This is a genomic window from Arthrobacter sp. 49Tsu3.1M3, assembly GCF_900168135.1.
In the GTDB taxonomy this organism is placed as follows: Bacteria; Actinomycetota; Actinomycetes; order Actinomycetales; family Micrococcaceae; genus Arthrobacter.
In genome coordinates this window covers 1-111,745 of record NZ_FUZD01000007.1, presented here as the reverse complement: position 1 = coordinate 111,745, position 111,745 = coordinate 1, and the positions used below count along the sequence as shown (strand labels likewise).

The window sequence follows — 111,745 nt, the reverse complement described above, 5'->3', positions numbered from 1 at the left end:
TTCGGCGACCGCGTTGTGACGACCCTTGACACCACGGAGATCGAGATCTGGTCGCGTCGTCCTGGCCTGGCTGCCTCGTCCCGGAAGAAGCAGGTCGAGATCCTCCGGGCAGCCTTCAAGCGAGGCGTCCACGACAGGCTCGTCGACGCCGACCTCACCGACGGCATAGTCGTGTCCCTCGGCCACGTAGAGCGCCCCTATTGGCACTCCGGAGAACTCATGGCCGTCATCGCCGCCACACCGAAGGTTGCTGACAAAGCGCTTTTGGGGGTGCTGGGCCTCATGGGCGTGCGTTCCGGCGAGGCCCGGTCGCTGCTTGTCGGGCACTTGGTCGACGGCAGGCTATGGGTAAGGAATTCGGGATCCGGCACGGACACGACCAAGACCCGGGCCAGCCGACGCCGACTCCCGGTGCCTGAGGCCATGCTGCCCTGGCTGCTTGAGCATTCGTACGGACGTCCCGAGTCGGCCCATCTGTTCGAGAGTCCCCGCAAGCCCGGACATCCGGTCGGAAAGCGGTATGTGTCCGACGTCGTTACCCGCGGCGTCACGCGAGCGAATGCGGGCCGATCCGAACGGATCGCCCGTATCAACGTCCACGGACTTCGGCACACGTTCGCCGCGATCGCGCTCTCTGAGGCCGGTGGAGATATCCTGTCGGTCAGCCGGGCCCTGGGGCACTCCAAACCTTCGACCACTCTGAACGAGTACGGCCATCTGGCCCCCGCAGGGCTTGAGCCCCTCATGGCTAGGATTGATGGTCTCGTTGGTGGAAATGGGACGGCGGCGTGACGCCTTTATGCTGGCCTACTCCGTCCAGATCTGGGACGCTGTCGTTTTAGAAGTCATCTTCACTCGCTCCCGCAGATTTCCGGGGGAGTGCAGACGAGTACGGACATGGAGACGTCACAAGTCCCCTGCACAGAATTGCAGCATTCCGCTCGATCGTGCGCTGCACCGACCGTCACTTTTCAGAAGTCGCCTGCACTAATCAGCAGGACCTACTGCTTGAAGCTTCGGCGGTACATGTTGCCGGGACCCATCGGTAGAGGGTCGCAACGGAGACGGCGAGGCTAGTGGCCACTTCCCGGGAAGGTGTTCCTTCGTTGAGTAGTTCGCAGGCTCAGCGGATCTTGGCTTCCGCCATGATGCGTTTGCGGGTGCCTACTCGTCCTTGTTCGCGCGGGGCTCGGAGTCCTGCTTGGGTGCGTTCGACGAAGAGCTCCCGTTCCATTGGGCCATGGATGCCATCACGTTGAAGAAAAGGCCCAATTGGGACACCTTCAGCGGCCCCAGCGCTTGTCTGCTTCCCGATATTGTTTGCGAGTGAACATTTTCAACGTACAGCCGCGCCCTCGTGTGCTCTTTGAAGACCTTCCCCAGGAGGTGCTGACAAAAGAATTCTTGGAGCTCGTACCAACGATCAAGCTCGTAACCAGCACTGAAAGGGTGCATGAAGACGAGTACGACATCCTGGTAACGTTCGCGAAGGACGCCCGTCGTCGTTCCGCACATCTGCACGTACTCTCGTTTGGAGCGGGGGTGGCGGGAGGCTACCTTGAGGACCGAACGAAGTACTTCTTCGCTCGGGATGTGTCCACGTTGGCAAATGAGCTGGCAATCCCAACCGACGTCCCACCGGCCCTTGCCGCACTTTTGAAAACATCAGTGATTCCCAACATGCCGGAGGGGCACAAAGAGGTCTGGCGCCTTGTGAGGGCGGCACAGGGTTATCTGGCAACAGTCGCAGAGGACGGCACCCTCGCATCGCGGTGCATTCCCCTTGTTCACATCGGGGCGAAACAATCCGTCTATGCACTGCTTGCGGAACGCGGCGGCAAGCTGAACTTGGTTTTGCCCGCAGAAACTCAACAGCACTTGGCTTGGCTGCGGCTCTTTCTGGACATGGTTGGCAATGTTGATCCAGATAGCGTGCCTCCAGACGTTGACTGGAAATCAAGTGCTCGATGGTCGCCGCCTGAAGTTAGCAAGCATGTAGGTGACCTGCAGGCACTGAGGCAGGCTCATGAGGAAGCTCTCACGGAATTTCAGCGGCGTGAACAGGAAATCCAAGCTCAGCTGGAGGAGTCGACGCGCTTGGCGGACGAAGGAACCCGCAGGATTCTCACTAGTGACGGCGATGAACTAGTGGAGGCGGTAACCACAGTTCTGGAAGACCTAGGGTTCACTGTCAGAGACATGGACGATCACCATGACGAACGAACCGGTGCGAAGCTCGAAGACCTTCGCGCCGAAGACCCGTCGGATGCTGACTGGCTGACTCTTGTGGAAGTGAAGGGGTACGCGAAGGGTGCGAAGGTGAATGACGTCCCTCAAATTACAGGTCGGCCGGCAGTGGCCTATACCAAGGAGACCGGACAGGAGCCTCCTGCCGTCTGGCATATCGTCAATGCTTGGCGGGGCACTAACCCATCGACGCGAGTCCAAGCGATTCCCAACGATGACGACCTGCGGCCGCTCACCGAGGCCGAGGGAGCACTTATAGATACACGGGACCTCTATGAAGCATGGAGGGATGTATCCGCTGGCATTGCGGACGCTGAGTCAGTCCGAGCAAGCCTCAGAGCCGCGAAGACCCGTTGGCGATGGATACCTGGGAGCTGACAATAGTGTCAGGAGGGGGCCAATTCTAGAAAGCTAAGTCAAGCAGGTTTTATTGGTCGACCCGATCACGAGGCTTTCGATCCGTCGGGGCTAAGATCTGAGCGTACCGGAGGTGCCCCTCGCACAGGTGCGCCCCAGGTGCGCCCCGGGCCGGAAAAATTTGCTGAATAACGAGTTTAAACGCCCCCTGCATCCATGCTTTGCAAGCAGGGGGTTCGGGGTTCGAGTCCCCGTGCCTCCACCATAGGAAAAGCCCCGGACCGCGGAAACGCGGTCCGGGGTTTTTTTCATGCCTTCCCCACTCACTCCTTCGGCTTGGCGTAGTCCGCCATCCCTTGCCAGTCGATATACACGTAGGGCTCGTCGCCGAGCACCCAGGCGTCGTGGCCCGGCGGAATCACGCCGAAGTCGCCGGGCCCGAATTCGAGTTCTTCGCCGTCGTCCATGACGACTTTGATGCGGCCGGAAATCGTGTAGCCGGTATGGCTGGCCATGCAGCTGTCAGTCTTGGCGATCGGCTTGACGTGGTCTGACCATTTCCAGCCTGGAAGGAAGGTGGCCCGTCCAACCGGGCCGGCCTCGAGGTTGACGAGATCCACCTGACCCATGCCTTGGGCAACAGGACGTGACTCTTCGGGATCGTCCAGGCTCTTGCGGATCATTGACGCCATGATGGTCTCCTTCTTTGATGATGGCGAAACCGTGATGTGAGACCGCGACTTAAGGGTGGCACTGCGGTATGCACCGGTCAAGGCACAGCGGCTGTAGGGGCCACAGAGGTGCGCCCCATTAGTGTTGGAGCGTGAACTTCTTACTTGCGACCGTAGGGGTGCTGGGTGTGGCCTCGTCCGGACCGCTCATTGCCGCTACGCTCGGCGCCACGTCGGTCAGCGCCCTCGCCATCGCTTTCTGGCGCAACGCCATTGGAGCGGTGGTGATGGCCGGTCCTGTTGTGGTCCGCAACCCCCGTCAGTTCGGCAAGGTGACTGGGGCCGAGTTCCGCTGGTCGCTCGCCGCTGCCGTGGCCCTGGCGCTGCACTTCGCATGCTTCATTACCTCCCTGCAACTGACGTCGGTGGCGGCGGCGACGGCGCTGGTCTGCCTTCAGTCAGGCTGGATCGCGATCTTCCAGCTCTTCCGGGGAGTCCGGCTCCGCTGGCCGGTCCTGGTAGGGCTGGGGCTCGCTTTCGGCGGTGTCGTGACGATTACCGGCTTTGATATGGGCACCTCGCCCGAGGCACTTGTGGGCGATCTCCTGGCCGTGGCCGGCGGCGCCCTGGCGGGCATCTACACACTCGCCGGAGGCAAGGCCCGGCAGAGCATGGGCACCGGCGTCTACACCACCTTGTGCTACGGCATGTGTGCCGTGATCGTGGCGGGGATGGCGCTGGTGGCCGGACAGCCGCTGGGAGGGTTCGAGGCTGCCGGCTGGCTGGGGATCGTAGCCATTACCGTGTGCGCACAGCTGGTGGGGCACACCGCGTTCAACTATCTGCTGGCGACCATGAGCCCGCTGCTGGTGTCCATGATCATCCTGCTGGAAATCCCCGGAGCGGCGCTCCTGGCCGCAGCCTTCCTGGAAGAGACACTGCCGGCCGGGACCTACGCGGGGCTGGCGATGATCCTGGTGGGGCTCGCCGTCGTGGTCCTGGGGCAGCGAGGCTCACGCTCCGCCGGGAAGACGGGCGAGGGAGCCGGTGAAGAGCGGCTGGCCGAGCTCGGCACCGACTAGGCCGCTCCTGGCATCTCGGCGGCGGCCTCGTGGCCGCCGCCATTGGTCGCTATTGGCCGCCGCGGCGGGCCGGCTGGGGAACGTTGACCGTGTGGATGGCACGGAGCAGTTTCGCCGGGAAGTAGACCGAGAAGAAGACCACCATGGGTGCCTTCAGTGCCATCTTCTTGACGTTGTGGGCCTTGTAGGTGCGGTCAAAGCGCGTCACGTAGTAGCGGTAATCCCGCGGCGAGTCCTCCAGCCGCCGGGCCGACATGCCCGAGATCATCTGCGGCCAGTACTGGATCCGGAGCTCGTGGTCGGCCAGGTGGAGCGACAGATCGATGTCCTCGTGCATCTCGTCCCGCTCGTCGCGGCAGGCTTCTGTGCGGATGGTCTCCCAGGCCGAGCGTCGAATTGCCATGTTGGACCCGAAGAGGAAGTGATACTGGTGCTTGGCAAGCCTGAGCATCAGTTGGCGCATTTTGTCGTCAGCCTTGAGCCCGAACCGGCGCATGGGCATGTCGTAATAGACCACCGGACCCGTCGCAGCGTGCACAGATTCGTCGGCGAATGCTTTCTGCACCTGCTCCACCCAATCCGGTTCCAGCACGGAGTCGGCGTCGATCCGGCCGAGGATATCGCCCGTGGCATGGTCCAGACCGAAGTTGCGTGTGGGAATGAGCCCCTGGTCGCGGTCCTGGCTGAGCAGGATGATCGGGCTCTCCGGATACTCCAGCTGCATCTGCCGCACGATTTCCGCCGTGCGGTCCTTGGACAGGTTGTCCACCACAATGATTTCGTGGGCGGGCACCGACTGGTAGACCGCGGCGATCAGACACTGCCGGATGACGCTTTCCTCGTTATACGCCGGGATGACGATAGACACAGCCGGTGGCGGAGCAAGGAGCAAGGCATCCTGGGGTGATCTATGGGGTGACATCACCACAAATTTAGCATCTAGCCTGGCGTTTCCAGCCGGACCGTGACGTGCCTGCGGAGGCCGCGTCAAACAAAGGAGGGATCCCGCACTGTGGCGGAATCCCTCCTTGGGAGAGTGCAGGACACTTGCCGGCAGCCGGACTGGCCGGGGCAGGGTCTAGACTCCGCCGGCCTGTGCCGGCCAGATTCTACTTGCCAGGCTTGTCTGTGCCGTTGTTCAGGCTGGCCGCGATGTTGCGTACGGCCGTTTTGGCGTCGGTGGCAACCTTGTCGGCGGCCTCAGCGGCGTCGCCGGCGGCGTCCTTGGCCGTTTCCGTGGCTTTGTCCGCCGCGGTGGCTGCGGAATCGGAAGCCTCCTTGGATGCCTCAGCCGCGGAGTCCGCTGCCGCCACAGTCGCTGAACCGGCCTTGTCGGCGGCGTCCTTCAGCGATTCGCCGGCCGGGGCGGGCGTGGGGGCGGGCTTTACCGGCGTCGGTACCTTCCAGGGGTCCTCCACCGGCTTGGACGCCCGCCAGGCGGCGACGCCGGCTGCAACGGCGGCAGCGATGATGCCGAAGATCAGCAGGCCGCGGTGCTTGGGCTTCTGCTGCTTGGCGAGCTTGGCATTAGCCGTCTTGGTGACCTCGGTGGCGGCCGCCTTAATGTTCTTGCTTGCCTTCTTGCCTGCCTTCTTGGCGTGTCCCTTGACGGCCTCGGCCTGCGCCTGGACGCCCGTGACAACACCGGAATCAACAAGCTTCTGTGCGACGGCGTCCACGTGGGCCGGGGCGTTTTCCAACGTGCGGTGGACGGCCACGGAAGCCTGCCCGATCTGGTCGGAAAGCCTGGGCAGGTACTCGACAACAACTCGGTCGCGTGCACTGGCGATGACCGGGGCTGCCTTGTCCACAGCTTCGTGCAGGCGCGGGGTCGCGCTGTCCGCGGCATCGTGGATCCTCGGCGCCAGCTGGGCCAGGCCATCCTGAAGGCGGGGCGTGACGGTGGCAACGCTGCCGGCCAGATTGTGGGCCGCCGACTTGAGGCCCTCCTGGATCTTGGGAGAGGCGGTGTCCAGTCCGTGCTGCAGCCGCGGAACAGCCCAGTTCACGGCAGCTTCAACCCGCGGGGCCGCCCAATCCTTGGCGCTGTCTACTCCGGTGCTGACTGACTGCTCCAGGTCACGGGCAATACGATCCGTTTTCTTCACAACTACCTCCCGATTAATGTGACGGTTCTGCTGTTAGCCTACGTGTCTAGGAACGCACCGGCTATTCTTCAGGCCGATTTCCAGTGGATTTCACCCAGCGCGGAACTGACTGTGCGGCCCTATGCCAGCGGAGCCGTCATGGAAGAATGGGCGCTATGACTGCCAACGCAACCGCAAAAGCCACTATCCACACGAGCCTCGGCGACATCGTCGTCAACCTCTTCGGCAACCACGCGCCGAAGACCGTCGACAACTTCGTCGGGCTGGCCACCGGTGAGAAGGCCTGGACCCACCCGGAAACCGGCGAGGACAAGACCGGCACGCCGCTCTACAACGGCACCATCTTTCACCGCATCATCAAGGACTTCATGATCCAGGCCGGCGATCCCCTGGGCCGCGGCACCGGTGGACCGGGCTACAAGTTCGACGATGAGATCCACCCGGAACTGACTTTCAACGAGCCGTACAAGCTGGCCATGGCCAACGCCGGCGTCCAGATGGGCCGCGGCACCAACGGTTCGCAGTTCTTCATCACCACCATCCCCACCGGCTGGCTGCAGGGCAAGCACAGCATCTTCGGTGAGGTCGCCGATGACGAATCCAAGAAGGTCGTCGACGCGATCGAAGGCGTCCGCACCGGCATGGGCGACCGCCCCGTCGAGGATGTCACCATAAACAGCATTGACATCGAAAAGCTCTAACCCAACACCATGAGCTACGGAATTCCGGCGGCAGAGCCGTCCGCAGAGGTCCCGGTCTGCCCCAGGCACCCGGACCGGCCCGCCTACGTGCGTTGCCAGCGGTGCGGGCGCCCTGCGTGCCCCGACTGCCAGCGGGCGGCCGCCGTCGGATTCCAATGCGTTGACTGTGTCAACGAAACCAAGCGCACGACGCCGGCCGTCAGAACCGTCTACGGCGGCGCCGTGACCGCCGGCAAACCCGTGGTCACTTACGTGATCATCGCGCTGTGTGCCCTTGTCTATGCGCTGCAGTGGATAGTCCCCAACGACGGGGTTTACCAGCAGCTGGCCTACGCTCCTGCCCTGACCGGCGTTGAACCGTGGCGGATGCTCACCTCCGCGTTCCTGCACTCGCAGGGATTCCTGCTCCACATCGTCCTGAACATGTACACACTGTGGATATTCGGCCAGATCCTTGAACCGCTGCTGGGCCACGCCCGCTTCCTGGCCATCTACCTGCTCTCGGCCGTCGGCGGCTCCGTCGGCTTCCTCCTGCTGACCCCGGTGTATCCGGTGAACGGTCCGGTGGGCCTCGTCGGCGCCTCCGGCGCCATCTTCGGCCTGTTCGGCGCCCTGCTTGTGGTCCAGCGCCAGCGCGGCGGCGAAGTCCGCCAGCTCCTGGTCCTGATTGCCATCAACGGCGTCATCGGCTTCATGGTCCCGCAGATCGCCTGGCAGGCCCATCTTGGCGGCCTCGTCACCGGCGCCCTGAGCGCCGCCGTCATTGCCTACACCCCCCGCGGGCCGCGGCAGACCCTGTTGCAGGCCATCGGCCTCGCCGCGGTCCTGGTCTTGGTGATCGCCGTGTCCGTCGTGCGGATGGCCGGCGCCGGCGCCTAGCCCGCTCCTGCCGAAGTGCCGCATTTAACGCAATCGGCCGCCCGGTCCCCTTTCACTGTTTTCCAGTGTTTCTCCCGCTGGTGTTCCTGGGCTGTTCCCTCCGCTTTGTGGACCTTTCTCGCTGTACATCCGGGCCGAGCCCCCACACCTGCATCCACGGGTGCGGATCGGAGAGTTTTCCACAGCGGTTATCCACATTGTTAATAACTTACAAGGGTGTAGTTCACTGTGAGGCCCCGGTTCTGACCGCCCGGGCTGGCGATTTTCCAGCCTGCAGGCGATGCTGCCGACCCGATCTCCACACCTGTGGATAACTTCTGTGGGTTGCCCTGTGTGTAAGTGGACAACTTTGCCCGCCCAAGGCCTGTTGTCTGGTGCCGGGCGGCACGAGCCCTGCTCCGGCCCTGCGCCGCGGGTACTCCGGGGATAGTTCACAGAACGGGTCCACAGAACGGTGCCACGGGCACGCCGGGGACCGGCGCCTCAGGACCTCCCGGCGGTGCCGCGCGTCCCCGGCGCGCTCCCGGCGCCGCCCCCCACAGGGCCCGCCGCGTCGGCGGCAGGCCCCGACGGGCCGCGGGACGGCCGCGGTGCGTGTTTCAACAGGGTTATTCACAGTGTTAATAACTTGATGGTCTGAGCATCCACGGGATCTATCCCGGCTCATGGCCCGTCAGCGGGCGGTGCGGCTCGGCTGCGCCGGCGGTTATCCCCAGTTGTGGATAACTTGTGGGTAGTGGGCTGTTATTAAGTGGATAACTCGTCCGGTGCAGCAGTTGTCGGGACGGGCCAGGATGTCAGGCGGCCGGCCACCATGTCGGGCCGCCGGCCTCCCCTGAGGTTGGCGTGAGCCTGCCGTTCGGCGGGACCGCGGTGCCATCCGCGGGCTGGTGCCGCGATCAGGAAACTTGTCCACAGGAAATCCACACTGTTAATAACTTACAGCTGTGTAATTCATGACCGGCCGGGGGACTTATCAGTGGCTTTGAACCCCGCTGTGGCCTCGGAACCCGGCTGACCCGCATGAAGACCCGGAACCTTATGAACAGTGTGGATAAGTTTCCCCAGACTTGTGCACAGCTGTGGATAAGGGGGCGGGACCTCGCCGGGTCACTGCGGCCAGACGCCCGATGACCCGCGCCGGTGGCTGTCCAGCAGATGGGTGTCCACCATTCCGATGGCCTCCATGAGCGCGAACATCGTGGTGGGACCTACGAAGGCGAAGCCCTTCTTGCGCAGCGCCTTGGAGAGCGCGATTGACTCGGCCGAGGTGGTGGGGACCTCATCGAGGGAGTTCGGCCGGGGTGTGGCGGCCGGCTGGAACGCCCATACAAAGTCAACCAGGCCGCCGTCGTCCCTCAACGCCAGAGTAGCGCGGGCATTGGTGATGGTTGACTGGATCTTCAGCCGGTTCCGGACGATTCCGGCATCGAGCATGAGCCGCTCCACATCGGCGTCCGTGAAGAGCGCCACCAGTTCCGGGTCGAAGTCCTTGAACGCCGCGCGGAAAGCGGGCCGCTTGCGCAGGATCGTCGCCCACGAAAGCCCCGCCTGGAATCCCTCGAGGCTGATGCGTTCGTAGAGGCCCTGTTCGTCCCGGACGGGCATGCCCCACTCGGAGTCGTAATACTCGCGAAGCATGGGATCCACGGAGGCCCACGCCGGCCGCGCCAGTCCGTCATCGCCAATAGTCGAGCCGTTTACTGCCGGGGTCATCTGGTTTCCTTCGCTGGGCCGGGATTAATGCTGTGGATTAACGGCGGCGGGCCGGCACACTGTGTGTACCGGCCCGTCAGGGATGTGCGCCGCGCGGGCCTGGTGTCAGGAACGCCAGCGCGTGGTCATCAGGAAGCCGATGATCGCGATTCCGAATCCGGCGACGATGTTCAATGAGCCCCAAGCCTGAACCGGGAAGGCGCCCTCGGTGATGTAGAACGTAATGATCCACAGCAGGCCAATGATCATCAGGCCAAACATGACGGGCTTGAACCAGACCGGATTGGGCTTGTAGGCCTCCGCGGCAGAAGTCTGCGGGGCCACACGGGCAGTCCTTTTACGCGGCTTCGACTGGGGCACTGATCCTCCTTGGCGGGCTGGAACAAGAGCGGCCAACGTGGCTTGGTATCCTGCAGGAAGCGAGCCCCCGCCGGCCAACGTGCTCTTGGTCGAGCTTGAATTCTTGTGTCGCACAATTCTAGCTGTAGTTCCGGCCACGCCGTGGACCCCCGCAACCGCCTTGGAGGAGAACCCGCAGTGCTGGAGTTGGAGCAGGAATCCGGCCGGACGGCGCACAGCCGCCGCGGGCTGCTCCTGCGTACCATCCACATCGCAGGCGAGCTGCTCCTGACCGTGGGCGTCATTGTCCTGCTCTTTGTGGCCTGGCAGTTGTGGTGGACGAATGTGGCCTCCGACGCCCGGCAGCGCGAGGCGGTGCACGACTATGCCCGCGGGATTGGAACAGCCGCTCCCGCAGCGCCGCCTCTGCCGTCGGCTGTTGCCCCGGAACCCGCCGTCGCGCCCGAACCGGCCGAGGGCGCGACCATCGGCATCCTGTATGTTCCCCGTTTCGGCGCCGATTACACGCGTCCAATCGTCCAGGGCACCACTCCGGCGGTGTTGGACACCCTGGGCATCGGGCACTATCAGGGCACGGCCATGCCAGGGGCTGTGGGAAACTTCGCCGTGGCAGGGCACCGGCAGACCCACGGCGCCGTTCTGGACCATATCGACGCCCTGGTGCCCGGGGACCGGATCTACGTCCAGACCCGCGAGGGCTACTATGTCTACGTGTTCCGGAACAGCCAGACAGTCCTCCCCTCGCGGACCGATGTACTGTTGCCGGTGCCGATGCGGCCGGGCGCCGCGCCGACGGAGAGCTACCTGACCATGACGACCTGCAACCCGCGGTTTGGTTCGGAGGAACGCTTTGTGGCCTACGCCCTGCTGGAGCGGTGGCAGTCCCTTTCGGCTGGACCGCCGGCCGAAATTTCCCGGGCGGCCCGCGCGGCCGGGGAAGGCTGACGAATGTATGGCTGGCTTTTCCGCCGCCTTCCGGGGCCCTTGTGGCTCAGGATTGCGACCGCGCTGGTGCTGGCGGCCGGAGCACTGGTATTGATGGTTCAGTTCCTTTTTCCCTGGCTGGCGCAATTCACCCAGTTAACAGATTCAACGATTGGTTCAGCAAGGCACCCATGAGCACAACCAAGATCCTGGTCGTAGACAACTACGACAGCTTTGTCTACACCCTGGTCGGCTATCTCCAGGAGCTCGGTGCGGAGACCACCGTAGTCCGGAACGACGACGTCACGCTCGCCGAGGCGATCGAAATGGCCGAGGCGCGGGACGGGGTCCTCATCTCTCCCGGTCCGGGGAATCCAGCGGGGGCCGGCGTCTGCATTGAGCTGATCAAGTGGTGCGGCGGCCACGACAAGCCCATGCTGGGTGTCTGCCTGGGGCACCAGGCGCTGGCGGAGGCCTACGGCGGAACCGTGACGCACGCTCCCGAACTGATGCACGGCAAGACTTCCCTCGTCGAACACCATGGAACCAGCGTCTTTGCCGGGCTCCCCTCGCCCCTCACAGCCACCCGCTACCATTCGCTGGCCGCTGTCCGCGAGAGCATCCCGGAGGTCCTGGAGATCACCGCGGAAACGGGCACCGGTGTGGTGATGGGCCTGCAGCACCGCACCGCACCGCTGTGCGGCGTCCAGTTCCACCCGGAATCCGTCCTGACCGAAGGCGGCTACCAGATGCTCGGCAACTGGCTGGAGTCACTGGGCATGGCGGGCGCTGCCGAACGGGCAACGGACCTGAGCCCGCTCATCAAGCACTGACCCGGCAGGCACTGAAAGCGCCGGCGGGCCGGTAGCCGGCCCTTTCGGTTCTCCCGACCAGGTTAGGGGAACAGTCCGCCCAGGGCCGCGTCCTCTTTGGACGCGCTCTTGGTGGGCGTCGGGGTGGGCGACGGCGGGGGCGGCGGAGCCGGTGCCTTCGCCACGGTCACGGTGATGGTCTTGCCCTGTTCGACGAGCGAATCCGCGGCATCGGCCTGTCCTGTCACCTTGCCCGGAGCCACCTGGGAGTTCTCCACTTCGGTGGCGTTGAGCACCAGGCCCTGTTCCTTCAGTTTCGCCTCCGCCTCCGCCAGCGGCAGCCCGATCAGCTGCGGCACAGCCACCTTGCCGGTGGAGACGACGATTTCGACCGGATCCGCCACTGCCACAACCTGGCCCGGGGCCGGGTTGGTGGTGATGACAATGCCGACCGGAACCGTGGGGTTGTTGGACATCTTGGTGGTGAGGGCGCCAGTCAGCCCCGTTTGGTGGAGAAGATCGCGGGCTGCCGCCTCGGTCCGGCCGGGCAGGTCCGTCGGGATGGTGATCGCGCTGGGGCCCTCGGAGATGTTCAGGATGATGTCCGAGTTGGCGTCCATGGAACTCCCCGACGTCGGCACGGTGCCTATCGCGGTGCCTTTGGGAATGCTGTCGTGCTGCAGCCGTTGGAGCTGTGGCTTGAAACCTGCGTTGTACAGCCGTTGTAGGGCCTCTGATTCCGTCAGGGACGTCACCGTGGGAACCAGTACCTTGGTCGCCTGCGGCGGGGCCTGATTCATAAGGTTGTACAGCCACAGGCCGCCGCCGGCCAGTACCAGCAGTGTGAGGACTACGAGCGTCGCGATCCAGGTGCGGCGGCGCGTCTTCTGGCGTGGGGTGTGCTCGCGTTCGACCGGCAGCGCCAGCGGCAGGCTGCCGGTGTCCGCGATGCCATAGAGCTCGGTGCCCGCCGGCTGCAGCACTTCCTCGTCGTCGGGTATTTCTTCGGCGGGCCGCAGCCGGCCACCAGGAGAATCGTCGAGGAACTTGGCCCCGGTCAGGGAGAAGGCCGCCGTGGGCGCCAGGGGGTCGTGCCGGGGAACCTCGTTGGTGGGGTCGGTGGGGGCCTCGCTGGCGGATGGCGCCGTCACCGGAACGCCGCTGCGCGCGGCCCGCAGGGCGCGGCGGAAGGCCGCGGCGTCCTGGAAACGGTCGGCGCGGTTCTTCTGCAGGGCCTTCATCAACACGCTGTCCAGCGCGGCGGAGACTTCGGGATTGAGGCTGCTGGCGGGCTCGGGGATCTCACGAACGTGCTGGTAGGCCACGGAGACGGGGCTGTCGCCGATGAAGGGCGGCCGGCCGGTCAGCATCTCGTAGAGAAGGCATCCGGCCGAGTACAGGTCGCTGCGCGCGTCGACGGCTTCGCCCCGGGCCTGTTCCGGGGACAGGTACTGGGCCGTGCCGACGACGGCCTGCGTCTGCGTCATGGTGGCCGACGAATCCGCCATTGCGCGGGCGATTCCGAAGTCCATGACCTTGACGCTGTTTGAATCGGGGCAAAACATCACGTTGGCGGGCTTGATGTCACGGTGCACGATCCCGGCCTTGTGGCTGTAATCGAGCGCGGACAGCACACCCAGGGTGAAGTCGATCGCCTGGTCGATGGTGACGTCCTTGGCCCGCACCATGTCGCGGATGGTCTTGCCGGAAACGAACTCCATCACGATGTAGGGCACCCGGACGCTGTCGTCGTGGTCACCGGGGATCGCATGGTCCCCGGTGTCGAAGACAGCCACGATCGAGGGATGGTTGAGTGCCGCGACAGCCTGGGCCTCGCGCTTGAAGCGGGCCTGGAACTGCGGATCCCGGGCCAGGTCCGGGCGCAGCAGCTTGACGGCCACGGTACGTCCCAGCCGGGTATCGAGGCCGCGGAAAACATCCGCCATGCCACCACGGCCGATCAGCTCACCCAGCTCATAGCGCCCGCTGAGGACGCGCTGCGTGTTCGCCGGGCGTTCCTCCCTGTGCGACGGAGTGCGGGGTGCATTGCTCATGATCGTTTAGGGTCCGGACTTGGTAGCTGAAGGTGAAGGGGATGTGGCCGTGGCCTTGGCGAGGTGGTAGGTCACGACGCTTCCGGCGACCACTTTGGACCCGGAAGGCGGCTCGGAGCTGACAAAAGTTCCCGGATCTTCCTTCTTGTTCGTGGGACTGACGTCGGCTCCCTTGGCCCAGCGCAACCCGGCGTCCTGGATGGCCTGCTGGGCTTCAGCCTCGCTGGAGCCTGCTTTGATGGACGGGACTTCGACCATTTCCGGGCCCTTGGAGTAGCTGACCGTGATGGTGGTCCCGGGCTGGACCGGGCCGGAGGGTTCGATGTTGGTGACTGTGCCCGGCGTTGCGTCATTGACGACCTCGGCGCCGGTGACCTGCAGGCCCTTGCCGATCAGCTCGTTGCGGACATCGTTGTATGGCCGCCCCAGGTAGGCATCAGGGATCAGGTTGACCGCGGCCGGGGTGGACTCGGTAGGTGTCGCGGAGCTGGGCGTGGGGGTGGGGGTCTCGGACGGGGAAGCCGACGACGCCGACGGCGTGGCACTGCTCGGCTTCGCGATGCTGGACGTGGCACTGCTCGTGGCCGGACCCTGCGAGGGGAAGAGACTGCCGGCCTGGCTCAGGACCACACCGACCAGGGCGAACACCACCAGCAGGATCAGCGCGATCAGCGGCCACGTCCACGGGCTGCGGCCGCGGCGCTTCGGCTCCTCCGGTTCGTCGTAGTCTTCCTCTTCGTCTTCCTGCACCCAGCTCCGCTCGGCCGCCAGGGCATCGGCGCGGTTGAGTGCGTTGCGGGCGCCGTAGCCGCTGGCGGCGGCAGCACCGGCTGCCAGGCCGGCGGCTGCACCTGCACCGGCGGCGCCCACGACGGGCAGCGCGGACGTCGCCGACGTCGACTTGTCCTCCGCGGCGCTGGAGCCAATGACGCTGGTGGCCGCTGTGGGGACGTCGACGGGGGCCGTGATGGGTCCGGTGGCTGCCTCGAAAAGCAGCATGCCCGGCACAGCAGCGTGTGCGGCGGCGATATCACCGTTGCGGATGGCTTCGGCTGCCTCGGAGAGCTTGATGGCGTCGGCGGGGCGGTTCTTCGGGTCCTTGGCCAGCATGGACATCAGCAGGGCGCGGACGGGCCTGGGCAGCGTGTCCGGCAGCGGTGGCGGCGCGTCGTTGACCTGGGCCAGCGCGATGGCGATCTGGGATTCCCCGGAGAACGGCCGGTGGCCTGTGAGGCACTCGTAGCCGATCACGCCGAGGGAGTAGATGTCCGAGGCTCCGGTGGCAGTCTGCCCCGTGGCCTGTTCAGGTGCCAGGTACTGGGCGGTGCCCATCACCTGGCCGGTCTGGGTCAGCGGAACCTGGTCGGCCAGGCGCGCGATGCCGAAGTCGGTGACCTTGACCCGGCCGTCGGGGGTGATGAGCAGGTTTCCGGGCTTGATGTCCCGGTGCACAAGGCCCTGTGCGTGGGCGACGGCCAGGGCCCGCGCCGTCTGCGCGATCATCGAAAGGGTGCGGTCCGGGGAAAGCACCTGTTCGTGCTCGATGATGCTGCTCAGCGGCTGGCCCGGAACCAGTTCCATGACCAGGTAGGCGGAACCCTCTTCCTCGCCGTAATCGAAAACGTTGGCGATGCCCACGTGGTTCAGGAGGGCTGTATGGCGTGCCTCGGCGCGGAAGCGCTGCAGGAAACCGGGGTCGCCCGTGTATTCCTCCTTGAGCACCTTGATGGCGACGATGCGGCCAAGGATCAGGTCTTTGGCTTTCCAGACTTCTCCCATGCCGCCGATCGCAATGCGCGTGGTCAGCTGGAATCTGCCGCCGAGGGTGATTCCCGAAGTAGGCCTCACTTATTCAACACCGCCTCAAAAATCTTCTTCGCGTTCGGACTGGTTAGATTTGCGCCAGTGGTGATGTCTACGCCTTCCATGACGATGGTGACAGCCACTTGCGGGTCATTTGCCGGGGCAAACCCGGTAAACCAAGAATTGTTCAGGCCGTTGCCGAGTTCCGCGGTACCGGTCTTGCCGGCCACCTGGACACCGGGCACGGCCGCACGGCTGGCGATGCCGTCGTCGACGACGCTGACCATCCACTCGTTGATCTGCCGTGCGATCTCCGGAGTCGTGGCGGTGCGCAGGGCCTGGGGCTTGGGTTCGCTGATCGTGCGCAGGTCGGGGGCGCGTACGGCCTTGATCAGGTTCGGCTGCATCTGCACCCCGTCGTTGGCGATCGCCGCCGTCATGGTGTTGATCTGCAGCGGTGTGGCGCGGACGTCGCGCTGGCCGATCGAGGACTGCGCCAGCCCGGCGTCGTCCAGCGGTTCGCTCGGGAAGAAGCTTGGGGCGCTGTCCAGCTTGAGCTGGTCGCCGAAGTCCTGGCCGAAGCCGAATTTCTCCGCCTCGTCCCCGACCGCCTTCTGCCCCAAGTCCAGGGCGATGCTGGCGAACGGTGTGTTGCAGGACTGCTGCAGGGCAAACGCGAACGACGCCGTCGTGCGCGTGTAGCAGTTGCCGCCCGCATAGTTGGGCAGCTTGTAGTCGATGCCCGGGAAGGACATCTCGGCCGGGTTGGGCAGGTCGCTGTCCTTGTTGTACTTGCCCGATTTCAGCGCCGCTGAGGTGTCAATCAGCTTGAAGACCGATCCCGGTGCCAGGAGCTCGCCCGTGGGCCCAGAGACGTTCTGGTTCAGGTTGATCCCGGGGACCTGGTTCAGCTCGGTGTAGTTGGCCTGTTCGGCGGCCGGGTCCTGGGTGGCAATCAGGTTGGGGTCATAGGACGGTTTGGACACCATGGCCAGGACCGCACCGGTCTTCGGGTTGGTGACCACGATGTGCCCGCGAATGCCGTCCGGGATGAGGTCGTAGGCCAGCTTCTGGAGTTTGGGGTCCAGGGTCAGCTCCACGGACGCGCCCTTGGGCTGGTTGCCGAGGAACAACTGGCCCACCCGGTCCAGGAACTGCTGATCTGAACTGCCGGCCAGGACATCGTTCATCGACTTCTCGAGTCCGGTGAGGCCGTAGTTCTTGGAGAAGTAGCCGGTGACGCCAGCGTAGAGCTCTGGCTGGGAGTAGGTCCGCTGGAATTTGCAGCTCTCCGTGCCGGGCACGGACTCCGCCACCGGAGTGCCGCCGACAATGATCGCACCGCGGTCGTTGCAGTAGTTCTGCAGGATGGCTCGCCTGTTCCAGGCGTTGGCTTTAAGCTCGTCGGCGCCAACTACCTGCACATAGCTCAGCGCGCCGAAGATCAGCACGAACATCGCGATGGCGGCAATCCATGAATTGCGGATGGCCTGGTTCACAGCTGTTTCACCGCCTCGGTGGGTGCGTCGGGACTGTTTCGGGGATCCGGCGCCGGTTTGGCAGGCAGCACGGGGAAGTTCTTGCGGGCGCCGGGTTCCTGGCCGGGCGGCAGAGGCGTTGTATCCACCGGGCCGCGCGCGGAGTGCGAAATCATGAGCAGCAGGCCCACAATGATCCAGTTCGCCAGGAGCGAGGACCCGCCGGCGGCGAGGAACGGCGTCGTGAGTCCGGTCAGCGGGATCAGGCGCGTCACGCCGCCGATCACCACAAAGCACTGCAGCGCGATGGCGAAGGAGAGCCCGGTGGCGAGCAGTTTGCCGAACGCGTCGCGGGTGCCCAGCGCGGCGCGGAAGCCCCGGGTAAACAGCAGCAGGTACATCAGGACGATCGCGAAGACGCCGATCAGGCCCAGTTCCTCACCAAAGGAGGCGATGATCATGTCGCTGTTGGCGAAGGGGACGAGGTTGGGCCGGCCCTGGCCGAGTCCGGTGCCGACCAGGCCGCCGTTGGCCATGCCGAACAGGCCCTCGACAATTTGGAGGCTGCCGCCGAACTGCCGGCCGTAGACCTCATCGGTGAAGGCGTTGAGCCAGCCGTCGATCCGCAGCGCCACGTGCGAGAACACGCGGGCAGCGACGACGCCGCCGACGGCGATCAGCACGAGGCCGATGATCACCCAGCTGATGCGGCTCGTGGCGACGTAGATCATGACGAGGAACAGGCCGAAGAACAGGATCGAGGATCCGAGGTCGCGCTGGAAGACCAGCACGCCGATGCTCACGAGCCAGGCGGTGATCATGGGGCCCATGTCCTTGAACCGCGGGAACTGCACCGGGCCGATCTTGCGGCCCGCCAGCAGGATCAGGTCCCGGTTCGACGAGAGATACCCGGCAAAGAAGATGGCCAGCGTGATCTTGGCGATTTCACCCGGCTGGAAGGTCATGGAACCGATCTTGATCCAGACGCTGGCACCCAGGACTTCTCCGGCGGAGATGCCAGGAACCAGCGGCAGGATGAGGAGCACGGCGCTGATGGCCAGGGAGATATAGGTGAAGCGGCGCAGGATCCGGTGGTCCTTGAGGAACCAAATGACCGCGATCGCGACTGCCATGGCCACCAGGGTCCAGCGCAGCTGGTTGTTGCCGGTGTCTTCGCCCACCCGGTCCAGCCGGTGGATCATGGCCAGGCCCAGGCCGTTGAGGGCGACCACGAGCGGAAGTATTACCGGGTCGGCATATTTTGCGCGAAGCCGCAGCACCACATGGAAGGCGAGGGCGGCCAACGCCAGGAGTCCGGACTGGAACCAGAAGTCGGTGTCGAACGCTTTTTGCCGGTCCACGCCCACGAGTGCCTGGGCACCAATTCCTACGGCGAGGGCGAGGACCAGGAGGACAAGCTCCACGTTTCGTCGTGGCCTGGGCACGGGGTCGATGGGTGTCATTTGGCCCCCTCGCAATTCGTAGTCGGGGTGGCGGATGGCGACGGCTTGGCCGCTCCAGGGGAGGCTGTGACACTTGGCGTCGCCGTGGGACCCGGCTTGGCCGTGCTGCCAGGGGAGGCTGTGGCACCTGGCGTCGCCGTGGGACCCGGCTTGGCCGTGCTGCCGGGAGACGGGGTGGCGCCGGCGGTCGTCGCTGCGGGGGACGGGGTGAGGCATTCATCGGCAGGGGCGGTCGTGCCGGTGCGTTCCAGGTTTTTGACGATCCGCTGCGCGTCGTAGAGGTCGCGGGCGGGCACGGTCTGGCGCACCCGCTGCTGCGAAAATTCGGGAAGGTCGGACATCTTGATATCGGTTACCGCTTCGAGAGTGGAAAGCTGGATGGGCCCGAGACGCTGGGAGACGCCGTTGAAGATGGCCACATGCTGATCGTGTTCGCCGATGTAGTAGCGCGTCTGGGTCCAGGCGTAGCCAAGCCAGAGTCCGATGGCCAGCAGCGCGACGATCGCGGCGGCAATTGATACGGTGAGCCACCGGCGCGGCCGCCCGGCGGGCCTGAAGTCGTCGGTCTCCTCGCGGTCCTGTTCGGACTTGTGCGTGAGGACCGTGGCCGCGCGCCGGGCCACGGTGCGTCCGGCGATGGAAGGAATGGACCCTGATTCCGCTGCTGCGGCGGCGGCCCCGACGAGTTCGTGCGGGCGCATTGAGAGTTCTTCCCGCAGGACTTCGGCCGAGAGGTGTTCGCCCAGATGCGGGTCGGTGGTGGTCTCGGGCTCCTTGCCCTCGGCAACCTTCGGTGCGGCGCCGGCCGGCGGCGTGCCGTCGGCCGGGGACCCTGGGACCGGGTCGGCCGGCGGCGGACCCGAGGCTCCTGTCGAGGGGGCCAGCGCGGCGGACCCGGTGTCCTGGGCGGAGTTGTCCTTCTTTCCGGACTCGCCGGGGGTTTTCGCGGCCCCAACGGTGCTGCCGGCCGGGGGGCCGGCCGCTGCGTTTGGCGCTGACGTCCCCGTGGCCGCTGCGGGCGCGGGCACGACGTCGACGGCGGCGGTCCGGACGTCATCGCGGGTCGGCTCGGCGATGTCGAGGACCACCACGGTCACGTTGTCCGGGGCGCCGGCCTCCAGCGTCAGTTCAATCAGCAGTTCAGCGCATTCGCCCAGGTCCTTCGTCTCCCGGACGGTGCGCTCCACGACGTGGCCGGCCACATAGTTCAGGCCGTCCGAGCAGAGCAGCCATCGTTCCCCGGCCTGGACAGCCAGTGTGTCGAGATCCAGCTCCGGGCTGGCATCGACATCCCCCAGCACGCGCATGAGGACGTTCTTGTGCGGATGCGTTTCGGCCTCTTCGGGGCGGAGCCTGCCCTCATCGATGAGCCGCTGGACAAAGGTGTGGTCGACGCTGACCTGTTCGAACTCGCCGTCGCGCAGCCGGTAGGCCCGGGAGTCGCCGATGTGGGCGAAGTGGAGCTTTCCTTCGGCGAGGAGCAGGGCCGTGACCGTGGTACCCATCCCGGCGAGCTTGGGATTCATGTGGACCAGTTCGGACAGCAGGGAGTTGGCCGTCTGGATTTCGTCGGCGAGGACTGTACCGGCGTCGCCGTCGTAGTCGTCATGGTCCAGGTGGATCATGTCCAGGACGGTCGCGGCGGAGGCGACGTCGCCGCCGGCATGGCCACCCATGCCGTCGGCAACGACGGCGAGGTGCCGGCCGACGTAGGCGGAGTCGTCATTCTTGGCGCGTATGCGGCCGACGTCTGACCGCGCGGCGTAGCGCATGATCAGCGGCCGCTTCGGGGCAGTTGGCTTGCCTTCGGCCCTGTCTGCGGGAAATTCCGGGGCAGCCACGGCTACGGCCTCAATTCGATGACCGTCTTGCCGATTCTCACGGGGACGCCCAGCTCCACCGGGAGGGCCCGGGTCAGCTGCTGGTCTGCCAGATACGTGCCATTAGTGGAGCCGAGGTCCTCGATGAACCAGCGGCTGCCCTGCGGGAACAGACGGGCATGGCGGCCCGAGGCGTAGTCGTCCTCCAGGACGAGGGTGGCTTCCTGTGCCCGGCCAAGGAGGATGGGGCTCGCCGCGAGGGCGATGGTGGTGCCCTTCAACGGTCCCTCGGTCACGATCAGCTGGCGGGCCTGTTGTTTGACGGGGGCCGGCGGCGGTTCGGCAAGGGAAGGATTCTTGCGCACCTGGCGTGCCGTTGGGGCACCGGCGGCCGCCTTGCGGCCGATCATCAGATCGCGGCGCATGGCCGAGACGATGCTGAAGATCAGCACCCACAGGAGGATGAGGAACCCGAAACGCAGGGCTGTGATGGTCAATTCGCTCATGCGCGGCCGCCTGGGTGGGCGGGCAGTAGGCGGAAGATGATTTTGGTTCGTCCCATCATGATCGTGGCGCCGTCAGCAAGATCCGAACTGCCCACGATCTTTTGGCCGTTGACGTAGCTGCCGTTCGTGGAGCCGAGATCGATCGCCTGGGCCGTACCAGGCCCAGTCCGGATTTCCAGGTGGCGGCGCGAAACGCCGGTGTCGTCAATAAGGATGTCTGCTTCGGAGGACCGTCCGAGGACGATTGAGGGCGCGTTCAGCGAATAGCGCTGGCCGTCGATGTCCAGTACAGGCTGAAGCTGTGCCGGCTGGCGTGTCGGAGCCGCGGGTACGTTGCCGTGAATACCCGGCTGCGCCGGGACGGAAGGGGCGGAGGCTTTCTCGGTCCGCGACGTGATATCGAAATTCCCGGCGCGCTGCTCCTCATCGCGGCGGAAACTGATCCGGACCGGGCCCTGAAGGGTGTAGCCCTGGCTGCGGACATGGTTGATGACGACGTCGCACAGTTCCTCCGCGAGCGGTGTGCCCCATTCCTGGGCGCGCTGGAAGTCATCGCTGCTGAGGAGTACGTCAAAAACGTTAGGGGCCAGGGTGCGTCCCGCGGCGATCGTGATGGCCTTGTTGTCCACCTCGGTGCGGAGGCGGCTCGCGATCTCGACAGGCTCAACCTGGGCGCGGGAACCGGTGGAGAAGACTCCGCGGACGGCCTTTTCGATGCCGCGCTCGACTTTGTCCAGCAATCCCATGGTCCTTCTCCTTTCCTGTTGGCTGCAAGGCAGCGTTCGTTCCGGAACTCGGTTTCCAACTTTTTCGGGCCCGCGCTCGGCGGACACTCCTACATCAGATACTACTGGGCGTGTCTGGGAATGGCCTCAACGGACGCCGCCGGGGCGACGTCAAAATGAGCGCCCGCCGCGCCCTGACGTGCGCGGACACCGCCACCGAGGCCGCCCCGGCGGTTCCCCGCATGACGCCCGGCGGCGGGGAAAACGTGGACGGCAAACGACCCCAATCAGGGGGCTCCGGGGCCCGATTGGTGTTTTCCGGCAATTGTCCGTTATGCTTGATCTCGCTGCTTTTACGAGGTTGGCGGTCCGGGAAACCGGCCCTATCCGAGTGGAAGAAGTTGCGCGCGAGTGGCGGAACGGCAGACGCGCTGGCTTCAGGTGCCAGTGTCCGAAAGGGCGTGGGGGTTCAAATCCCCCCTCGCGCACGCAATCGAAAGAACCCCGGTCTTGGACCGGGGTTCTTTTGTTTAACCCACACGGGGGCGGCCGGCGTCGGGGCTTCCGGGTTTCCCCACATTCGAAGGCGCGGTCCGGCGTGTTGCGCCGACCCGCCCGTGTTTACCGGCGCCGGTAAACAGTGGGGAAACTCCGCAGCGGACCAACCCCAAAGACACCCCGCTAGGCTGCCCGGAGCGCCCCGAGCCCGGCGAGGAGTGCCTCGAGTCCCAGCCTGAAGGCGACGTCGGCTGGCTTGTCATGGCCTTCCTCGGCCAGGCGCTGGACGGCGGCGGTGAAATGCGGTGTCGACGCGGCCATGGTGCCGGAATCGAAGATGTCCGCGGGTGCCGTGACGTCGTAGGCGGAGCCAAAGATGAACGATTCGATGGCGACAATGGCCGGGACAATTCGCTCCTGCGGAAAGCCGGCGCGGCTGAAACCGGCACTGACGGCCTCATACATGGCCAGCGTCTTGGGCGCGTCGGCCACGGGCAGTACGGCAATGACGGGAATCAGCGGGGTGTGCTTGGAAAATACATCGCGGTAGCTCCAGGCCCAATCCCTCACGGCCTGTTCCCAGTCCCCGGCCGCGAAGGCAGTGACGTCAACGAACGAGGTCAAGTGGTCCTGGACGAGGACCAGCACGTCCCGTTTGGACGAGACATGGTTGTACAGCGCCGAGGGAGCCACGTTCAGGGTCCTCGCCAGGGCAGCCATGGTGAACCCGTCGTAGCCGCTCTTGCCAATCAGCTGCAGGGCCGCCACGGTGATGCCGTTCTGGTCCAGCACGGCCGCGGCGGGCCGTCCCGCGCGGCGGCGGGGCCCGGCGGCGGGGCCGTGCGGATCGGCGGGGGCGCTGGTTGCTGCCGTCATTCCGGGCCTTTCTTCTCTGCTTGGCTTCTCAGTTTGGCTAACGGGTTCGGGGTGAGCCCGTTCTGCCCCTACTTTACGGGCGAAATTCATGAGGCGGAGGGTCTTCCCCGAAGCGTGGGGAAGGTCTATCATTCTAAATGAACGTCATTCATTTAGTGGTTCGCATCACTCTAGCGGCCACGGGGAGGAACATCATGCTGGAACTTGACCGCGACGTCGTCATCGTAGGAGCCGGCCCGTCAGGCTTGACCGCCGCCCGCCAGCTTAAAAAGGCCGGGCTCAGTGTGGCGGTGCTCGAGGCGCGGGACCGTGTGGGCGGCCGGACCTGGACCGACACCGTTGACGGGGCCATGCTCGAGATCGGCGGCCAGTGGGTTTCGCCGGACCAGACGGGGCTCCTGGGGCTACTGGATGAACTCGGACTGCAGACCTATTCCCGCTACCGCGACGGCGAATCCGTCTACATTGGCGCGGACGGCAAGCGCACCCTGTACACCGGTGACACCTTCCCGGTCAGCGAAACCACCGCCGTCGAAATGGACAAGCTCACGGCCCTGCTGGACTCCCTGGCCGCAGAGATGGACCCCGAGGAACCGTGGGCCCACCCCAAGGCCCGCGAGCTGGACACCATCTCCTTCCACCATTGGCTGCGGCAGAACTCAACGGATGAGGAAGCCTGCAACAACATCGGCCTGTTCATCGCCGGCGGCATGCTGACCAAACCGGCCCACGCCTTCTCCGCCCTCCAGGCCGTCCTCATGGCCGCCTCGGCGGGGTCCTTCACCAACCTCACGGATGAGGACTTCATCCTGGACAAGCGGGTAGTCGGCGGGATGCAGCAGGTTTCGCTGCTGCAGGCCGCGGAACTGGGCGACGACGTCGTCCTCGGCAGCCCGGTCCGCACCATCAATTGGGCCGAAGACGCGAGGGGAGGCTACCGTGTCACTGCCGTCTCCGACCAGGCCACGGTGAACGCACGTTTCGTCATCATGGCCGTGCCGCCGAACCTCTACACCCGGGTGTCCTTTAACCCGCCGTTGCCCCGCCGCCAGCACCAGATGCACCAGCACCAGTCACTTGGCCTGGTCATCAAGGTCCACGCCGTCTACAGCAGTCCGTTCTGGCGCGAAGACGGCCTGTCCGGAACCGCCTTCGGCGCCGGCGCCATTGTGCAGGAGGTCTACGACAACACGAACCACGAGGACCCGCGCGGCACGCTGGTGGGCTTTGTCTCGGATGAGAAGGCCGACGCCATGTTCGAGCTCAGCGCGGAGGATCGCCGCCGCGCCATCCTCGAGTCGATTGCATCCTTCCTCGGCGAAAAGGCCCTGGACCCCGAGGTCTACTACGAGTCCGACTGGGGTTCGGAGGAATGGACCCGGGGGGCTTACGCCGCCAGCTACGACCTTGGCGGACTGCACCGCTACGGCAAGGACCAGCTGACGCCGGTCGGGCCGATCTACTGGTCCTGCTCGGATATTGCGGCCGAGGGCTACCAGCATGTTGACGGCGCCGTCCGAATGGGGCAGCTCACGGCGGCCCGGATCGTCGCTGCTGCGGACCGTGCGTCCGTCGCCTCGTAAAAAATCCCAACAAGTCAGTTGAATGCAGTCCAGTTCAGTTAGGAGAGCGGCCAGATGCGTTACGTAGTGGGGTATTCAGCCAATGCCAGGGGCCATGATGCGGTCAATCTGGCCGTCTCCCTGGCGCTCGGGCGGGGGGCGAGCCTGGATCTTGTGCTGGTGGTCCCCGAAGTGCAGCAGTCCGGGCACGCCCTCGCACCGAAGGCCGGCTTCGAAAATCTGCTCAATGAGCAGGCCCAGGAGTGGCTCGACCAGGCCCTGGCGCTGGTTCCATCCAGTGTCCCGGCGCAGGCCCACATCCGCAGCCATGATTCCGACTCGCACGCGCTGATCCAGGCGGCCGAGGAACTGGGCGCGGACATGCTCATCATCGGAGCCACCAGCACCGGGATCTTCAAACGGTTCACGATCGGGTCGGTGGCCAGCGCACTGCTCCACGCCTCGACCGTTCCGGTGGCCCTGGCACCGCACGGCTACCACCGCCAGGAGCCCTTGACCCGGATCAGCTGCGGGCTCGGAACCCGGGCCGGCGCGGAGAAGTTGCTCGAATTCGCCCTGGGCATGGCGGCGAACCGGGACGTGCCGCTGCGGGTGGTGTCGCTGCTGGCGCTCGACGGCGATGCGGCCGATTCAGCCGACGCGGCTAGGGAGTACGCGGCCAAGTGCCTTGCTGACGCACTGGCTGCCGGCGGGCCGGCAGTCCCGGGGGAGGCGAAGGCGGAGGTCCCGGGGGAGGCCAAGACCGAAGCCCAGGTAGAGGCTAAGACGGAAATCGTCGTCGCCCACGGGCGCAGCATCGAGGAAGCCGTGGACCGCCTGGACTGGGAAGACGGCGAGGTCCTGTTGATCGGGTCCAGCCGGCTTGCCAAGGGCCGGTCCATCTTTCTCGGCAGCACAGCGGGCCGCATTCTGCGCGCCCTGCCGGTGCCGATGATCGTGGTCCCCAGCGTCTATGAACTCAAGCACCTCAATCATTCAGCGTCGAGTGACACACCCCGAGAGGCACAACAATGAGCGCAGACCATGCGATGTCCAAGCCGTCGCAGACAGGACAGCACACTGGACAGCACACCGGATCGCAGACCGAACAGCAGCACGGACTGAGCGAAAAAGGCCTGAAAGCCGGATCGGTGGGGCTCATTGGCGCCGTCGTCATCGGCATTTCCTGTATCGCCCCGGCATACACCCTCACGGCCGCCCTGGGGCCCACCGTGGCCGAGGTCGGCGTGCAACTGCCGGCGATCTTTCTGGTGGGCTTTGTCCCCATGCTGCTGGTGGCCTTCGGCTACCGTGAGCTGAACAACGCCATGCCCGACGCCGGGACCTCCTTCACCTGGGCCTCGCGGGCGTTCGGCCCCTGGATTGGCTGGATGGGCGGCTGGGGGCTCATCGCCGCGACCATCATCGTGCTCTCGAACCTGGCCGCCGTCGCGGTGGACTTCTTCTACCTCATGCTGGCGCAGATCTTCGGCAATCCCGAACTCGCCGACCTCACCACCAACCTGCCGCTGAATATCGCGACCACGCTGGTGTTTATAGCCCTCGCGTGCTGGATCTCCTACCGCGGCATGGAAACCACCAAGACCGTCCAGTACGTTCTCGTGGGATTTCAGTTGCTGGTCCTCGCCTGGTTCTCGATCTCAGCGTTCAGCCACGTCGCCAATGGAACCGCCTTTGACGCCACGGCCATCTCCCCGGACTGGTTTAACCCGTTCGCCGTGGGATCCTTCTCCGCCTTTGCCGCCGGCGTTTCGCTGTCCATCTTCATCTACTGGGGCTGGGACGTCACGCTGACCATGAACGAGGAGACCAAGAACCCGGAGAAAACGCCGGGACGTGCCGCCACGATCACCGTGCTGGTCATCGTGATCATCTACATGACGGTTGCCCTGGCCACGCTGAGCTACGCCGGCGTCGGCGACACGGGGCTGGGCACCGGAAACCCGGAGAACCAGGGCAGCATCTTCGCCGTCCTGGCGGGACCGGTAATGGGCCCGTTCGCCATCCTGATGTCCCTGGCCATCCTGAGCAGCTCCGCCGCGTCCCTGCAGTCCACATTTGTCTCGCCGGCGCGCACCCTGCTGTCCATGGGCCATTACCGGGCGCTGCCGCAGAAGTTCGGCAGGATCAGCCCCACCTACAAGTCGCCGAGCTATGCCACGATCGCCTCTGCCATCGCGGCCGCGGCGTTCTATGTCATCACCCGGACCACGTCGGAAAACGCACTGTGGGACACCATCACGGCCCTGGGCATGATGATCTGCTTCTACTACGGGATCACCGCGTTGGCCTGTGTCTGGTTCTTCCGCGCCGAGGCGTTCAGCGGAGCGAGGGCGTTCTTCTTCAAGTTCCTCGCGCCACTGCTGGGCGGCGTCATCCTGCTGGTCATGTTCGTCAAGACGGCCTACGACTCCATGGATCCCGCGTACGGATCAGGGTCCTCGATCGGCGGTGTGGGGCTGGTCTTCATCCTGGGCATGGGCGTCATCCTGCTGGGCGTGGTGCTCATGCTGGTCATGGCCAAGCTCCGCCCCGAGTTCTTCAGGGGGCAGGTCCTGACCCGCGGGCACTGAGTCCACTGCCGGTTCAGGGAAGGTCCAGGGAAGGTCCCCGGCCGGCAGCCATTGGAAAGTAAGCACACTTACCAATAGGCTGTCCGGAGGGGGACCTTCCTCCGTTGGAACCAGAACGAGGTGAGAGCATGTCGGATGCCGAAAGCATCAGCAAGGTCACGGACATCATCAACGATTCGCACATCGGAATGTTCACCACCATCAACGAGGCAGGCGCGCTCGTCAGCCGGCCGCTGGCCGTCCAGGAGGTCAAGGACGACGGCGACATGTGGTTCTTCACGTCGTCGACCACCTCCCAGGTGGCCCACATCCGTGCCAACCCGGCGGTGAACGTCTCCTTCGGCAAGCGCACCGAGTGGGTTTCGGTGGCCGGGACCGCTGAAGTGGTCACTGACCGGCAGCTGATCCACGACATGTGGAATCAGGTGGTGGAGGCCTGGTTCCCGGACGGACCGGACACCCCTGAGGTGGTCCTGCTCCATGTCGACTCGGACTCCGCCGAGTACTGGACCAGCCCGGGCGGCACGGCGGCCACCGTGCTGCAGTGGATCAAGTCCAAGGTGACCAACAGCCGGATGAGCGTCGGAGATAGCGGAACGGTCGAGCTGTAGCGCGCTGAACCGGGCTGCTCCTAGTCGGTGATTTTCAGGCCGGTGCCCCAGTTGAAGGTTGGATACGCGGGGTTGGCCTGCAGCGCCATCACCAGCAGCTCGAAGCCCTCGAGTTCACGGGCGTGGCGCAGTGCGCCGACCTGGAGCGGACGCAGCCCAGCGGCTTCGGCGAAGGCCGCGACCTCGTTGCGGGCCTCTTCCGAGTCCGAGGCGATGAACACGTCCAACGGCTGGCCACCGGCCGCCCCGGAGCCCAGCGGGCCGGCAAAGGTGGTGTTGAAGGCTTTCACCACCCGTGCGCCCGGGAGCAGTGCGGCGATTTCTTCCGCCGCCGACGTTCCCGGGGCGACCACCAGCGAGTCGAAGGTTTCGGTGTCAATCGGATTGCTGATGTCCACCACCGTCTTGCCGCTGAGGGTGTCGCCAAAATGCGTGGCAACCTCCTTGGCCGGGCCGAAGTACAGCGCGAGGACGACGATGTCACCCTCGGGAACCTCGCTCAGGCCGCCGGAGCCGGTGGTGCCGCCAAGTTCAGCAGCGAGCTTGGCGGCATTCTCCGGCGTCCGGTCCAGGACCTGGACGGAGCGCCCGGCGGCGACAGCCCGGGTCCCGATCGCCCGTGCCATGTTGCCGCTGCCGATGATCGTGATGTCAGTCATGATGGAACCTTTCCAAGGTGGCCGCGAACTGCCGGATCGGCAATTCCGGGGAATCAGCCGTGCGCGTGGTCCGGGCCGGGCAGCCCGGCGGCGCTGACGCCGGCCGCGCGTTCGGCGGCAGCCAGGGCATGTTCCAGCCGTTCCACGGCCGGGGCGTAGGCGGCATCGGTGCAGGCGCGGTCCGTGCGGCCGCCGAGACCCTCGGCGGCCTTGATCGCCCGGATCAGTGCCGCGGTTTCCGGTTGCCGGGTATCGCTCATCGCGGGATAGTCAATCGAGAACCCCGGATCCAGTTCGTACCGCTGCCACCGGGCGAGGGCGCTCCGATGCCGTGCGGCGGCCGCCTCGTTCACGATCCGGGTCTCCCGGCTGGCCCGGCGGGCTTCCTGCCGGCGGAGCAGCCGGGGGGCCGCTGCCACGGCCGCCAGGGCGGCCCCCGCGGCCAGCATGCCGAGCGCCAGGCCGGCCCAGGGCCATGTGGAGGAGGCCAGGACGATGGCGGGCACAATGACGGCGAGTCCGGCGAAAGCGTCCCAGAACGCGCCGTCCGCGCCTTCGGAGGGTCCGTCGTCGGCCGCCAGATGCTTGCGGGCGAAATAGACCGAGGCGAACGCTGCCCCGGCAACCACAATGGCGAGGGCCAGGAACTGCCAGGCCGCGAGGGCGCCGGATAGTGAAAGCGTCATTGCACACCTCCCCGGAACGGTCCCGGGCGGGCGCTGTTCCGCTAGTTCCATTGGAATCCCTGGCGGCGGGGCCGTCAATGCCCCGCCGGTCGGGGTGATGCCCGGTGCCAGCGCGGACGCAAACCCAGGCGCCAAGGCCCGGTGCGAAGGCAGCGTCGCGGTTCCTACGCCGGGCCTCCCGGCGTAGCCTAGGGGCCATGCGACTGAAAATGTGCAGTATCCACGTCAAGGATCCAGCCTCGGCCCATGAGTTCTATACCGGCACGCTGGGCTTCGAGACGCTGATGGCCATGCCGGAGTACAACCTCTTCATCGTCAAGGATCCGGACGGTGCCGGAGGCGCCGGGCTGCTGCTGGAACCCAGTGACAACCCGATCGGAGCGGCCTACATGAACGGTCTGCACGACGCCGGGATTCCCGCGATCGTCTTTGGCGTGCCGGACGTCCGCGCCGAATACGACCGGCTGGCGGCCAAGGGCGTGATGTTCCAGGGGGAACCGTCCGAGGGGCCCGGCGGGACCAGCGTGGTGCTGGATGACGGCTGCGGGAACTTCGTGCAGCTGCACCAGGACTAGTTGCCGGACCACCGCACGCCGACTCTGCCTACCGGCTCGTAAAGAGGGGCCGGGAGAAAGCGCGTGCCGCTATTCGGCCTTGGCGCGGGCTTTCTTGGCGTCCTTCTTGGCGGCCTCGTCCTTGACCCGCTGGGCCTCGGCGCGGACGGCGGCGTGGGTGGCGCGCTCGGCCACCAGCCAGGCCGGGGGAGCCTGGAGCAGTGCGGTGATTTCCGCCGTCGTCAGGGCTTCTTCAACACCACCGCGGGCCAGGCCGGCGATGGAGACATTGAGCTTCTGCGCCACCACGGGGCGCGGGTGCGGCCCGTTGCGGCGCAGTTCCGCGAGCCATTCCGGCGGGTTGGCCTGGAGGTCGGCAAAATCAGCGCGGGTGATGGTTGAATCCTGGAACTCCTGGGGTGTCGCCGGCAGGTAGATGCCAAGCTTCTTGGCAACGGTGGCCGGTTTCATGGACTGGGAGTTTGCAGAGGTCATAGTCCAAGGGTATCTGGCGGGATGCCCGCAGGGCACCAACCCAGCACCAAACCAGCACCGGATCAGCACGGAGCCGCCCTCGCGGCGGACCCCCGCGCCACCCCGGGCGGTACTGTGAACATGTGTCCGCAGCAGAAGAAGCACCCCAGACCCCCGACGAAACCGCCGTCGTCCCAGCCGTTGCAGTCGGGCGGGAGCTGCGCTTCGCGTACGTGGCCGGTGTGACACCGGGCAAATGGATCCGCCGCTGGGAGGAACGGATGCCCGATGTTCCGCTGCACTCCTTTATGTCCGACGACGGCGCGCAGCTGTCCGTGCTCCGCGACGGTTCCGCGGACCTGAGTTTCGTCCGGCTCCCGGTGGAACGCGAGGGCCTCAGCGTGATCCCGCTCTACGAGGAGCAGCCTGTGGTGGTGGTACCGAAGGGGCACGAGGTCTCCTTGTTTGAAGAAGTGGACCTGGCGGACCTGTCTGCCGAGACGTTTCTCGATGTGCAGGAGCTCGGCGGCCCCGCGATGGCCCTGCAGGTGGTGGCCTCCGGCGCCGGGCTGGTGATCCTGCCGATGTCCGTGGCCCGGCACTTCAACGTCAAGGACACCGTGGCGCGGAAGCTCACGGGCGCGCCCTCCACGGAGATCGCCCTGGCGTGGCCGAGCGACGCCACGGACGAGGTCATCGAGGAATTCATCGGCATTGTCCGCGGACGCACCGCGGCGAGCTCCCGCCAGCCCTCGGCGCAGCAGGAGAAACCCAAACGCGAGCCCAAGCCGGACCGGCGGGGCACCGGAGCGGCCAAGAAGCCCAAGGTGGCGCAGCGTTACGCGCCCAATCCGGACAAGGGCCGCGGCAAGGGATCCCGGAAAAAGGGGAAACGCTAGGCCCGAGGAGTTGGACGCTCTGGCCGGTGAGGGACCGGCTTACGGGCATGCGTCGTGGTGCAACGTGACCTCCACCAACTCCCTATAGAGCACGAAGGGGAGTACCTGCTGACCGGCTGCGCATTGACCGGTTGAGGGGTGCTGCCCGCTACTTGGCGCAGGCGTCCTGAAGGGCCTTGACGGATTCGGCCGGAACCTGGTCGCCGGAGTCGGCGATCTGGCGCAGCGGGGTGGTGATCTCAGCAGGTGCACCCCCGGCTTCCGCGCTGGTGACAAGACCGCCCAGTAGCTCCTTGTCCTTGGCACTGACCAAGCCGTTCTTCACGATGGCGCAGGCATGCTTCTTCACTTCGTTCCCGGCCGCCGTCGCAGCCTGTGACGCCCCGTCGTTGACGGCCTTTTCGGTAGCGTCATGCACTTGTCCACAGCCGGTAAGTCCGATCAAGAAGGCGGCAGCGGCAAGGGCGGCGAGACGTCGATTCATCCACCCACCCTAACAAGCGCGGCTGGTGCCGGCCTGAGGAAAAAGGGCAAACGCCAGGCCGTAGCCGTGTAGGCACCGGCGCGCATAGGCTCGGTGAGTGGACATCGTCGAGTTCCTGACCGCACGCATTAGAGAAGACGAAGCCGCCGCCCTGAAGCTGCTCGGCGACCCCACGCTTGCCGTCTCCGGCGAGTGGTATGAACGCCGCCTGCTACGTGAGTGCGAGGCCAAGCGCCAGCTCATCGGCATCATTGAATCCGCACGCCAGACCGTGCTGGCCACGTTAGTCAGCCAGGAACCCGCCGACGCCGGATGGGTGCCGGACGTCATCGAATGGACCACGCTCTCCCTGCACACCCTGGCGCTGCCGTATGCGGACCACCCCGAATTCCAGGCGCACTGGCGGATCACCGGATAGGGCCGTCAGCGGTCAGCTCCTGAGATGCTGACGGGTCCCCGAAACCTGCAGGAAATCTCCGCGGCCTACGCTGGTCACACCGCGGATTCTGCGGTCCGCCAGCCGGTTCGGTTCTTGAAGGGATACCGTCATGCACCTCTTGCCCCGTGAGCAGGAAAAGCTCATGATCGTGGTCGCTGCGGATCTCGCCCGCCGCCGCCAGGCGCGCGGACTGAAGCTGAACTTCCCCGAAGCCGTCGCGGTGATCAGCTACGAACTGATCGAGGGCGCCCGGGACGGCCGGACCGTTCCGGAGCTAATGAGCTACGGAACCACCATCCTTGGCCGCGACGACGTGATGGAGGGCGTGCCGGAAATGATCCACGACGTCCAGATCGAAGCAACCTTCCCGGACGGCACCAAGCTCGTCACCGTCCACGACCCGATCCGTTAGGAGCTTCGATGATTCCGGGAGAATACGTTCTCAGTTCCGCGCCGCTGGTCATCAACGCCGGCCGTGAGGCGGTGGACGTCGCGGTGACCAACACCGGAGACCGGCCCGTCCAGGTGGGCTCGCATTATCACTTTGCCGAAGCCAACTCAGCGCTGCAGTTTGACCGGGCGGCCGCCTACGGCCGCCGGCTGGACATCCCGGCCGGCACGGCCGCGCGGTTCGAACCCGGGGACAGCAGGACTGTCCGGCTGATCGAGCTCGCGGGCAGCCGGGAAGTGTACGGCCTCAGCAACGCCGTCAACGGCGCACTCCGCCAGACCGGACTCCCTGCTTCCGAACTCCACGTTTCCGAAGGGGAAGGTGGCGCACAGTGAGTTACGAGCTATCCCGCAGGCAGTATGCGGACCTCTACGGCCCGACGACGGGCGACGCCATCCGCCTGGCCGACACGGACCTGTTTCTTGAGATCGAGAAGGACCTCACCGTTTACGGCGAGGAAGTGGTGTTCGGCGGCGGCAAGGTGATCCGAGACGGCATGGGCCAGAACGGCCAGGTGACCCGGGACGGTGACGGTTCCGGCGGCATTGGTTCCGGCGGTGTTGGTTCCGGCGGCGGGGTCCCGGACACCGTGATCACCAACGTCGTGGTGCTGGACTACACCGGCATCTACAAGGCCGACGTCGCGATCCGGGACGGCCACATCTTCCGGATCGGCAAGGCCGGCAACCCGCAGATCACCGACGGCGTGGACATCATGATCGGCGCGAGCACCGAGATCATTGCGGGCGAGCGGAAAATCCTGACCGCCGGCGGGGTGGACTCGCACATCCACTTCATCTCCCCGGACCAGGTCCCCGCCGCACTGTGCAGCGGCGTGACCACGATGGTCGGCGGCGGCACCGGTCCCGCCGAAGGCACCAAAGCCACCACGATCACCCCCGGAAAATGGCACATCCAGCGGATGCTGCAGGCCGCCGAAGGGCTCCCCATCAACATCGGCCTGTTCGGCAAGGGCCACGCGTCCGCCGTCGAACCCCTGGCCGAGCAGATCCGCGCCGGCGCGATCGGGCTGAAAGTCCATGAGGACTGGGGCTCCACCACGTCCTCGATCGACACGTCGCTGCAGGTCGCGGACCAGTACGACGTCCAGGTGGCCATCCACACCGACACCCTGAACGAGTGCGGCTTCGTGGAGGACACCATCCGGGCCATCGACGGCCGCGTAATTCACACCTTCCACACCGAGGGCGCCGGCGGCGGCCACGCCCCGGACATCATCAAGATCGCCGGGCTGCCCAACGTCCTGCCGGCGTCCACCAGCCCCACCCTGCCGTACACGCGCAACACCATCGAAGAGCACCTGGACATGCTCATGGTCTGCCACCACCTGAACCCGGACATCCCGGAGGACGTGGCATTCGCGGACTCCCGCATCCGCGCCGAGACCATCGCCGCCGAGGACGTCCTGCAGGACCTGGGCATCTTCGCGATCACGTCCTCGGACTCCCAGGCCATGGGCCGGGTGGGCGAGGTGGTCATCCGCACCTGGCAGGTGGCGGACAAGATGAAGAAACAGCGCGGCGTCCTCAAAGACCCCCGGGGGGATAGCGCAGCCGGCAGCCACGGCGCCGCGTCCGGCCTCGGCGCGGAGAGCGACAACTTCCGGCTCAAGCGCTACGTGGCAAAATACACCATCAACCCCGCCATCGCGCAGGGCATGGCCGACTCGATCGGCTCCGTGGAGGTCGGCAAGTTCGCCGACCTGGTGCTCTGGGACCCGGCGTTCTTCGGAGTGAAGCCGGACCTTGTGCTCAAGGGCGGCCAGATCGCCTACGCCCTCATGGGCGACGCCAACGCCTCCATTCCCACCCCGCAGCCGCGCACCATGCGGCCGATGTTCGCCGCCTACGGCAAGGCGCTGCAGCAGTCCTCCATCACCTTCCTCTCCCAGGCGGCGATCGACGCCGGGGTCCCGGCGGAGCTCGGACTGGAGAAGGTCATCCGGCCGGTGTCCGGCATCCGCAGCCTCACCAAGGCGGACCTCAAGTACAACGGCGCCACCCCTGACATCGAGGTGGACCCGGAAACGTATCAGGTGAGCGTCGACGGCGAGGACGTCACGTGCGAACCGTCGGACGTCCTGCCCATGGCGCAGCGCTACTTCCTTTTCTAGGCTTCCAGAGGAGACCACCATGATCATCGAAAAGGTCCTCGGCAACACCCACGACCTCCCGCCCGGTCCGGACCCCTACTTTGGGCTCCACCGGGAAAAGGTGGTGCTGCCCAGCGCCCAGCTGGTCAAACGCATCCAGCGCGTCACCACCGACCACGGGAAGGAACTCGGCATCCGGCTCCCCGCCGGTTCCGGGGACCTGCGCGACGGCGACATCCTGCACGTGGCCGGGACCAACATGATCGTGGTGTCGGTGCTGCCCACCGACGTCCTGGTGATCGCCCCGCGCTCCATCCACGAGATGGGCGTGGTGGCGCACTCCCTGGGCAACCGGCACCTGCAGGCCCAGTTCTTCGACGCTTCCTCGGAGTACGGGGCGGAGGTGATGGTCTGCCAGTACGACCACACCGTGGAGGACTATCTCAAACACGTCGGAGCGCCCTACAACCGGCAGGAGCGCGTGATGCCCGTCCCCTTCCGCCATGCCGAACACTCGCACTAGTTTTCTCTTCCGCGGCTGGGGCGCCGCCCCGGATTTGGGGCCGTGCCCGTCCCCAGCCGCTCCCAACTCTCGCAAGCTCGAGTCGGGGCCCTCGCGGCAGTGGGCCCACCGCGGTGCCCGCCACGCCGCGGCCCCAAAATCCGGGTCGGCGGCTTGCGGCCTCGCCGTTGGGGACATCCAGTGATGCATTACCAGCTGGCGTTGCAGCAGCTGACGGATTCCGCTTTGCCTACTGGTGCGTTTGCTCACTCGCTGGGGTTTGAGACGTATGTGGAGCGCGGGCTGGTGCACGATGAGGAGTCCTTTGGGGTGTGGCTGGCGGCGTTCATTTCACAGCAGCTGACGTACTCGGATGCCCTGGCCATCCGGTTCCTTTATGAGGATGTTCCGGTTGCCGAACTGGATGCGTTGTTGACCGCGCAGTTGTTGCCACGGCAGTTGCGCGAGGCCAGCATCAAGATGGGCGGACGTCTGCTGGAGATCGGCGCCGAGATCTTTCCGTCCGCGGATCTGGCGGAGTACCGGGAACTGGTGGGTTCCGGCCGGGCCGCCGGGCATCAGCCGCTGGCGTTCGCCGTCGTCGCCCGGTCCTTGAATGTACCGCTCACCGAGGCCCTCGCCGCTTACCTGTTCGCCGGGGTGACGTCGTTGACGCAGAACGCCGTCCGGGCGATCCCCCTGGGGCAGAACGCCGGCCAGCGGATCCTGCGGAAGGCAGCCGACGGCGTTGCCGCCGCTATCGAGCGGGTCAGCCATCTCACGCCTGATGACTTTGGGGCCGTCAGCCCCGGGCTGGAAATTTCGCAAATGCGGCACGAACGCCAGCGCGCCCGCATGTTCATGAGTTGACTGATCTGTACAAAAAATGCTTTACGAAATATGTCTGGAGGAGAATATGTCTGAGCCCGTCAAGATCGGCATCGGCGGCCCGGTGGGTGCCGGCAAGACCCAACTCGTGGAGCGGCTCACCCGTCACATGAGCCGGCAGATCTCCATGGCGGCCATCACCAACGACATCTACACAATCGAGGACGCCAAGATTCTCGCCGCCAACGGGATCCTGCCTGTCGACCGGATCATCGGCGTCGAAACCGGCGGTTGCCCGCACACCGCCATCCGCGAAGACACGTCCATGAATACGGCCGCCATCGAGGAACTGAAGCAGCGGCATCCTGACCTGCAAGTGATCTTCGTGGAATCCGGCGGCGACAACCTCTCCGCGACGTTCAGCCCCGAACTGGTGGACTTTTCCATCTACATCATCGACGTGGCCCAGGGTGAGAAGATCCCCCGCAAGGCCGGCCAGGGCATGATCAAGTCCGATCTGTTCATCATCAACAAGACCGACCTCGCCCCCCACGTGGGTGCGGACCTGGCCGTCATGGAGCGGGACTCCAAAGAATTCCGGGGCGAGAAGCCGTTCTGCTTCACGAACCTCAAGACGGATGAAGGACTGGACCGCGTCATCGACTGGGTGCGGCGGGACGTCCTGATGCTCGACCTGGCGCCATGAGCGCACTCGGGGTCAGCCCCGGCGAGCTAACCTCTGAGGCGGCGAGGCCGGATTTTGGGGCCGCGGCGTGGCGGGCACCGCGAAGCGGGCACGGCCCCAAATCCGGCGAAGCCGCCGGAGCCAACCAGACCGCCCGGGAACCGATGGGTCAGCTCGAACTCGTGGTGGCCAAGCGTGCAGGACGTTCTGTTGCCACGCATCAGTTCCATCGGGGGGCCCTGAGGGTTTTGCGCCCGCATTACTTGGATGGCAGCGGGCAGGTTTGTTATGTGCTCGTCAATCCGGGCGGGGCGTATTTGGGGGCAGATCTCTACGTGATTGACGTGGAGGTGGCCGATGGGGCGAAGCTGCTGCTCGCCACGCAGTCGGCCACCAAGATTTACCGGACTCCGGGATCCTTTGCCGAACAGCGGATGCGGCTGCGGCTCGGTGAGGGTGCACAGTTGGAGCTCGCCCCGGATCAGGTGATCGCCTACCGGGAGGCCAGCTACCGGCAGAATACGTACGTGGCGGTGCGGCCGTCGTCGAGCCTCATCATGGCCGAAATTGTGACCCCGGGGTGGTCGCCGGACGGGGCCTCGTTCCGGTACGAGGAGCTGCGGTTGCGGACCGAGATCCGGGTCGAGTCGGAGGCGTCCGTCGGGGACGCGGGCGGGCTGCTGGCCCTGGACAACGTGCTCATCCGGCCGCCCCTGGGCGATGTGACGGGCCTGGCGTTCATGGAGGGCTTTAGCCATCTGGGGTCGCTGATCGTGGTGGACCCGCGGGTGGACCAAGCCCTTGCCGACGAACTCCACGAGATCACGGCCGGGCTCGGCGCCCATACCGGCATCTCGCTCACCGCCGCCGTGCTGGGTACGGCCGGGCTGGTGCTGAGATCGCTCTCGAACAGCACGGAGGAACTGAGGTGTGTTCTGGGAGCAGCCACCGCCCTGCTGCGCAAGCGCTGGTACGGCCAGGACCCGCTGGATCTGAGGAAGTACTGATGGCCGGGACCCAGCAGAGGGCCGCGCTGCGCCGGCTTCCGGCGCTGAGCACCCGGCCGGCGGCCTGATCACAGCCGGCGCGCCCCCTCTGCCGGCAGGACGGCGAAGACATCGGGTGCCTGCAGCCCGCGGGCGGCGAAGCCGGCCAGGACCGCGGACCGGACCTGATCGGCGTCGTCCACTGGAACCAGGGCGATGGCGGAGCCGCCGAACCCGCCGCCGGTCATCCGGGCCCCGATGGCCCCGTTGGCGCGCGCGGTGTCAACGGCCAGGTTGAGTTCCGGGCAGGAGATTTCGAAGTCGTCCCGCATGGAGCGGTGGCTGGCGTCCAGCAGGTCTCCGATGGCCAGCGGCCCGTGGGTCGTGAGCAGTTCCGCGGTCCGGGCGACCCGTTCGTTCTCGGTGACGATGTGCCGGACCCGGCGGAACGTCACGTCGTCGAGGATGCGCCCGGCCCGGGGCAGATCGGCGGCACCGAGGTCGCGAAGGGCGGTGACGCCCAGGGCCCGGGCGCCGCGGACGCAGGAAGACCGGCGTTCGGCGTACCCGCCGGTGGCATGGGCGTGCGAGACCTTGGTGTCGATCACCAGGCAGAGAAGCCCGGACTCCTCCAGTCCGAGCGGCACCGGGCGGGAGCTGAGGTCGCGGCAGTCCAGGTAGACCGCGCAATCCCGGGTGCCGAGCATCGACGCGGACTGGTCCATGATCCCGGTGGGGGCGCCGACGACGTTGTTTTCGGCACGCCGCCCGATGTCCGCCAGTTCGGCTCGGCCCAGGCCCGCCCCGGTGAGGTCCGACAGGGCCAACGCGACGGCGCATTCCAGGGCGGCGGAGGAGGACAGCCCGGCGCCGACCGGGACGTCGGAGGTCACGTACAGGTCAAAGCCCGGCACCGTGATGCCGGTACGTTCCAGCTCCCAGGCCACTCCGGCCGGGTACGCGGACCAGCCGGCCGCCTGGTCCGGGGCGAAGGTATCGAGATCGAATTCGACCGGGTCAGCGGCCGCGAACGCCGAGGCCAGCCGCACGGTGCGGTCCGCTCGGGCCGCCACGGCCACGGTGGTGGTGCGGTTGATGGCGAACGGCAGGACACGGCCGTCGTTGTAGTCCGTGTGCTCGCCGATCAGGTTGACCCGACCCGGCGCCTGCCACACGCCGTCGGCGTCGTGGCCGAAGTGGCCGGCGAAGGCGCGGGCCAGCGCGTCCGCCAGGGCCGTTCCTGTGGTGTCGGTGGTGGTCATGCCGTTCCTGTCCTGGCGTCCCGGAGCCGGGCCGCGACCTCTTCGGGTGTGGTGTCGTTGATGAAGGCGCCCATGGCGGCCTCGGAGCCGGCCAGGAACTTGAGTTTGTCCGCGGCCCGCCGGGGGGAGGTGAGCTGCAGGTGCAGGTACCCGGACCGGCGCAGCACCGGGTCAAGGGGGGCCTGGTGCCAGGCGCTGATATACGGTGTCGGGCTGCCGTAGAGCCTGTCGAGGCGGCCCAGCAGGTCCGGATACAGGATGGCGAGCTCGTCACGCTCGGCACCGGTCAGCGCGGCGAGGTCCGGAACCTGGCGGTGCGGGATCAGATGGATTTCCAGCGGCCAGCGCGCCGCGAACGGCACGTAGGCGCTGAAGTATTCGCCCTCGAGCACCATCCGGGCGCCGTCGGCACGTTCGCTCGCCAAAATCGTCCCGGTCAGGGTGGCGGTCCTGCCCGCCGCCTCATGGAACTGCCGGGCGGCCGCGGCCATCACCGCGGACCTCGGCGTGATGTAGGGGTAGGCGTAGATCTGGCCGTGCGGATGATGCAGTGTCACGCCGATGTCCTGGCCGCGGTTCTCGAAGCAGAACACCTGCGCCACGCCGGGCAGCGCGCTCAGGGCCTCGGTGCGGTGCGCCCAGGCGTCGATCACGGTGCGCACCCGCCGGGTGTTGAGTGCGGCGAAGGTCCCGGTGTGCTCGGGCGTGAAGGCTACGACCTCGCACCGGCCGCCGGCGGTCCCTCGGGTTCCCCAGCCCGGCGCTGCCGGGGCGGCGGCGAGATCCGGACCGAGCGAGGGGAAGCGGTTTTCAAACACGGCGACGTCGTAATCCGCCGGGATCTCCGAGGGCCGCGCGTCGGTGCTCGGGCAGAGCGGGCACTCGTCCGCCGGCGGAAGATGCGTCCTGTGTTGCCGGTGCGCGGCGACCGCCACCCATTCCCCGGTCAGCGCGTCGTAGCGGATTTCCCCGGCCGGGCCGCGCTCGGGAAGGTCGCGGCGGTCCCTCGACGGGTGCGGAAGGGGATGGGACGTGTCGTCGAAATACAGGAGTTCGCGCCCGTCGGCGAGGCGCGTGCTGGTCACCGCGGACACCGACGCCGGGGCGTCGCTGCGGCTGATGATGCTGGTCATGGGGTTCCTTCGAAAGTGAGGGGACGTGCGGTGCCCGACCCGGAAGCAGGGGCGGGACCGGACGGTCAGAGGGCCTGGACGTGGAGGAGCAGGGCGTGCTCCGGGTTCAGGACCGGCAGGGGCAGGCCGACGTGCTGCAGGAAGGCGCCGGTGGCAACGGCCCCGTCTTCCAGCCAGGCGGGTGGCCGGATCTGGGTGAAGGTGTGCGCGTAGTCGGCGTCGAGAGGGGTAGGCAGTTCGGCCCGGACGCGGTAGTTCCGCTTCGGGTCAAGGCCCGGCAGTGAGGCCAGTCCGGGGACCTCGGCCGGGGCGGAGGCCAGGGACACGGCAGCGAACAGGGCCTCGCCGGCGTCGTGTGCAACTACACCGTGGACGCTCAGGGTGGGCTCGGCGGTGTCCGCGTTGACGCGCTTGCCGGAGTGGAGCAGTGCGCGGTGGCGCTTGTAGAGCGCGATGGCGCGGCGCAGCGTGGCCCGTTCCTCGTCCGTGGCTGCGCGGATGTCCCACTCCATGCCGAAATGGCCAAAGAGGGCGGTGATGGCGCGGAAGGAGATGTCGTGGGTGCGGGCCGTGGTGTGCGAGGTGGTGGGGCCGATATGTGATCCGACGAGTTCGGGCGGGAGGACGGCCTGGGTCCAGCGCTGGATGGTCTGGCGCTCGAGGGCGTCGTTGCAGTCCGAGGCCCACACCCGGTCGGTGCGCTGCAGGATGCCGAGGTCCACGCGGCCCCCGCCGGAGGAGCAGCTTTCGATCTCCACGTCCGGGTGGGCTGCCTTGAGCGCGTCGAAGAGGCGGTAGGCGGCCAGCGTCTGCTCGTGGACGGAGGGGCGGCCGCCGCGGCCGTGTTCGGTGAGGTCGCGGTTCTGGTCCCATTTGAGGTAGGCGATGTTGTTCTCGCGCAAGAGGGCATCGAGGCGGCCGTAGATGTATTGCCAGGCCTCCGGGTTGGCGAGGTCCAGGACGTGCTGATGGCGCCAGGCGTGCGGCAGCCGGCCGCCGTCCTTGTGGGAAAGCACCGACGGGCCCACGATCCAGTCCGGGTGCTCGCGGGCGACGTCGGAGTCCAGGTTGACCATCTCCGGCTCCACCCACAGCCCAAACTCCATGCCGTGGCCGGTGACCGCGTCGATCAGCGGCGTCAGGCCTGCAGGCCACAGACCCTCGTCGACGTACCAGTCGCCAAGGCCCGCGTGGTCATCGCGGCGGCCGCGGAACCAGCCGTCGTCGAGGACGAAGCGTTCCACGCCGAGCCCGGCGGCCGCTTCGGCGAGTTCGAGCAGGGGCTCGAGGCGGTGGTCGAAGTAGACGGCCTCCCAGGTGTTCAGCACCACGGGGCGGACCCGGCCGGAGGTGGTGTCCACGTGCTGCGGCCGGGCACGGAACCAGTGGTAGAAGGCCTCGGTGATGCCGTCCAGGCCGCGGCCGGAGTACGCGGCATAGAGCGACGGCGTCCGGTAGCTGCCGCCGGGGCGCAGCACCACTTCGGCGGAGCCGAGTAGCTCGGCGGCACCGAGCATGCGCCGGCCGTCCGCGAGGCTGTCGAGGTACTGCTCGTGGTTGCCGCTCCAGCCCAGGTGCGTGGCCCAGACCTGGCCTGTGCGGTTGGCGAAGCCGGCGGTCCCGGCTGCCACCAGCAGGGACGAGTCGTGGCCGGTCCGGCCGTGCCGGCCGGTGCGGACCCAGGTGCCCTGCTGGACGGCGTGCCGCTGCGGGTGGTTTTCGCGGCACCAGCGTCCGGTGAGGTCGAGCAGTTCCGTGGCGTCCCGCGGGACCGGCAGCACAGTGGCGAGTTCGTCGAGCTGGTATTCGGCCGTGCCGCTGTTGGTCAGCGTGTGAGCCAGCTCCAGGAGGCCGCCGGGGTGCAGGGTGAGTTCGGAACTGATTTCCAGGCCGGCCTCGGGGTCCCGGTGGATGATCACCACCGCGCGGCCGCCGTCCTGCATCCGGGCGGCAACCACCCGCAGGGCCGGCGAGAAGTCCAGGCCGGGGCCGCCGTCGGCGTTCCGGTGCCCGCGCAGCCCGGGCCGCCCGGCCCAGCCGGAAGATGCCTGCGGGAGCAGCCCGGCGGTGACGGGAATGTCGAGGGCGGAGTGCGGGACGGGCCCGCGGAGGATCGCCAGATCGGGGAGGTTCTCCCCGAGGTCGGCGCCCCAATGGACGATCTCGGCCTCGCCGGAGTCGAAGGCCAGCAGGAGGCTGGTGCCGGCAGAACGCAGGTGCACGGGGTGCATGGGGATTCGCTTTCAGTTGTGCGGAAGTCAGGTGCTGGTGCGCGGGATCCCGGCGGGAGATCCCGCGCACCGGGCGCCGCCGTGGCTGGCGGCTGTGGCTTCGGAGGCCTACTTGAAGAGGGCGTTGACCTGGTCGTTGGCTTCGGTGAGGGAGCTGGCAGGCTTCTTGCCGGAGAGGACGGCGTCCATGGCGGGCTTCATGATGCCGTCCACCTTGGCTGCCTTATCCGCGATCGGGAACAGGAATGTGGTTCCGTCCTTGACGTGGGTGGTGAAGGCGGAGACGTCGGTGCCCTTGGCCTTGAACGCTTCGGCTGCCTTGTCGGAGGAGCTGGTGAGTGCCGGGAACACGACGGCCTTGGAGGCTACGACGTCCTGGCAGGCGGTGGAGGCAAGGTATTCGACCCACTTGACCGAGGCTGCCGGGTTCTTGGTGCCTGCCCAGACGGAGTCGGCCAGGCCGTTGAACATGCTGGCGCGCTTGCCGTCGGGGCCCTTCGGGGTGGGGGCGAACGCGGTCTTCACGCCCTTGTAGCTCTGGTACTGGCCGATCAGCCAGTCACCGGTGGTGTTGATGGCAGCCTTGCCGGCGCCGAAGTTGTCCGCCAGGCTGGCGCCGACGGTGGTTTCGAGCTTGGGCATGTAGCCCTTCTCGGTCAGTCCGGCCCACCAGGCGATGGTCTCCTGGAACTTGGGGTCGTCGTAGTTGAACTTGGTGCCCCAGGGGTTCTTGTCCGTGGCGTTCCAGCCGGTGGTGGCGCTGAGGAAGCTCCACTCGGTCTGGCCCTGCCCGGAGCCGCTCCCGGCCAGGCCGAGGCCGTAGACGGCCACGTTGTTCTTGTCGAAGCCTGCCTCGTCGCCGCGCACGCCCTTCTTGTCCACAGTCAGGTGCGCGATTGCCTTCTCGTAGCTGCCGCCGTCCTGCGGGTTCCAGTCCAGGTTGGCCATCTGCTCGGCGGTCAGGCCCGCGGAGTCCGTCATGGCCTTGTTGTAGAAGAGGCCCACAGTGTCCCAGTCCTTGGGCAGTCCGTAGCGCTTGCCGTCCTGGCCCACCCAGAGCTCGGGGAGTCCCTTGGTGTAGCTCTCCAGCTTGATGCCGTCCTTGGCCACTGCCTCGTCGAGGGGAAGCAGTTGCTTCTTCGCGGCGTACTCGGGGTACTTCGAGAGGTGGTTGGTGAAGACGTCGGGGGCGGTGCCGGCGACGAAGCCGTTGGTCAGCGTGGTCCAGTAGTCGTCCCAGCCGCGCTGGGTGATCTTGACCTTGATATCCGGGTTGGCCTTGGTGAAATCGTCCGCGCACTGCTTGTAGGCCGGGAGCTGGTTGGCGTCCCACAGCCAGTAGTTGATTTCGCCCTTGGCCTCGGTGGAGGCCGGGGCGGACCCGCCGCAGGCGGAGAGGGAGATGGCGATGGCTGCGGCGGCAGCGACGGCGCCTAGGGTCTTCTTCATGGTGGACCTTTCATGGAAATGCTTATTTGGGGGAACGCTTGTTGACGGGGGAGTGCGTGTTGGGTCGGGGTTATTTGATGCCGGAGAAGCCGATGGAGTTGACCACCCGCTTGCCGAAGGCGATGAAGAGCAGGAGGACGGGCAAGGCCGCGATCAGGGTTGCGGCCATCAGGCCGGACCAGTCGGGGGCGCCCTGCGGGGACTGGGACTTGAAGACGCCCAGGCCCACGGTAAGGACGCGGACGCTTTCGTCCTGGCCCACAAGCAGCGGCCAGAAGTACTCGTTCCACTGGCCGATGAAGGTGAGCAGCGCCAGCGTGGCCAGCGGCGCCGCGGCGTTCGGGAGCACGATCTGGAAGAAGATCCGCACGTGCTTGGCGCCGTCGAGCATGGCGGCCTCTTCCACCTCCCGGGACATGGAGAGGAAGAACTGGCGTAGGAAGAAGATGGCGAAGGGGGTCATGAACAGGAACGGCAGGGCCAGGCCGGCGAAGGTGTTGAGCAGGCCGAGGTTCTTGATCATCAGGAAGTTGGGCAGGGCTGTGAAGATCGGCGGGACCATCATGGTGGCCAGGAACAGGCCGAACACCACATTCCGGCCCGGCCAGCGGAGCCGGGAGAAGGCGTAGGCGGCCATCGCGCTGAAGAACACCTGCCCGGCGGTGGTGACGGTGGCGAAGATGACGGAGTTCCGCAGGTACAGCCAGAAGTTGATAGCGGCGCCGGAGCCGCCCTCGGCGATGGCTTCCTCGGGGCTCTGCAGCCCCAGGACCCGCTTGAAGGCGCCGAGGCTGAAGTCGGCCGGCAGCAGGTTGCTGGCGTTCGAGGCCAGGGAGGCGTTGCTGGACAGTGCGGTGCGGAGCATCCAGAGGAACGGCGCGATCGTCACGACGACGGCGACGGCGACGAGGGCCCAGGCGCCGACGCGGCGCCAGTTGACCGGCTTCCTGGGAGCGGGAACGGTGGTGGCGGGCTTCTTGCGGGAAGGGGCGGAGGTAGTCATGGCTGGGGTTCCTTAGTCCAGATCCGATTCGTTGCCCTTGAGGAACTTCATCTGGACGAAGGCCACAAGAGCGAGAATGACGAAGAGAATGACGGACAGGGCCGAGGCGTAGCCGAAGTCGGATTCACCGAAGGCCTTCTGGTAGATGTACATCTGGATGACGCGGGAGGCATTGATCGGGCCGCCGCCGGTGGTCACGGCCACGGTGTCGAAGACCTGGAAGGAGCCGATCACGGTGACCACCAGGACCAGCACCAGCACGGGGCGCAGGAGCGGCATCGTGATGCTCCAGAAGGTCCGGGTCGGGGAGGCGCCGTCGAGCGAGGCGACCTCGTACACGTGGTTGGGGATGGACTGCAGGCCGGCGAAGATCAGCAGGGCCGTGTAGCCCATGTGGCGCCAGACGTTGACGCCCGCGATGGTGGGGATGGCCCATTGTTCGCTGCCGAAGAAGGCGATGCGCGGCAGGCCCATCCAGTTGATGATTTCGTTGACGATGCCCAGCTGGTAGTCGAGCATCCAGAACCACAACAGCGCGACGATCACGTTGGCCACGAGGAAGGGCAGCAGCAGGGCGCCACGGATGAAGGTCGACTTGGCGACGTTGTGCATCAGCAGGGCAAGTCCGAGCGCGATGGCGGTCTGGAAGCCGATGTTTAGTGCCACGTACTGGACCGTCACGGCCATGGCGTTCCAGAACAGATCGTCCGCGAAGATCGCGGTGTAGTTCTTAGTGCCGATCCAGGTGGGATCTCCCAGCACGCTGTACTCGGTGAAGCTGAGATAGACGCCCCGGATGCTCGGCACCAGGTAGAAGGCAACGAAGCCGAGCAGGGCCGGGGCGATGAAGAGAAGGGCGACCCTCAGGTCGCTGCGGGTTCGGCGCCGGCGGCGGGGGGCAGCATTGCCCGTTCCCGTGCCGGGCGCCTTGCGGGCCGGAACGGCTCCGCGGGCAGTTGTGGTGGTCATTGGTGGTTCCTCCGCTGTGACGTGGATTACAACTGAGGCTTGAATCTACACGAGTAACTTTCCAATGCGCAACCGTTTCTTTTATGTTTCCGGGCGGAAACTTTCTGCTCGTCATCAGCTATTGACTCGAGTAGAAACTGGTGTGAAACTTGCGTGCATGACTTTCTCACTAGGCATCGTCGGCGCCGGACAGTTCGCAGGCGCCTTCGCCAAACTCTTCGACGCCCATCCCGCGATTTCAGAAGTCCATGTCACCGACGTCCTGCCGGAACGGGCCGAGGCCCTCCGGGAGCGGCTCGGCCTCGCGGGGACCTATCCCAGCTTTGAGGCCATGCTCGACGGCGGCCTCGACGCCGTGGCGATCTTCACCCAGCGCTGGACGCACGGCCCGCTGGTGCTGCAGGCGCTCCGGGCGGGCAAGCATGTGTATTCGGCAGTGCCGATGGCCATCAGCGAGAACGAGATCGCCCGGATCATCGAGGCCGTCCGGGAGACGGGCCTGACCTACATGATGGGCGAGACAAGCTACTACAACCCCGCCACCGTCTACGCCCGCAAGCGCAAGGCTGAAGGCGCCTTTGGCCGCATCTTCTACGCCGAGGGCGACTACGTCCACGACATGGATCTCGGCTTCTACGAGGCCTACCAGTACAGCGGCGGTGAGGACTGGAAGAGCACCGCCAGCTACCCGCCCATGCTGTACCCGACCCACTCCACCGGAGGGGTGCTGGGTGCGATCGGCGGCCATGCCGTCAGCGTCAGCTGCATTGGCGTCCCCGACGAGCGCGGGGACGGTGTGTTCGACAAGGACGTCAGCATGTTCGGCAACGACTTCTCCAATGCCACCGCCCTGTTCGAGCTTTCAACCGGCGGGTCCATGCGCATCAACGAGATGCGCCGCGTCGGCTACCCCTCCCACCTGCGCGAAAGCCGGTTCCGCTACTTCGGCACCGAAGCCAGCTTCGAGCAGCTGGCCCTGGTCAGTGTGTGGCAGGACAAGGAGTCCGTGACCGATGTCAGCGACGAACTGGCCACCCGGGCCACGCTCGCCGCGGACGATCCGGCGCTGGCCGGGGTCGCGCCGGCCCTGCGGGACGCTTTCAGCTCCGGGCTGGCCGCCGTGCACGACGCCGGCCGGCTTCCGGCCGAGTTCCGCGGACTTCACAACGGGCACGAGGGCAGCCACCACTTCCTGGTGGACGACTTTGCCACGGCCGTCGACACGGGAACGCTCCCGCCCGTCAACGCCTGGGAAGCCGCCCGCTACACGCTGCCGGGGATCGTGGCGCACGAGTCCGCCCTCCGCGGCGGGGAGCGGTTGCCCGTGCCGGACCACGGCGACGCCCCCGTCCGGCTGCCCGCGCAGGGAACCAACGAGGAGGGCTTTGCCGGGGAACTCCGGCGGTAGCATGGTCACTGTGCCACACTCGCCCGCCTCCGCCAGGCCCACGATCACCCGAAAAGACGTGGCCAGGCTGGCGGGCGTCAGCACCGCCGTCGTCAGCTATGTGGTGAACGGCGGCCCCAAGCGGGTCTCCCCGGTGACGGCCGCGAAGGTCCGCGAGGCCATCAGCGCCCTGGGGTACCGTCCGAACGCTGCTGCGAGGGCACTGAAACTTGGTTCCAGCGAGATGCTCGGCATGGTGGTCCCGGACACCACCAACCCCTTCTTCGCCACTTTGGCCCGCGCTGTGGAGGAAGCCGCGGCGGCGCGCGGCTATGCCCTGCTGCTGGCGAACTCGGGCGGATCGGCGGCCAATGAGCGCCGCCAGGTCAGGAACCTCGCGAGCCGCCGCGTTGACGGGGTCTTCCTCTCCAGCGTGCTGTTCGAACCCGACCTGACCGAGCTGGAGCATTCGGAGATCCCCGCCGTGCTGCTCAACCACAGCACCGAGGTGCCGGGCTTCAACTCGGTCGGCGTGGAGCTGCTGGAAGGCTCCCGGCGTGCCGTCGAGCACCTGGTGGGCCACGGCCACCGCAACATCGCACTGGTCATGGGCATGAACGCCGGCAATGATCTGGATGCCCGCGAGGTCGGGTGGCAGCAGGGGCTCGCGGAGGCCGGCCTCCCAGAGGGGCCCATTCTGCGCTGTGACTTCGACCGGCAGGGCGGCTACCGGGCCGGGCAGCGGCTGGTCGCGGCCGCGGACCGCCCCACCGCCGTGTTTGTCAGTTCCGACCTGCAGGCAGTCGGCCTGCTGAGAGCGATGTCCGAGGCCGGCCTGCGGGTCCCGGAGGACCTGGCGGTCTTCTCCTTCGACGGCTCGGCCGAGGCTGAGTTCAGCTGGCCGCCGCTGAGCACGGTCGCGCAGCCCATCCAGGCCATGGCCGAGGCCGCCGTCGAAGCGCTCATTGGCTTTGACGGCGTGTCTCCGACCCGGAACAGGATCTTCCCCGTGGACCTGGTCCTGCGCGCGTCCTGTGGCTGCGCGCCGGTGCCCGCCCCCGCCCTTCCGGTAGCGGCCGGACAGTAGCGCGGGATACCGCAGACTGCTGCGACCGGGGCCGGCCTCCAAGAGGCCGGCCCCAGTCGGACGTTTATTGCGGGCCTTTGCTGTGCCGCTAGCGGGCCGCCGCCGTCTGGTCCGCGGCGGCAATCGCCGGTTCGCCGGCAATGATGGCGTCGACTTCGGCCTTTTCCTTGGCGCCCCAGGTTTCGCGGGTGTTCAGCACGCCGATCAGGCCTATGACACCCACCAGGACGTACAGCGAGGCACCGCCGGCCCACCCGAAGATGGAGGCCAGGAGCACGGCCAGGAAGGGTGCGAATCCGGAAATTGAGGCGGCAACCTGGTATCCGATGGAGGCGCCGGACGTCCTGGTGTTGGTCCGGAACAGTTCCGCGAACCAGGCGCCCTGCGTGCCGGTGAAGGTTGCGTGGATGATGCCGATGCCGATCACGAACGCCAGCACGATCAGGAAGGGGTTGCCGGTGTTGCTGAGCAGGAACATCGGGAAGCCGAAGACGATGACGGCGATGGTTCCGCCGAGGTAGAGCTTGCGGCGGCCGATGCGGTCGGTGAGCGCGCCGGCGGTCAGCGTGACCGGGATGGCAAGAAGGCTCGCGATCACAATTCCGGTGAGTCCGACGGCCCGGTCGTCGGGGTTGTTCTTCGTGATGTAGGAGAGCAGGTAGGTGGCCGTGACGTAGTAGGCGCAGCTCTCCACGACGCGCAGTGAGATCACCCGCAGGATGTTCCGCCAGTCGTTCTTGAAGACGGTGGCCAGGGGGTTCTTGACGATCGCGCCCATGGCCTTGGTGTGTTCGAACTCGGGGGATTCCTCAAGCTTCATCCGGACCACCAGGCCAACGATGATCAGGATGGAGCTGGCGAGGAACGGCAGGCGCCAGGCCCAGTCGGTCTGCAGCGAGGCGGAGAGCAGGAAGGCGGCGTTGGCGAGGGTGATGCCCAGCGGGTTGCCCGCCTGCGGGATGGCGGCGAAACGTCCGCGCTTCTTCCACGGTGCGTGCTCAAACGTCATCATGACGGCGCCGCCCCACTCGGCGCCGAAAGCCAGGCCCTGGATCATCCGGATGATGACCAGCAGGATGGGTGCGAGGATGCCGACCTGCCCGTACGTGGGGAGGCAGCCGATCAGGACGGTGGCGATGCCCATGGTCAGCAGTGCGCCGACGAGCACGGGCTTGCGGCCGTACTTGTCGCCGAGGTAGCCGCCCACGGCCCCGCCGATGGGCCGCATCAGGAAGCCCACCGCGAGGGTGGCGAAGGCCAGAAGAGTTCCGACCACGGGGTCCGTGTTGGGGAAGAAAACCTTGCCGAAGTACAGGGCGGCGGCCGTGCCGTAGGCGACGAAGTCATAATTTTCCACGCACGTGCCTGCGGCCGAAGCCATGGCGGTCTTGATCTTGCCGGGTGAACCGTGGGCGGCCTGGCGCGGCCGGTCCGTGATTGCTGCCGTCATGTTGGATATCTCCTTTGATATTGCTGGACAGCCTTGGGCGGTGTGCCGAAGGCCAGGTAAACCTTTGCCGTGCGGTGCCGGGCGGGTCAGATTTCGGCGGCCAGTTCCCTGGCGCCTTCGAGCTCCATTTCGCGCAGCTTCCGGACCCGCCGGATGGTGTCCTCGTCGTTGTCGAATTTCGCGTCGAGGAACGACTGGAGGACTTCCTTGGCGGTGGCCCTGCCGATCAGCCAGGCGCCCATGGCGATGGCGTTCGCGTCGTCGTGCTCCACGCTCTGGTGGGCGGAATAGACGTCGTGCCCCAGGGCGCAGCGGATGCCCGGGATCTTGTTGGCCGCCATCACGGCGCCGACTCCTGTGCCGCAGACCAGGACGGCGCGCTCGGCCTCGCCGGAGCGGACCAGGTCGCAGGTGGCGCGGGTGATGTCCGGGAAATCGACCGGTGCCTCGCTGGGAGCGCCGCAGTCGATGACCTCGTGGCCGAGATCCTCCAGGACTGTCTGGACAAACGATTTCAGGGGGAAGCCGGCGTGGTCGTTGCCGAGTGCGATTTTCATGGGTCTCCTTCGTGCGGGACTTAGTGCGGACGTTCAAACGGGGTGTTGCGTGGTTTGGCGGCTACGCCGATACTTCATCTACTTCATCGCGCCATGGAATCGATTCCATCGCGCCCGGGCGGGTCACGGCGACAGCGGAGGCGCGGGTGGCGTGGAGCATTGCCGCGGGCAGCTCGCGGGCGCTGCCGGCGAGGGACGCGGCGAGGTAGCCCACGAACGTGTCGCCGGCTCCGGTGGTGTCCCTGGCGTCCACTTTCGCCGCCGGAACGTGCACGGAACTGCCGTCAACGACGGTGAAGGACCCTTCCGCGCCCGCGGTGCACACGATGACCGGCCCCAGGACGGGCGGGAGCGACGTGACCAGGTCCCGGTGGATTCCTTGGATTCCGGCCAGGCCGGTGAGGTCGGCCAGAACCTGGATTTCCTGTTCGTTCACCACCAGGAGGTCGACGTCGTCGAACAGCGCCTCGATCTGCCGGGGCGCCGGGGCGGCGTTGAGGATGACGAAGGCCCCGCGATTCTTCGCGGTCCGCGCGGCCTGCCGGACCAGCGCCGTCGGGATTTCCAGCTGCAGGACCAGGACGTCGCCGGCCTGGAGGGCGGTGAGTCCCGCTTCGACGTCGGCGGCGGTAAGCCCGGCGTTCGCGCCCGGACTCACGATGATCTGGTTTTCGCCCTGGTCGTCGATGGCGATGACCGCCGTTCCGGTGGCGGCGGTGCCGCTGACCCGCACGTGGCCGGCATCGATGCCGGCCCCGGCGAGGACCTCAAGAATCCGCCGGCCATGGGCGTCGTCGCCGACGGCGCCGGTGAACTTCACTGCGGCGCCGGCCCGGGCGGCCGCGACGGCCTGGTTGCCGCCCTTGCCCCCGGGGCTGTACGTTGCGTCCGAGCCCCGGACAGTTTCGCCCGCCCGGGGCAGGGCGCTGACGCGGATGTTCTGGTCGATATTGAGGCTTCCGACCACAAAAACCGTGCTCATTGGACCTGCTCCTTCGGTGGTGCGGAACGGTGCCCCAAGCCGCAATACAGAGGGGCGGAATTGAGGGGCGCTGCCGTCACGGCTGCCCCAGGCTCGCGTCGGGGGTTCCCGAGGAGGCACGGACAATGAGCTCGCTCGGGAGGACGACTGATGCCGGCTTCTGCCCATCGATCACCTCGAGCAGCAGCCGGACCGCGGTGCGGCCCATCGCCTCCACGTCGTGGGAGATGACGGTCAGCGGCGGATCAAGCAGGGAAAACCATTCGATGTCGTCGAAGGCGACGAGGGCCATGTCGCGGCCGATGCGCAGGCCTTTCCGGTTCAAAGTGGCCAGTGCCCCGACGGCCATGGGGCTGTCGGCTGCCAGCAGGGCGGTCGGCGGCTGGGCGAGACCCAGCAGGTGGTGCGCCCCGGCCGAGCCGCTGGCGGACTGGAAGTCGCCGAAATATGTCAGGGCGGGGTCGGTGCTGAGCCCGAACTCACCGGCGGCGCGGGCGAAGGACTTGAGCCGGTCCCGCCCGGTAGACGTGGTCTGGGGCCCGGCGATATAGCCGACGCGTTCGTGGCCCTGCCGGGCGAGATGCTCCACAGCCTGGCGGATGCCGGCATCACTGTCTGTGGTCACGCTGGGGACGTCGATGCCGTCGACGGTCCGGTCGACGAACACCGTGGGGATCTCACGTTCCAGCAGCGCGCGCAGGCTGGAGCTCCCTTCGCCCTGTGGGGCGGCGATTATGCCGTCCACGCGCTGCGAAATGAAGGTGTCCAGGTATCGGTCCTGCTGCGGGATGCTCTCGTTGGCGTTTCCCAGCAAAGTCACCAGCCCTTCCGCGAGGGCGGCCTGCTCGGCGGCGTGGGCCAGATCGGCGAAAAAGGGGTTGCGGACATCTGAAACGAGCAGGCCGATGACGTTGGTCCGGGTGGAACGGAGCGCGCGCGCCTGGGCATTGGGGTGGAAGTCCAGCTCGGTGACGGCGGCGGCCACCTTCTGGCGGGAGTCGGCGGAGGTTGCCGGGTTCCCGGAGAGCACCCTGGACGCCGTGGCGGGGGAGACGCCGGCCAGTGCCGCCACGTCCTTGATGGTGATGGATGGTGCCGTCACTGCTGCCGCCTCTCGCGCTTACTCATGGAATCGATTCCATGGAATCGGTTCCACCATTATGTGACGGCAGGCACAATCTGTCAACGGCTGGTTGCGGCCAGGCTGCGCAGGCGATTCAACCGGCCGCGACGCGCAACGTGCCTGACGATGCGGAGGGTGCCGGCCGGACCGGCTTCACGCGCCGTGGACGGCGGCCTGGCGCTCCTCGGACCGGTTCAAGTAGGCCAGCAGCAGCTCGCCGGCGCGGTCCAGGTCCCCGGCTTCCAGGGCGGTGCAGATTTCCTCGTTGTCCGGCAGGTAGCCGCGGTAGAAGTGCGCGTCCACCGTGGCCTTGTGGAAGAACAGGCGCATCTCGGCCAGCACCTGGGACATGATCGTGTCCAGCCGGCGGCTGCCCGCCAGGGCCACGATCGCGCCATGGAAATGCTGGTTGGCGCTGCCGAGGCCCTCCTCGTCATTGGCGGCGGCAGCGGCTTTGCCCTCTTCAACGGCAGCGCGGACCGCGGCTACGCGCTCCGGGCTCCCGCCGCCGCGGATCGCACTGACTTCAATGGCCCGGCGCACGGTGTAGACGTCGTGGATGTCGCCGGCCTCGAGCCTGGCCACGAAGACGCCGCGGTTGGGGTGCCGGACCACCAGGCGCTCGGCCGCAAGTTCGGCGAAGGCCTCGCGGACCGTGTTGCGGGAGACGCCCAGGTCTTCGGCGATGGTGGACTCCGTGAGACGGGCTCCCGGCAGGAGCAGGCCCTCCGCCAGTTGCAGGCGCAGCTCGGCCGCCACCCGGTCCGCCACGGAGGGGACGGCTACGCGCAGCCGCGCCGCAGCTGCGCCGAGGGCGGAGCCGGCGGCTGCATCGGGAGTCGTCATAGTGCCGAATCTACACGATTGTCCCAATGTTGAATCGTCGGATTGTTGAACAATCGGAGAAATTGTTGCATCCTAGTAGGGGGCTATCATGAGACGAGGATCACAAATGGCAACCATTGACCTGAACAGCGACGTCGGCGAATCCTTCGGCCGCTGGACCCTAGGCGACGACTCGGCGATGTTCCGCTCGGTCTCCAGCGCCAACGTGGCGTGCGGATTCCATGCGGGCGACCCCAGCGTCATCCGCCGGACCTGCCGCGAGGCGGTGGCCGCCGGCGTCGTGATCGGCGCCCACGTCGGCTACCGCGATCTCGCCGGCTTCGGCCGCCGCTTCCTGGACATCGACCCGATCGAACTGGCCGACGACGTCGTCTACCAGATCGGTGCGCTGCAGGCGCTGGCTGCCGTCGAGGGCGGCACGGTCAAGTACGTCAAGCCGCACGGCGGCCTCTACAACGCGATCGTCTCGCACACCGCCCAGGCGCAGGCCGTCGTCGACGCCGTGAAATCCGTTGACCCGAACCTGCCCATCCTGGGCCTGCCGGGCTCGGAAGTGCTGCGCCTGGCCGAGGCCGCCGGCCTCCGCGCGGTGACCGAAGCCTTCGCGGACCGGGCCTACAACCCGGACGGCACCCTCGTGTCCCGTACGCTTCCCGGAGCCGTGCTGGAGGACCCCGCTCTCGTCACTGAGCATGTCCTCCGGATGGCCACCGATTCCGCCATCCGCACCATCGACGGCTCCATCCTGAAAATCCGCGCCGAAAGCATCTGCGTGCACGGTGACTCCCCGGGGGCCGTCGCCATGGCCGCTGCCGTCCGCGAAGCGCTCAACGCCGCGGACATCACCACCGCCGCCTTCGTCTAGGCCGCAGCTTCACCGTTTCACGCCCCGGTTCCGCCGGGCCCACCCGCACTTAAACCCAAGCAACAGGCAGCACCCCGCACACCTGGAGGAAACCATGACTGCAGCACCGCATCAGGCCACCCCGGCCGCCGGCAAGAGGAAGCTCCCGCCCGGCGCCCTCAAGGCCTACGTCGCGAGCCTCACCGGCACCTCGCTGGAGTACTACGACTTCGCGATCTACTCCGTGGCCTCGGCCCTGGTGTTCCCCAAGGTCTTCTTCCCGGGCAACGATGAATTCGTCGGACTGCTGCTGTCCTTCTCGACTTTTGCAGTGGGCTACCTCGCCCGTCCCATCGGTGGCGTGATCTTTGGCCGGCTCGGTGACAAGATCGGCCGCAAGAACGTCCTCGTGACCACCCTGCTGCTCATCGGCGTCGCAACCGTGCTGATCGGCGTGCTGCCGGGTTACGCCACCATCGGCCTGGCCGCTCCCACCATCCTGGTGCTCCTGCGCCTGGCGCAGGGAATCGGCGTTGGCGGCGAATGGGGCGGCGCGGTGCTGCTCTCGAGCGAATTCGGCGACCCCCGCAAGCGCGGCTTCTGGTCCTCCGCCGCGCAGATCGGTCCGCCCGCCGGCAACCTGATGGCCAATGGCGTCCTTGCCGTGCTGGCCGCGACGCTCAGCAACGAAGACTTCCTCTCCTGGGGCTGGCGTGTAGCCTTCCTCGCCTCGGCCATCCTGGTGGTCTTCGGCCTGCTGATCCGCCTGAAGCTCGAGGAAACCCCCGTCTTCAAGGCCATCAAGGCCCACGGCGAACAGCCCAAGGCCCCCATCAAGGAGGTCTTCACCAAGGAACCGCGCGCCCTCGTCTCGGCCGCCCTGTGCCGCGTCGGCCCGGACGTGCTGTACTCCCTGCTCACCGTCTTCATGGCCGTCTATGCCACCAAAGAGCTGGGCATGACCACCAGCAACGTCCTCAGCGCCATCCTGATCGGCTCGGCCTTCCAGCTGGTCCTGATCCCGGCGGCGGGCGCCCTCACGGACCGCATCAACCGTCGCCTCGTTTACGGCGTCGCCGCCGTCGGAACGGCCGCATACATCCCATTGTTCTTCCTCATGATCCAGGGCAAGTCGGTCTTCATGCTGACCGTCGGCATTGTGATCGGACTCGCGTTCCACGCCTTCATGTACGGTCCGCAGGCTGCTTACATCACCGAACAGTTCCCGGCCCGGTTGCGCTACGCCGGCAGCTCGCTGGCCTACACCCTGGCCGGCGTGATCGGCGGCGCCGTCGCACCGCTCGTCTTCACCGCCCTCTTCGCCGTCAGCGGCAACTGGTTCCTGATCGCCGGCTACCTCGCGGTCGCCTCGATCGTGACGGTGATCGGGCTGGCCATTGGGCGCAACCCGCAGACCGAGGAAGAAGAGCGGCTCCTGCAAGATGCCCGCGCCTGAGCGGCGCGGATCCTGTTCACCGGCACAATGATTGAGGCAACTCGTGATTGAGACAGCAGGGGAACCCCTGAAGGCACAAGCCGCCGCTTCAGGCGAAACCGAAGTTCACAAAGTCCGCTCCGTGCGGGCCGTGGGGACACGCGCGGTCCTCGCTGAGCTCTCCGGCACCCAGGACGTGCTCGCCCTGCAGGCGCTGCTCCTCGAGAAGCCGCTGCCGGGCCAGCAGGACGTCCTGGCCGCGGCCGAGACCGTCCTGGTCAAGGCCGAATCCCCGGCCTCGGCCCGGCGCATCGCCGCCCGCCTGATGCAGCTTGACCTCACCGCACCCGTGCAGCGCGACGGCGGGCTGGTGGTCATCGACACCGTGTACGACGGCGAGGACCTCGCCGAAGTCGGACGGCTCACCGGCCTGGGAACCGACGGCGTGATCGCCGCCCACTCCGGGCAGATCTGGACCGTGGCCTTCGCCGGCTTCGCCCCCGGATTCGGGTACATGATCGGGGAGAACCAGCAGCTGGAAGTGCCGCGCCGCAGCTCGCCCCGCACCGCAGTTCCCGCAGGCTCCGTGGCGCTGGCCGGCAACTACTCGGCCGTATACCCGCGCCGTTCCCCGGGCGGCTGGCAGCTGATCGGGCGCACCAACGCCAAGATGTGGGACCTGGACCGGGAGCCGCCCGCCCTGGCCGCCCCCGGACACCGGGTGCAGTTCCGTCCGGTCCGGGATGCACTCGCGCTGGCGGCCGAGCCCACAGCGGAGCCCGTCACCGAGCCACCTGCGGAGCCTGCGGCCGAGGGCACCGCGCCGGAACCGGGTGCCGGGCAGGACGTCACGGCCGGGATCCGGATCGTATCACCGGGCCTTCAGAGCCTGATCCAGGACCTCGGCCGGGACGGCCACTCCGGCCTGGGCGTTTCCGCCGCCGGCGCGCTGGACCGAGCGTCGCTGCGCCGGGCCAACCGCCTCGTCGGCAACGCCCCCGGCGCAGCCGCCATCGAGACCGTCGCGGGCGGACTCAAGGTCCAGGCCGTGGGGGACCAGGTCCTCGCCGTCGCCGGGGCGCCGTCGGAACTGAGCATCGCGTCCGCACCGGACGATGCCGGCGATACGTGGCAGCGCACCGTGCCGGTGGCTACGGCCTTCGCGCTGCTCGACGGCGAAACGCTCAGCATCGGTGCGCCGCACAGCGGCTTCCGCAGCTACCTCGCGGTCCGCGGCGGGGTGGATGCTGCCCCGGTCCTGGGCAGCCGCTCCACGGACACCATGTCCGGGATCGGCCCTGCACCCCTGGCCGCCGGGCAGCAACTAGGCGCCGGCGGGGAAGCCGAGACCGGCGTCGTCGGAAATCCCGAACTGCAGCCGGACTACCCGGGCACCGGGGTGACCGTCCTCAACGTCGTCCCCGGCCCCCGTGCCGACTGGTTCGATCAGGCGGCACTGGATTCCTTTACCGCCCAGGACTGGGCCGTGCTGCCGCAGTCCAACCGCGTCGGCATGCGGCTGGACGGTACGCCGCTGCAGCGCAGCCGCCAGGGCGAACTGCCCAGCGAAGGCACCGTCGCCGGCGCCCTGCAGGTCCCGCCGGAGGGCCTGCCCGTGCTCTTCCTGGCCGACCATCCGATCACCGGCGGCTACCCGGTGATCGCCGTGGTGGTCGACTCCCAGCTGGACCTCGCCGCCCAGGTCCCGATCGGCGGCAGGATCCGCTTCCGCTGGGCCGAATCCGCCATCACCGAACACCACCCCACCGAACACGCCCCCACCGACGAAGAAGCGAGTAACTGATGCGCAAGGTCCTGATCGCCAACCGTGGAGAAATCGCGGTCCGCATAGCCCGGGCCTGCGACGACGCGCAGCTGGCGTCCGTCGCTGTCTACGCCGACATCGATGCCGACGCCCTGCACGTCTCGGCCGCGGATGAGGCCTTCAGCCTGGACGGCAACTCGCCCGCGGACACGTACCTGAACATCCCCAAGCTCCTCGCCGTGGCGGCCCAGTCCGGTGCGGACGCCGTCCACCCCGGGTACGGCTTCCTCTCCGAGAACGCCGACTTTGCCCAGGCCGTCCTCGACGCCGGGCTGACCTGGATCGGTCCGACGCCGGACGCGATCCGGCTGCTCGGCAACAAGATCACGGCCCGCGACGCGGCCGTCCGGGCCGGCGCACCCCTGGTGGCCGGCAGCGACGGTCCCGTCGACACGGCGGCCGAGGCCCGCGCCTTCGCCGAAGAGCATGGCCTGCCGATCGCGATCAAGGCCGCCTTCGGCGGCGGCGGTCGCGGCATGAAGGTCGTCCGGGTCATCGACGAGGTCGAGGAAGCCTTCGACTCCGCCGTCCGTGAAGCCGTTGCCGCCTTCGGGCGGGGCGAGTGCTTCGTGGAACGCTACCTGGACCGTCCGCGCCACGTCGAGGCGCAGGTCCTGGCCGACGCGCACGGCAACGTCGTGGTCGTCGGAACCCGCGACTGTTCCCTGCAGCGCCGGCACCAGAAGCTCCTGGAAGAGGCCCCCGCGCCGTTCCTGACCGACGAGCAGACCACGCTGATCTACGACGCCGCCAAGGCCGTCTGCCGGGAAGCGGGCTACTCCGGCGCCGGCACGGTGGAATTCCTCGTCGCGGCGGACGGCACCGTGGCCTTCCTGGAGGTCAACACCCGGCTCCAGGTGGAGCACCCCATTACCGAGGAAACCACGGGGATCGACCTCGTCCAGGAACAGTTCCGGATCGCCGCGGGCGAGCCGCTGCGCCTGGCCGAAGACCCGGCGCCGCGGGGGCACGCCTTCGAGTTCCGGCTTAACGCGGAGGACGTGGGCCGCGGCTTTTTGCCCTCGCCCGGCACCATCGGCGAATTCGCCGGCCCCACCGGCCCGGGTATCCGCCTCGATACCGGCGTCCGCTCCGGGTCCTTCGTCGCGCCGCAGTTCGATTCCCTGCTCGCGAAGCTGATCGTCACCGGCGCGGACCGCCAGCAGGCCCTGCGCCGCGCCCGCCGGGCCCTCGCCGAAATGCGCATCACCGGCGTCGCCACCGTGGTGCCCTTCCACCGGGCCGTGCTGGAATCCCCGGACTTCACCTCCGAGGACGGCCTCGGTATCCACACCCGCTGGATCGAAACCGACTTCGCGGACAGCATCCCTGCCGATCCCGACTACAGCACCACCGCGCCCGACGGCGAACGCCGCACCATCACGGTCGACGTGGACGGCAGGCGCCTCGCCGTCGGCCTTCCGGCCGATTTGCTGAACGCCTGGGCCCTGTCTCATCGGACCCTGTCCGGAACCTCAGCGCCGGCCGGGGTGTCGGCAGCGTCCGACGGCGGTGCCTCCGCCGCCGGCGACCCGGGGGAGCTGCGCGCGGACATGGCAGGGACAGTCGTGAAATGGCTCGTCGAGCCGGGAGCCGAAGTCTCTGCCGGGGACCCGGTGGTGGTCCTTGAGGCCATGAAGATGGAAACCCAGGTCTCCGCGCACCGGGACGGCACCGTCACCGACGTCCGCACCCAAGCGGGCGGGGTTGTCACGGCCGGCGCGGTGCTCGCGCTGATCGGGTAGCCGCATTCTGCTGATGTTTGGCGAGTGACTGGGCCGTTTCCGCTGGCGGAAGCGGCCCTTTGCCCTGTGTGTTGGCTATTTAGGCCGCGCTGCCAGCGCGGACGCCAGAGCTGTGGCGGAGCCGGGGCTGCTGTCGATCCGCCAGTCTGTTTCCTTGTTGAAGTTGAACCAGACAACTGCTGTGACGTCGGGCTGGGCAGCCAGATAGCTGATCAAGGCCGTGTTCCAGTCGGCTTTGGACCCGCCTTGTTCGGCAGATGACGTCTCTGCCACGAGCACGTGTTTGCCTGGGGCAAGTCGTCTCAGTTCGGACAGGCCCGGGCCGAAGAGCTCCGATGGCCAAAGCCAGCTGCTCCAGGCCGCTGATGTACCCCAGTTGTAACCGTCGAGGGCCACTTCATCCACGTAAGCGGAGCCCGGATACAGCCCGTCGAGCGGGGTTGACCCCCAATACGGAACGTTGGGATTCCAGACCCAGGAGATGTTGGAGGCGCCGGTAGCCGCTACGACGTCATGGACGTGCCGCCACGCCGCAGCGTAGTCGCCGGGTTCGTTGCCGTTGACTCCCTCAGACCAGGGGTACCAGTTTCCGTTCATTTCGTGCCCGAAGCGCACCATCACCGGATGCCCCCAGGATGCCAGCGCCTGCCCCCACTGCCGCAGGTAGGGATCGAAGTTGCCGGCCGTAATGCGGTCCAGGGCATAGGCCGGCTGATCGGTTCCGCCGCCCCAAGCCCAGGGCTCCCAAGTCAGCAGGGTTACGGCGCCTCGGCTGCGAACAGCATCCAGCTCCGTGATGGGCGGGCCTTGATTGAAGTCCTTGTAGGAGAGAACGACCGACGGCGCCTCCCCGGCGAGCGACCCGGCCGCGTCCAATTCCGCTTGGGCCAGCGGCCCGCCGGGGGTGCCGACGCCGAAGCGCAGCGGCGAGCTGCTGATGACGGGCGGCAAAGGTTCCGCCACCGGCGCGGCCGCCACGACCGTAAAGCCTGTCGACGCCTTGACGGTGCCGGATACGGCTTGGACGGCAAGGACCGGCTGGGACGTTTGCGGGATAACGACGTCGGCGGTGAATTCTCCAGAGGCACTGACCCTGAAGGCGACGGAACTGGCTCCGGCGCTCACAGTTCCGGAGCCTTTTTTGGGAAAACCGGTGCCGGTGACGGTGACCGCGGTTCCGGCCGGACCCTTGGCCGGGCTGAGGCTAAGGGACGGGGAGGCGGCCTGGGCGGGTACCGCCGCGAAAGACAGGGCGGAAGCCACCAGGGCAAGAACGCAGGCCAGGCTTCTCAGCGGCTTCATCGTGACTCCTTGGCCGGGCCCCGGCGAAGCGGAGCATCCTGACGGAACGCGGCTTGCCTACCGGAAGCCACACCATCCAGTGTCCGTCAGGACAGTTCCGCTCCGGGGTCAAACAAAGCAGGAGATCCCGAGGATTGTCCAAGGATTCCGCTCAGTCGCGCAGCGGGGACTTTGACAGGATCCAGGTGTTCGTCCCGTCCTGGCGCTTGAATGTCACGGTGGTGACCAGGGCGCGGATAAGGGCGAGCCCGCGCCCTGACTCAGCCTCGCCGTCGGGCATGGCGGGGTCGGTGTCAATCGGGTCGGGGCAGACGGCATCGAAGGCACTGACCCGGGCCTCCAGCCTGACGGACGTAGCGCTGATGTCGACCCCGAGCTCCACGGGTTTCGTGGATTCGGGAACGGCGTGCTGCACCACATTGCTGGCAGCTTCGATCACGGCCGTGGCGAACGTCATGCGGTCCATGTCTGGAACGAAAGAGGCGTCATCCCACAGTTTGTCGAGCTCGGCATGCACGGCCTCAATGGCCTCCGGAAGTGCCGCCTGGCGGAGCGTCCGCCGGGCGAGAATGTCAGTCATCCCCGAAAGCTTCAGCCGCGGAGGGGTACGACGTCAGGACTTTGTCCATGCTCGTAAGTCCCAGGACCATTTGAACCTGGGGCTGGACGGCGGCGATCCGAAGGTCGCCACCGGCTTGCCGGGCGGCCTTGAGGCACCCGATGAGCGCTCCCAGCCCGGACGAGTCCATGAACGCTGTCGCTTCGAGGTTGATCACGATCCTTGCGGAGCCCGAAGCCACAACTTCCGCCACCATTTCCCGCAGTTTCGGCGCCGACACCATGTTGAGCCGGCCGGCGGCTGTTATCTCGGCGTAGCTGTCTTTCACTTCATAGCTCAGGTCCACGGAGGGCCCTTTCGGTGGAGGTCTCGTTGCTGGTCTCGGGGTCATCGCCGGAACCGCCGGCCGGGTATCCGCGGTACAGGACGGCCCGCACCAGGATGCTCATGACGATCAGGTCAAACACCACCCAGAATACGTTGACGAGTGTGCCGATCGGCTCGGACATTCCGGCAGCGAGGCGCCCAATCCCAACAACCGACGCGATGAACAGCAGGACCGACACGGCGATCTGTGGGCGGATCAGGCTCCATCGTGGACCTCCAGACTGGCGGTCCTTCGGCGTGACGGCGAAGCCGAGGGGATGTCCGAACCAGACGTTCCGGGCCGCCGTCGTACATGCTTTGATCCAGGTGGGGAACAGGGCGAGGCTGTATTGCTGACCGCGCCAGGTGGGGATACCCCTGCCGGCAATGGCAAAGAGGAGCTGGTTGACCACCATGAACGGAATAAATCTCAGGAAGAAGTCGGCGCTGAGGCTGGTGACGGGCAGGATCCCGAAGAGCAGGTAAATGATCGGGGCGGCGAAGTAGACGACGGCGGCGAAGCCGCTGAGGTAGGTCCACATGGTTGCGAAGTACATGAGCCGCTGGCCCAGCTTCAGCCCGCGCTGAAGGAGCGGGTTCTCCCGCAGGAACACCTGGATGGTCCCCTGGGCCCAGCGCAGGCGCTGGGTCAGCATGGTGCCGACATCTTCGGGTGCCAGCCCGTAGGCCAGGACCTCGTGGTGGTAGACACTTTGCCATCCCATGGCGTGCATGCGCATGGAAGTCGCCATGTCCTCCGTCACGGAGATCGTGGCCAGCGGCATGACCGGCTGGGCCTCGTCGGTCCGTTCGACCGACAACGCGTCCAGCACCGCCTGCACGGACTCGATTGCCCCGAGCGGAGACCAGTCCCGGGCCGCCATGCGCTGCACAGCATCATCGGTCACCACGGGCACCCCGGCGTCACCGACCTCAACCGGTGCCATCGCGGCAATTTCCTTCAAGTCGGCCTGAAGGGCGGACACGTCGGCCAGCACCAGTGCCTGGACGGCCTGGTCCACCCGGCGTCGTGCCCGGTACGTGATTTCGCTGAGTGAGTCGCCGGCGTCGAGCCGGCAGCGGGCCTCGTCGGTTGCCGCTTCGACCTCGTCAAGGGTGTGCTGAATAAGCAAGGATTCGCCGGTTGCCGCTTTGCGTGCCTTGCGGATGGCCGCCCGGGATGCACTGAGGGCGCGCCGGATACTCTTCTCGGTTTCCTTGACGTACCCCGACAGTCCCAGCTGCATGAGGGCCTCCCGGCGGAGGATGGCGTTGGAGCCGCAGAAAAAGGCAGCGTTCCAGCCGTCCTTGCCCTGCTGGATGGGGCCGTAGAACAAGGGCGCCTGGCTGCCCAGGGGATCGTCGGCCGGGACGTTGCTGAAATATTGGGGCGTCTGGACGAGGGCGACTTTGCGGTTGTTGAAGTAGCCCAGCGTCTTGTCCAGAATGTCCGGTTCGGGGACCTGATCCGCGTCGAGAATGAGCAGGAACTCGCCCTCGGTTTGCATCAGGGCGTTGTTCAGATTCCCCGCTTTCGCGTGCCGGGGCATCCCGCTCCATTCCGCGCTTCGGGTCACGTACCCCAGTCCGCTCGCCGCGGCCAGTTGCCGGAGCGCAGGCCTGTCACCATCGTCAAGTATCCAGGTGCTGTGCGGGTGCCTGATCTTTTGGGCGGCAAGCGCCGTCGTCATCACCAGTTCCAGCGGCTCGTTGTACGTCGTAATGAAAACGTCAACCGTGGCGTCCGCGGGGGCCGGTGCCGGCGGTGTGCGGGACTTTAGCCGCCAGACTGTCATTCCGAAGAGCAGCACGTCGATCAGGCTGTAGGTCTCGGCGGCGACCAGCGGCACGGCGATCCACCACGCGTCCCAGTTCAGTGACGCGAGCCAGCGCCAGGCCACGTAGTTGACGCCTGCCAGCAGGGTCAGGAGCACGAGGAGCCGTATCCCGAACAGCTGCACGGCGCTCCCGGAGCGCTGCTGTGGCGCGTCGTCGCCGTCGGGGTCTGGGTAGCGCGGCGTTTCGGTCACACGAGCGTCCTTTCGCGAGGGGTGAGTGGGCGTTGGCCGTCCCGCCGGACGGCGAGGATGGTGACGTCATCGGGGTTGGACGTGCCCTGTGCCCGCCGGTGCACGGAGTCCACGAGGTCTTTCGCTGACGCCGCGGAGACCCCGAGTTTTCCGATCTCGTCGACGGCGGCAAGGGTTCCGTCGTAGAGGTCCAGGACGCCGTCACTGAAGCTGACAATCATGTCTCCCGGGTTCAGCCGGGTCTCGAACGACTCCCACCGGCTGTCCGGAAGCAGGCCCACCGGCATGTCTTCCGAGGAGAGCCTCTCCCAGGTGCCATCTGTCCGGATAACCAGTGTCAAGCCGTGGCCGGCGTCCGAGAACAGGATCCGTCCGTCGGAGGCCCTGAGCCGGGCATGGAACAGTGTCGCGAACGAGCCGGCCTGGCTCAGGTCGGTGGCAAGGCAGTCCTGGGTCAGTGCCAGTGCCGTCACTGGGTCTTCACTGTTCTTGGCACTGCGGATGACGGCGCGGGTGGTCGCGGCGATCATGCCGGCCCCCGCGCCCTTGCCCATGACGTCGCCGAGGGTGAACCCGAGGCCGTCCTCGATCAAGTACCAGTCGAAGAAGTCTCCGCCGACGGCCTTGGAGGGGATGCAGGCCCCGGCTGTCTGGTAACCGGGCAGGGGCGCGGCGTTCTTCGGCAGCAGAAAGCGCTGGATCTGGGCGGCCCGGCTGAGTTCCGCCGTCGCCGCAGCCGCCTGGGCCCGTGCGGAGTGCAGGCGGCGGCGTGCCCGCCGCGCCAGCTCGTTGACCACAAAAGCGCCCAGGACAAAGATGAGCGTGCTGTAGAGCCCGCGGAAAAGTTCGTTCGGGTTCGCGTCGATGCTGGAGCCGAGGGCGAACGGGACCATGATCGCCACCGTGGCGCCCACGGCCGCGTAGCCAACATTGTGGCGGCCCTCCCTGGCCGCGAACCAGAGTACCGGCAGCAGGACGATCGAGGCATAGATCGAGTGGCTCTCCCCGGTGCCGTGGCGCAATGCGCCGGCCGCCAGGAAATCCAGCGACGGTACGATCGCAGCAAATCGTGCCGGACCCGGCTGGGCCGCCGCCGCGGCGTAGCCGGGAGCGGCCGCCGTCAGGGCCGCTCCGGCAAGCAGGGCACCCCAATCGCTCACGGTGAGGGTCGGGATCGTGCTGCTCATGGCCGCGGCCACGATGAAGAACACCAGGAACGGGACTTGCTTCCAGAACGGTGAGAGTTCATCCACACCCGTCAAGATGGCTTCACGCGTCACAGCCACTGACTCCCCCTTGGTCCGCCGGGTATTGCCCGGCGTTCGTCCCGAAGGCATCCTACCGGGCCTCTGTGCGGGACACACGGCGCGCGCACTTAGGCGGATTCTGGTTCGCGCTGCAGCAGGACCGCAGTGATGTCGTCCAGGACGCCGTGCTTTCCCCGCCGGTCGCAGAGTTTCTTCACGGCGGCGTCCGGATGATCCTGCGCCTCGCGGCTGTCCAGGGCCGCGGCGAGGCGGCCGAGGTCGCCGCCGTGCAGGTCCAGGAGGCCGTCCGTCGGAACCAGGATGGCATCGCCCGGGGCGAGCCGGAAGGCGTGCGTGTCCCAGCTTTGGCCCGGTATCAGGCCCAGTGGCGGCCCCGTCGGGGACAGGCGTTCAATCGTCTTGTCGGAACGGAGGATATAGCTCAGTCCCTGGCCGGCGTCCGCATAGTGGCCTGTGCCGGTCGCAGGGTCGATCAGCGCGTGGAACACCGTCGCATAAGAGCCCACACGGGCCAGGGTATCGTCGAGGCTGCCCGCCACGTCCTCGAAGATGCGGGACGGCCCGGCTTCCCAGCCGGTGTGGGCGAAGGCGGACCGCACGGTGCCGGCCACGATCCCCGGACCGATGCCTTTGCCCATGGCGTCGCCGACGGTGATGCGGAATTGGCCGGCCGCTGTCATGCCGAGCTCGTAGAAGTCACCGCTGAGCCCGGAGGCAGGGTAGAAGCAGGTGCCCAGCGTGTAGCCGGCCGGGGCGGGGGGAGTGGGCGAAAGGAGGGCCCGTTGCACCCGGGCTCCGTTGTCGATGTCCCACGAAAGGTTCATTTCGCGTTGGATGATCTCAGTGAGGTCCTCGAGGATCTTCTGCTGCTCTGCGCTGAATGCCCGGGGCGCCTGGTCGATGATGCAGAACGTTCCGACGTGCGTGCCGCCGGGCCCGGTGAGGGGATGGCCCGCGTAGAACTGGATATGGGGATTGCCGGTCACGAGCGGGCTCTGCCGGAAGCGTTCGTCGGTGAGGGCGTTCTCCACGATCATGGTTCCCGGAGACTTGATCGCCTCGGTGCAGAACGTGTCACGCCGCTCCGACTCGCGGGCGAGCGGACCGACGAAGGATTTCAGGAATTGCCGGTTCTCGGCGATCAGGGAAACGCTGGCCGCACTGACACCGAAAAGCCCCTGGGCGAGCCGCGTGATCCGGTCGAAGCGTTCCTCCGAGGGTGTGTCCAGAAGGCGGGTTCTGGAAACATCCTCCAGCCGCGCCCACTCCGGGGCTTCAGCCCCACGGAGGCGGGATTCGGATTGGTAGCCGGTGCTTGTCATACGTCCTTCACACATCTGAGGCGATTGAGCCCAATGAGGCCTGTTATGGCCGTTTGACGTGGGCGTCCGCTGCCCCCGCGGCGGGCTCCCATCCTTTGATCGAGCTTCCCGCCGGTCAGCGGGACCCCGGTCACGGCTACCCTACCGCCGATCGGTGTTCAGGGCGTTGTCATGTCTTAGACGACCCCGTATTGGGCCGTCTCCGCCCGATCAACCTCCACAACGGGAACGGCCGGGCACGCTGGGGAGCGTGCCCGGCCGTGTGTCCGGTGTTTGTGCGGTTGTTGCCCGGTCAGGTCCGTGACTCTGAGAGGGCCGGAGCGGCCTGGACCTGGCGGGCGGGGGGCTGGGCGCGGCGGTTGAGCCACATTTCGAAGACGTCGCTGGTGTGCCACTCGAAGGAGGCGAGCACCGGGGTGCCGTTGATGTCGTAGTCGACCTCGTCGAAGTAGAGCAGCGGGACGCCTTCGTTGACCTGGAGCTGCGCGGCCTCAGGGGGTCCGGCGAGGACGGGGAGCAGCTTGGCCCGCCCGTTCCGTACGCCGTGGTTGTGGGTCTCGAGCAGGTCGAACAGGGACGGGCCGAGGTCGGACCGGGCCGCATCGGGCACGAGGGCCAGAGGGACGCGGTCGAGGCTGTAGACGACGGGACGGGCATCGGCGAACCGGACCCGTTCGACGATGACCACCTCGGCCCCGCGGTCCAGGCGGAGCCGGGACCGGTCGCCGTGGCCCGGCTGACCGCGAACTTCACCGACATTTCGTCTTCGTTGGGGAGCCGGTCGCCGACGTTATACGTGCCGTTGCTGATGAGCTCGGTGAGTTCATCTCGAACCTGTTCTGCAAGATTTGGCCGGCGACCTGACATGGTGTCCTCCCTGGGGCAATGAATCCAGTGTGCTGGCGGCGCGGGTCCTGACAGCTCGGCAACGGCACCACTGGCGGCACGAGCACCCCCGTCGAGGTCCCGGGCCACACTGGTGTCGCGAGCCTCTGGCCCTAGGTGAAGCCGCCACGGACGTTGCCAACGGCAGGCGCGCCGTCGGTGGTCTGGTCGCCGATTCGCGCAGAGCCTAGAATCGGGCTAGGCGCACCGGGCCAAGGCACCGGCCGGACACGCCCGCCGGACATCACGTCCATGTTCCAGCGGTGCCGACAGGGGAGGCCCACCATGGCGGTCATCAACAGGCCCATCAGTTCGCTGCCGCGGAACCGCGCGTCCCGTTGGGGGTCCTGACCGCCATGGACACCACGGGAAAACTTGAAATGGAACAAAAATACGACGCCGGGACCTCCGCAGTGCTGCCGGATCTGCAGGTAATCGAGGGTGTGGACCGCGTCGCGGAGCCTGTGACGGATCAGCTTGAGGCCGTGTACTTCGATACCCCGGCCCTGGCCCTCGCGGCACGGCGCATTACCCTGCGGCGCCGCACGGGCGGGGCGGACGAGGGCTGGCACCTCAAGCTTCCCGCCGGGGCGGACCAGCGGGAGGAGATCCATGCGCCGCTGGGGCAGCCGGAGAGGGTTCCGGAAGAACTGTCCGACCATCTGCAGGTTTTCATCCGGGGCGAGGAACTCGTGCCCGTCGCCCGGCTGAGTACGCGGCGCACCACCTACCGGCTTTACGCGCCGGGCGGTGAGCATTTGGCCGACTTCGCCGACGACCATGTTCATGCCGAGGCCCTGCGGCCGCCGCGGCCGGCCGTCGACTGGCGTGAATGGGAGCTCGAACTCGTCCACGGCACGGCGGAGCTCTTTGAGGCTGCCGCTGCAACCCTGACGTCCACCGGAGCCAACCCCTCCGCTCATGCTTCCAAGGTCGCCCGTGCCCTGGGCGATGCGTGGCCAGCCGAGTTCAGTCCCCGGACTCCAAAGCCCCGGAAGAAGGGACCGGCAGTCGACGTCGTGACCGCCTATATAGACGCGCGGATTGGCGACTTCATCGCCAATGATCCGGGGGTGCGGATGGGGGCACCGGATTCCGTCCACAAGATGCGGTCCGCGACCCGCCGGGCGCGCTCCGCCCTGGCCACCTACCGCAAACTCTTTAACCGCTCAGCGGTGCGGGAACTCCAGGCTGAACTGAAGTGGCTGGGCCAGGTCCTGGGCCCGGCCCGCGATGCCGAAGTCATGCTGGAGCGGCTTCGCCAGCACATCCTGGAGCTCCCGGAAGAACAGAGGTCCGGCCTGTTGGCCGAGATGATCGATCAGGAGCTGGTCACAGCCCACGACGCAGGCTACAGAAACGTCTTGGAGACCCTGCGGACCGGCCGCTACTTCCGTCTCCTGGGCTCCCTGGAGGATTTCCGGGACCACCCGCCTGCCAAGCCACGCGCCTTCCGGCCCGCGCGCAAGGTGACGGCCAAGCTGGTCAACAAGGCCGCAAAGCGGGTGGAGCGTGCCCGGAAGGCCGTTAAAGGCTCGGCCGACAGGGCCGCACGCGACACTGCGTGGCACGAGGTCCGAAAAGACGCCAAGCGCCTCCGCCACGCGGGCGAGTCGGTCCTGGAGATCCACGGCAAGCGCGCCGCCAAACTCACCAAAGCGGCCGGACGGCTCCAGACAGTACTCGGCGACCATCAGGACAGCGTCATGGCGACCGCCCTCCTGCGCAGACTCGCGGCCACAAAGGACCGGCCCGCCGATGCCGACCGTGGTATCGCGGGTTTGCTGGAGATGGAAGAACGCATCGCCCGGAAGACGCAGAACAAAGCCCGCAAGGCAGGGAAGAAGCTTCGCGGCTTGCGGCTGCGACCCTGACCCGGGACGCGTCGATTTACTGGCCGGACAGCTTGCGGGCCATCGCGGAAACTCTGGAGCGATCCCTGCGGTACATGGCGGAGTGCTCGAGGAAATCCCTCCGTCCGGTAGCCGCAGCGCGGCCGTCCGTCAGTTCTGCCAGCTCGTCCAGCCTGGCCGCGAGGGTCTGGAACACTTGCACGTGTCCGAAGCTGACGCCGTACGCGTCAATGAGGGCATTCAGACGGGACAACCGCCACTGCTCTTCGGGAGCCCCGGGGCCGCCGTTTTCCCCCAGCGGCACAAGCCGGTATGCCAGGTAGGCAAAGTCCCAGACCCGTGGTCCCGGCGAGGCCGTGTCGAAGTCGATGAGCGCGGTCAGCCGCCCGCGGTCCGCCGCACCGTTCGGCCGACCCGCGTGACGAGAGTCGAATTCCCTCCGGCCAGAACCTCTTCTTCGTCCATCCGCCCAAATCTACCCGCGCCGACTGCGTCACTTCGTGCCCCTCCGAAGCTGGAACCGTGACGTTCCACCGCCGGCGGGCGCATCCGTGTCAGGATCAGTCATGACCGACCGCCTGATGCTCCTCGACACCGCGTCGCTGTACTTTCGCGCGTTCTACGGCGTGCCCGACACGATCCGCCGCGCCGACGGCACCCCGGTGAACGCTGTTCGCGGGCTGCTCGACATGATCGCACGGCTCACCACCGACTACGGTGCGACGCATCTCGTCGCGTGCTGGGACGACGATTGGCGCCCGCAGTGGCGGGTGGACCTCATCCCGAGCTACAAGTCGCACCGGGTCGCCGAGGAGGTGGCCGGTGCCCCCGATGTGGAGGTGCTGCCGGACGCGCTCGAGGCGCAGATTCCGATGATCCGCCGGGTGCTCGAGCTCGCCGGCATCGCCGTCGTGGGGGCCGCCGACCACGAAGCCGACGACGTCATCGGCACCTACGCCAGCCACGCCGCGCTTCCGGTCGACGTGGTGACGGGGGACCGGGACCTCTTCCAGATCGTCGACGACGCCCGTCAGGTGCGGGTGGTCTACACCGCGCGCGGCATGAAGAACCTCGAAGTCCTGACCGACGCCGACGTCGTCGGCAAGTACCGTGTGCTGCCCGTGCAGTATGCCGACTACGCGACCCTGCGCGGCGACACCTCCGACGGGCTGCCAGGGGTCGCCGGCATCGGCGAGAAGACCGCCGCGTCGCTGCTCGGTGAGTACGGCACGCTCGACGGGCTGCTCGCGGCGGCCGCGGATGCAGGGAGCGGGCTGTCCGCCGCGGTGCGGTCGAAACTCGCCGCGGCGGCGGACTACCTCACGGTCGCGCCCGCCGTCGTGAAGATCGTGAGGGACCTGGAACTGCCGACGCTCGAGGAGGCAGGCGCGCGGCTGCACCCTGTCCCCGGGGGTTCGCGGGCCGAGCTTGAACGTCTCGCCACGGAATGGAATCTCGGCGGTTCGGTCAGGCGGCTCCTTGAGGCACTCGACCTGCGCCGTTAGGGAAGTCCCCGGGGCGTGTGGGCAAAAGCCGGGGCGGAGGTGCGATCCGCACCGCACCTCCGCCCTCCGGCGGCCTGTTTTCAGTGTTTCTTGAAGGCGTCCTTGACCTTTTCGCCGGCCTGCTTCAGGTCTGCTTTGACCTGATGGCTTTTGCCCTCGGCCCGCATCTTGTCGTCGCCGGTGGCTTTGCCGGCCGCCTCTTTGCCTTTGCCGTGGAGTTTCTCGGCGGCATTGTGGATTTTGTCACCCAGGCCCATGATGAACCTCCTTATTTATGTCGCCCCCGCGACGTGAATGCCATGGAGGCCACACTTAATTGTAGGGACGGAACCGTGGAAAGCGGGGGCCATTTGTGCCAGCCGAAGCGGCGGTGTTAGTCGGCAAGAATGCGGTAGAGCGCGCGGCGGGTGTCATCGATGACCGTCATTGCGGCATTGCGTTGTTCCTCGGTTGCCGAGAAGCGGAATTGGTGGATGACTCCCATGAGTTTTCCGACGCTTTGGTGGAACGCCGGCCCGGATCCCTCTGGGTCGGTGTTCCAGGCGTTCCCCAGCTCCTCGGCGTGATCGGCAACGTAAGCCTTGCCCGCATCGGTGAGCGTGAACTCGGTGCGCCGGCCATCACCTACGGGCGCAATGAGCTCTTCATCAACGAGCTGCTGGAGTGTCGGGTAGACGGACCCCGGGCTCGGACGCCAGGCGCCCGAGGTTTTTTCCGCAATGGTCTTGATCAGCCCGTAGCCGTTGGACGGTGATTCGGCCAAGAGGGAGAGAATCGCCGAACGAACATCGCCCCTGCTGGCCCGCCGTGACCCGCCGGGGCCAAAACCCGGTCCGAAGCCCGGTCCGAAACCTGGTCCGAAACCGGGCCCGAATCCGCGGCCCGGGCCGAAGCCACCGTGTCCGTGGGGTCCGCGGCGGCTCCTGCCGCGGCCGAAGCGTGCCTGGCCGGGTCCGCCGTCCGTGAATTTGTCGTCATGCATGCCTTTCATAGCGGCATCGACCTTCCAAATCAGTTGAAATCAAGGATGGTCGCCGATTGTTCGGCGATAATTAACGATATATCGGTGAGTATCGGCGGTCACGAGTCGCTTCACCTCGTTGTCCGGTGACTCACGGAGGAAGCCGGCCACCGCCGTACGGGTCACGGATACAGCAGGTCCTCGAGCAGCCGTTGCACATGCTCCGGCCGCTCGATGTTCGCGAAGTGGCCGCACCGCGGGAGTGTCACCACCTGGACGCGCCGGATTACCTCGGCCAGTCGCAGCAAGTCAGAGGGCGGTGTGAACACGTCGGTGTCCCCGCGGATCGCCAGCACCGGACACAAAATGCCCCGCCACTGGCCAAAATCGTAGTGCGCCGCGGCCCTGGCCGCCGCGGAGAAACCGGCCGGCCGGGCGTCCTCGCCAAGCCCCCGAAGCACCCCCGCGGAGATTGATGCGGGTTCGGCGAAAAACGGGGACAACAGCGGCCGCATCACGGCCGTGGACCCGATTGCACGGACCAGTGCGGACCCTGACGGGCCGAGGGCTGCCGCGGCGCGCATGGCCAGCAGCATGCCCAGGAACGTCGGGAACCTGAACAGGCTGCGGAGCGGCTTGCCGGCCGCCTCGGACACGCCGAAGGTGGTCGCCGAAATCGCCGTCACGCTGGCGGTTCGCCCCGGCCACGCCGCGGCGATGTGCAATGCCAGGAAGCCTCCCATGGAGTGGCCCACCAGGTTCCACCGCCGGTAGCCGAGCGAGGTCAAAGTACCGGCGACGGCGCGCGCCATCGCTTCGATGCTCAAATGTGCCACCCGGGCGCCCTGCGTGGACTCACCCCAGCCCGGCAGGTCTATCAGGACCCGGTCATGGGCCGCTGCCGGGTGAAGAAGCTCCCGGAAGGACGTCCAGGAGCCCGCGGCGCCGTGGAGGTAGACATCCGCCGTCCCGGATACGGCGTGCGGGCCTCCGGTGCCTTCCTGGATATGCACCGTGCAGGGACCCAGTTCCGTGGGAAGGATACGCCGCCGCAGCATGGCAGCCCCCGTGCCTGCGGTTTCCTGCTGAACACCCATGGTCACCTTCTGTTCGTGGTCTTTGAAGGTGATTCGGAGCGGCGGGGGCGCAGGACCGGACGCGGGTCTCCAGACAGTGGAGGCCGGTGCGGATCAAGGCCTCCCAGGCCGCCGTTATCCGTTGGCCGGAGGAGGCGGTGGCCCTGCCGTCGCGGCCTGGCCGAACGTGGGGACCGTCGTCACGGAACCCACGTTCGGGAGTGCGTGGCGGGTGGCGTGGTCGATTTCGTCGTGGATTGTGGCAAGTTCGCCCACGTCGGTGATCGTGGTCAGGGGGATGGAGACCTCGACGTGAAGCCGGTGGCCGGACCAGCGCAGCCGGGATGTTGCGCCCTCGGGGGCGTGGGCGGTGACAACCGCCGCCAGACGTTCCGTAAGGTTCGGGTCGACGCCGTCCATGAGCCTGCGCCCGATGTCGCGAATGGTTCCCCAGAGGAGCACGGCGATGGCTGCGGAGATGAGCAGGCCCACGATCGGATCTGCAAGCGGGAATCCGAGCCATACGCCGATGACTCCAGCGACGACGGCCAGCGAGGTGAAGCCGTCGGTGCGGGCATGAATGCCATCGGCGACGAGCGCGGCGGACCCGATCCGCCGTCCGACGCGGATCCTGTAGATCGCGACCAGTTCGTTGCCGGCAAAGCCCACGAGCCCGGCGGCGAGTACCCAGCCCAGGTTCTGGACGGGTTGGGGTTCAAAGAAACGCCGGATGGATTCGACGGCGGCCACCACGGCGGAGAGCGCGATCATCGCCACAATGAACAGTCCTGCCAGGTCCTCGGCGCGGCCAAATCCGTAGGTGTACGTCCGGGTCGCGCGGCGGCGTCCGAGCAGAAAGGCGATCCACAGCGGAACGGCGGTCAGGGCATCGGAAAAATTGTGGACCGTGTCCGCCAGCAGTGCCACGGAGCCGCTGATGAGCACAATGACCAGCTGGAACAGCGACGTGGCCCCCAGCCCGAGCAGGGAGACCTTGACGGCGCGAATGCCCTGGGAACTTGTCTCCAGGATGGAGTCGATCGAGTCGGCCGCGTCATGGGAGTGGGGCACGAAGAGCTCCTGCAGCCACCCCTTGAACCCGGTCGCGTGGACGTGGCCGTGCGTGCCGTGGTCGTGGTGAGGGCCGTCGTCGTGGACATGGCCGTGCGGGCCGTGGTTGTCGTCATGGCCCTCGTCGTGAACATGGCCGTGCGGGTGCGGGTGGACATCGTGGCCGGGGTGCATTGGCCCGTTCATGCGCCGGCCTCCCTTGCGGGGCTGTGCGGGGCGCTGCTGTGATGCGGGGCCGTGCCGAGGGTGTGTTCGGCCTGGTGGATGGCGTCGGCCACGAGCTGCCAGGCGTGCCCGTCCTGCAGGCGGTAGTAGACCTTGGTGCCTTCCTGGCGGGTGGCGACCATGCGCGCCAGCCGCATCTTGGCCAAATGCTGGGAGACCGCAGCCGCCGATTTCCCGGCCTTTTCGGCCAGCACGTTGACGGGCAGTTCACCGTGGCGCAGGGCCAGGATGAGCCTGACCCGGGTGGCGTCGGCCAGCATGGCAAACACCTCCACGGCCAGCTCGACGTACTGGCTGTCCGCGGTGAGCGTGCAAGCCTTATTATCTGCATTCATACGCAGATACTTACATATAACCCCGCCCCATTCAAGACGGCCGACTCAACGGGATACCGTTAGCGGCCATCAGGACGATTCGGTGCGTCCGGATTCCGAAGGCTCAGCTGCTTGGCGTGGAAGTCGAAATGAAGTGTGGGGTAGGCGTAGACATCGTTGAGTGTCATCGAAGACGTGAAGAAGGGGTCCCACCTGTCGGGAAACGGCATTGATCTGGCGAGGGACTGCGGGTTCTCGTGTTCGAGCCGGCGGGAGAGCGCGGCGATGGTTTTATCCAGTTTCCGGCTCATCCTGCGCCTGTTGTAGACGCGGGCGGCGGCCCGGGAACCCCAGTAGTTCACCACATCAAAAGGGCCGGTGCCCGCGTTGAGGACAGCAGCGAATGCCCGGCCTGCCGGGCGGGGGAGCCGGCTGACGACTTGGACCAGCGGAAGCAGGGCGCGCACCACCATGTAGCCGAAGACCATGTGGAAGAGCAGCTCCTCGTTGGTCCAGCGGGTGCCCGTACTTCTGCGGCCGAGGTCCTGGGGCGCCGCGTCCTGCAGCAGGGCGTCGAGGTGGCGGCGGGCGCCGCTGTACCCGTCGAGGATCTCGTCTCTCGTTGGCTCCATGAGGTGCGCTGGCGGTTCAGGTCCGCAGTCCGGGCACGGTCATTTTCCGGTCAGTTCCGCATACAGCTTCCGGACACGGGCCTGGATGTCGTCCCGGACCAGGCCCATGCGTTCCATGCCTTCGATGCCGCGTTCGGAGGGCTCGTCCGTATCCCAGAACTCGATCCTCGTGCCGTCGCGGGGTTCGAGCATGGCTTCCTTGCCCAGCACGATGACGACGTCGGCGGTATCCAGCATTTCGGCGGTGACGGGTTTGGGGTGTTCGCCGGTGATATCGATGCCGAGCTCCGCCAGGGAGCCCACGGACTCGGGGTTCAGCGCGTCGGCGGGCTTGGTCCCGGCGGAGTGCACCGTGACGGTCCCGTTTGCGAGCTGGTTCATGAGTCCGGCGGCAAGCTGGGATTTTCCGCCGTTCCGGCTGCAGACGAACAGGACGCTGGGAGCTTTCGTGGTCTGGGTCATGCGTTCGATTCTTCCTTATCCGGGCCGGAAGTGTTGAGCCGGGATGCTGCCTGTCAGTCTTCGGCGGCGCGGCCGTGGGACAGGCCGGTGGGGAACCCGATGAGCACTGGTTCGGGAGCCGCGCAGCACGAGGATCCGGATGCGGCGGCTGCCGTCGGAGTGTCGCAGCTGGTGCCGGCGTCGGATGAGCAGACACCGGTTTCGGGGAGTTCGAGCTGGACGGTGTCCGCGGCCTCGCGGTCACCGGCCAGCGCGGCGGCGACCGAGCGGACCTGCTCGTAGCCGGTGGCCAGCAGGAACGTCGGCGCCCGGCCGTAGGACTTCATGCCGACGATGTAGAAGTCCTTGTCCGGGTGCGCCAGCAGCGCAGCGCCGTGCGGTGGAACGGTGCCGCACGAGTGGAATTCCGGGTCGATCAGCGGGCCGAGCTGAACCGGCGCCTCGACGGCCGGGTCCAGATTCAACCGGAGTTCGCGGAGGATATTCAGGTCCGGGCGGAAGCCCGTGCAGGGCACAACGACGTCGGCCTCCAGCGTCCGCCCGTCAAGCGAAGCTGCGGTGACGGCGTCGCCGGTTGGCGTCAAGGAAGCGATGCCGAAGCCGGTATGCAGCTCGATGGTTCCGGCCTCGACCAGGCGGCGGAGCCGTGCGCCGAGCTGGCCCCGGGCGGGCAGGCCGTCCAGGTCCCCGCCGCCATAGACTTTCGCAGCCGAGGCGCCGCGGATGGCCCAGAGGATCCGTGTGTGGGGATCGTCCTTGGCGAGGCCGGCCAGGTTGATCAGGGTATTGGCGGCGGAATGGCCCGCGCCGACCACGAGGACGCGGCGGCCGGCGAAGGATCCGCGGTCCCGGCCGGTGACATCGGGCAGGGGCGAGGAAATCCTGGAGGCAACGGCGGCTTCACCGACGGCGGGCAGCCCCGACGTGCCCAGCGGGTTGCGGGTGGCCCAGGTGCCGGAGGCGTCAATGACACCGGCGGCCGGATAGTCGCGGATATCGCCGCCGTCGCGCTCGACGCGGACCACGAAGGGCGTGGTGTCGCGGTCGCGGGAGTGGGTCTTGTCCCCGCCCTGGCGGGTGACCGCGAGGACGCGGGCGCCGGTGTGCAGGCGCGAGGCGATCGCGGGAAGGGCTGCCAGCGGGGCGAGGTACTGGTCGATGAGTTCCCCGCCGTAGGGCAGGGCTGTGGGGCGGGGCGATTCCCAGCCGGAGGCTTCGAGCAGGCGGACGGCGGCGGCGTCGAGGTTGAACCGCCACGGCGAAAAGAGCCGGATATGGCGCCAGTGCCCGATCGCTGCTCCAGCGGAGGGTCCCGCCTCGAAGATCAGGGGTTCCAGGCCGCGTTCGAGCAGGTGGGCCGCTGCGGCCAGGCCGACGGGGCCGGCGCCGATCACTGCAACGGGAAGGTTCTTCATTGAATCCATGTTCGTCCTCTAACTCATCAGTGAATGGTCCCGGGCAGGCCGGCCCTCTGTCGGGCGGGTGGTGCCTGTTAGTCCGCGGCTGGGGTCAGGGACTCGATCAGCGCCTCGATGCGGGCTTTGATCTCGTCGCGGATCGGCCGGACTGACTCGATGCCTTGGCCGGCCGGGTCCTCGAGTTCCCAGTCCTCGTAGCGCTTGCCCGGGAAGATCGGGCAGGTGTCGCCACAGCCCATGGTGATCACGACGTCGGATTCCTTTACGGCGGCGGTGGTGAGGATCTTGGGGATCTCCGCGGACATGTCGATGCCGAGCTCGGCCATGGCCTCGACGGCGGCCGGGTTGACCTTGTCCGCCGGTGCGGAACCGGCCGACCGGACCTCGATGCGGCCTTCACCGAGCGTGCTGAGGAAGGCCGCGGCCATCTGGGAGCGGCCGGCGTTGTGGACGCAGACGAACAAGACGGACGGCTTCTTGACGGGTTCGGTGCTCATGGTTAAGTTTCTCCAGCGGATGTGTGAGTGGTTAGAGGGAGGCAGGGGCGGCGGGTTCGAAGAACCGTTTCCGTGCCCAGAGCGCGGCGTAGACGAGGGCAACGAGTGCGGGGACCTCGATGAGGGGGCCGACGACGCCGGCAAGCGCCTGCCCGGAGGTCAGCCCGAAGGCGCCGATCGCCACGGCGATGGCGAGCTCGAAGTTGTTGCCGGCGGCGGTGAACGCCAGCGTGGTGGTTTTGGCGTAGCCGAGATCCAGCCGCTTCCCGATCAGCATTCCGGCGCCGAAGACCACGAGGAAGTAAACCAGCAGCGGCAGCGCGATCCGGGCGACATCCAGGGGGCGTGAGGTGATGGTGCCGCCCTGGAGGGCAAACAGCACAGTGATGGTGAAGAGCAGGCCATAGAGCGCCCACGGCGCCAGTCTCGGCAGGAAGGTTCTCTCGTACCAGTTCCTGCCCCTGGCACGTTCACCCAGGGTGCGGGTGAGGAATCCGGCGAGCAGCGGCAGCCCCAGGAAAACCAGGACCGACGCCGTGATGGCCCAGAAGGAGAAGTCCGCGCCGGTAGTGGGCAGGCCAAGCCACGCGGGAAGGAACTGGAGGTAGAACCAGCCCAGGGCGCCGAACGCGACAACCTGGAACACCGAATTGATGGCCACCAGCACGGCGGCAGCCTCCCGGTCGCCGCAGGCAAGCTCGTTCCAGATCATCACCATGGCGATGCAGCGGGCCAGCCCGACGATGATCAGGCCCGTGCGGTATTCGGGAAGGTCGGCGAGGAAGATCCAGGCGAGGGCGAACATGAAGGCCGGTGCCAGCACCCAGTTAATGACCAGGGAGGCGAACATCAGTTTGCGGTCGGCAATCACGTGGTGCGCCTGGTCGTAGGGGACCTTGGCCAGTACCGGGTACATCATCACCAGCAGGCCGACGGCGATGGGCAGGGACACCTCGCCGATCTTGACGGCTTCCAGGGCAGTGTTCAGGCCGGGGACCAGGCTGCCCAGAGCCAGGCCCAGCAGCATGGCCGCCACGATCCAGACCGGCAGGAACCGGTCCAGGACGGAGAGGCCGCCGATGACGGGGCCCCCTCCGGTGGGGCGCGGCGGCGATTGGATCTGGATGCTCACGGTGCTCCTGTGCTGCTCGGCAAGATTGATGGATGTCGATATGTGCAGTATCACCGCCTATATCGATGAATGTCAATCTATGTGCATAATGGGTTCATGGATTCGCTGCAGATTCTCCAATCCACGGTCGATGCCACGTGCTGCGTGCCGTCGGCGGAGCCGGCACTGAGTGCCGAGGAAGCCCAGCAGAAGGCTCTGGTCTTCAAGGCCCTGGCCGACCCCAACCGGCTCCGGCTGCTCTCCATGGTCAAGGCCGACGAGTCCGGGGAGTCATGCGTCTGCGACCTCACCGAGCCACTGGGCCTGGGCCAGCCGACGGTTTCCCACCACCTGAAGATCCTCGTCGAGGCCGGGCTGCTGCACCGTGAAAAGCGTGGCACCTGGGCCTACTACTCCCTGGTCCCCGGGGCGCTCGAGCGGGCGGCCGGGCTCCTGGCGGCCCTGTGACAGCCACGGAGTCATCCCGCGCCGCCGTGCGGCCCATGCGCGAGGACGACTGGCCGGCCGTCCAGAGGATTTACCGCGAAGGAATCGCCACCGGACACGCCACCTTTGAAGCGGCGGTGCCTGACTGGGAAGGCTTCAACAGTTCCCGGTTGCCCGGCCACCGTCTCGTCGCCGAGGCGTCCGAGGGCGGGATTCTTGGCTGGGTGGCCGTCTCCGCAGTGTCGGCGCGGCCCGTGTACGCCGGCGTGGTGGAGCACTCCGTGTATGTCGCCGCCGCGGCCCGCGGCAGGGGAGTCGGGGCCGCACTGTTGCGGGCGCTGGCTGAATCGACCGAGCAGGGCGGGATCTGGACGATCCAGGCCAGTATCTTCCCCGAGAACGAGGCAAGCCTGAAGCTCCATCTGGCCAACGGGTTCGCCATCGTCGGCCGGCGGAGCCGCATTGCCCGCATGGGTTACGGCCCGGGCGCGGGGCAGTGGCGGGATACGGTGCTGATCGAGCGCCGCTCCCCGGTGGTTTAGCCGACGCCGGCAGCGCAGGTCCGCGCGCTGCGGAGTGGCGGAGGGTTGTGTAAACTGCTGCGATTGCCGGGCGTTTGAGGGATGCCTGCTGGGTAGCGGGGAACTATCGTCACGGCCGTTCCGGAGGGACTGTCTCGCCAAACCGCCGGAAGGATGCGCTCTGCTGGGCAAGCCGGCGCATGGCCAGGAGCACCGGTTCCATCGGGAGCGTCCCGAGGACCACGTGCCGCATCGCGGCCTCGGGCGAATCCGTGGGGACACTTTCGACGTCGGCAGCCGCGATGTCCTGCATGGCGGCGGCATAGCGGTCCAAGAGCGCCGTGGGCGCTTCGAACCCCGCCTCCGAAAGTCCGTGCAGGGCCCTTGCCAGGGCGGCCTGGGTATCGCGGTCGCATGTCTCTGCGCCCCAGCCCCAATGGTCCAGGAGCGCTTGTGTCGAGGAAAGGTCGACGTCGTCCCGTGCGGTCCGGGCGACCGCATGGTGCGCGATGCCGAGCAGATCGTGGCCGGACTCCGGCGGGTTTTCCAGGCCAAGCAGCACCTCGCGTGTGGCGCTGACGCTGAGCCCGGCGGTGCCAATGAGTGCCCGGATGAGCTTCAGCCGCCGTACATGCGAGTCGTCGTAGCGGGCCTGGGTCGCGGAGGTCAGCACGCCTTCGTGAAGCAGTTTCTCCCGAAGGTAGTACTTGATGGTGGCCGGTCTCGCGCAAGCCACGGAGCTAGTGCCCGTCGGGCCCGGAAGCCATCACGCGAAGGATCGGCTGTCTAAGCCCCGCTGATGCCGCGACGGCTTTCCTAGCCTGGGAGCAAGTTTTTCTGCCGCGGCTTGACGATCGAGTTCTGTCCGCAGTTGGAGCAGGTGATGTTGAAGGCTTTGGAAGTCGTGAAGACGGGGATGAAAAACAGGGTGAATTTGGTGGCGCGTTCCTGCAGTTGATGCTGCACGAGTTGGTGGCAGTACTGGCAGGTTGCCATCCGTTCGGGAAGGCCGCGCAGCACCGTCTTGAGGCCGAGGAGGAGAAGCATGGGGATCCTTTCAAGGGAATTTCCGGATCAGGGTTTGGCAGAGGCTCCCGGGGGCGGGAGATGGGCTGCCAGGCCCGAGAGCAGGATGGTGATTCCTTCATCCAGTTCAGCCATCCCGTCGTAGTCGGCGAGGACCGGGGCGAGGGCGCGGAGGCGGGGGAACTCCTTTGGCGGCAGGCGGTGCAGGCCCAGGCGGAGAAGGGCCTCATTTTCTTCGGGGTCGACGACGAATTCCTGCAGTTCGTTGAGGATGTGCCCGTAGAGGTAACCGTAGTAGGCGCGGTAGACGTGCAATGCGTCAACGGGGGCGAATCCGGCGTCGATCAGCAGGGACAGGATCTGCTCCAGCGGACGCAATGTTCCCAGCGGCCGCAGGCCCAGGGGCGTTGACAGGGGGCGGGTCACGAGGAGGGGCACGACATTGGGGTGCCGGAGCGCGAGGAGCCGCAGGTCGTGGGCAATACGCCGGAGCTGCGACTGCCAGTCGGGATCATCGGGAATGATGGCCAGTTCATTCAGCACGAGTTCTGAGACGCCGTCCAGCAGGGCTGCGCGGTTGGCGGCGTAGCGGTACAGGCTCATGGGGTCCCGCCCGAGTTCCTGCCCGAGCCTGCGCATGGTGAGGGCGTCGAGTCCTTCTGCGTCCACAAGTGCCAGTGCCGTCGACAGGACAATCTCCTTGCTGAGGCGAGCCTTTTTGCCGGGAGCCGCAGGGGGCGCCGGATGCTCTTCGGGCGACATGGTTTTCCGTTCGGGTCGATGCAGAATGGTTACATTTCCGGGATAAAAAGCCGGTTGCTTAATGTGTAGTCTACGCCTACAGTCTACATTGTAGAGAAGTTGCATTGGCTGGTTTCCGCAGGATGTGGACCGCCGGCCCAGTAACGCTTTATCCCCGGATCTGCGGTGACGCAGAAGTGCGGGATCTTGCTTCATCGCCTCGTGCATGGCCTTGACGCTCAGCTGCTGTAGCCACACGGCGGCACAAAATGCACCGCGAAGAAACGAGCCACTCATGGCAACTTCCCAATACGACCAATTCCTTCAGGAAGCCACCACCCGGGACCCTGCATCCGACCACGCCCTGGGCCGGGACTGCCTCTACGGGCTCTACACCAGCTGGTGTTTCCTGAGCCAGACCGCGCCCCGCCCCGAAGATGCCTTCTGGGCGGCCATGAAAGAAAAGCAGGTCCATCCCAAGCGCAACGGCCTCCGCATGAAAGGACCAGCCGCGGCGGACTACATCCTGGCCAGCTACCCGGGCCTGGTCTGACCCGGATGACAATCACGTCAAGCACGTACTTGCCCCGGGATGCCCACCAGCCCCGAGGGCGCCGGCCTTGGTGTGCGACATGTGAGACCGACCGGCACCTGCTCCTGGACTCCGTCGCCACCATGAATCCGCAGCGGGAAACCCTCGCAGCCGCCATCAGCTGCACCGGCTGCGGCAGCTCGCACGTCGTAGCTACGACTGCGGCGTTTCTCGCAATCATCCCGGCGCGGAACGGGAACAGCGGCGGCGCAGTGCACCGGGAGGACGCCTACCGCCACTGCCAGGAGCCGATGTCCGCAGTGGACCCCGAGCGGCGAAGTGCGCACCGGGCAGTTTCCACACACGCCGGGAGCCCGGATGTTCTGGGTGACTATCTCCGGACGCGTGTTCTCCGTTGCCGGTGCGGGTTTCAGATGGAAATAGCCCGCCCGTGACAAACAGCACCCTTCGGGGTCTGCAACCAACAAAGCATGAGGGGTACACCGTTTCCAACCACAGCACTGCCATCACCGGACCCTCCGCGGCCCACAATCAACGACCCGGGCTTATGGACATGGATTTGTCCCCGCAGGGACTCGCGGATGCCCCGGCGAACGAAGTCGACCCGGACAGCCTCGTCTACACCGGCAACAGCTAAGAGGCCGCACCCTTGCGCCCCTCCGGCCATAACCCCGGACCGGGCTCACTTCGACGCACTTTCACCGGCCGCAGCCAAGACCGCTGAGGCCCTCGTAGGAGAAAACATGAAGATCCCTGACGCGCGCGGACCCATCAGCGGAGGCCTGTTCCGGCTTCTGGCAGACGGGACCGGAGATGATTCCGCAGCCCAGGGCATGCTGCACGATCTCACCGGGCTCATCAACGGGCAGCTGGCACTTACCGAAGACATCGTCGACGACGGCGATCTGCAATTGACCCTGTTCTGCCTGTACGAGCTGCATTACGGCGGCTTGGATGGGGTGGACGACCGCTGGGAATGGAACCCAGGGTTGATCACACTCCGGCACCTGCTGGCGGAACCGTTCGAACTGGCGCTGCGGGCCGCGGCCCGCGTGTCCGCAGAATCAGTCCAGCCAGCTCCCGCCGCCGGCCTGGACAGCGACGCGGTGGCGGACATTCTCTTCGGGCTGGCGGGCCAGGACGGTGGACCAGGCATGTCCCGCCATGTGGCGAAGAAGGCAACCCTCGGGCAGCTCCGTGAATTCCTGGTCCACAAATCGATCTATCAGCTCAAGGAAGCTGATCCGCACACCTGGGCGATTCCGAGGCTGGCCGGGCGGGCAAAGGCTGCGCTGGTGGAGATCCAGGCTGACGAGTATGGCGGAGGCCGCCCGGACCGCATGCACAGCGCACTTTTCGCCCGGACCATGCGAGGAGTGGGACTGGACGATGTCTACGGCGGCTATGTCGACGCCGTCCCGGCCATCTCTCTCGCCGCGGTCAACATGATGTCGCTTTTCGGGCTGAACCGCAGACTTCGGGGAGCCATCGCAGGGCATCTGGCGATTTATGAGATGACGTCCTCCCGGCCGAACCAGCTCTACGGCAACGGTTTCCGGCGTCTCGGATTCGGGGCAGAGGTGACCGCGTACTTCGACGAGCACGTCGAAGCGGACGCCGTCCACGAACAGATCGCTGGCCGGGATCTCGCCGGAGGGCTGGTGGAGGCAGAGCCGGACCTTCTTCCGGACGTCCTGTTCGGCGCGACGGCGGCGATTGCCATCGACGCCCGGCTCACCGCGCACATCATGGGGGCATGGGAAAACGGCATGTCCTCCCTGAATCCGCCAGCGACCGCCGGGGTCTGAACCGGGCATGAATCCAGACAGGGATTACGTATGAAGCAGGATCCGCAGGAAACCTCCAACGACGGCGCCATTGTCATTTGCCCCGACGGACCGATCCTGGTCCGCGGCGAATTTGAGATCGTCACCCCGTCCGGGGCAGCAGTGCCGCGGACGCGCAAGACAGTTGCCCTGTGCCGCTGCGGCGCGTCCGCGATCAAACCCTACTGCGACGGCACCCACAAATTGATCGGGTTCCGATCCGAATTCCCCGCCACCCCGGGGACGAAACAAGCGACCTGAGGCACGCCGCGCGGTGTGCCCCTGAGGCGCCTTCCTCAAGGCGCCGCCGTCGTGCGCCGCCGTGACGGGCGGCCGCGGGGCAACGAACGGGTAAACAGCGGGCGACGTGAAAAAGAAAGCATATTTTTTAGGAAATATTTGACTCGATCTCAGAGTCGTGGCACGCGCGCGGAGACTTTGTGCAAGCGCTTACATTGAACGGCGTGTGAGCCGTTTTGGTGTCTGAAATGTGGTTTTGAATCCTCGCCAGCACTGTCTACGGTGATGAACGTCCAGGAGGTCAGCACCCTCCCGGGCCACCGACGGGGCCCTACCGAGGTCCCGTCCCCTCGACACGATGGCGTCCTCGATGACGCCTGCGGTGTCATCGGGGCTGCCGGAGTGTCGGGGAATGAGGGCATATGCCCGTCTTCCACGAATGGTCTCAACTCCGCGAGAAGAGCAAAAATGCACGAGCACCCCAATACACACCGGAAGCTGCGGTGGCGTTCTGTCGCCGCGGCACTGGCGGCGGCCGTGGCGGCCTCCGTCTTCCTTGCCGTTCCGTCAGCCCAGGCAAACACGCCCTCGGATCCGCCGAGCGGCGGGCAGATGCCGGCTCCGACCCCCGGCTTTCCCCTGCCCACGAAGCACACCCAGCAGGCGTTCGATCCGGCCGCGGCCTTCACCTCCAAATGGACGCGTGCCGATGCCAAGCAGATCATGGCCCAAAGCAGCACTGGCGTGACCCCGGGCCAGAACTCCATGAGCCCGAACGTCACCATGCCGGAAATCCCCCAGGACTTCCCGGCCATGAACAACGACGTCTGGGTCTGGGACACCTGGTCCCTGACCGACGAGAACGCAAACCAGATCAGCTACAAAGGCTGGGACGTGATCTTCTCACTCGTTGCCGACCGCCACGCCGGCTACGGCTTCGACCAGCGGCACTGGAACGCCAGGATCGGCTATTTCTTCCGCAAGACCAACGCCGACCCGGCCAAGGACAAGTGGAACTACGGCGGACACCTGTTCCTGGACAACACCTCCGTCGGTAACACCGAATGGTCCGGTTCCACCCGCCTCATGCAGGGGAACCACGTCAACGTCTTCTACACCGCAACGACGTTCTACGACGTTGCCGAGCGCAACGCCGGCGGCGGCGGAATCGCCCCGGACGCCGTGATCGCCAAGGCGCTGGGCAACATCCACGCTGATAAGAACGGTGTGAGCTTTGACGGCTTCGAGCACACCAAACTCCTTGAGCCCGACGGCGTCATGTACCAGAACAAGGCCCAGAATCCCGGGTTCGCCTTCCGGGACCCCTACACGTTCGTAGACCCGGCGCACCCGGGCAAGACCTTCATGGTCTTCGAAGGCAACACGGGTGGCCAGCGGGGCAACTACAAGTGCACGGACCAGGACCTGGGCTACCAGCCCGGGGACGCCCACGCCGAATCCGCGAACACCGTCAACGCCACCACCGGCGCATGGTTCCAGACCGCCAACGTGGGCCTGGCCGTGGCGGACAACAAAGACCTGACCAAGTGGCACTTCCTGCCGCCGATCCTGTCCGCCAACTGCGTCAACGACCAGACCGAGCGTCCGCAGATCTTCATCCAGAACGAGGGCGGCAAGAACAAGTACTACCTGTTCACCATCAGCCACCAGTTCACCTACGCGGATGGAATGCGCGGCCCCGACGGCGTTTACGGCTTCGTGGGCGACGGCGTCCGTTCCGACTACCAGCCCATGAACAACAGCGGCCTGACGCTGGCGTCCCCCACGGACCTGAACATGCCAGCCAATGCGCCCGAAGGGCCGGATCCCCGCCAGAACGGCCGCCAGTTCCAGGCCTACTCGCACTATGTGCAGCCGGGCGGGCTGGTGCAGTCCTTTATCGACAACGTGGACGGCGTCCGCGGCGGGTCCCTCTCGCCCACCGTGAAGATCAACTTCCGCAACGGAGTTTCGGCCGTTGACCGCACCTTCGGCCAGAACGGCCTGGGCCCGTTCGGGTACCTGCCCACGAACCTCAACGTCGGCGGTGCCGGGCTGTACAAGTAGTGCAGTAGGCCCTCATGAGGCGGAAGCGCCCGGATTTCCGGGCGCTTCCGTCCCACCGCAGGCCGTGGACCGACAGGCCCCAGGCCGGCAGGCCACAAATGGGCGGGATGGCTTCCACCTAGATCAGGAATGTTGAATCATGAAAAACCATTGGACGATCTGGATGGTGGCCGCCGCGGCCGCCGCCGCGGCCATTCTGATCGCGGTGGCGCTGATCCCTTCGCCGGGACCCCGCCCGGGATCCCCGAGCCATGCCGGGCAGGCGCAGTCAGCTTTCGACCGGCCCGAGGGGGCATCCGGGTTCCGGCCGAGCTATCACATAACGCCCGCGAAGAACTGGATGAATGATCCGCAGCGTCCCTTCCTGCTCGACGGCGTGTGGCACTACTACTACCTCTACAACGCCGGGTACCCGGAGGAGAACGGCACCGAGTGGTACCACCTGACCAGCACGGACCTGGTGCACTGGAAGGAGGAGGGAGTGGCGATCACCAAGTACAAAAACGGGCTGGGCGACATCGAAACCGGAAGCGCCGTGGTGGACCAGGACAATTCGGCCGGCTTTGGCAAGGGAGCCGTCATCGCGGTCATGACGCAGCAGGACCAGGGAATCCAGCGGCAGTCCCTGTTCTATTCCACCGACCACGGATACTCCTTCACCGCCTATGCGCAGAACCCGGTCATGGAAAACCCGGGCGAACCGGACTGGCGGGACCCCAAAATCATCCGCGATGCAGCCCACAGCCAATGGGTGATGGCCCTGGCCGAAGGCGACAAGATCGGCATGTATACGTCACCGGACCTGAAGAACTGGCACTACGCCTCGGGCATTGAACGCAAAGGTCTGGGCGTCCTCGAGTGCCCGGACCTCTTCCAGCTGGATCTTGACGGTGATCCATCCAAACGGACCTGGGTCCTGGCCGCCAGCGCCAACGGGAGCGAGGAGGGCTTCACCACGGGCGTTGCCTACTGGACTGGCGAATGGGACGGAACCCGTTTCACCCCGTCCGACGGGCCGCACCAGTGGCTCGACGCCGGCTCCGACTTCTACGCCGCCGTGACGTGGGATGATCCCAGGCTCACCGAAAGCCAGCGGATGTCCTCGCGGCACGCCATCGGGTGGATGAACAACTGGCAGTACGCCCGGCAGTTGCCCACCCAGGACTGGCACGGCGGCGCCGACTCCATCGTGAGGGACATACGGCTGGAAACAATCGGCGGAAAGCCAACCCTGGTGTCGAGCCCCACGACTGCCATGGAGTCCATTGAAGGCCCGGCGGCAACCACCAGGGAACGTCGACTGACACCGGAGGGCGCAGGACAACTGCCGGTCCCGGAAGGCGGGGCGTACCGGCTCGATGTGACTCTTGAGCGGACAGCGCAGGACGACGGTTCCGTTGCCAGGATCGAACTCGAAAGCGGCGGGGGCACGTTCGCCACCGTCGGATACGACTTCGCCACCGGGTCAGCATTCATCTCCCGGGCCGCCGATGCTGCCGCCACCGGCAAGGCCCAACTCAGCCCGGACTATCGGGCACCGCGCCGCGCAGCCAGCCCGGCGCGGAACGGGACGGTGGAGCTGACGATTTTCGTCGACTATTGCTCGGTGGAAGTTTTCATCAACGGCGGGGAAAAGACCATGACGTCACTTGTTTTCCCCGCTGCGGGGACGCCGGGGGTCAAAGCCGTCACGGCTGGCGGCACGCTGACGCTACAGTCCTTCAGCTACCGGCGGTTGGCCTCCACCCAGTGATCAGCTGTTGCCCGCAGCGGCGGGGATCCGGACTGCCCTGCCGCTGACCACTATTCCGCCGGCAGCGGGAATGTCCACGGTGAGCAGGCCCGGACGGCCGACGTGCCGTCCCTGATGGATGAGGACTCTCGACGGGGGATCGACCAGGCCCAGGATGCGCAGGTAGGCGCCGACCGCCGCCGCGGCGGCCCCGGTTGCGGGGTCCTCCGTGATGGCACCCACAGGGAACAGGTTCCGGGCTTCGAACTCGCCATCTGCGATCGGGTGCAGGACCGTCACCGTCGCGGCCCAGCCCTGTTTGTCCATGAGCCGGCGCACGGCCGCCGGATCGAAGGAAAAGGAGTCGAAAAGATTGCGGTCCGCGACGACCAGCACCGGATGCCAGTTCCCCGAATACGCGATCCGCGGCGGATAGGCCGGATCGAGATCGCCCGGGCCGAAACTGAGCAATCCAAGAAGTTCCGCCAGGACGTCGTCGTCGAAGCCGGCCAGCTGTGGTTCAACGCCCGTGAATGAGGCCGTGATCCCGGCACCATCTCCCGCCGTTTCTATCCGGACGGGGCCGACGGGGGTCTCGAAGGTGAAGGCGCCGGCCCCGTCGCGTGCGCTCAGCGCAACGGCCAGCGCAATCGTCGCATGGCCGCAGAACGGCACTTCGGCGATCGGCGAGAAGTACCGAACCCGGCTCCGGCGCGGGTCGCCGTCGACGCCCGGCTCCGTCACGAAAGCCGTTTCCGGGTACCCGACGGCGGCCGCCACCGCCAGCATCCCGGCATCATCCAGATCACGGGCATCCAGCACCAGGCCGGCAGGATTTCCGCCGTTGGGCGTCGTGGAAAAGGCCGCATAGCGCAGGACCTCCGGGGTGGTTTCCATGCACCGATCCTCCCATGCCGGGCCGCAGCGTCGGGGCCCGCGTACCAAAAGCCTTGACCGGGCAAAGCTGCGGCGGGCATGCTGTGCTATCTGCCCAGCAGCATCCACGGGAAGGCCACCCATGTCCCTTGCACCCTTTTCCTCGCGTTGCCGGGTGATCCTTGCGGCCGCCGCAAGCCTCGCGCTGATGCTGGCCGGAGCGCCGGCCCACGCAGCTGGGGCTGCGGGCCCGGGCAACGATGTGTCGTGGCCCCAATGCGGCAAAACGCTGCCCCGGGGACAGACGTTCGCCGTCGTCGGCGTGAACAATGGGCTGGCCAACACCACCAACCCGTGTCTGGCGACGCAGCTGTCCTGGGCCGGGACGTCCACCGGCGGGACTGGCCAGCCCCTGGTCGCGCTCTACGTGAACACCGCCAATCCCGGTACTTCGGGATCCTGGTGGCCCACCAGCAACAACTACGGAGGAACCACCGTAGCCAACCCCTACGGACAGTGCACCGCGGGTTCAGTCGAGGAAGCCTGCTCCTACATGTACGGCTATGCCAAGGCGTACGACGATGCCACCATCCGGGGGATAAGCAACGCGGCGGCCTACACGTGGTGGCTCGATGTCGAGACCGGCAATAGCTGGTCAACCCGCCCGGCGGCGAACCGTGCCGATCTGGAGGGGATGGCGGCCTACTTCGCGAGTGCCGGAGCCCGAACGGGCCTTTACTCCACCAAGACGCAGTGGACGCAGATTGTGGGGACGGTGCCGTCCTCGAGCAACCTTTACACGCTGCCCAGCTGGCTGGCCGGGGCGAAGTCACTCGCCGTGGCAAAACGCAAATGCTCTGACGCGCCACTGACGGCCGGCGGGAAAGTCACGATTGCCCAGTACGTGTCGGGAGGATTCGACTACGACCATTCCTGCATCTGAGGGTCCAACGGGCACCGGTCGGGACAGGACATGTCAGACCGCTAGCACTTGATTTCGGTCCGGAGGTCGCGGATCGCGGCCTCGACGTTCGCGGCTTCGTCCCGGAGGGAACCGGCGGCCTGAGCCAGCGTGGCGTCGTTCGGGACCGCGGCGACGGCGGCATTGAACTTGGCTTCGGCGGCCTTAACCGCCTCGGCCCGTTGTTGGGCGAGGTTCTGGCTTGCCTTGGCCAGGTCCTCATAGGTCGCCGTGACCTGGTCTTGGGCGGAGTGGACCTGCTCGATGGTGGCGTCCGGCTTCAGCGTGGCCTTGAAATTCGCCAGGGCCGCGGCATGGGCATCGGCGGCAGCGAAGACTTCCGACACGCTCGCGGGCGGGCTCGAGATGGTCACGGTGGGGCTTGGGGTGGCAGCCGGCGGACTCGTGGGGCTGCATCCGGTGAGCAGTACGACGGCGGTCGCAAGCGCGATGGATCCCACGGCGATTGCGTGCGGTCTGGACATTTGGAGGCTCCTCTCGAGCTGGGATCGCCCCCGGGCATTGGGCCTCGAAGGGCATATCCATCGTCTGCCCGGACGCGTGTGCGGACCTCATCCGCCGGGGGTGAAATGGGCGGCAGTGCACGGCCAGCGGGCACGGGCCCAAAGGCCCTTTTCGGAGCGGCGGAACGCGGGTATTAATGGTTGTGCCACGGCGGGACGGGTCCTCCGCGACTGGTGTTGAAGCCGGGGCGGGCGGTCCAGGGCGGATGCTAAAAGCCTCCCTGGGCCGCCGCGGCGCTGAAGCGGATTTCCCGCGGTCGCGGGAACAGCTCAACGGAACAAGTGCCGGAACAGCTGCGGGAACAGTCCGTCGAAACAGGTCGCCGGGACAGCCCGGAACCATACCCATGCGACGGGCCCCTTCGCCCTGACAATTCGCCCTGACAAATAGGAGGGCGCGGCGCTGTCCGCCCGGACGTATGCTGTTTTCATCGGTTCAGCAGTGAGCTGCGTGCTTTGATCTCGAGCGTGGAACATGACCCAAGGAACTGCAAGAGACGGCCGGCAGGATCGTTATGCCTCCTTCTGGGAGCTGCACTTCAACGACCCGGATGTCGGTGCCTTCCTCAGCGAAGCCGTGAGTGAGTTTGTCGACGACATCGGTGGTCCCGGCCGTGGGATCAGCTGGGCAGTGACACTGGTCGGGTCCGCGGAGGCCCTCACGCTGACCGCGGGCAGCGCACCGGCACGGGCCGCCGATGAGGCGCAGCGTTCCTTCGACGACGGGCCGGCCCGCACGGCGGTCCGAACCGGCGAATTTGTGTTCGTGGGCGACACTTCCCTGGAGCGGCGCTGGCCCGGGTATGCCAGCGCCGCCGCAGCCTTCGGGGTCCGGTCCCTCGTGTCTGTTCCACTGGCCCCACAAGCGGTCTTCCATGCCGCCGTGAACCTGTACGCCCCGTGGCCGCATGTCTTCACCAGCGCAGACATCGTCGCAGCGGCTCGACTGGCCCGCTACATCTCCCGGGCACTGCGTTTGGTCCAGGAGCTGGCGCTGAGGTCCGGGAGCGGCGCAGACCTCTCCTCGGCGCAGCTGTCCCGGGCACTGGCCGGGCTGGCGCTGCGGACGCTCGTGCGGGAGTACGGGTTCAGCGAAGAAGGGGCCCTTGAGTACCTTCGCAGCGTCGCGGGCGGAGCCGCACGGGAATCATCCGGCGGCACGGTCCACGTCCTGGTGCCCGATTCCGTTCCGGGCCAGAACGTGCCCCAGCCCAGTCCGTATGCCGCGGCGCCACACGGCGGAGACACGCCCCCCGTCCGACGGCGGCGGCGCAGGACGGGGACTCCGGCGTAGGCGGACACCGGCACGCGTCCCGCGGGACGGCACACCGGGCTCAGCCAGGGCAGCGGTCACGCCGCGCTGGCGTCTTCTGTTCCGTGGGCATGGCCTGGCCGGAGGACCTTCAGCGCGCCGGCCCACGCGATCACCTGGTCAAACAGGATCTGCAGGCTCTTTTCCGCTCCCGCCGTCGGGATGAAAGTGCGGTAATTCGCGAACTCCGTGGCCAGGGGCAGCGCCACCTGGGCCCGGACGTCGGCCATCTGCAGCTCCGCGGACACTCCGCGGAAGTGTTCGACGGCGCGGATGCCGCCGCTGCTTCCGTAGCTGACAAACCCGGCCGCCTTGTTGTTCCACTCCTTGTAGAGGTAGTCCACAGCGTTTTTCAGTGCTCCGGGAATGGAGTGGTTGTACTCGCCCGTGACGAAGATGTAGCCGTCGAATCCGTCGACAGCTTCGGACCAGGCCTTGGTGTAAGGCTGGCTATACCGGCCGAAGGAGGGTGGCAGCGGCTCGTCCAGCAGCGGAAGATCAAAATCGGCCACGTCGAGGACGTCAAAGGTGGCATCGCCGCGTTCTGATGCCCGGGCACTTACCCAGTCCGCGACAGCCTTTCCGAGGCGGCCGGGCCGGGTGCTCCCGAGCACGATAGCGATGCGGATCATGGCGGGCTCCTTTCCGGAAGTAATGTTTGCCCACACTCAGAACAACAAAGCGGAGGGCGCGAAACTTCCGCCACCGTCGTGGGCCCGGCGGGTTCAGGGGCTAACGCGCGGCATGCCGATGGTCCGGCAGGATCCGCCCGCCGCGCAGCACGGCCACGAGGTCGAAGCCCGGGTCAACGGCGATGATATCGGCGCGCATTCCAGCCCGGAGGGAGCCGATCTCGTTCTCCAGGCCCAGGACCCGGGCCGGGACCAGGGTGGCCGCCGCGACGGCGCCGGCCGGACTCACTCCCGCCGCGATGGCGGTGCGGACAGCCTCCAACAGGGTCGCCGTGCCCCCGGCGAGGGCGCCGTTGCTCCGCAGGGTGGCCACGCCGTCGTGCACCACCACATCCGCGGGGCCGAGTTCGTAATCGCCGTCGGGCAGCCCGGTTGCCGCCATGGAGTCCGTCACCAGCGCGACGCCCCCGGCTCCGACCAGGTCAAAGACCATCCGGACCGTCTCCGGGTCGAGGTGGACGCCGTCGCCGACGAGCTCCACCACGACCGTGCCGGCGGCCGCCAGCCGCAGGCACGCGGCCGCCGGTCCGGGACTCCGGTGATGCAGGGGAGGCATCCCGTTGAACAGATGGGTCACCGTGGGCGTGGCCCGCGGCCCGAAGGCCCCGGAAGCCGCGCCCCCGCGGATGAGGTCCGCGGCTTCCGCCAGTGAGGCCGCGGCCACGGGGGCAGCGGCATCGGTATGGCCCAGCGAGGGGATCACTCCGTGGTCCGTGAGGATCCGCAGGAGCTCACTTGAGCCGGGCAGTTCGGGGGCGTACGTCATGGTCCGCAGGGTTCCGCCGGCCGCCGCCACCAGCCGCCGGAGCAGCGCAGGGTCGGGGGCGCGGAGCCAATGCGGGTCCTGCGCGCCGCAACGGACGGCGGAGAGGAAGGGCCCCTCGGAGTGCACGCCGGCGATCAGACCCTCGGCCGCCAGGACCTTGAGGATGCCGAGAGACCCCACCAGCTCATCTTCCGGGGCCGTGACGAGGCTGGCGAGGAGGGTGGTGGTCCCGTTGCGGTGCAGGAAGTCCACGGCCGTCCGGCAGGCCCGGTCATTGCCGGCCGGGAATCCGCCGCCCGCGGCGCCGTGGCAATGGAGGTCGACAAGCCCGGGAAGCAAGGAGCTGCCGGGCGGCAGCGGGAGCTCCTGCGCACCCGGGAAATGTGCGGCGTCAAAGCCGTCACTGGGTCCCGCGTAGGCGATCCGGCCGCCGTTCACCGCCACCACGCAGCCCGGTGCGCAGACGCCGTCCGTGATGAGGGCACCCCGCAGGATGTAGTCAGGAGCGGCGGCTTCGCGGTCCTCGAGGGGCAGGATCATGGTGCCTGGTTTCTGTGTGGCCGGGCGTTGGCGGGCTGGTACGGCTAGTTGAAGACTAGCGTGGCAGGTCCCGGAACCATCGCCGTGCCAAACCTAGCGCAGCACGACCGTCCTGTTGCCTTGGAGGATGACGCGTCCCTCGCAGTGCCAGCGGACGGCGTTGGAGAGTGCCCTGCATTCGGTATCGCGCCCGGCGGCCACGAGATCGTCCGGACTGAAAGTGTGGTCCACCTCCACCACTTGCTGGGAGATGATGGGTCCTTCGTCCAGCTCCGCGTTGACGTAGTGGGCGGTGGCGCCGACCGTCTTCACGCCCCGGGCGTGCGCCTGGTGGTAGGGCTTCGCGCCCTTGAAGCTGGGCAGGAAGGAGTGGTGGATGTTGATGGCGCGGCCATCCAGCTGGCGGGTGAGGTTGTCGCTGAGGACCTGCATGTAACGGGCCAGGACCACCAGTTCCACGTCCATCCGGTCGATCAGTTCCAGGAGCCGCTGCTCGGCCGCAGGCTTGGTCTCCGGCGTGATCGGCACATGGAAGAACGGGATGCCGTGCCATTCGACGGTCCTTCGGTGGTCGGGGTGGTTGGAGACGACGCCGACGATCTCGATGGGCAGTTCTCCGGTGCGTGCCCGGTACAGCAGATCGTTGAGGCAGTGCTCGAATTTCGAGACCATGATCAGCACCCGCCGTTTGGTCCCGTGCCGCCGCAGCTCCCAGCGCATGCCGAATTTTTCGGCGACCGGCACAAAGGCGTCGCGGAGCACATCCAGGGTGGTTTGGTCTCCGGCCGACGCGAAGTGGACCCGCATGAAGAAGTGGCCGTCCAGCTGTGAGTCGAACTGTTTGCTTTCCAGGATGTCGCAGCCCTGATCCAGCAGGAAGCCGGACACGGCGTGGACTATCCCGCGCGTTTCCGGGCAGTCCAGTGTCAGGACGTGCTCAACGGTGTCGGGGGTCTGGTCCGGGGCCATGGTCAGCACTCCACGACGTTCACGGCGAGGCCCCCGCGGGAGGTTTCCTTGTACTTGGTTTTCATGTCTGCTCCTGTTTCGCGCATGGTCTTGATTGCTTTGTCCAGCGAGACTTTGTGGCTGCCGTCGCCGTGAAGGCACAGGCGGGCGGCGTTGATGGCTTTGACGCTGGCGATCGCGTTGCGTTCGATGCAGGGGATCTGCACGAGCCCGCCGACGGGGTCGCAGGTCAGCCCGAGGTTGTGCTCGATCCCGACTTCGGCGGCGTTTTCCACCTGCTCCGGGGTTCCGCCCAGGACTTCGCAGAGTCCCGCCGCCGCCATGGAGCAGGCGGATCCGACTTCGCCCTGGCAGCCGACCTCTGCCCCGGAGATGGAAGCGTTGATCTTGAAGAGGATCCCGACGGCGGCCGCAGCCAGCAGGAAGCGGATGACGCCGTCGTCGTTGGCGCCGGGGACGAACTTGACGTAATAGTGCAGCACGGCCGGCACAATGCCGGCGGCACCATTGGTGGGCGCGGTGACAATCCGGCCCCCCGCGGCGTTTTCCTCGTTGACGGCCAGCGCGAAGAGGTTCACCCATTCCATGGCGAGCAACGGGTCGGCAGGCACCTGGACCGGTGATGGGTTCCGGGCATCCGCCTCGGCGCTGACGGCGGATGCTGCCAGCGTCCGAAACAACGACGGGGCGCGCCGTTTGACGTTCAGCCCGCCGGGCAGGATGCCCTCGGCGGCGCAGCCGTTGTCCACGCACTGGCGCATGACCGCCCACAGGGCCAAGAGCTTCTCCCGGAGGTCGGCTTCGGTGCGCCAGACGAGTTCGTTGGCCAGCATGACGTCGGAGACGGACATATTCTCACGGTGACATATTTCAAGGAGTTCGTCAGCCGTTGTGAACGGGTAGGGCAGCACGGTGTCGTCTGCCACCACTTGGTCGGCGCCTTGTGCATTGCCATCGACGACGAAACCGCCCCCAATCGAATAGAAGCTCCGTTCGCAGAGGACGTCGCCGGCGTGGTTAAGGGCCCGGAAGGTCATGCCGTTCGGATGGGCCGGCAGCGACTTGCGGCGGTGCAGGACCACGTCCTCGTCCCAGTTGAAATCCACCCGGTGGTCCCCGCCAATCCGGAGCTCGGCATCCAGGGCAGCGGCAGCCACCTGGTCATCGGCAGTGTCCGTGTCCACGCTCTCGGGCTCCTGGCCCTGGAGGCCCAGGACCACGGCCTTGTCCGAACCGTGGCCCCGGCCGGTGGCGCCGAGGGAACCGAACAGCTCGGCCTGCACCCTCGCCGTGGAACTCAGCTGACCTTCGCTCTTGAGCCCGTCGGCGAACCGCTTGGCCGCCCGCATCGGGCCGACCGTGTGGGAGGAGGACGGCCCGATGCCAACAGAAAACAGGTCCAGGACGCTGAGCGCCATCAGGGGACCTCGGTGGAGGCATATTCGCGCATGGCGTCGAGGAGCCAGCGGCCGAGGAACTCCGCGAAGGATGCCCGCGGGAGGATCCGGTAGGTCTCGTCCCCGGTCTTCCACAGAATGGCGGGGATGCCGCCGATTTCCGTGGACAGGGCCGTTCCGGGCTGGAAGACGCGGGGGTGCAGGTCCAGGGCGCAGCCCTTCTCCAGCACAGCACTGGCCCGGGGCCCGGAGAGCTCGAGCGTGGTGCGGTTGGCGGAGAGATCCACCACCTGGCCCTGGCCGTCGCCCAGTGCTCCGATGAGCGCCCCGGGGAGCTCACCGCCCACGCTTTCGTGGGATTCGGCGGGGGCCACGAGCAGGAATTCTGCCGGGCCCAGCCACAGCACTGCGGTGTCGCCGCTGCTGCGGACTTCGCCGGAAGCGGAGGGCAAGCCGCCCGTGAGGGCGCCCAGCCGCTTCCCCGCGTCGCCGGCAGGATCGACCCGGAGCCCTGCCATGGTCAGAAACGGCACCTCGCGCAGCTCCACGGTGCCTGCAACGGATCCCGCTTCAAAAGCCGTTGTCAGGAGCGACGCCGGACTCTTCCTGAGGGTCTGGATCTTCTTGGAATTTTCGAGTGCTGCAGTGTCAGCCATCTTTGCGGGCCCCTTCAGAGTCAAAAAGTACGGTTTCTGCGACGATTACGTCCACGAGTTGGTCGCCGGCGGCGGCCACCAGGGTCTCTCCCATGCGGTTGCGGCCGTTCTTGATCAGGGCCAGGGCAAACGACCTGCCCAGCGCCGCACTGTGGTAGCTCGAGGTCACGAATCCCTGCATGGGCACGGGGCCGTAGGCGGGGTTGACGGTGATGCCCTGTTCCACCAGTTGGGTGCCTTCGGGGAGCCGGATGGTGCCGTCCACGGGGAGGACGCTGACCAGGTGTTTCCGGTCGGTGCGGCCGGCGTCCTTGCGGGTGTAGGAGCGTTTGCCGATGAAGTCCTTGACCTTGGACACCACCCATTCCATGCCGGCATCCTGCGGTGTCACAGTCCCGTCAGTGTCCTGGCCGACGATCGGGTAGCCCTTCTCCGCACGCAGCACGTGCATGGTCTCGGTGCCGTACGGGGTGATGTTGAACTCCGCCCCGGCCGCCGCCACGGCTTCCCAGGTGCTCAGCCCGTACCAGGACGGGACGTTGATTTCGTAGGCCAGTTCCCCGGAGAACGAGATCCGGCAGACCCGGGCCTGGACACCGGATGCCAGGGTGGTCTCCCGGAACGTCATGAACGGGAAAGCCTCGGCGTCCAGGCCGCCGTCGGCTGCCAGCCCCGGAGCCACTTTGGCGAGAACGGCGCGGGATTTCGGACCGACGACGGCGATCGTGGACCACTGCTCCGTGACGGAGGTGCAGTGCACATCGAGTTCCGGCCATTCGGTCTGCAGCCATTCCTCGAGCCAGTCCAGCACCTTGGCCGCGCCGCCGGTGGTGGTGGTCATGAAGAAGCGGTCCTCGTCCAGGCGCAAGGTGACGCCGTCGTCGAAGATCATCCCGTCCGGGGTGCACATGACGCCGTAGCGGGCCGAACCCGGAGCGAGCTTCTTGAACGCGTTGGTGTAGATGCGGTTCAGGAACTCACCGGCATCCTTGCCGCGGATCTCGATCTTGCCCAGGGTGGTGGCGTCCATGAAACCCACGGATTCCCGGACGGCGGCGCATTCACGGAGCACCGCGGTGTCCATGTCCTCGCCGTCCTGCGGGTAGTACCACGGCCGCTTCCACTGCCCGACGTCTTCGAAGAGGGCTCCCTGGGCGACATGCCAGGGGTGGATGGATGTGAGGCGGGCGGGGTCGAAGAGTTCGCCGCGCTGGCGTCCGGCGAGGGCGGCAAACGCCACCGGGGTGAAAGGCGCCCGGTAGGTGGTGGTGCCGATGTCGCCGATCCCGCGGGACGCTTCGCCGGCTGTCCGGAGAGCGGCGGCGATCACGCCGATCGCGTTCACCCCGGAGGTCTTGCCCTGATCGTTCGCGGTGCTGATCGAGGTGTAGCGCTTGATGTGTTCCACCGACCGCATGCCGGCCCCGGTGGAGCGGAGGACATCGGCCACGGACTGGTCCCGCTGGAAGTCGACGAAGTGGTGATGCCAGTCATCCGGTGTCCCGGCTTGGCCGGGGACCAGCCACAGCTGGCGGGTCGGGGCGGAGGCGCGCGGCGGGGCCGGCGTTGAAGGCTGGACATCGGAGTCGAACCCCGCGGCCAGGACCGCCGCGGCGCCGGCGGAGACGCCTTCAGCCACGCAGTCGCCGAGGGCGAACGTGCCGCGGCCGGAGCCGGCCACCTGTTGGTTGGGAACCACGCTGTTGGGGACGAAGGCGGCGAGGTCCTCGTCCCAGCGGAGCCTGCCCTGGCGCTGGGAGTGCAGGTGAACCACGGGCGACCAGCCGCCGGAGACGGCCAGCAGGTCGCAGGGGAGCTGTTCGATTCCCGAGGTGATTTCGCCGGCGTCGTTGATGCTCCGGACGGTCACGCCGAGGAGCCGGCCGTCGCCGGACGCAGCTGCCGTGGTGTTGGCGACGGCGCTGCCGATCAGCACCCGTGTGCCGGCCGCTGTGGTTGCCGCAGCGGTTTCGCTCAGCTGTGCGCGGGCGTCCACGACGGCCTCGACCTTGATGCCGGCGGCGCGGAGGTCGGCGGCCAGGGCGTAGGCACTGTCGTTGGTGGTGCCGATGACCACGCGGGAACCGGCGGCGACGGCGTAGCGGTTGAGGTAGCTGCGCACCGCGGAGGCCAGCATGATGCCTGGGCGGTCGTTGTTTTCGAAAACGAGCGGGCGTTCGTGGGCGCCTGGGGCCAGGATGACCTGGGCGGCACGGATGTGCCAGATCCGCTGGCGGGACACGCCGGGCGCGGCCGGGGTGAGGAGGTGGTCCGTCCGGTTCTGGGCCGCGATCATGTAGTTGGAGTCGTAGGAGCCGAAGGCCGTGGTGCGGTTCAGTACCGTGCACTCGGCCGCGGAGATCAGTTCGGCTTCAACATTGGCCACCCATTCCAGGGCGGGCTGTCCTTCGATGCTCTCCGCGAGGGCCGGATCCGTGGAGCCGGACAACAGCGAGCCGCCCAGTTCGGGCTGGTCGTCGATCAGGATGACCCGGGCGCCGGACCGGACGGCCTCGCGGGCCGCGGCCAGGCCTGCCGGGCCGCCACCGACCACAAGGACGTCGGTATGGACATACTTCTTGTCGTATTCGGCGTGGTCCTCGGCCGGGTCCAGCTTGCCCAGTCCGCTGAGGTACTCGGCGCTGAGGCCGTCCACGAGGGACACCGTGGTGGCCGGGAGCATGGATTCGGCCACGTGGCCCGGGAACCGGGCCGCAACCTTGACCAGGGCGTTGGATTCCTCGACGCCGGCGGACATGATGCCGCGGGCCCGTCCCTCATACAGGGAGTCACCCGCACGGAGCCGGCCGTTGGCCAGCAGGGCAGAGGCGAGGGTGTCGCCGGGGTGGCCTGTGTACTCACGGCCGTCCAGGGTGAAGCGCCACGTGACGCTGCGGTCGATGCGTCCGCCGGTGCTAAGACGCGCGGGCTGCGGCTGAGCGGTCATTTGACTGCTCCTTCCGGGGAGACGGGGCTGGTGAGGGTGGGGGCTGCGGTCCCCGTGGCTGTGTTTTCCTTGTCAGGGCGAGGCTGACCCATCGGGTAGACGGCCTGGATGTCGTAGGTGACGGTGTCGCGGAGCATGTTGAACCATTGCCGGCAGCCGGTGCTGTGCAGCCAGCGTTCGGCGAAGGCGCCCTTGGTGTTGTCGCGGTAGAACAGGTACTCGGCCCATTCACGGTCCGTGAGCTCTGCCGGGTTTTCGGGGTAGGCCACGTGGGCCTGTCCGCCGTAGTGGAACTCGGTCTCGTCGCGGGGACCGCAGTTGGGGCAGGGAATCAGAAGCATGTCCTTACCTCTTTCTAATGGGCCACGGCGGCGGCGCCGTGTTCGTCGATCAGGGCGCCGGTTTCGAAGCGCTCGAGTGCAAAGGGCTTGTTGAGTTTGTGCGGTTCTCCGGTGGCGATCGTGTGGGCGAACGTCAGCCCGGCCGCCGGTGTGCCCTTGAAACCGCCGGTGCCCCAGCCGCAGTTGACGAACATGTTCTCTACCGGGGTGGTGCCTACGATCGGGGAGGCATCCAGGGTGGTGTCCACGATCCCGCCCCAGGTCCGGAGCACGTGGGCCCTGGCGAAGATCGGGAAGAGTTCGACGGCGGCTGCCATCTGGTGCTCGATCACGTGGAATGATCCGCGCTGGCCGTAGCCGTTGTAGGAGTCCACGCCGGCGCCCATGACCAGTTCGCCCTTGTGCGCCTGGGAGACGTAGACGTGGACGTGGTTGGACATGACGACGGTGGGGTGGACCGGCTCGTGGAGCTCGGACACCAGTGCCTGGAGCGGGTGGGACTGGATGGGGAGCCGGAATCCGGCCATTTCCGCCAGCACCGAGCTGTGCCCGGCGGCGCAAAGTCCGACCTTTTCCGTGTTGATCGTGCCGCGGGTGGTCTTGACCCCGGTGACGCGGTTGCCGTCCTTGATGAAGCCGGTGACCTCGCAGTTCTGGATGATGTCCACGCCGAGCTCGTCGCATTTGCGGGCGAACGCCCAGGCGACGTGGTCGTGCTTGGCGATGCCGGCGCGCGGTTGGTACGTGGCACCCATGACCGGGTAGCGGATGTTGTCGTTAATGTTCAGGATGGGGCAGAGTTCCTTGACCTGCTGCGGGTCCAGCCACTCGGCGTCTACGCCGTTGAGTTTATTGGCTCCGACGCGGCGGACGCTTTCGCGGACGTCGCCCAGCGTGTGGGCCAGGTTCATGACCCCGCGCTGGCTGAACAGGAAGTCGTATTCGAGTTCTTCGGGCAGGATCTCCCACAGCTTCAGGGCGTGCTCGTAGATCGCCGCGCTCTCGTCCCAGAGGTAGTTGGAGCGGATGATGGTGGTGTTCCGGGCCATGTTGCCGCCTGCGAGCCAGCCTTTTTCCAGGATGGCGATGTTGGTCATCCCGTGGTTCTTGGCCAGGTAGTACGCCGTCGCCAGGCCGTGTCCGCCGCCGCCGACAATCACGGCGTCGTAGGAGGACTTGGGGTCCGGATTGCGCCAGAGGAAGTCCGGGTGCTCCGGCAGGTGTTCGGTGGTCATTGTGCTGCTCCAATCAGTTCTGCCTCAAGCCCGGTCGCCGCCGTGCCGGTGCCGAGATGCGGGTAAAGGGGGAACCGGTCCGCGAGGGCGATGACGCGTCCACGCAGTTCAGCGGCGGTTTGGTCGCTGAGTTCGAGCCCCGGCGCCTGCGAGATGAGGGCGGAGGCAATGATGTCCGCCACCTCGGTGAATTCCGCGGCACCGAAGCCGCGGGTGGCCAGGGCGGGGGTGCCGATCCGCAGCCCGGAGGAGACCATGGGCGGGCGGGGATCGAACGGGACGGCGTTGCGGTTGACGGTAATGCCGATCCGGTGGAGCCGGTCTTCGGCCTGCTGCCCGTCCAGTTCCGAGTCCCGCAGGTCCACCAGGACCAGGTGCACATCAGTACCGCCGTTGACCACGGAGATCCCGGCCGCCGCGACGTCGTCCTTCAGGAGCCGGGACGCGAGGATCCCGGCGCCTTCGAGCGTGCGCTCCTGGCGTTCCTTGAACTCCGGTGACGCCGCGATCTTGAAGGCCACGGCCTTGGCCGCGATCACGTGTTCCAGCGGGCCGCCTTGCTGGCCGGGGAACACGGCGCTGTTGATCTTGCGTGCGTACTCCTCCTTGGCCAGGATCACGCCGCCGCGCGGTCCGCCGAGGGTCTTGTGCGTGGTGGTGGTGACGACGTCGGCGTAGGGGACCGGGTTCGGGTGAAGTCCGGCGGCCACGAGGCCGGCGAAGTGCGCCATGTCCACCATGAGGTAGGCGCCCACGAGGTCGGCGATGCGCCGGAACTCGGCGAAGTCCAGCTGCCGGGAGTAGGCGGACCAGCCGGCCACGATCATCTTGGGCCGGTGTTCAAGGGCCAGGGCCTCCACCTCGGCCATGTCCACCAGGTGGTTGTGCTCGCTCACGTGGTACGGGACCACGTTGTAGAGCTTGCCGGAGAAATTGATCTTCATCCCGTGGGTGAGGTGGCCGCCGTGGGCCAGGGCCAGCCCCATGATGGTGTCGCCCGGTTCCAGGAGGGCGAACATGGCGGCGGCGTTGGCCTGCGCGCCGGAGTGCGGCTGGACGTTGGCGTACTCGGCGCCGAACAGGGCCTTGACCCGGTCGATGGCGAGCTGTTCGATCACATCAACGTGCTCGCAGCCGCCGTAGTAGCGCTTGCCCGGGTAGCCCTCGGCGTACTTGTTGGTCAGCACCGAACCCTGCGCCTCCATGACCCCAGCCGGGGCGAAGTTCTCGGACGCAATCATTTCGAGGGTGGACTGCTGGCGCTTCAGTTCCCTCGCCACGGCCTGTTCGACCTCGGGATCGACTACGGAAAGTCGCTCGTTCAACTGCTCAACCACGGTTGCTCCTTTGAAATACCACTATTGCTATGACTGATATATCAGTGTGAGAACAATGGTATGATTGAGGTCACACCAGAGTCAATAGCCGGAAGCCAAGTGGAACCAGGCTTCCGGTTGAAATCCAGAAACGGAGCCGAGCCGTGAATGCACTCACCGTCCTGCCGCCCGCCGAGGACGAAGCCATCTCCCAGGCGGAGGCCGCGTACCGGCAGTTGCGCGACAAGCTGATCATGCTCGAAATCCGGCCCGGCGAACCCATCAATGACGGGCAACTCGCCGCCGAGCTCGGCTTCGGCCGCACTCCCGTGCGCGAGGCGATCAAGCGGCTGGAAGTGGACCACCTGGTGGTTTCCTACCCGCGAAGGGGGACCTTTGCCACCACCGTGGACTTCACGGAACTGGCCGACGTCTCGGAAATCCGGGAACTGCTGGAACCGCTGGCGGCGCGCCGGGCGGCAACGCGGGCCAACGCCGCCATGCGCCGCGAACTGCTGGATGTCGCCAAGACCATTGCAGAACTGGCCCCACTTCCCGCAGAATCCCGGGAGCTGATGCGCTACGACCTGACAGTGCACCGCCTGATCTACCGGGCCGCAGCCAACCCGCACCTGGAAGACACGCTGATCCGCTACGACAACCTGGCCACGCGCATCTGGTGCCTGGTCCTGGACAAGGTCCCCTCGGTCAGCGGCCACATTAGCGAGCACGTGGAGCTGCTCAGGGCAGTGGCCGAGGGCGACGCGGACAGGGCAGGCGAACTCGCCCTGCACCACGTCACCAGCTTCGAGGAGACCATCCGCAAGGTCCTCTAGCCGCCGCCGGCCTAGCCGCCGTCGGCCCCGTTAGCCGCCGCGCGAGGCTCCCGCGTCGTTGAACGAAATGCGCTTCAGGTTTGGCCGTTTCACTTCCAGCGCTTCGGCCACTTCACGTTCATCAGGAGCAGCCCCAGCAGGAGCGCATCGACGGTCATGATGCCGGCCATGAGATAGGCCCACCCGGCCATCATGGCTCGCCCGCCGTCCGGCGGCCGGAAGTGCGCGTGCGTACCAGAGTGCCCAAGACGATCTCCTGACCTGGCCCCCCAGTCGCTAGTTCACCAAGTCTCGCACCGCGCCGCCCCGGAGGGAACCGCGGAACTGCGCGGCCCAAGCTTTTCACAAGGCAGCAGGTGAGGGGCGTATTTTACGCAACCTTGTCTCGTTGAAAGCAACCGTATGGCGCAGCCTGGCCGCTCACCGGACCGGCATGCCCGGGCATTTTCCGTTGAACTAATTCACGGTCCCGAAGCCAAAAGGCATTGACTGTGTCATGCGTCACGCCTACTCTGGTGCAACAGCGTTGCACTGAATGCAACTCCAAAACCCTTTGGTGGACACATGAGTAACGAAACTCCCTCCCCCGCCACTCTTGCGGGGCAGACCGGCCCGGAGTCGAATAGCGGGCATGGCAGTACGTCCTCGGGACAAACCACGTTGAGCGGCCATGCCGCCCCCGGCGGCCACGATCCCGCAGTCAGTAAGGAAACCCGACGGCGGGTCGTCGCCGCCAGCTTCATCGGAAACTTCGTCGAATGGTTCGACTACGCCGTCTACGGCTACCTGGCGGCAACAATCGCCGCGGTCTTCTTCCCCGAGTCCAATCCCCAGACCGCGCTTCTCCTGACTTTCGCGCTCTTCGCGATCTCGTTCCTGGTGCGGCCGCTTGGCGGCTTCGTCTGGGGCCACATCGGTGACCGGGTGGGGCGCCGGACCGCCCTTTCCCTGTCGATCCTGATCATGTCCGGAGCGACCTTCTGCATCGCCCTGATCCCGGGGTACAACTCCATCGGCATCTGGGCCCCCATCCTTCTCCTGGTGGTGCGCGTCGTCCAGGGCTTCTCCGCCTCCGGCGAATACGCCGGCGCGTCCGCCTTCCTGGTCGAGTACGCCCCGGCCAACAAACGCGGCCTGTACGCGGCGGTGGTTCCGGCCAGCACGGCCGCGGGCCTGCTGCTCGGCTCCTTGCTCGCGGGCCTGCTGACCGTCCTGCTCAGCGCCGAGGCGATGCAGAGTTGGGGATGGCGCCTGCCGTTCCTGCTCGCCGCCCCGATGGGCCTGATCGGCCGCTATATCCGCACCAAGCTCGAAGACACGCCGGTGTTCCGCGAACTGGCAGAAGAGGACCAGGCCATCAAGGCCCCGGTATCCAGCCTCTTCCGGAACCACTGGCGGCTGCTGCTGAAGGCCGTCGGAGCCGTGCTGCTCAACGCCGTCGGGTTCTACGTGATCCTGAGCTACATGCCCACCTACCTGTCCTCGGAGCTCGGTCTCGGCGCGGCCGAATCCTTCCTGGCCACCACCATCGCCCTGGTGACATACATCGGGTTCATCTTCCTGACCGGTATGCTCTCGGACCGCTACGGCCGCAAAAAGGTGCTGATCACCGCATCCTTGAGCTTCATCCTGCTGACCGTGCCGGCCTTCGCCCTGCTGGGCACCGGGAACTTCCTGGTGATCGTCCTGGTCCAGATCCTGCTGGGCGGCATGCTGACGCTCAACGACGGTACGCTCCCGAGCTTCCTGGCGGAGATGTTCCCCACCCGGGTCCGCTACAGCGGCTTCGCCGTCAGCTTCAATCTCTCCAACGCGCTCTTCGGCGGCACGGCGCCGTTCGTGGCGACCCTCCTGATCGCCACGACGGCCAATGACCTGGCGCCGGCCTGGTACCTGGCCGGCGCCGCGGCCATCTCCCTGATCGCAGTAGCGCTCTCCCGGGAAACCAGCAAAGAACCGCTGCGCCACGAGTAGCCCCGGCCGACGCCCCCAAATTTTTCCCCTCCAAAGAACAGCACTGCAGAAAGGCACCACCACCATGACCATCGCAACGTCCAACAACGCTTCGTCCATCGCCGAACTGGAGCGACTGAAAGTCCTGCACAACGGGCAGAAGGAAAAGCTGACCTTTTCCAACGCAGAATTTGAGCGCCGGCTCGGCGGACTGCGCCGCATCATGGCAGATAAGGACCTGGACGCCGTCGTCCTGACCAGCTACCACTCCATCAAGTACTACTCGGACTTCCTCTTCACCTACTTCGGCCGGTCCTACGCCATGGTGGTCACGAAGGACGACTCTGTGACCGTCACGGCCAACATCGACGCCGGCATGCCGTGGCGGCGCAGCTACGGCGACAACGTGGTGTACACGGACTGGCGCCGGGACAACTACATCTTCGCCATCCAGGAGGCGCTGCGCACCCGCGGCATCAACCCCCGCCGGCTCGGCGTCGAAGACGATTCGCTCCCGCTGGACAACCGCAACAAGATCCAGGCGGCCTTTGCGGGGGCCACCCTGGTGGATGTGGCCCAGGCCGCGATGCGCCAGCGGATGATCAAATCGGCCGAAGAGATCGAGGTGATCAAGCACGGGGCCCGCATCGGTGACCTGGGCGGCGAAGCCATCCGCAACGCCATCACAGCCGGCATCACCGAGTACGAAGTCGCCCTGATCGGCACCGAAGCCATGGTCCACGAAATCGCGCGGACGTTCCCGGATTCGGAAATCCGTGACACCTGGGTGTGGTTCCAGTCCGGCATCAACACCGACGGCGCCCACAACTGGGCCACCACGCGCAAGATCCAGGAGCACGACATCCTGTCGCTGAACTGCTTCCCCATGACCTCCGGCTACTACACCGCGCTGGAGCGCACTTTGTTCTACGGCGAACCCGACGCCCGCTCCCTGGAGCTGTGGAACATCAACGTGGAAGTCCACAAGCGCGGCCTCGAACTCATCAAGCCCGGAGCTGTCTGCAAGGACATCGCCGCCGAACTGAACGAGATCTACGTGGGCCACGGACTGCTTGCCAACCGGACCTTCGGCTACGGACACTCGTTCGGCGTCCTGAGCCACTACTACGGCCGCGAAGCCGGCCTGGAACTCCGCGAGGACATCGACACCGTACTGGAACCGGGCATGGTGGTGTCGATGGAACCCATGATCACCGTCCTGGACGGCCAGCCCGGCGCCGGCGGCTACCGTGAGCACGACATCCTGGTGGTCGGTGAGGACGGAGCCGAGAACATCACGAAGTTCCCGTTCGGCCCGGAATACAACATCGTGGGTGCCTGAGGCGCCCGCACCCCCTGAAGGCAGGGCCCAGAAGCGGCGCCACGTCCACCGTGGCGCCGCTTCTGGGCCCTCATGCGGAATGATGGTAGACACCATGACCCCAGCAGAATCTCCAGAAGCCACCGGAAACGGCGACACCAAGGGCACCTCCGTCATCGTCAACGCCATCGCCGTGCTGCGAACTTTCACGGCGGACGAGCCGTTGCTCGGGGTCACCGAGATTGCCAACCGGGTGGGCCTGCACAAGAGCACGGTTTCCCGGATCCTGGCCACGTTCGAACAGGAACACCTGGTGGAACGCGATCCGGAAACCCGCCGCTTCCGGCTGGGGCTGGGACTGATCGCCGTCGCCGGGCCCCTGCTGGCCGAACTGGAAGAACGGCGGGTGGCGTATCCCGTCCTGCGTGAACTCACCGAACAGACCGGCGAAACCAGCGCCCTCATGGTGTGGAACGGCGCAGAGTCAATGTGCGTGGAGCAGATCGCCAGCCACCACCAGATCAAGCACACCACTCCGCTGGGAGCCCGGTACACCGACGCCATGAGCGCCTCCGTGCAGGTCTTCCTGGCCGCAGCGCCCGTCGAACGCGTCCGTGTGCTCCTGCGCAGCGGAGCGATCAGCTACCCGGGGCTCGATGATGCGGGCCTGGATGGCTACCAGATCAAGCTCAAGGACGTGACGGCGCGTGGCTGGGCCATCAACTACGGCGAATCCTCCATCGACGAAGTGGGCGTCGCCGCTCCCGTCCACGACCACCGCGGCGACGTCGTGGCGGCCGTCCTGATCTCGGCGCCCCGGTTCCGCGTCTCACGTGAAGGGCTGCAGGGCCTGGGCGAAGCGTGCGCGGCTGCCGCCGGCAAAATCACCAGCCGGCTGGGCGGCCGGGCATCCAGCAACGGATAACGCGGCCCCGCACACCTCAGCTGAGCCGGGCCAGCCGCGTGGCCAGATGCAACGCCGCGAGCCGGCCCGTCCGCCGGGGGTCGCCGCCGCACAGCTCGAAGATCCGCTGCAGCCGTTGATGCATCGACTGCCGTTCCACGTGCAGCTCCCGGGCCGCCTGGGCGGTGTTGCAGCCGGAATCCAGCCAGGTGGCCAGGGTATCGAGCAGCCGCGAATTGCGTTGGGCGTCATGGTCCAGGAGTGCGCCCAGCTGCTGGCGCACGAAGTTCCGCCGCTGCCCGGTATCCAGGCTTCCCACCGCAAGGCGTTCGACGGCGAATGCCTCGGAATCGATCACCGGACAGTGCGGGCCGGTGGCCCCCGCCGGCGACCGTCCCAGCGCGTCCGCCAATTCCAGCGTGAGCCTTGCCTCCGACAGGGACCAGGGAGCTTCCGATATCCCGGCGGCCAGCGGGCCAACGGCAACGAGGGTATCTGCCAGCGCGGGGAGCCCCCGCAGGCCGGCCAGGAGTGCGTGCCGGCTTTCGCGCGGGTTATCGCCCGGGAGGACGGCCACCGCCAGAAGCTCGGCGTTGTCGACATAGGTGGCGCTCAGCTGCGCCCCCCGGGTCAGAAGGCGCTCCACCGGCGCCCGGAGCTGCTGGAGCATATCGGAGCGGATCACGATGGCCACGAGAGTGGCCGCCGGCGGAATCCCGGCCGCGGAGGCCAGCTGCTGGAGCCGCCAGGCCTGGCTGCCCGAATCTATCGCGCGAAGCAGGGCCGCCCCGGCGACTTCCTTGAGCCCGGGAGACATCCGCTGCAGCAATGCCAGGGCCAGAATGTCCACTGAGCGGTTCCCGGCTGTCCGGGCCAGGTTCTCGTCCTCACCCGCCGGCACCCGGAGCAGCAGCTGGGCTGCGAGAATGCCGCGGATCGGCACGTCGATGCGGATCAGGCGTGCCTGCTCCTGCGGCCCAACGGCGGAGGCATCGGCGGCGGAGGCCTCTGCCTGCCCCGGCGTTGCGCTGGCCAGGGTCGCGCCGTCTATGGACGTCAGCGTCACCTCGGCATTGATGATGCCGGCAAGCACGGCAAGAATCCGGTCCAGGCCGCCGCCGTGCGCCAGCTCGACTGCCATTGCGTGACTGGCCTCGTCCGCCCGCCGCAATTGGGACACCGAGTCACTGACCAGCATCGAGTTAATGGCCTGCATGACCCCGACGAACGGCACCACACCGCGAAGTTCGATCAGCGGGAGGCCGGCTGCTTCGGCGGCCGCCACCATTGAGGACGGCAGCGACGGCAGGGCCGCCCCGGTTTCGATGGCAACGGCTGCCACGCCCCGCTCTGCCAGTTGGCGAACGTAGTTGACTTGCCGCTCCTCAGAGGCCTGGGCGAGAGCTTCTCCGCCGGTCAGCAGCAGCTCCCCGCCGGCGAGCAGGGGCGCGATGTCGATGATTTCGCTGGAATGGATCCATCGCAGCTGGGTCCTGGCGGCAGCCCGGGCCGCTGCCCGGATGACGGGATCGGCGGCCGCCATGGTCGGATGGTTCAGGACGTCTTCAAGACGAATGGACATTACACTCCGTCGCGTTGCACTACGTTTGTTTAGACACATTGTATATGGCTGAATGTGGCCTGTGACACATAATCTTGAGGAATCCCACACACCCTCGGAGGCTCCCCATGCGTCAAAAATCCCCAGCGGCCCCAGCCGGCACCGCGCCGGAAGCCGGTGAAGACCACGAAGCGTGGCTCCACCCCATCCCTGAATCAGAGCGGACCCGCAAGGTGTCCGGCCAGTTCTGGATCTGGGCTGGCGCCAACCTCGCGCCGATCAACTGGGTGCTCGGAGCGCTCGGCATCCAGCTCGGCCTGGGGTTCGCGGATACGGTCACCGTCCTTGTCCTGGGCAACCTGATCGGGATGCTGCTCTTCGGGTGCTTCGTCCTCCTGGGCCAAAAGACGGGGGCGACAGGCATGGTACTGGCCCGCGCCGCCTTTGGCCGGCGCGGAAACTACCTCCCGGCGGCCATTCAAGCCCTTCTGGTGATCGGCTGGTGTGCAGTCAACACCTGGATCATCCTGGACCTGGTCATGGCGCTGTTCGGAACCTTGGGGTGGGTAGATCCGGAGGCCCACAACTATGCGTGGAAGATCGGCATTGCCACTCTCATCATGGCTGCCCAGGTCACCATTGCCTGGTTCGGCTACAAAGCCATCGCCGCCTTCGAGAAATGGACCGTCCCGCCAACCATCATCATCCTGACCGTGATGTCGGCAGTGGCGTGGTTCGGCATGAAGATCAACTGGACCTACGCCGGCCCGGCAGGCCACATCCTGGAAGGCTCGGAACGCATCGCCGCGATGAGCGCGGTCATGACGGCGATCGGCATCGGCTGGGGCATCACCTGGTTCACCTACGCCGCAGACTACTCGCGCTTCGTCAGCACCACGGTGCCCAAGCGCAAGGTCTACCTCGCGTCGGTGCTGGGTCAGTTCATCCCCGTCGTCTGGCTGGGCATCCTGGGGGCCAGCCTGGCCACCAACACCGGGGAAATAGATCCCGGCAAGCTCATCGTCCTGAACTTCGGCGCGCTGGCACTGCCCGTGCTGCTCATGGTGCTGCACGGCCCGATCGCGACCAACATCCTGAACATCTACACCTTCTCCGTGGCCACGCAGGCGCTGGACATCTCCATCAGCAGGCGCAAGTTGAACCTGTTCGTCGGAGTCTTCTCCCTTGCAGTCGTGATCTTCTTCATCTTCCAGGAGGACTTCGCCTCCGTGCTGGACGCATGGCTGATTGGACTGGTCGCCTGGGTGGCTGCCTGGGGCGGAGTCATGCTGGTCCACTACTTCTGGATCGAGAAACGCTGGCCCGGTAACCCGGCCAGGCTCTTCGACGCCGTCGGCACCAAGCGGCTGCCAGGCGTGAACCCGGCCGGCATCGCCTCGTTGATCATCGGCATCTTCGCCACCTGGCTGTTCATGTACGGGCTGGTGCCGGCGATGCAGGGCCCCATCGCGGTCGCCCTGGGCGGGTGGGATTTGTCCTGGCTCGCCGGGGGGGCTGTCCAGCGCAGCCGCCTACGCCGTCCTCGGCCCGCGCTTCCACCGCAAGTTCCTCGATCTTCCCGACGGCGAACAGCCCGCAGATGCGGCCGCGCCGCTCGCGAGCGAGCTCCCGGTGCCGTCAATCACCCGCCCCGCCCTCTAGCAGGAGATCAACCCCGTGGACTTCCCCGCTTTCGCCGACATCGCCCATTCCATCACCTGGCCCGATGGTCATCGCGCCGCGGCGTCCTTCACCTTCGACGTCGACGCCGAATCCTGCACCATCGCCCACGACCCGCAGAGCACCAGGCGCATGTCCCTCATGACGCACCAGTCCTACGGGCCCAAGGTCGCCGTCCCGCGGATCCTGCAGATCCTCGAGCGCCAGCAGATCCAGGCGACGTTCTTCGTCCCGGGATTCACCGCCGAATGCTACCCGGACGTGGTCCGCCGGATAGCCGACGGCGGCCACGAGATTGCACACCACGGGTACCTGCACGAACCCATGCAAGGCATCGACGCCGCCACGGAGGCGCGGTACCTGGACCGGGGCCTGGATGCCCTGGCCAAGGCCGCCGGCGTCCGGCCGACCGGTTACCGGGCACCGTGGTGGGAGCTCAACTGGCATTCCCCAGCCCTCCTTGCCGACCGCGGGTTCCTGTATGACTCAAGCCTGCTCGACGGCGACGCGCCGTACCGCTTCAGCGTTGCCGAGGCAGACCCCCGCGATCTCGTGGAAATCCCTGTCGACTGGGCTCTGGACGACTGGGAGCAGTACGCCTTCTACCCGGGCGTCACCGGAAGCGGCGTCATCGAAAGCCCGGCCAAGGTCCTCGAGATGTGGACGCTGGAGGCCGAGGCGCACCACGCTGCCGGGAGCTGCTTCGTCCTGACCAACCACCCCTTCATTTCCGGCCGGCCGTCCAAGGCCGTGGCCCTGGAAAAGCTGATGGACCGGGTCAAGTCGCTGGACGGCATGTGGGTCACCACCATGGAGAAGATCGCGCAGCACACGCGCGACTCCGTCGAGGAGATCCACACCCACGCGCGCATTGCCGTGCCCGGATTCCCGGACACCGGCGCACAGTTCACGCCGGCCGACGTGCGGCAGCCCCAGGGAGCCACGGCGCGGCGCGGGGCCGGAATCTAGGGCATTCGGCCCTGGCAAGCACAGGTCCCCGGCCCGGCCCCTCGTCCGAAGGTGGCTGGGCCGGGGACCATCCTGTGGGACCGGCCCGGAGCCGGCGGCGAAGCCGGTGTTTAGCCGGTCTTGGCCATCGCGTAGGCCACGGTGCCGTAGGCCAGGGCGCCGGACATTTCGGTGAGCAGTTCCGGGTTGGTGTTGGCGATCGTGTCGCAGGCCTCGTGGTAGCAGGGATCGAGGTCCTTGCCCGCCACCCCGCCGTAGGCCTGCGCCTGGGCCTGGGTCTTCCTCTTCTCATCGCCGGTGAACAGCCCGCCGCCGGGAATGCCGGCCGAGAGGAAGGCATCGTAGTCCGAGCCGCCGTCAAAGGGCGTGGTCTCGGCCGGCAGCGCGTTCTCCTGGAAGTAGCGGAAGAAGACGTCCTCGATCGCCTTGGACCCGGCCGGGCCGGCGTGGCCGAAGTCCGTCCCGTCCCCGTCATGGACCGAGCGGACCCCGTTGGGCGAGGCCACCATGTCCACGTTCAGGTTCGCCGCGGTCTGGCCGATCTCGGCCGCGCTGAGCTCGTCGACGTAGTGCTGGGACCCGTACAGGCCGTCCTCCTCACCGCCCCAGAACGCGAACCGGACCCGGTTAACCGGCGCGATCCCGGCCTCCTTCATCCACCGCGCGGTCTCCAGGACCGCCGCGACCCCGCTGCCGTTGTCATCAATGCCCGGCCCCTCCCGCACGGAGTCCAGATGCGCGCCCACCACCACGGTATGCCCGGCATTGCCCCCGGTGTCGGCCAGGATGTTGAAGGACTCCACCGTCTTGCCGCGCCGGCCGTCCTCCTTGAACGTGAAGCTCTGCCGCACCGGTGCGTACCCGGCCGCGCGGAGCTGTTCCTCGACGTACCGGGCCGACTCCTCATACCCCGGGGTCCCCGAGGCCCGGTTCCCGCCGTTGGCATCGGCCACCCGCTGCAGCGCCTGCAGGTGCCCCACCATGTCCCGGGACTTGAACGCCGCCAGCACCGTGCGCGCATCCACCGTGCTCGCCGGCGCCAGC

The 111,745-nt window shown here is 66.9% G+C and carries 105 protein-coding genes, 1 tRNA gene and 4 pseudogenes (1 of these 110 cut by a window edge); 46 read left to right on the top strand and 64 right to left on the bottom strand.

The window, feature by feature from the left end; genetic code table 11:
- Positions 1-792, top strand: the 3' portion of a protein-coding gene (locus B5X90_RS10500; protein ID WP_079552710.1) for a tyrosine-type recombinase/integrase. It extends 330 nt beyond the left edge of the window; only the last 792 of its 1,122 coding nucleotides appear in the window; its start codon lies off the left edge, out of view; the stop codon is at positions 790-792.
- 534 nt (positions 793-1,326) lie between these two features.
- The gene (locus B5X90_RS10490) at positions 1,327-2,625 is read left to right on the top strand and encodes a hypothetical protein (RefSeq protein ID WP_143264709.1); all 1,299 of its coding nucleotides are present in this window, start codon (positions 1,327-1,329) and stop codon (positions 2,623-2,625) included.
- Positions 2,626-2,927: 302 nt separating this feature from the next.
- Here B5X90_RS10490 and B5X90_RS10485 read toward each other — a convergent pair whose 3' ends face one another.
- Positions 2,928-3,296, bottom strand: a complete 369-nt coding sequence (locus tag B5X90_RS10485) for a cupin domain-containing protein (RefSeq protein WP_079552705.1) — start codon at positions 3,294-3,296, stop codon at positions 2,928-2,930.
- A gap of 131 nt (positions 3,297-3,427) precedes the next feature.
- On the opposite strand from B5X90_RS10485, the gene B5X90_RS10480 reads away from it, so the two are divergent.
- The gene (locus B5X90_RS10480) at positions 3,428-4,357 is read left to right on the top strand and encodes a DMT family transporter (protein ID WP_079552703.1); all 930 of its coding nucleotides are present in this window, start codon (positions 3,428-3,430) and stop codon (positions 4,355-4,357) included.
- A gap of 49 nt (positions 4,358-4,406) precedes the next feature.
- Here B5X90_RS10480 and B5X90_RS10475 read toward each other — a convergent pair whose 3' ends face one another.
- Positions 4,407-5,279, bottom strand: coding sequence for a glycosyltransferase (locus B5X90_RS10475; RefSeq protein ID WP_079552701.1), 873 nt, complete (start codon positions 5,277-5,279; stop codon positions 4,407-4,409).
- A gap of 187 nt (positions 5,280-5,466) precedes the next feature.
- The gene (locus tag B5X90_RS10470; RefSeq protein WP_079552699.1) at positions 5,467-6,465 is read right to left on the bottom strand and encodes a hypothetical protein; all 999 of its coding nucleotides are present in this window, start codon (positions 6,463-6,465) and stop codon (positions 5,467-5,469) included.
- A 155-nt stretch (positions 6,466-6,620) separates the two neighbouring features.
- Between B5X90_RS10470 and B5X90_RS10465 the strand changes: the two genes are divergently transcribed.
- Both B5X90_RS10465 and B5X90_RS10460 read left to right on the top strand, forming a co-directional pair.
- A complete protein-coding gene (locus B5X90_RS10465) occupies positions 6,621-7,166 on the top strand; it encodes a peptidylprolyl isomerase (RefSeq protein WP_026538031.1) in 546 nt (181 codons plus the stop codon).
- 9 nt (positions 7,167-7,175) lie between these two features.
- Positions 7,176-8,045, top strand: a complete 870-nt coding sequence (locus B5X90_RS10460) for a rhomboid family intramembrane serine protease (protein ID WP_079552696.1) — start codon at positions 7,176-7,178, stop codon at positions 8,043-8,045.
- 1,110 nt (positions 8,046-9,155) lie between these two features.
- Here B5X90_RS10460 and B5X90_RS10455 read toward each other — a convergent pair.
- Positions 9,156-9,761 carry a DNA-3-methyladenine glycosylase I gene (locus tag B5X90_RS10455; protein WP_079552693.1) on the bottom strand — a complete coding sequence of 202 codons (606 nt, stop codon included), beginning with the start codon at positions 9,759-9,761 and terminating at the stop codon, positions 9,156-9,158.
- A gap of 105 nt (positions 9,762-9,866) precedes the next feature.
- Positions 9,867-10,121, bottom strand: coding sequence for a cell division protein CrgA (locus B5X90_RS10450; protein ID WP_079552690.1), 255 nt, complete (start codon positions 10,119-10,121; stop codon positions 9,867-9,869).
- A gap of 177 nt (positions 10,122-10,298) precedes the next feature.
- On the opposite strand from B5X90_RS10450, the gene B5X90_RS10445 reads away from it, so the two are divergent.
- A complete protein-coding gene (locus tag B5X90_RS10445; protein ID WP_079552687.1) occupies positions 10,299-11,066 on the top strand; it encodes a class E sortase in 768 nt (255 codons plus the stop codon).
- A 170-nt stretch (positions 11,067-11,236) separates the two neighbouring features.
- On the top strand, positions 11,237-11,878 hold the full coding sequence (locus B5X90_RS10440; RefSeq protein WP_079552685.1) for an anthranilate synthase component II: 642 nt from the start codon (positions 11,237-11,239) through the stop codon (positions 11,876-11,878).
- 62 nt (positions 11,879-11,940) lie between these two features.
- Here the strand turns inward: B5X90_RS10440 and pknB are convergent, their stop codons facing one another.
- Genes pknB through B5X90_RS10405 form a run of 7 tightly spaced genes read right to left on the bottom strand, consistent with a single transcriptional unit; the run spans position 11,941 to position 21,727 of the window.
- Positions 11,941-13,911: a Stk1 family PASTA domain-containing Ser/Thr kinase gene (gene pknB / locus B5X90_RS10435; protein ID WP_079552683.1), complete on the bottom strand. Its 1,971-nt coding sequence runs from the start codon at positions 13,909-13,911 to the stop codon at positions 11,941-11,943.
- A 6-nt stretch (positions 13,912-13,917) separates the two neighbouring features.
- Positions 13,918-15,759, bottom strand: a complete 1,842-nt coding sequence (locus tag B5X90_RS10430; protein WP_079552681.1) for a protein kinase domain-containing protein — start codon at positions 15,757-15,759, stop codon at positions 13,918-13,920.
- Positions 15,756-17,213, bottom strand: coding sequence for a peptidoglycan D,D-transpeptidase FtsI family protein (locus B5X90_RS10425; protein WP_079552679.1), 1,458 nt, complete (start codon positions 17,211-17,213; stop codon positions 15,756-15,758). Before B5X90_RS10425 ends, B5X90_RS10430 begins: the two co-directional genes overlap by 4 nt.
- Positions 17,210-18,655 (bottom strand): FtsW/RodA/SpoVE family cell cycle protein, encoded by a 1,446-nt coding sequence (locus tag B5X90_RS10420; protein ID WP_079552676.1) that lies wholly within the window; start codon positions 18,653-18,655, stop codon positions 17,210-17,212. The genes B5X90_RS10425 and B5X90_RS10420 overlap by 4 nt, the downstream gene beginning before the upstream one ends.
- Positions 18,652-20,496, bottom strand: coding sequence for a PP2C family protein-serine/threonine phosphatase (locus tag B5X90_RS10415; protein ID WP_079552674.1), 1,845 nt, complete (start codon positions 20,494-20,496; stop codon positions 18,652-18,654). Before B5X90_RS10415 ends, B5X90_RS10420 begins: the two co-directional genes overlap by 4 nt.
- 2 nt (positions 20,497-20,498) lie before the next feature.
- On the bottom strand, positions 20,499-20,981 hold the full coding sequence (locus B5X90_RS10410) for an FHA domain-containing protein FhaB/FipA (RefSeq protein WP_018775647.1): 483 nt from the start codon (positions 20,979-20,981) through the stop codon (positions 20,499-20,501).
- Entirely contained in the window at positions 20,978-21,727 is a 750-nt protein-coding gene (locus tag B5X90_RS10405) for an FhaA domain-containing protein (RefSeq protein ID WP_079552672.1), read from the bottom strand. The genes B5X90_RS10410 and B5X90_RS10405 overlap by 4 nt, the downstream gene beginning before the upstream one ends.
- Before the next feature lie 384 nt (positions 21,728-22,111).
- Here B5X90_RS10405 and B5X90_RS10400 point away from each other — a divergent pair.
- Positions 22,112-22,194 (top strand) — tRNA-Leu (locus B5X90_RS10400).
- A gap of 193 nt (positions 22,195-22,387) precedes the next feature.
- Here B5X90_RS10400 and B5X90_RS10395 read toward each other — a convergent pair.
- Entirely contained in the window at positions 22,388-23,080 is a 693-nt protein-coding gene (locus tag B5X90_RS10395; protein WP_079552669.1) for a TetR/AcrR family transcriptional regulator, read from the bottom strand.
- 194 nt (positions 23,081-23,274) lie between these two features.
- On the opposite strand from B5X90_RS10395, the gene B5X90_RS10390 reads away from it, so the two are divergent.
- From B5X90_RS10390 to B5X90_RS10375, 4 genes are all read left to right on the top strand, one after another.
- Entirely contained in the window at positions 23,275-24,663 is a 1,389-nt protein-coding gene (locus B5X90_RS10390) for a flavin monoamine oxidase family protein (RefSeq protein ID WP_079552666.1), read from the top strand.
- 54 nt (positions 24,664-24,717) lie between these two features.
- Positions 24,718-25,677 carry a universal stress protein gene (locus tag B5X90_RS10385; RefSeq protein WP_079552663.1) on the top strand — a complete coding sequence of 320 codons (960 nt, stop codon included), beginning with the start codon at positions 24,718-24,720 and terminating at the stop codon, positions 25,675-25,677.
- Complete coding sequence (locus B5X90_RS10380; protein WP_256860169.1) at positions 25,674-27,236, top strand: APC family permease; 1,563 nt, start codon at positions 25,674-25,676, stop codon at positions 27,234-27,236. The genes B5X90_RS10385 and B5X90_RS10380 overlap by 4 nt, the downstream gene beginning before the upstream one ends.
- A 128-nt stretch (positions 27,237-27,364) precedes the next feature.
- Positions 27,365-27,847: a pyridoxamine 5'-phosphate oxidase family protein gene (locus tag B5X90_RS10375; protein ID WP_079552659.1), complete on the top strand. Its 483-nt coding sequence runs from the start codon at positions 27,365-27,367 to the stop codon at positions 27,845-27,847.
- 20 nt (positions 27,848-27,867) lie between these two features.
- On the opposite strand, the gene B5X90_RS10370 is transcribed toward B5X90_RS10375, so the two are convergent.
- Both B5X90_RS10370 and B5X90_RS10365 read right to left on the bottom strand, forming a co-directional pair.
- A complete protein-coding gene (locus B5X90_RS10370; protein ID WP_079552657.1) occupies positions 27,868-28,506 on the bottom strand; it encodes an NADPH-dependent F420 reductase in 639 nt (212 codons plus the stop codon).
- Between the two features lie 53 nt (positions 28,507-28,559).
- Positions 28,560-29,192 carry a hypothetical protein gene (locus B5X90_RS10365; RefSeq protein WP_079552655.1) on the bottom strand — a complete coding sequence of 211 codons (633 nt, stop codon included), beginning with the start codon at positions 29,190-29,192 and terminating at the stop codon, positions 28,560-28,562.
- Positions 29,193-29,389: 197 nt separating this feature from the next.
- On the opposite strand from B5X90_RS10365, the gene B5X90_RS10360 reads away from it, so the two are divergent.
- Positions 29,390-29,767 carry a VOC family protein gene (locus B5X90_RS10360; RefSeq protein WP_079552653.1) on the top strand — a complete coding sequence of 126 codons (378 nt, stop codon included), beginning with the start codon at positions 29,390-29,392 and terminating at the stop codon, positions 29,765-29,767.
- Between the two features lie 69 nt (positions 29,768-29,836).
- Here B5X90_RS10360 and B5X90_RS10355 read toward each other — a convergent pair whose 3' ends face one another.
- The gene (locus B5X90_RS10355) at positions 29,837-30,241 is read right to left on the bottom strand and encodes a DUF5997 family protein (RefSeq protein ID WP_018775636.1); all 405 of its coding nucleotides are present in this window, start codon (positions 30,239-30,241) and stop codon (positions 29,837-29,839) included.
- A gap of 122 nt (positions 30,242-30,363) precedes the next feature.
- Between B5X90_RS10355 and B5X90_RS10350 the strand changes: the two genes are divergently transcribed.
- Positions 30,364-31,119: a LysR family substrate-binding domain-containing protein gene (locus B5X90_RS10350; protein WP_179129104.1), complete on the top strand. Its 756-nt coding sequence runs from the start codon at positions 30,364-30,366 to the stop codon at positions 31,117-31,119.
- A gap of 148 nt (positions 31,120-31,267) precedes the next feature.
- Here B5X90_RS10350 and B5X90_RS10345 read toward each other — a convergent pair whose 3' ends face one another.
- A complete protein-coding gene (locus B5X90_RS10345; RefSeq protein WP_079552651.1) occupies positions 31,268-31,603 on the bottom strand; it encodes a hypothetical protein in 336 nt (111 codons plus the stop codon).
- A 97-nt stretch (positions 31,604-31,700) separates the two neighbouring features.
- Here B5X90_RS10345 and B5X90_RS10340 point away from each other — a divergent pair, with 97 nt between their 5' ends.
- The 8 genes from B5X90_RS10340 to B5X90_RS10305 all read left to right on the top strand — a co-directional run bounded on the left by B5X90_RS10340 (position 31,701) and on the right by B5X90_RS10305 (position 37,628).
- A complete protein-coding gene (locus B5X90_RS10340; RefSeq protein WP_079552649.1) occupies positions 31,701-32,021 on the top strand; it encodes a DUF6221 family protein in 321 nt (106 codons plus the stop codon).
- Between the two features lie 130 nt (positions 32,022-32,151).
- A complete protein-coding gene (locus B5X90_RS10335; RefSeq protein ID WP_079552648.1) occupies positions 32,152-32,454 on the top strand; it encodes an urease subunit gamma in 303 nt (100 codons plus the stop codon).
- 8 nt (positions 32,455-32,462) lie between these two features.
- A complete protein-coding gene (locus B5X90_RS10330) occupies positions 32,463-32,828 on the top strand; it encodes an urease subunit beta (RefSeq protein ID WP_079552646.1) in 366 nt (121 codons plus the stop codon).
- Complete coding sequence (gene ureC, locus B5X90_RS10325) at positions 32,825-34,627, top strand: urease subunit alpha (protein WP_079552644.1); 1,803 nt, start codon at positions 32,825-32,827, stop codon at positions 34,625-34,627. Before B5X90_RS10330 ends, ureC begins: the two co-directional genes overlap by 4 nt.
- Positions 34,628-34,646: 19 nt before the next feature.
- The gene (ureE, locus tag B5X90_RS10320) at positions 34,647-35,129 is read left to right on the top strand and encodes an urease accessory protein UreE (protein WP_079552642.1); all 483 of its coding nucleotides are present in this window, start codon (positions 34,647-34,649) and stop codon (positions 35,127-35,129) included.
- A gap of 183 nt (positions 35,130-35,312) precedes the next feature.
- Positions 35,313-35,978: an urease accessory protein UreF gene (locus tag B5X90_RS10315; RefSeq protein ID WP_079552640.1), complete on the top strand. Its 666-nt coding sequence runs from the start codon at positions 35,313-35,315 to the stop codon at positions 35,976-35,978.
- A gap of 46 nt (positions 35,979-36,024) precedes the next feature.
- Positions 36,025-36,642 (top strand): urease accessory protein UreG, encoded by a 618-nt coding sequence (gene ureG, locus B5X90_RS10310; protein ID WP_079552638.1) that lies wholly within the window; start codon positions 36,025-36,027, stop codon positions 36,640-36,642.
- Between the two features lie 143 nt (positions 36,643-36,785).
- A complete protein-coding gene (locus B5X90_RS10305; protein WP_179129113.1) occupies positions 36,786-37,628 on the top strand; it encodes an urease accessory protein UreD in 843 nt (280 codons plus the stop codon).
- 68 nt (positions 37,629-37,696) lie between these two features.
- Here the strand turns inward: B5X90_RS10305 and galK are convergent, their stop codons facing one another.
- The 6 genes from galK to B5X90_RS10275 all read right to left on the bottom strand — a co-directional run bounded on the left by galK (position 37,697) and on the right by B5X90_RS10275 (position 45,654).
- Positions 37,697-38,869 carry a galactokinase gene (gene galK / locus B5X90_RS10300; RefSeq protein WP_079552632.1) on the bottom strand — a complete coding sequence of 391 codons (1,173 nt, stop codon included), beginning with the start codon at positions 38,867-38,869 and terminating at the stop codon, positions 37,697-37,699.
- Positions 38,866-40,002, bottom strand: a complete 1,137-nt coding sequence (gene galT / locus B5X90_RS10295; RefSeq protein WP_079552630.1) for a galactose-1-phosphate uridylyltransferase — start codon at positions 40,000-40,002, stop codon at positions 38,866-38,868. Before galT ends, galK begins: the two co-directional genes overlap by 4 nt.
- A 65-nt stretch (positions 40,003-40,067) precedes the next feature.
- A complete protein-coding gene (locus tag B5X90_RS10290; RefSeq protein WP_079552628.1) occupies positions 40,068-42,233 on the bottom strand; it encodes an alpha-galactosidase in 2,166 nt (721 codons plus the stop codon).
- 108 nt (positions 42,234-42,341) lie between these two features.
- On the bottom strand, positions 42,342-43,682 hold the full coding sequence (locus B5X90_RS10285) for an ABC transporter substrate-binding protein (RefSeq protein WP_079552626.1): 1,341 nt from the start codon (positions 43,680-43,682) through the stop codon (positions 42,342-42,344).
- Positions 43,683-43,752: 70 nt separating this feature from the next.
- A complete protein-coding gene (locus tag B5X90_RS10280; RefSeq protein ID WP_079552624.1) occupies positions 43,753-44,685 on the bottom strand; it encodes a carbohydrate ABC transporter permease in 933 nt (310 codons plus the stop codon).
- A 12-nt stretch (positions 44,686-44,697) separates the two neighbouring features.
- Entirely contained in the window at positions 44,698-45,654 is a 957-nt protein-coding gene (locus tag B5X90_RS10275) for a carbohydrate ABC transporter permease (RefSeq protein WP_179129103.1), read from the bottom strand.
- 157 nt (positions 45,655-45,811) lie between these two features.
- Between B5X90_RS10275 and B5X90_RS10270 the strand changes: the two genes are divergently transcribed.
- Both B5X90_RS10270 and B5X90_RS10265 read left to right on the top strand, forming a co-directional pair.
- Complete coding sequence (locus B5X90_RS10270; RefSeq protein WP_079552622.1) at positions 45,812-47,062, top strand: Gfo/Idh/MocA family protein; 1,251 nt, start codon at positions 45,812-45,814, stop codon at positions 47,060-47,062.
- A gap of 1 nt (position 47,063) precedes the next feature.
- On the top strand, positions 47,064-48,128 hold the full coding sequence (locus tag B5X90_RS10265; protein WP_079552620.1) for a LacI family DNA-binding transcriptional regulator: 1,065 nt from the start codon (positions 47,064-47,066) through the stop codon (positions 48,126-48,128).
- Between the two features lie 88 nt (positions 48,129-48,216).
- Here the strand turns inward: B5X90_RS10265 and B5X90_RS10260 are convergent, their stop codons facing one another.
- The 5 genes from B5X90_RS10260 to B5X90_RS10240 all read right to left on the bottom strand — a co-directional run bounded on the left by B5X90_RS10260 (position 48,217) and on the right by B5X90_RS10240 (position 53,086).
- Complete coding sequence (locus B5X90_RS10260; protein WP_079552618.1) at positions 48,217-49,578, bottom strand: MFS transporter; 1,362 nt, start codon at positions 49,576-49,578, stop codon at positions 48,217-48,219.
- Between the two features lie 86 nt (positions 49,579-49,664).
- Complete coding sequence (locus B5X90_RS10255) at positions 49,665-50,135, bottom strand: RpiB/LacA/LacB family sugar-phosphate isomerase (RefSeq protein WP_079552616.1); 471 nt, start codon at positions 50,133-50,135, stop codon at positions 49,665-49,667.
- A gap of 61 nt (positions 50,136-50,196) precedes the next feature.
- Positions 50,197-51,117, bottom strand: coding sequence for a ribokinase (locus B5X90_RS10250; protein WP_179129102.1), 921 nt, complete (start codon positions 51,115-51,117; stop codon positions 50,197-50,199).
- A 76-nt stretch (positions 51,118-51,193) separates the two neighbouring features.
- Positions 51,194-52,219 (bottom strand): LacI family DNA-binding transcriptional regulator, encoded by a 1,026-nt coding sequence (locus B5X90_RS10245; RefSeq protein WP_079552611.1) that lies wholly within the window; start codon positions 52,217-52,219, stop codon positions 51,194-51,196.
- 174 nt (positions 52,220-52,393) lie between these two features.
- Positions 52,394-53,086, bottom strand: coding sequence for a GntR family transcriptional regulator (locus tag B5X90_RS10240; RefSeq protein ID WP_079552609.1), 693 nt, complete (start codon positions 53,084-53,086; stop codon positions 52,394-52,396).
- 106 nt (positions 53,087-53,192) lie between these two features.
- On the opposite strand from B5X90_RS10240, the gene B5X90_RS10235 reads away from it, so the two are divergent.
- The 4 genes from B5X90_RS10235 to B5X90_RS10220 all read left to right on the top strand — a co-directional run bounded on the left by B5X90_RS10235 (position 53,193) and on the right by B5X90_RS10220 (position 58,935).
- A complete protein-coding gene (locus B5X90_RS10235) occupies positions 53,193-53,951 on the top strand; it encodes a LamB/YcsF family protein (RefSeq protein WP_079552607.1) in 759 nt (252 codons plus the stop codon).
- 94 nt (positions 53,952-54,045) lie between these two features.
- Positions 54,046-55,386, top strand: a complete 1,341-nt coding sequence (locus B5X90_RS10230) for an MFS transporter (RefSeq protein ID WP_079552604.1) — start codon at positions 54,046-54,048, stop codon at positions 55,384-55,386.
- A gap of 46 nt (positions 55,387-55,432) precedes the next feature.
- Positions 55,433-57,169: a 5-oxoprolinase subunit B/C family protein gene (locus B5X90_RS10225; RefSeq protein ID WP_372702885.1), complete on the top strand. Its 1,737-nt coding sequence runs from the start codon at positions 55,433-55,435 to the stop codon at positions 57,167-57,169.
- On the top strand, positions 57,169-58,935 hold the full coding sequence (locus B5X90_RS10220; RefSeq protein WP_079552602.1) for an acetyl/propionyl/methylcrotonyl-CoA carboxylase subunit alpha: 1,767 nt from the start codon (positions 57,169-57,171) through the stop codon (positions 58,933-58,935). Before B5X90_RS10225 ends, B5X90_RS10220 begins: the two co-directional genes overlap by 1 nt.
- A 75-nt stretch (positions 58,936-59,010) precedes the next feature.
- Here B5X90_RS10220 and B5X90_RS10215 read toward each other — a convergent pair whose 3' ends face one another.
- The 8 genes and pseudogenes from B5X90_RS10215 to B5X90_RS21845 all read right to left on the bottom strand — a co-directional run.
- Complete coding sequence (locus B5X90_RS10215; RefSeq protein ID WP_079552600.1) at positions 59,011-60,237, bottom strand: glycosyl hydrolase; 1,227 nt, start codon at positions 60,235-60,237, stop codon at positions 59,011-59,013.
- A 151-nt stretch (positions 60,238-60,388) separates the two neighbouring features.
- Positions 60,389-60,817: an ATP-binding protein gene (locus B5X90_RS10210; RefSeq protein WP_079552598.1), complete on the bottom strand. Its 429-nt coding sequence runs from the start codon at positions 60,815-60,817 to the stop codon at positions 60,389-60,391.
- Positions 60,810-61,142, bottom strand: a complete 333-nt coding sequence (locus B5X90_RS10205; RefSeq protein WP_079552596.1) for an STAS domain-containing protein — start codon at positions 61,140-61,142, stop codon at positions 60,810-60,812. The genes B5X90_RS10210 and B5X90_RS10205 overlap by 8 nt, the downstream gene beginning before the upstream one ends.
- A complete protein-coding gene (locus tag B5X90_RS10200) occupies positions 61,126-63,123 on the bottom strand; it encodes a glycosyltransferase family 2 protein (RefSeq protein ID WP_079552822.1) in 1,998 nt (665 codons plus the stop codon). Before B5X90_RS10200 ends, B5X90_RS10205 begins: the two co-directional genes overlap by 17 nt.
- 65 nt (positions 63,124-63,188) lie before the next feature.
- Positions 63,189-64,478, bottom strand: coding sequence for a PP2C family protein-serine/threonine phosphatase (locus B5X90_RS10195; protein ID WP_256860168.1), 1,290 nt, complete (start codon positions 64,476-64,478; stop codon positions 63,189-63,191).
- Positions 64,479-64,567: 89 nt separating this feature from the next.
- The gene (locus B5X90_RS10190) at positions 64,568-65,782 is read right to left on the bottom strand and encodes a PP2C family protein-serine/threonine phosphatase (RefSeq protein WP_179129101.1); all 1,215 of its coding nucleotides are present in this window, start codon (positions 65,780-65,782) and stop codon (positions 64,568-64,570) included.
- 292 nt (positions 65,783-66,074) lie between these two features.
- Positions 66,075-66,497: pseudogene (locus B5X90_RS10185) on the bottom strand (GntR family transcriptional regulator); the annotation flags it as partial.
- A 23-nt stretch (positions 66,498-66,520) separates the two neighbouring features.
- Positions 66,521-66,649 (bottom strand): annotated as a pseudogene (locus B5X90_RS21845) (GntR family transcriptional regulator); the annotation flags it as partial.
- A 281-nt stretch (positions 66,650-66,930) separates the two neighbouring features.
- On the opposite strand from B5X90_RS21845, the gene B5X90_RS10175 reads away from it, so the two are divergent.
- On the top strand, positions 66,931-68,541 hold the full coding sequence (locus B5X90_RS10175; protein WP_256860167.1) for a CYTH and CHAD domain-containing protein: 1,611 nt from the start codon (positions 66,931-66,933) through the stop codon (positions 68,539-68,541).
- 16 nt (positions 68,542-68,557) lie between these two features.
- Here B5X90_RS10175 and B5X90_RS21605 read toward each other — a convergent pair whose 3' ends face one another.
- Together B5X90_RS21605 and B5X90_RS21840 are read right to left on the bottom strand one after the other, a co-directional pair.
- A complete protein-coding gene (locus B5X90_RS21605) occupies positions 68,558-68,773 on the bottom strand; it encodes a hypothetical protein (protein WP_256860166.1) in 216 nt (71 codons plus the stop codon).
- Between the two features lie 66 nt (positions 68,774-68,839).
- Positions 68,840-68,902, bottom strand: a pseudogene (locus B5X90_RS21840) (hypothetical protein); the annotation flags it as partial.
- 184 nt (positions 68,903-69,086) lie between these two features.
- Between B5X90_RS21840 and B5X90_RS10165 the strand changes: the two are divergent.
- Entirely contained in the window at positions 69,087-70,025 is a 939-nt protein-coding gene (locus B5X90_RS10165) for a 5'-3' exonuclease (RefSeq protein ID WP_179129099.1), read from the top strand.
- 80 nt (positions 70,026-70,105) lie between these two features.
- Here B5X90_RS10165 and B5X90_RS10160 read toward each other — a convergent pair whose 3' ends face one another.
- The 10 genes from B5X90_RS10160 to arsB form a co-directional block, all read right to left on the bottom strand.
- Positions 70,106-70,282, bottom strand: coding sequence for a CsbD family protein (locus tag B5X90_RS10160; RefSeq protein ID WP_018775603.1), 177 nt, complete (start codon positions 70,280-70,282; stop codon positions 70,106-70,108).
- Positions 70,283-70,398: 116 nt separating this feature from the next.
- Entirely contained in the window at positions 70,399-71,016 is a 618-nt protein-coding gene (locus B5X90_RS10155) for a PadR family transcriptional regulator (RefSeq protein WP_079552584.1), read from the bottom strand.
- 152 nt (positions 71,017-71,168) lie between these two features.
- A complete protein-coding gene (locus B5X90_RS10150) occupies positions 71,169-72,083 on the bottom strand; it encodes an alpha/beta fold hydrolase (RefSeq protein ID WP_079552582.1) in 915 nt (304 codons plus the stop codon).
- Positions 72,084-72,197: 114 nt separating this feature from the next.
- Complete coding sequence (locus tag B5X90_RS10145; RefSeq protein WP_256860165.1) at positions 72,198-73,319, bottom strand: cation diffusion facilitator family transporter; 1,122 nt, start codon at positions 73,317-73,319, stop codon at positions 72,198-72,200.
- Positions 73,316-73,693 carry an ArsR/SmtB family transcription factor gene (locus tag B5X90_RS10140; RefSeq protein WP_143264707.1) on the bottom strand — a complete coding sequence of 126 codons (378 nt, stop codon included), beginning with the start codon at positions 73,691-73,693 and terminating at the stop codon, positions 73,316-73,318. Before B5X90_RS10140 ends, B5X90_RS10145 begins: the two co-directional genes overlap by 4 nt.
- Positions 73,694-73,752: 59 nt before the next feature.
- Entirely contained in the window at positions 73,753-74,304 is a 552-nt protein-coding gene (locus tag B5X90_RS10135; RefSeq protein WP_079552576.1) for a DinB family protein, read from the bottom strand.
- 39 nt (positions 74,305-74,343) lie between these two features.
- Entirely contained in the window at positions 74,344-74,766 is a 423-nt protein-coding gene (locus B5X90_RS10130) for an arsenate-mycothiol transferase ArsC (RefSeq protein WP_079552574.1), read from the bottom strand.
- Between the two features lie 53 nt (positions 74,767-74,819).
- Positions 74,820-76,190, bottom strand: coding sequence for an FAD-dependent oxidoreductase (locus B5X90_RS10125; protein WP_079552572.1), 1,371 nt, complete (start codon positions 76,188-76,190; stop codon positions 74,820-74,822).
- A gap of 68 nt (positions 76,191-76,258) precedes the next feature.
- Complete coding sequence (locus tag B5X90_RS10120; protein ID WP_079552570.1) at positions 76,259-76,681, bottom strand: arsenate reductase ArsC; 423 nt, start codon at positions 76,679-76,681, stop codon at positions 76,259-76,261.
- Positions 76,682-76,712: 31 nt separating this feature from the next.
- On the bottom strand, positions 76,713-77,807 hold the full coding sequence (gene arsB / locus B5X90_RS10115; protein WP_372702884.1) for an ACR3 family arsenite efflux transporter: 1,095 nt from the start codon (positions 77,805-77,807) through the stop codon (positions 76,713-76,715).
- 102 nt (positions 77,808-77,909) lie between these two features.
- Here arsB and B5X90_RS10110 point away from each other — a divergent pair, with 102 nt between their 5' ends.
- Together B5X90_RS10110 and B5X90_RS10105 are read left to right on the top strand one after the other, a co-directional pair.
- On the top strand, positions 77,910-78,260 hold the full coding sequence (locus B5X90_RS10110; RefSeq protein WP_079552565.1) for an ArsR/SmtB family transcription factor: 351 nt from the start codon (positions 77,910-77,912) through the stop codon (positions 78,258-78,260).
- Positions 78,261-78,295: 35 nt separating this feature from the next.
- The gene (locus B5X90_RS10105; protein WP_079552563.1) at positions 78,296-78,781 is read left to right on the top strand and encodes a GNAT family N-acetyltransferase; all 486 of its coding nucleotides are present in this window, start codon (positions 78,296-78,298) and stop codon (positions 78,779-78,781) included.
- A 109-nt stretch (positions 78,782-78,890) separates the two neighbouring features.
- On the opposite strand, the gene B5X90_RS10100 is transcribed toward B5X90_RS10105, so the two are convergent.
- From B5X90_RS10100 to B5X90_RS10090, 3 genes are all read right to left on the bottom strand, one after another.
- Positions 78,891-79,496 carry a MerR family transcriptional regulator gene (locus B5X90_RS10100; RefSeq protein ID WP_079552561.1) on the bottom strand — a complete coding sequence of 202 codons (606 nt, stop codon included), beginning with the start codon at positions 79,494-79,496 and terminating at the stop codon, positions 78,891-78,893.
- A gap of 80 nt (positions 79,497-79,576) precedes the next feature.
- Complete coding sequence (locus tag B5X90_RS10095) at positions 79,577-79,807, bottom strand: zinc-ribbon domain-containing protein (protein WP_079552558.1); 231 nt, start codon at positions 79,805-79,807, stop codon at positions 79,577-79,579.
- Between the two features lie 27 nt (positions 79,808-79,834).
- Positions 79,835-80,548: a TetR/AcrR family transcriptional regulator C-terminal domain-containing protein gene (locus B5X90_RS10090; RefSeq protein ID WP_079552556.1), complete on the bottom strand. Its 714-nt coding sequence runs from the start codon at positions 80,546-80,548 to the stop codon at positions 79,835-79,837.
- 274 nt (positions 80,549-80,822) lie between these two features.
- On the opposite strand from B5X90_RS10090, the gene B5X90_RS10085 reads away from it, so the two are divergent.
- From B5X90_RS10085 to B5X90_RS10065, 6 genes are all read left to right on the top strand, one after another.
- Positions 80,823-81,080, top strand: a complete 258-nt coding sequence (locus B5X90_RS10085) for a hypothetical protein (RefSeq protein WP_079552554.1) — start codon at positions 80,823-80,825, stop codon at positions 81,078-81,080.
- A gap of 430 nt (positions 81,081-81,510) precedes the next feature.
- Entirely contained in the window at positions 81,511-81,717 is a 207-nt protein-coding gene (locus tag B5X90_RS20980) for a hypothetical protein (protein WP_143264706.1), read from the top strand.
- Positions 81,718-81,823: 106 nt separating this feature from the next.
- Positions 81,824-82,888, top strand: a complete 1,065-nt coding sequence (locus B5X90_RS10080) for an iron-containing redox enzyme family protein (RefSeq protein ID WP_079552552.1) — start codon at positions 81,824-81,826, stop codon at positions 82,886-82,888.
- 30 nt (positions 82,889-82,918) lie between these two features.
- The gene (locus tag B5X90_RS10075) at positions 82,919-83,167 is read left to right on the top strand and encodes a CDGSH iron-sulfur domain-containing protein (protein WP_079552550.1); all 249 of its coding nucleotides are present in this window, start codon (positions 82,919-82,921) and stop codon (positions 83,165-83,167) included.
- 447 nt (positions 83,168-83,614) lie between these two features.
- Positions 83,615-85,213: a glycoside hydrolase family 68 protein gene (locus B5X90_RS10070; protein WP_079552548.1), complete on the top strand. Its 1,599-nt coding sequence runs from the start codon at positions 83,615-83,617 to the stop codon at positions 85,211-85,213.
- Positions 85,214-85,352: 139 nt separating this feature from the next.
- Entirely contained in the window at positions 85,353-86,966 is a 1,614-nt protein-coding gene (locus tag B5X90_RS10065; RefSeq protein ID WP_079552546.1) for a glycoside hydrolase family 32 protein, read from the top strand.
- On the opposite strand, the gene B5X90_RS10060 is transcribed toward B5X90_RS10065, so the two are convergent.
- Positions 86,967-87,842, bottom strand: a complete 876-nt coding sequence (locus B5X90_RS10060; RefSeq protein ID WP_079552544.1) for a PhzF family phenazine biosynthesis protein — start codon at positions 87,840-87,842, stop codon at positions 86,967-86,969.
- A 121-nt stretch (positions 87,843-87,963) separates the two neighbouring features.
- On the opposite strand from B5X90_RS10060, the gene B5X90_RS10055 reads away from it, so the two are divergent.
- The gene (locus B5X90_RS10055) at positions 87,964-88,764 is read left to right on the top strand and encodes a hypothetical protein (RefSeq protein WP_079552541.1); all 801 of its coding nucleotides are present in this window, start codon (positions 87,964-87,966) and stop codon (positions 88,762-88,764) included.
- A gap of 41 nt (positions 88,765-88,805) precedes the next feature.
- On the opposite strand, the gene B5X90_RS10050 is transcribed toward B5X90_RS10055, so the two are convergent.
- Positions 88,806-89,267, bottom strand: coding sequence for a hypothetical protein (locus B5X90_RS10050; RefSeq protein ID WP_079552538.1), 462 nt, complete (start codon positions 89,265-89,267; stop codon positions 88,806-88,808).
- Positions 89,268-89,781: 514 nt separating this feature from the next.
- Here B5X90_RS10050 and B5X90_RS10045 point away from each other — a divergent pair.
- Positions 89,782-90,600 carry a GAF domain-containing protein gene (locus tag B5X90_RS10045; protein WP_079552536.1) on the top strand — a complete coding sequence of 273 codons (819 nt, stop codon included), beginning with the start codon at positions 89,782-89,784 and terminating at the stop codon, positions 90,598-90,600.
- A gap of 56 nt (positions 90,601-90,656) precedes the next feature.
- Here the strand turns inward: B5X90_RS10045 and B5X90_RS10040 are convergent, their stop codons facing one another.
- The 9 genes from B5X90_RS10040 to glyA all read right to left on the bottom strand — a co-directional run bounded on the left by B5X90_RS10040 (position 90,657) and on the right by glyA (position 101,498).
- The gene (locus tag B5X90_RS10040; RefSeq protein ID WP_079552534.1) at positions 90,657-91,250 is read right to left on the bottom strand and encodes an NADPH-dependent FMN reductase; all 594 of its coding nucleotides are present in this window, start codon (positions 91,248-91,250) and stop codon (positions 90,657-90,659) included.
- 100 nt (positions 91,251-91,350) lie between these two features.
- Positions 91,351-92,616 carry an N-acetylglucosamine-6-phosphate deacetylase gene (locus B5X90_RS10035; protein WP_079552532.1) on the bottom strand — a complete coding sequence of 422 codons (1,266 nt, stop codon included), beginning with the start codon at positions 92,614-92,616 and terminating at the stop codon, positions 91,351-91,353.
- 93 nt (positions 92,617-92,709) lie between these two features.
- Positions 92,710-93,585 carry a formyltetrahydrofolate deformylase gene (purU, locus tag B5X90_RS10030; protein WP_079552530.1) on the bottom strand — a complete coding sequence of 292 codons (876 nt, stop codon included), beginning with the start codon at positions 93,583-93,585 and terminating at the stop codon, positions 92,710-92,712.
- 2 nt (positions 93,586-93,587) lie between these two features.
- A complete protein-coding gene (locus B5X90_RS10025; RefSeq protein WP_079552528.1) occupies positions 93,588-95,003 on the bottom strand; it encodes an L-serine ammonia-lyase in 1,416 nt (471 codons plus the stop codon).
- Positions 95,003-95,638, bottom strand: a complete 636-nt coding sequence (locus B5X90_RS10020; protein WP_079552526.1) for a sarcosine oxidase subunit gamma — start codon at positions 95,636-95,638, stop codon at positions 95,003-95,005. Before B5X90_RS10020 ends, B5X90_RS10025 begins: the two co-directional genes overlap by 1 nt.
- The gene (locus B5X90_RS10015; protein ID WP_079552523.1) at positions 95,631-98,585 is read right to left on the bottom strand and encodes a 2Fe-2S iron-sulfur cluster-binding protein; all 2,955 of its coding nucleotides are present in this window, start codon (positions 98,583-98,585) and stop codon (positions 95,631-95,633) included. Before B5X90_RS10015 ends, B5X90_RS10020 begins: the two co-directional genes overlap by 8 nt.
- A complete protein-coding gene (locus tag B5X90_RS10010; RefSeq protein ID WP_079552521.1) occupies positions 98,582-98,926 on the bottom strand; it encodes a sarcosine oxidase subunit delta in 345 nt (114 codons plus the stop codon). Before B5X90_RS10010 ends, B5X90_RS10015 begins: the two co-directional genes overlap by 4 nt.
- A gap of 14 nt (positions 98,927-98,940) precedes the next feature.
- A complete protein-coding gene (locus tag B5X90_RS10005; protein WP_026539064.1) occupies positions 98,941-100,161 on the bottom strand; it encodes a sarcosine oxidase subunit beta family protein in 1,221 nt (406 codons plus the stop codon).
- Positions 100,158-101,498, bottom strand: coding sequence for a serine hydroxymethyltransferase (gene glyA / locus B5X90_RS10000; protein ID WP_079552519.1), 1,341 nt, complete (start codon positions 101,496-101,498; stop codon positions 100,158-100,160). The genes B5X90_RS10005 and glyA overlap by 4 nt, the downstream gene beginning before the upstream one ends.
- Positions 101,499-101,641: 143 nt before the next feature.
- Here glyA and B5X90_RS09995 point away from each other — a divergent pair, with 143 nt between their 5' ends.
- The 4 genes from B5X90_RS09995 (at position 101,642) to B5X90_RS09980 (ending at position 106,512) form a co-directional block, all read left to right on the top strand.
- Positions 101,642-102,313, top strand: coding sequence for a GntR family transcriptional regulator (locus B5X90_RS09995; protein WP_079552517.1), 672 nt, complete (start codon positions 101,642-101,644; stop codon positions 102,311-102,313).
- 564 nt (positions 102,314-102,877) lie between these two features.
- Positions 102,878-104,287 (top strand): MFS transporter, encoded by a 1,410-nt coding sequence (locus tag B5X90_RS09990; RefSeq protein WP_079552515.1) that lies wholly within the window; start codon positions 102,878-102,880, stop codon positions 104,285-104,287.
- A gap of 64 nt (positions 104,288-104,351) precedes the next feature.
- Positions 104,352-105,608, top strand: coding sequence for an aminopeptidase P family protein (locus tag B5X90_RS09985; RefSeq protein ID WP_079552513.1), 1,257 nt, complete (start codon positions 104,352-104,354; stop codon positions 105,606-105,608).
- Between the two features lie 94 nt (positions 105,609-105,702).
- Entirely contained in the window at positions 105,703-106,512 is an 810-nt protein-coding gene (locus B5X90_RS09980; protein WP_256860163.1) for an IclR family transcriptional regulator, read from the top strand.
- Positions 106,513-106,528: 16 nt separating this feature from the next.
- Here B5X90_RS09980 and B5X90_RS09975 read toward each other — a convergent pair whose 3' ends face one another.
- Positions 106,529-108,073, bottom strand: coding sequence for a PucR family transcriptional regulator (locus B5X90_RS09975; protein ID WP_079552509.1), 1,545 nt, complete (start codon positions 108,071-108,073; stop codon positions 106,529-106,531).
- Positions 108,074-108,180: 107 nt separating this feature from the next.
- Here B5X90_RS09975 and B5X90_RS09970 point away from each other — a divergent pair.
- Together B5X90_RS09970 and B5X90_RS09965 are read left to right on the top strand one after the other, a co-directional pair.
- Positions 108,181-109,624, top strand: a pseudogene (locus B5X90_RS09970) (cytosine permease); the annotation flags it as partial.
- A gap of 105 nt (positions 109,625-109,729) precedes the next feature.
- Entirely contained in the window at positions 109,730-110,701 is a 972-nt protein-coding gene (locus B5X90_RS09965) for a polysaccharide deacetylase family protein (protein ID WP_079552507.1), read from the top strand.
- Between the two features lie 110 nt (positions 110,702-110,811).
- On the opposite strand, the gene B5X90_RS09960 is transcribed toward B5X90_RS09965, so the two are convergent.
- Positions 110,812-111,745, bottom strand: a 934-nt coding sequence (locus tag B5X90_RS09960; RefSeq protein WP_143264705.1) for a M20/M25/M40 family metallo-hydrolase, incomplete at its 5' end; no start/stop codon positions are given.

What these genes read in the sequence shown, in the direction of transcription:
- B5X90_RS10485 (WP_079552705.1), bottom strand. Translation starts at nt 3,296, where the DNA reads ATGGCGTCAATGATCCGCAAGAGCCTGGACGATCCCGAAGAGTCACGT.
- B5X90_RS10475 (WP_079552701.1), bottom strand. Translation starts at nt 5,279, where the DNA reads ATGTCACCCCATAGATCACCCCAGGATGCCTTGCTCCTTGCTCCGCCA.
- B5X90_RS10465 (WP_026538031.1), top strand. Translation starts at nt 6,621, where the DNA reads ATGACTGCCAACGCAACCGCAAAAGCCACTATCCACACGAGCCTCGGC.
- B5X90_RS10460 (WP_079552696.1), top strand. Translation starts at nt 7,176, where the DNA reads ATGAGCTACGGAATTCCGGCGGCAGAGCCGTCCGCAGAGGTCCCGGTC.
- B5X90_RS10455 (WP_079552693.1), bottom strand. Translation starts at nt 9,761, where the DNA reads ATGACCCCGGCAGTAAACGGCTCGACTATTGGCGATGACGGACTGGCG.
- B5X90_RS10440 (WP_079552685.1), top strand. Translation starts at nt 11,237, where the DNA reads ATGAGCACAACCAAGATCCTGGTCGTAGACAACTACGACAGCTTTGTC.
- pknB (WP_079552683.1), bottom strand. Translation starts at nt 13,911, where the DNA reads ATGAGCAATGCACCCCGCACTCCGTCGCACAGGGAGGAACGCCCGGCG.
- B5X90_RS10420 (WP_079552676.1), bottom strand. Translation starts at nt 18,655, where the DNA reads ATGACACCCATCGACCCCGTGCCCAGGCCACGACGAAACGTGGAGCTT.
- B5X90_RS10410 (WP_018775647.1), bottom strand. Translation starts at nt 20,981, where the DNA reads ATGAGCGAATTGACCATCACAGCCCTGCGTTTCGGGTTCCTCATCCTC.
- B5X90_RS10405 (WP_079552672.1), bottom strand. Translation starts at nt 21,727, where the DNA reads ATGGGATTGCTGGACAAAGTCGAGCGCGGCATCGAAAAGGCCGTCCGC.
- B5X90_RS10395 (WP_079552669.1), bottom strand. Translation starts at nt 23,080, where the DNA reads ATGACGGCAGCAACCAGCGCCCCCGCCGATCCGCACGGCCCCGCCGCC.
- B5X90_RS10390 (WP_079552666.1), top strand. Translation starts at nt 23,275, where the DNA reads ATGCTGGAACTTGACCGCGACGTCGTCATCGTAGGAGCCGGCCCGTCA.
- B5X90_RS10385 (WP_079552663.1), top strand. Translation starts at nt 24,718, where the DNA reads ATGCGTTACGTAGTGGGGTATTCAGCCAATGCCAGGGGCCATGATGCG.
- B5X90_RS10380 (WP_256860169.1), top strand. Translation starts at nt 25,674, where the DNA reads ATGAGCGCAGACCATGCGATGTCCAAGCCGTCGCAGACAGGACAGCAC.
- B5X90_RS10375 (WP_079552659.1), top strand. Translation starts at nt 27,365, where the DNA reads ATGTCGGATGCCGAAAGCATCAGCAAGGTCACGGACATCATCAACGAT.
- B5X90_RS10370 (WP_079552657.1), bottom strand. Translation starts at nt 28,506, where the DNA reads ATGACTGACATCACGATCATCGGCAGCGGCAACATGGCACGGGCGATC.
- B5X90_RS10365 (WP_079552655.1), bottom strand. Translation starts at nt 29,192, where the DNA reads ATGACGCTTTCACTATCCGGCGCCCTCGCGGCCTGGCAGTTCCTGGCC.
- B5X90_RS10360 (WP_079552653.1), top strand. Translation starts at nt 29,390, where the DNA reads ATGCGACTGAAAATGTGCAGTATCCACGTCAAGGATCCAGCCTCGGCC.
- B5X90_RS10355 (WP_018775636.1), bottom strand. Translation starts at nt 30,241, where the DNA reads ATGACCTCTGCAAACTCCCAGTCCATGAAACCGGCCACCGTTGCCAAG.
- B5X90_RS10345 (WP_079552651.1), bottom strand. Translation starts at nt 31,603, where the DNA reads ATGAATCGACGTCTCGCCGCCCTTGCCGCTGCCGCCTTCTTGATCGGA.
- B5X90_RS10335 (WP_079552648.1), top strand. Translation starts at nt 32,152, where the DNA reads ATGCACCTCTTGCCCCGTGAGCAGGAAAAGCTCATGATCGTGGTCGCT.
- B5X90_RS10330 (WP_079552646.1), top strand. Translation starts at nt 32,463, where the DNA reads ATGATTCCGGGAGAATACGTTCTCAGTTCCGCGCCGCTGGTCATCAAC.
- ureE (WP_079552642.1), top strand. Translation starts at nt 34,647, where the DNA reads ATGATCATCGAAAAGGTCCTCGGCAACACCCACGACCTCCCGCCCGGT.
- B5X90_RS10315 (WP_079552640.1), top strand. Translation starts at nt 35,313, where the DNA reads ATGCATTACCAGCTGGCGTTGCAGCAGCTGACGGATTCCGCTTTGCCT.
- ureG (WP_079552638.1), top strand. Translation starts at nt 36,025, where the DNA reads ATGTCTGAGCCCGTCAAGATCGGCATCGGCGGCCCGGTGGGTGCCGGC.
- B5X90_RS10305 (WP_179129113.1), top strand. Translation starts at nt 36,786, where the DNA reads ATGGGTCAGCTCGAACTCGTGGTGGCCAAGCGTGCAGGACGTTCTGTT.
- galK (WP_079552632.1), bottom strand. Translation starts at nt 38,869, where the DNA reads ATGACCACCACCGACACCACAGGAACGGCCCTGGCGGACGCGCTGGCC.
- galT (WP_079552630.1), bottom strand. Translation starts at nt 40,002, where the DNA reads ATGACCAGCATCATCAGCCGCAGCGACGCCCCGGCGTCGGTGTCCGCG.
- B5X90_RS10290 (WP_079552628.1), bottom strand. Translation starts at nt 42,233, where the DNA reads ATGCACCCCGTGCACCTGCGTTCTGCCGGCACCAGCCTCCTGCTGGCC.
- B5X90_RS10285 (WP_079552626.1), bottom strand. Translation starts at nt 43,682, where the DNA reads ATGAAGAAGACCCTAGGCGCCGTCGCTGCCGCCGCAGCCATCGCCATC.
- B5X90_RS10280 (WP_079552624.1), bottom strand. Translation starts at nt 44,685, where the DNA reads ATGACTACCTCCGCCCCTTCCCGCAAGAAGCCCGCCACCACCGTTCCC.
- B5X90_RS10275 (WP_179129103.1), bottom strand. Translation starts at nt 45,654, where the DNA reads ATGACCACCACAACTGCCCGCGGAGCCGTTCCGGCCCGCAAGGCGCCC.
- B5X90_RS10270 (WP_079552622.1), top strand. Translation starts at nt 45,812, where the DNA reads ATGACTTTCTCACTAGGCATCGTCGGCGCCGGACAGTTCGCAGGCGCC.
- B5X90_RS10265 (WP_079552620.1), top strand. Translation starts at nt 47,064, where the DNA reads ATGGTCACTGTGCCACACTCGCCCGCCTCCGCCAGGCCCACGATCACC.
- B5X90_RS10260 (WP_079552618.1), bottom strand. Translation starts at nt 49,578, where the DNA reads ATGACGGCAGCAATCACGGACCGGCCGCGCCAGGCCGCCCACGGTTCA.
- B5X90_RS10255 (WP_079552616.1), bottom strand. Translation starts at nt 50,135, where the DNA reads ATGAAAATCGCACTCGGCAACGACCACGCCGGCTTCCCCCTGAAATCG.
- B5X90_RS10250 (WP_179129102.1), bottom strand. Translation starts at nt 51,117, where the DNA reads ATGAGCACGGTTTTTGTGGTCGGAAGCCTCAATATCGACCAGAACATC.
- B5X90_RS10240 (WP_079552609.1), bottom strand. Translation starts at nt 53,086, where the DNA reads ATGACGACTCCCGATGCAGCCGCCGGCTCCGCCCTCGGCGCAGCTGCG.
- B5X90_RS10235 (WP_079552607.1), top strand. Translation starts at nt 53,193, where the DNA reads ATGGCAACCATTGACCTGAACAGCGACGTCGGCGAATCCTTCGGCCGC.
- B5X90_RS10230 (WP_079552604.1), top strand. Translation starts at nt 54,046, where the DNA reads ATGACTGCAGCACCGCATCAGGCCACCCCGGCCGCCGGCAAGAGGAAG.
- B5X90_RS10220 (WP_079552602.1), top strand. Translation starts at nt 57,169, where the DNA reads ATGCGCAAGGTCCTGATCGCCAACCGTGGAGAAATCGCGGTCCGCATA.
- B5X90_RS10215 (WP_079552600.1), bottom strand. Translation starts at nt 60,237, where the DNA reads ATGAAGCCGCTGAGAAGCCTGGCCTGCGTTCTTGCCCTGGTGGCTTCC.
- B5X90_RS10210 (WP_079552598.1), bottom strand. Translation starts at nt 60,817, where the DNA reads ATGACTGACATTCTCGCCCGGCGGACGCTCCGCCAGGCGGCACTTCCG.
- B5X90_RS10190 (WP_179129101.1), bottom strand. Translation starts at nt 65,782, where the DNA reads ATGACAAGCACCGGCTACCAATCCGAATCCCGCCTCCGTGGGGCTGAA.
- B5X90_RS10165 (WP_179129099.1), top strand. Translation starts at nt 69,087, where the DNA reads ATGACCGACCGCCTGATGCTCCTCGACACCGCGTCGCTGTACTTTCGC.
- B5X90_RS10160 (WP_018775603.1), bottom strand. Translation starts at nt 70,282, where the DNA reads ATGGGCCTGGGTGACAAAATCCACAATGCCGCCGAGAAACTCCACGGC.
- B5X90_RS10155 (WP_079552584.1), bottom strand. Translation starts at nt 71,016, where the DNA reads ATGAAAGGCATGCATGACGACAAATTCACGGACGGCGGACCCGGCCAG.
- B5X90_RS10150 (WP_079552582.1), bottom strand. Translation starts at nt 72,083, where the DNA reads ATGGGTGTTCAGCAGGAAACCGCAGGCACGGGGGCTGCCATGCTGCGG.
- B5X90_RS10145 (WP_256860165.1), bottom strand. Translation starts at nt 73,319, where the DNA reads ATGAACGGGCCAATGCACCCCGGCCACGATGTCCACCCGCACCCGCAC.
- B5X90_RS10140 (WP_143264707.1), bottom strand. Translation starts at nt 73,693, where the DNA reads ATGAATGCAGATAATAAGGCTTGCACGCTCACCGCGGACAGCCAGTAC.
- B5X90_RS10135 (WP_079552576.1), bottom strand. Translation starts at nt 74,304, where the DNA reads ATGGAGCCAACGAGAGACGAGATCCTCGACGGGTACAGCGGCGCCCGC.
- B5X90_RS10130 (WP_079552574.1), bottom strand. Translation starts at nt 74,766, where the DNA reads ATGACCCAGACCACGAAAGCTCCCAGCGTCCTGTTCGTCTGCAGCCGG.
- B5X90_RS10125 (WP_079552572.1), bottom strand. Translation starts at nt 76,190, where the DNA reads ATGGATTCAATGAAGAACCTTCCCGTTGCAGTGATCGGCGCCGGCCCC.
- B5X90_RS10120 (WP_079552570.1), bottom strand. Translation starts at nt 76,681, where the DNA reads ATGAGCACCGAACCCGTCAAGAAGCCGTCCGTCTTGTTCGTCTGCGTC.
- B5X90_RS10110 (WP_079552565.1), top strand. Translation starts at nt 77,910, where the DNA reads ATGGATTCGCTGCAGATTCTCCAATCCACGGTCGATGCCACGTGCTGC.
- B5X90_RS10105 (WP_079552563.1), top strand. Translation starts at nt 78,296, where the DNA reads ATGCGCGAGGACGACTGGCCGGCCGTCCAGAGGATTTACCGCGAAGGA.
- B5X90_RS10095 (WP_079552558.1), bottom strand. Translation starts at nt 79,807, where the DNA reads ATGCTTCTCCTCCTCGGCCTCAAGACGGTGCTGCGCGGCCTTCCCGAA.
- B5X90_RS10090 (WP_079552556.1), bottom strand. Translation starts at nt 80,548, where the DNA reads ATGTCGCCCGAAGAGCATCCGGCGCCCCCTGCGGCTCCCGGCAAAAAG.
- B5X90_RS10085 (WP_079552554.1), top strand. Translation starts at nt 80,823, where the DNA reads ATGGCAACTTCCCAATACGACCAATTCCTTCAGGAAGCCACCACCCGG.
- B5X90_RS10080 (WP_079552552.1), top strand. Translation starts at nt 81,824, where the DNA reads ATGAAGATCCCTGACGCGCGCGGACCCATCAGCGGAGGCCTGTTCCGG.
- B5X90_RS10075 (WP_079552550.1), top strand. Translation starts at nt 82,919, where the DNA reads ATGAAGCAGGATCCGCAGGAAACCTCCAACGACGGCGCCATTGTCATT.
- B5X90_RS10070 (WP_079552548.1), top strand. Translation starts at nt 83,615, where the DNA reads ATGCACGAGCACCCCAATACACACCGGAAGCTGCGGTGGCGTTCTGTC.
- B5X90_RS10065 (WP_079552546.1), top strand. Translation starts at nt 85,353, where the DNA reads ATGAAAAACCATTGGACGATCTGGATGGTGGCCGCCGCGGCCGCCGCC.
- B5X90_RS10060 (WP_079552544.1), bottom strand. Translation starts at nt 87,842, where the DNA reads ATGGAAACCACCCCGGAGGTCCTGCGCTATGCGGCCTTTTCCACGACG.
- B5X90_RS10055 (WP_079552541.1), top strand. Translation starts at nt 87,964, where the DNA reads ATGTCCCTTGCACCCTTTTCCTCGCGTTGCCGGGTGATCCTTGCGGCC.
- B5X90_RS10050 (WP_079552538.1), bottom strand. Translation starts at nt 89,267, where the DNA reads ATGTCCAGACCGCACGCAATCGCCGTGGGATCCATCGCGCTTGCGACC.
- B5X90_RS10045 (WP_079552536.1), top strand. Translation starts at nt 89,782, where the DNA reads ATGACCCAAGGAACTGCAAGAGACGGCCGGCAGGATCGTTATGCCTCC.
- B5X90_RS10040 (WP_079552534.1), bottom strand. Translation starts at nt 91,250, where the DNA reads ATGATCCGCATCGCTATCGTGCTCGGGAGCACCCGGCCCGGCCGCCTC.
- B5X90_RS10035 (WP_079552532.1), bottom strand. Translation starts at nt 92,616, where the DNA reads ATGATCCTGCCCCTCGAGGACCGCGAAGCCGCCGCTCCTGACTACATC.
- purU (WP_079552530.1), bottom strand. Translation starts at nt 93,585, where the DNA reads ATGGCCCCGGACCAGACCCCCGACACCGTTGAGCACGTCCTGACACTG.
- B5X90_RS10025 (WP_079552528.1), bottom strand. Translation starts at nt 95,003, where the DNA reads ATGGCGCTCAGCGTCCTGGACCTGTTTTCTGTTGGCATCGGGCCGTCC.
- B5X90_RS10020 (WP_079552526.1), bottom strand. Translation starts at nt 95,638, where the DNA reads ATGGCTGACACTGCAGCACTCGAAAATTCCAAGAAGATCCAGACCCTC.
- B5X90_RS10015 (WP_079552523.1), bottom strand. Translation starts at nt 98,585, where the DNA reads ATGACCGCTCAGCCGCAGCCCGCGCGTCTTAGCACCGGCGGACGCATC.
- B5X90_RS10010 (WP_079552521.1), bottom strand. Translation starts at nt 98,926, where the DNA reads ATGCTTCTGATTCCCTGCCCCAACTGCGGTCCCCGCGACGAGACCGAG.
- B5X90_RS10005 (WP_026539064.1), bottom strand. Translation starts at nt 100,161, where the DNA reads ATGACCACCGAACACCTGCCGGAGCACCCGGACTTCCTCTGGCGCAAT.
- B5X90_RS09990 (WP_079552515.1), top strand. Translation starts at nt 102,878, where the DNA reads ATGAGTAACGAAACTCCCTCCCCCGCCACTCTTGCGGGGCAGACCGGC.
- B5X90_RS09985 (WP_079552513.1), top strand. Translation starts at nt 104,352, where the DNA reads ATGACCATCGCAACGTCCAACAACGCTTCGTCCATCGCCGAACTGGAG.
- B5X90_RS09980 (WP_256860163.1), top strand. Translation starts at nt 105,703, where the DNA reads ATGACCCCAGCAGAATCTCCAGAAGCCACCGGAAACGGCGACACCAAG.
- B5X90_RS09975 (WP_079552509.1), bottom strand. Translation starts at nt 108,073, where the DNA reads ATGTCCATTCGTCTTGAAGACGTCCTGAACCATCCGACCATGGCGGCC.